The sequence below is a fragment of the Microbacterium panaciterrae genome, assembly GCF_039541635.1.
Taxonomy (GTDB): Bacteria; Actinomycetota; Actinomycetes; order Actinomycetales; family Microbacteriaceae; genus Microbacterium; species Microbacterium panaciterrae.
This window is the reverse complement of the sequence record NZ_BAABGP010000014.1, coordinates 1-112,452: the sequence shown is the minus strand read 5'-3', so window position 1 is coordinate 112,452 and position 112,452 is coordinate 1. Positions and strand designations below refer to the sequence as shown.

The window sequence follows — 112,452 nt, the reverse complement described above, 5'->3', positions numbered from 1 at the left end:
CGCCGTCACCGTCCACTCTCCCGGCAGCTGCGCGGACACGTCGGCCGGAGCGAGCACCGCGGCCGGCACATCGCCGAGATGCGCGAGCGGTTCGAGCACCGACGCCAGCGCCGTCGGAGTGGTGGCATCGAGGGCGAACAGGACGCCGGGATCCGCTCCGCGCCGGTGCAGCATCATCGGGCTCGCCGGCACCGGGCGGCGCATCAGATCGCGCGCGCGCCGCACCACGTGCCGGCCGCGCTGCCAGCGCTGCCAGGCCGCGAGATCCTCCGGGAACATCAGGCCCATGCCGCACGCACCTTCCGCATGCGGTGCACGAGGGTGTGCTCGGCGAGGGTGCGCCGCCGGCCCGCCTCGCGGATCCCCGACGCCCAGACCGGATCGCGCCGTGCCCGGCGCACCAGCTCGACCAGCTCGTCGTCGCTGCGGAACACGAGCGTCTCGGTGCCGACGTCGTAGTGCTGCGCGACATCCGGACGATCCACGAGCTGCAACGCGCCCACCCCCGGCGCCTCGTAGGTGCGCATCGAGAGCCCGTCGTGGCCGTCGCCGTGGATGTTCAGCGTCGCGACGCTGCCCGCCATCACGCCGTAATAGGTCGAGCGGTCGATGTCGCGATGCGCGGGAACGCCCGCACTTCGCCACTGCCGGGTGCGCAGCACGTCCCACGGGTTCCGCGACCATTCCCGGCCGTATGCCTCGACCGGCTCCCCGGCGTCGGCGAGCACGTGGAGCAGGCGTGCGCGGGCGGGGTAGCGGGATCCGACGAAGCTGACCCGTTCGCTCGGCCGTGGTGTGAAGGCGGTGAGCGAGTCGAAGCCGTCGGGCAGCACGTCGGCGTCGAGGCCGCGCGCGCGCAGGGTGCGCGTGTCGTCGGGGCTGTAGCTGAACACGCGTCCGACGGATCCGAGCGTCGCGTCGTCGTAGGTCATCCGGGACAGCTCGTCGTACAGCCAGAGCGCGCTGCGCGCCCGCGAGGCCGCGAGCGCGTCCCACCAGTCGGCGCCGAGGAAGTCGCCTTTCACGACGAGGACTGCGTCAGGATCCGCGTCCGCGAGGGCTGCGATCGTCGCCGCGGTGGCCGTGCCGCGCACTCGATCCGCGACGCCCGAGCTCTCGTAGCGGTGCGCGAGCGCGTTGCCGACCCGCCCCGCCGTGTCGTAGCAGTGCACGGCCACGTCGAGATCGAGCGCCTCGAGCGCGGAGGCGAAGGCGCTCCAGTATCCGTGGAACACCGGGCTCACCAGGAGGACCTTCATCACACGCCTCCCCCGGGACGGATCGCCGCGAGCTCGCGGCGGAACGCGGCGAGCGGCGTGGTGTCCCGGCCCGCCACCCGGCGGCCCGCGTTCCAGACCAGGTTCACGACGCTCGCCGCGCGCAGCCCTGCCCGCAGCAGCCCCGGCCGCTCCCCCCACTTCTCCGCATACCGCAGCCGTGCCTGCACCAGCCAGCGCAGCCGTCGATCCGCGTCCGAGGATCCGCCGCCCTCGTGCCGCACCCGCACCGTGCCGAGGAACACCGACGGCACCCCGGCCGCGGTGAGCCGGCGCTGCAGATCGACCTCTTCGACGTTCATGAAATAGGCCTCGTCGAACCCGCCGATCGCGTGGAAGGCCGCCGTCGGGATCAGCAGCGCGGCGCCCATCACCCAGTCCACCGGCAGGACGACCCCGGCCGTGCACCGGGTGTCGTGGCCCACGGCCTCATGCAGGCGTGGGCGCCACCGTGCGAGCGGGGTGAGCCATTCCACGACGTGGTGCCGGGTGCGCGGCCAGCGCCGGCCCGCCCACTGCGTGGCGCCGTCGAAGCCCACGACCAGCGGCGCGCACACCGCGGGCTGCCACGGCGCGGACGCCCGGACGAGATCGGCCACGAACGACGGATCGATATCGAGGTCGCTGTTCAGCACGAGCAGCAGCGGATGCTCCGCCACGGCAGCGCCCGTGTTCACGGCGGCACCGAACCCGCCGTTCCGCTCCCGGCGCAGCACGGTCACCCCGTCGTCGTCGCCGAGTGCGAACGGCTCCGGCGAGGCATCGTCGACGACCACGATCTGCAACACGGGCGCCCCGACCTGAGCCCGCAGCGCGCCGACGAGGGCACGCGCGCCCGCGGAATCGCCGTACTGCGGCACGACGACGGTGAACCCGTCCTCACCGCTGCCCCCGGTCGCGTCCGGCACCGACCGGACCGCGTTCACGGCCGGACGTTCCTGCGGGCGTATCGCGGGGTGACGGACTCCTCGGGATCCGGCTCTGGCTCCGGCGATTCCGCCGTTGCGGCCGCCCCGTCCTCCTCGTCCTGCAGCCGGGCGAGCGTCGGCACGCGCGGCACGACCGTACGATGCGGGCGGGAACGCCCGTTACGGGAACCGGGCGCGGATGTCGAACTCCGCGCATCGTCGGCGACGAGGCCCTCGTCGTCCGCCCCTGCATTGTCGAAGGTCGCCGGAGAAAGGTCGGCCATCGCGGCGAACGCGGTGATGTCGTCGTCCGCCTCGTCGGCCATCCTCCCCGACTGCACGTAGTAGCGGCTGTTCTTCTGGTAGTAGCCGTAGCCGTTGTCGCCGCCCTTGAGCGAGACCAGGTTGAGCACCACACCGAGGATCCTGGCCCGCGTCTGCGCGAGCTGGGTGCGCGTCTCGGCGATCTCGGCCTTTCGCGTCTTGCCCATCGCGACGACCCAGACCAGCCCGTCGACGACGGTGCTGAGCACGCTCGCGTCGGTCACCGGCAGCACGGGCGGCGCGTCGACCACGATGTAGAAGTCCCTGCGCAACGCGGTGAGCAGCTGCTGCATCGCCGAGGATCCGAGCATCTCGGACGGGTTCGGCGGGATCCCTCCCGCCGGCAGCACGAACAGATTCGGATCCGATGTGCGCTGGATCGCACTGGCGACCGGAACCTGCCCGCTGAGCACTTCGCTGAGCCCGATCGTGCCGTCGATCTCGAAGCCGCTCGCGACCGTGGGCCGGCGCAGGTCGCCGTCGATGACGAGCGTGCGCTGTCCGGATTCGGCCAGCACGCGGGCCAGGGACCGGGCCGTGCCCGACTTGCCTTCGCCGAGGTTGGCGCTGGTGATCATCACCACGCGCACCTCCTGGTCGACGCTGGAGAACCGCAGCCCCGTGCGGATCTGGCGGTAGGCCTCGTGGGCGACCGCCCGGGCCAGGGCGTCCCTCTTGCCGTGCCCCTTGAAGTCGAGCTTCGGCACCCGGCCGAGCACACCGGTGCCGACGAGCGCCGGGATGTCCGTGTGCGCGCGCACCCGCACGTCGAGCGCCCGCCGCAGCAGCAGCACGGCGAGCCCCAGCACCAGACCGGACAGCGCACCGATCCCGATCGCGAGCGTCTTGTTCGGCTCAGAGGGGCGTGTCGGCGCCACGGCCTCGTCCATCGGCACGATCGCGATGCCGTTCGACGGCGCCACGGCGACCGGCGTGCCCGGCGGAGGCGGCGTGGCCGTCGCCCCGGCGACGTCCTCGATGTGCGCGACGACCTTGGCGAGGGCGTGCAGGGCGCCGTTGGCGAGCTTCAGGGCGCTCTGCGGATCCGACGCGTTCGCGGTGACCTCGACGAGCGTCGAGCCCGGCACGACCCGCGCGCTCAGCGATCCGTGCAGATCCGAGGTGGACACCCCGGCCTCTTTCGCGATCTCCTCGCGCACCTGGCTCGAGTTGATCAGCGGCATGTACGCGCCCGCGCGGGCGACGGCCTCGTCGGATCCGGCGACGACCGAGGTGCCGGTCGCGGCGATGAATCCGGTCGCCTGCGAGCTGTACACGGGAGTCGCGACCAGTCCGTAGGCGAAGCCGGCGAGCGCACCGAGGACGAGTCCGAGGAAGAGGTACTTCCAGCCCCGTCGGATCAGGGTGATGAGGTCGAGCACGGTCACGACAGGCTCCCCAAAAGCTTCGTCGGGGAGCGATTCCCAAGTGCCCCAGCGTCGGCTCCCCAGTAGACGCTTGCCGGTCAGTCTAACCACGCGATGCCGCGATGTCCTGCTTTCCGGCAAATCCGATCTGACTGGGATACCAGAATGTTCCCCCCTCCCCGACGTCTGCGCGGCCATAGACTCAGCGCGTGGCCATAGCGAGCACTGGGGTGTCGCCGGCGTCACGGGGTGGGGCGTCCCGGGCGCTGCATCTGCGCGCCCTGCTGATCCCGGACGGGCACTCCGCGCGGATCCTGGACGCGATCGGCGGGGCCATGCTGGTCTACCGGATCGGGGTTCCCGGCATCCCGCTGCCGATCCCGCAGCTGGTGATCATCGCGATCCTGGCGGTCGCCGTGTTCCGCCGGCCCACGCGCTCGTTCGCGTCCGCATCGTGGTACCCGCTCACGATGGTGCTGCTGCTGATCTTCCTCGCGACCGAGACGTATCTGAACGGGCTGGATCCGATCCGCCGCGCGGGCAGTTTCGCCGCGCTCATCGCGTTCGCGGGGTTCCTCGCGAGCGGACGGCTCGATGTCGGATCGGTGATCAAGGGCCTCGGCGTGGGGCTCGCGCTCAACGTGGTGCTGTTCTATCTCCGCATCGCGCCCAATGCGTATGAAGGCAAGCTCACCGGTCTGCTGCAGGACAAGAACGCGGGCGCTCTGGTGTACGCCGTGGGTGCGATCCTGCTCGCCATGGCGACCCGGATCCTCTGGAAGCGGCTGCTGATCGTCGCCGCCGGCGCGGTGGCCCTCGTGCTCACCGACTCCCGCACGACCATGGCCGCGTACGCCGTCGCGATGCTCTACCTGCTGGTGTCGACCTGGCTGAACCGCGGGCTCCAGCTCGTCGCGCTCGTCGGCGCCGTGCTCGCGTTCTTCTGGGCGGACAACAACCTCACCACCCTCGGCGACTACGCCTTCGACCGGAAGGGATCCGACGCGTTCCGCATGCGGATCGACTTCGCCTCGGCGCAGAAGGCCGCGGCGGCACCCTGGTACGGCAGCGGGCTCGGCACCGCGACCGTGAATCTCGATTCGGGCACCTGGTTCTTCCACAACTCGTATCAGGGGCTGATCGTCGAGGGCGGCGTGGTGCTCACCGTGGTGACGATCGGCGTGTATCTGGTCACCGGGCTCGGGCTCAGCACGCACGGATTCGTCGACGCCACCCCGTTCGACGCCCGCGCGGTGACCGCGGCGACCCTGGTCGTGTGCCTCTGCGCGGTGCGGCTCGGCGAGGTGTTCTACGCGCCGGTCGGGTTCCTCGTTGTGGGGGTGGGGCTGGCCCGGCTGCTCGATCCGGCCGGCCGGGACAAGGCGTGGTGGGCGCCCTGATGACCGATCCCGTCGCGCCCGGCTCGCCGCTCTCGCGGGTGCCCCCGTGGGCGAACGTGCATCTCTCGCATGCCGCCGTGCAGCGCGTCGCGGAGCTCGCCGGGGTGGACGTGCTGCACATCAAGGGCCCCGCCACCGACGTCTCGCTGCGGCAGGGCATGCACCGTTCCTCCGACGTCGACGTGCTCGTGCGGCCCGCGCATCTGGAGCGGCTGCTCGCCGAACTGGCCGCACACGGCTGGACCCCGTTCACGGGCTTCGATGAGGGATCCCCGTTCGGTCATGCCGCGAACTTCGCGCACGCCTCGTGGTGCCTCGCCGACGTGCACCGCCGTCTGCCGGGGCCACGCGCCGATCCGTCCGCCGTGTTCGATCGCCTGTGGCGCGATCACGGCGTGGCCCAGATCGCGCATCAGCCGTGCCCCGTGCCGTCGCTCGCCGGGCAGGTGCTCGTGCAGACTCTGCATGCCGCACGCTCGCACGGATCCGAGCGCTCCGACGCGTGGCTGCTGTGCGGCGACGAGTTGCAGGCCGAGACGCGCCACCTGGCCGCGGAGCTGCAGGCGACGACGGCGTTCGCGGCCGGCATCGGCGAGCTCGATGAGCATCGCGGCGCGCCGGATCACGCGCTGTGGAGCTTCTGGTCACGGGCTGACGGCGACAGGCTCGACGAATGGACGGGACGGATCCGCGCCGCCAAAGGCTGGACTGCCCGGCTGCGGGTGCTGCGGCAGGCGCTGCGCGTGAACCGCACGCATCTGGCGCTGCGGCTGGGACGTGAGCCGAACCGCGGCGAGGTGCTCCGGGAGCAGTTCGCGCGGATCCGACTCGCCGGAGCCGGGCTGCGCCGGCGCATGGGTGCCACGAAGGCGGGTGAGCGCCGGTGAGCCGTTACGCGATCTCCCCGGACGTGGCCTGGTTCGAGCCCGCCCAGTACGACGGACCGGACCATCTCGTCTGGGCCGCCCGCCTCGACACCGCCGCCCAGTTCGAGTTCACCGACACGGCCTGGCTCGTCTGGATGCTGCTCTCCGACGGCGTCGCGTCCGTGCCCGGACTGCTGGCCGAGCTGGCTCGGATCCACGCGGAGCTCGGCGCTCAAGCCACCGGCGCGACCTTCGACGCGGCGTCGCTGACGGCGTTCCTCGACGACCTGGAGCAGAGCGGTCTCGTCGTCCGCACGCACGACTGTTGAGGAGAACGCACGACGGTTGAGCGGACCGCGCTACGCCGCCTTCCGGCCGCTGGTCGCGGTGCCCGCCTCCGATCCGATCCCGAGTTCCGCCACGAGCGTGCGCAGCCGTGCCGTACCGGCCTCGGGCGAGTACTCCGCGGCCCACCGGTCGAACAGGGCGCCCCGCCGTGCCGGAGCCTCGCCCGACGCGACCGCGGCGATCCGCTCGGCGAGCGCCTCCGGATCCCCCGCCGGCACCACGTGACCGGCCGGTCCGACGACCTCCGGCAGGGCGCCGGCGTCGCTCACGATCAGCGGCACCTGCGCCGACATCGCCTCGGCGGCGACCAGCCCGAACGACTCGGAGATGATGGACGGCACGACGAGCAGATCGATCGTGTCGAAGAAGTCGGCGGTGTCGACCCAGCCCGCGCGGTGAGTGATGCGGGCCACCGGGCCGAGCGCCTCCTCCATGATCACGAGGTCGGACTCGGGCACGAACAGCGGCTCGCCGCCGAGCACGAGCCGGTAACGGCCGGGCGTGCGCTCCTCGAGCAGGCGCACCGCCTCGGCGAGCACGTGCACGCCCTTGTCGATCCCCAGCCGCCCGAGGAACCCGATCCGGATCGCCGCGCCGTCGATGCGCTTCGGCTTCGCCCGGCGGATCGGCACGGTCCAGTTCGGCAGCACCTGCGCCTCCGGCACCGCGTCGAGCATCGCGCTCGAGGGCACCAGGGTCGCGACGGATCCGCGCCGTGCGGTCTGGGCGAGCACGCGATGCAGCCCAGTGGGCTGCTGATGCAGATGCACGAGCCGCTCGGTGCGCCCGGCGGTCGCCACCGACGGGACCAGCCCGTTGCACCAGAGCAGCCCGGCGGGGCGTGTGCGATCCCATTGCCGGAGCGCGCGCATCCAGGCGACGCGGCCGCGGGCGAACAGGCCGAGCGTCTCAAGCCCCGCCTCCTCCGCCGCCTCGACGACCGGCGAGCCGCCCGGAGCGACCACGGTGACGCCGACATCGATGGCGCGCAGCGTCTGGGCGAAGCGCAACAGCATGACCTCGCCGCCGCCGATCGCGCCGTTGTTGGACGCCAGATAGACATGTTCGAAGCGCGCTTGACGCGCCAGGGCATAGTCGCCCATGAGTGCCTCCCCAGTGGCACATCGGATGCCTCCCACAGGCACCGCAGCCTCGGGTCGGCTGCACCGACAGACTACGACCGATCCGCGACGCCGGGAAGCCCCGGGCCTCGATCCGCCCCGCCCGACCCCACCCACCCGATCCGCCCCGCCCGACGCCCACCCACCCGATCCGCCCCGCCCCGCCCGACCCCACCCGATCCGCTCCCCTGTCGCCAGACGCCCCTCCCGGACCCGGCAATGGGCATCTAGCGACAGGCGAGCAGAGTGGGCGACAGGCGAGCAGCGCAGCGGGTTTGGCTCGAGGGTCCGTGTGCCGTAAGCTATCTCCTTGGTGTGCGATCACTGCTGGTCGCACATGCGAACGTGAGCCCTCCACTGGCGTGTTCCGCAAGGAACCACCCCGGAGTGGGATTCACGAACCTCTCCGTTCGAATCAAGAAAGCAGCACTATTGTGACGCGCACTTACTCCCCGAAGGCCGGCGAGATCCAGCGTGACTGGGTCGTCATCGACGCCACTGACGTCGTTCTCGGCCGTCTCGCCTCGCACGCCGCAGCGCTCCTGCGCGGCAAGCACAAGGCCACCTTCGTCAACCACCTCGACTCGGGTGACTTCGTCATCATCGTGAACGCCGACAAGGTCGCGCTCACCGGTCAGAAGCTCCAGAAGAAGATCGCCTACCGCCACTCGGGTTACCCGGGCGGGCTCAAGGCTGTCGCCTACTCCGAGCTGCTCGAGAAGAACCCCGTCCGCGCTGTGGAGAAGGCCATCCGCGGCATGCTCCCGAAGAACAGCCTGGGCCGCCAGCAGCTGACGAAGCTCAAGGTCTACACCGGATCCGAGCACCCGCACGCCGCGCAGCAGCCCAAGACGTACACCCTCGACCAGGTCGCCCAGTAAGCGCCGTTTACGAATAAGGACATACTCGTGGCTGACATCCAGGACACTACCGACTTCCCGCAGAACTTCACGACCTCGAGCCCTGAGGCCGAGGCCGTCGAGTCTGCTCCCCGCCCCGTGCTCAGCGTCCCCGGCGCTGCCGTGGGTCGCCGCAAGCAGGCCATCGCCCGCGTGCGCCTCGTCCCCGGCTCCGGCACCATCACGGTGAACGGCCGCACGCTCGAGGACTACTTCCCGAACAAGCTGCACCAGCAGCTGATCAACGACCCCTTCACGGCGCTGAACCTCGTGGGCGCCTACGACGTCATCGCCCGCATCTCCGGCGGCGGCGACTCTGGCCAGGCCGGCGCTCTCCGCCTCGGCATCGCCCGGTCGCTGAACCAGATCGACGAAGAGAACAACCGCCCGACCCTGAAGAAGGCCGGCTTCCTCTCGCGCGACGCTCGCGTGAAGGAGCGCAAGAAGGCCGGACTCAAGAAGGCCCGCAAGGCGCCTCAGTACTCCAAGCGCTAAGCCTTACAGTCCCTCTATGGCTCTGTTCGGTACCGACGGGGTGAGGGGGCTGGCCAACGGCCCCCTCACCGCGGATATCGCGCTCACCCTGGCCCAGGCGACAGCTGTCGTCCTGGGCCAGGGCCGTATTGCCGAGGCTCGCAAGGCCGCCGGCAAACGCCTCACCGCCGTGGTCGCCCGCGACCCGCGGATCTCGGGGCACTTCCTCAGCGCCGCCGTCGAGGCGGGCCTGGCCTCCTCCGGCGTCGACGTGCTCGACGCCGGCACTCTGCCGACCCCGGCGGCCGCGTTCCTGATCGCCGACATCGACGCCGACTTCGGCGTGATGATCTCGGCGTCGCACAACCCGGCCCCCGACAACGGCATCAAGATCTTCGCCCGCGGCGGCGTGAAGCTGCCCGACGAGGTCGAGCAGCGCATCGAGGCGGCGATGGCCGGCGAGAAGCTGCGCCCCACCGGCGCCGCTGTCGGCCGTGTCAGCCGGTTCTCCGACGCCGAGGACCGCTACATCATGCACCTGCTGGCGTCGTTGCCGCACCGGCTCGACGGCCTGCACGTCGTGCTCGACTGCGCGAACGGCGCGGCCAGCGGCGCCTCTCCTGAAGTGTTCCGCAACGCGGGCGCCCGGGTCACGGTGATCGGTGCGGATCCGGACGGGATCAACATCAACGACGGCGTCGGATCCACGCATCTCGACAAGCTCGCCGCGGAGGTCATCCGGGTCGGTGCCGACGTCGGCATCGCGCACGACGGCGACGCTGATCGCTGCCTCGCGGTCGACGCCGACGGCACCATCATCGACGGCGATCAGATCATGGCGATCCTCGCGGTCGCGATGAAGGATCGCGGCCGCCTCGCCGAGAACACCCTCGTCGCCACAGTGATGAGCAACCTCGGTCTGCACGTCGCCATGCGCGAGCAGGGCATCATCGTGCGCCAGACCGCTGTCGGCGACCGGTACGTGCTCGAGGACATGAACGCCAACGGCTATTCGCTCGGCGGCGAGCAGTCGGGCCACGTCATCATGAGCGACTTCGCCACGACGGGCGACGGCGTGCTCACGGGCCTGCACCTCGTGGCCGAGATGGCGCGCCAGAAGAAGACCCTGGCCGAGCTCGCCTCGATCATGACGGTGTACCCGCAGAAGCTCATCAACGTGAAGGGCGTCGATCGCACCCGCACCGACGACGAGCATGTGCAGAAGGCGGTGCGCGCCGTCGAGGCCGAGCTCGGCGACTCCGGCCGGGTGCTGCTGCGCCCGTCGGGCACCGAGCAGCTCGTGCGCGTGATGGTGGAGGCCGCCGACGAGGCGTCCGCCCACGAGTACGCGCACCAGCTCGCCGAGGTCGTGCGCGAGCGGCTCGCACTCTGAGACAGACGATGTCTGACGACATGGCCGGGGCGGCGCCCGCGCACCTTCGGGTGCGCAGGGCGCTGCTCTGGCTGATCTTCTACGCGGTCATCGTCGCGGTGATCGTGTTCTGGCCGCAGCCGTTCTTCTCCTTGCTCGACCCGTGGATCCGCACGGCGACGGCAGGGTTCCCCGGGCTCACGCTGGTACGCGTCGAGTTCGCCGCCAACGTCGGCATGTTCGTCCCGCTCGGCATCTTCCTCGCCGTGCTCCTCCCCCGCCGGCGCTACCTCGTCGCGCCGATCGGGTTCCTCACCACGGTCATGATCGAGTCGGTCCAGGGGATCTTCCTGTCGCACCGCAGCGCCACCGCCGCGGATGTCATCGCCAACACGGCGGGCGCCTGCGTCGGCCTGCTCATCGTGGAGATCATCGACGCCGTGCGCCGCCGCGCGTACCCGCCGACGCGCTGATTCGAATTCCGGTATTCCGCAGTCTGGATTCTTCGGCCCGGCTCGGGTTAGGATGAGGCAGTCGGGCACCTTTGGGAGGTGCACGATGCGACTCGATGGTGCAGCACCCGAAGCTGCCAGCCTTCGATCGGATGAGGAGTCGTGGCCTTGGGAGGCCACGGGTTCCAGGGGGAGGACGATGGCGTTGCGCCATCTGCCGTAGTTGGGGAACGGTTACTGGGGAGCACTGGGGAGTGTCTGGGAAAGTCGATGCGCTGGCGACGGCGCACACTGTCAATCTGTGGCGTCACGCGTACGCCAAGCGTCTGTCCGTCACGGATGCGTTCGTGGTGTGCGCCGCCGTCGCCATCGCGCAGTTCGCGCGGTTCGGTCTCGGCGACTCGCGCGTCGTCGGGCTCAGCTTTCTCCGCGCCGAGTTCGAATACTCGATGTTCTCGGTGGCCCTCATCGTCGTCTGGTTGCTCGCGCTGCGCCTGTCGGGATCCCGCAACGCGAAGCTCATCGGCGGAGGCTCGCTCGAATACAAGCGCGTGGCCGACGCCACCGTGCGCCTGTTCGGAGTGCTGGCGATCCTCGCGTTCGGGTTCCAGCTGCAGCTCGCGCGCGGGTACGTGCTGGTGGCGTTCCCGATCGGCCTGGCGTTCCTGTTCCTCGGCCGCTGGGTGTGGCGGAGCTGGCTGCTGCGGCAGCGCCACGAGGGGCGCTACACGCACCACGCCGTGATCCTCGGCGAGCGGGAGAAGTCCCGGAGTGTCGGCGCATCGATCCTGCGCGAGCCCGGCCTGGGAGTGCAGCTGCTGGGGGCTGTCACCGAGTACGGGCGCGATCAGGATCTGCTTCCCGGCGTGCCCGTGCTCGCCGGGTTCGACAACGCGATCGAGGCGGTGCTCGCGTCGGGTGCCGACACCGTGGTGTTCAGCGGATCCGACCGGTTCACGCCCGAGGCGCTGCAGGAGTTCGGCTGGGAGCTGGAAGAGGCGAAGATCGAGCTGCTCGTCGCCCCTGCCCTCACCGGCATCGCCGGCCCGCGACTGCACTCGAGCCCGACGCCGGGACTTCCCCTCATCCAGGTCGACTATCCGACCTTCGAGGGCATGAAGTACGTCGCGAAGCGCACGTTCGATGTCATCACGTCGGTCATCGCGCTGGTCGTGCTGAGCCCGGTGTTCGCGATCCTCGCCCTGCGCGTGCGGCAGGACGGAGGGCACGCCATCTTCCGGCAGCAGCGGATCGGCAGCGACGGGCGTCGCTTCGAGATGCTGAAGTTCCGGACCATGGTCGTCAACGCCGAAGACCAGCTGCCCGGTCTGCTGGACCGCAGTGACGGCAACGGCACGCTGTTCAAGATGAAGAACGACCCGCGCGTGACGCCGGTGGGCCGCGCGCTGCGCCGGCACAGCCTCGACGAGCTGCCTCAGCTGATCAACGTGCTGCAGGGCAACATGTCTCTGGTCGGGCCGCGCCCCCCGCTCATCATCGAGGCGGAGCGCTACGACTATCGCATGCAGCGTCGCTTCCTCGTGCGTCCCGGCATCACGGGTCTGTGGCAGGTCAACGGACGCTCGGATCTCTCCTGGGACGACAGCGTGCGACTCGATCTGTTCTACGTCGAGAACTGGTCCCTGACCGGCGACCTGATCATCCTCTGGCGCACACTGCGAGTCGTCTTCACCGGTGCCGGCGCGTACTGAGAGCCCCGGCCCCGGCACCTCCCTCCCGGGGTCGTTGAGCGAGCACCGAGCGCAGCGAGGAGCGAGACGATACGCGCCTCCCCGCGGGTCCGACCTACTTACAGGTCGCCTCGATCTTGATCGGCGTCGCCCGCGACATCGGAGTCGTCCAAACGGCCAACGGCCCCTCCGTCTTGGCCGTCTTGAACGAGAAGTCGATGGTGTGGGAGTCGTTCAGATGGCTGAACACCTCGAACTTCACGGCCGGACGCCCCAAATGCTCGCCCTGGCTCAGCGGAGTGACGGGCTTCCCGTCGACCGTGATGCTCGCGAGCTGACTGCCGACTGGGCCGTAAACGACCATGTAGCTGCTGATGTCATCCGCGCCAAAATAGGGCCCCGTGATGTACGGCGGTAGCCGGTCGGCCTCGGCCTGAGTGAGGTTCGAGGTGAGCACGGACTGCCCCTTGACCACATCACCCGCCCGACAGACGTCGATCCCCATGTCGAGGTAGTAGCTCTTCTTCGACCCGGTGTTGTCGTTCAGGTAGACGCCGACGACGGTCTGATCCGTGTTCGTGGTCGGCATGATCCCGCTCATCCGCGAGTTGTCGATGAGCTGCGTCTCTTTCGGATCGTTGCTCACATAGAGCAGTCGTCCTTCATCCGACGCGTGCAAGAGCGCCTGGATCAGCTTGACCGGGGAGGAGACCTTGCCCGAGGTCACCGCCCCGAAGATCGAATCGGCGGCCGAGGCGAAGAACGCATCCTGCTCGGGGCCTGTGGGGTACGTGAAATACACCTGGTTCAGCAGCAGCGCGACGGCGTTCTGCGACGTGAGCTGACTTCCATCGGCGAGGGTCAACGGCCCCGTCGCCTCGAGGATGTAGGAGAGCGCGACCGGATCGATCGAGAGCACGCCATCGATATTCGTGCCGATGTCGGCCGCCCACCAGGCCCGGAGAATGCTCACCGCGTAGGGAAGATTCGGCACCATCGTGAAGTCGGGCGTGTAGCGCCCGATCTTGTCTCCGAAGATGTTCTCGGCCTGCGGATCGAGCGGGACGATCGGAACCTTTCGCCCTTGCTGCTTGAAATCGGAACTGCTCACCACGGCGCCGGGAGTGATGTGGCCATGGTCGACCGTGATCGGCAGGAACTGCGCGGCGTTGCCGCCCAGACTTCGCGCCTCGGAGTTGCCCTGGAACATGAGCAGGTATGTCCGCGGACCTTGCGCACCCAAGGCATCGGGAAGCACGCTCAGCACCTCCTGCGCCATCGTCATGCTCGGACCGATCTTCTGCAGCTCGGACTCGAGCTTGCTCATGCCGTCCGCGACCGGACCGACCAGCGCGGTGCGATCCACCTTCTTCAGCCCGGCCTGCGCCTTCGTGATCCCGGCCTGCACCGTCGTAAAGGTCTTCGATAGGTTCGTGATCGCCGTGATGTCGATCCCGCCCGCGGCGAACTTGAAGTCGCTGAGCTTGACGCTCGCGGCCGGCTGGACGACATCGGTCGCAAGGCCGTCCGTCACCTGGGCGACCGTGCGCATGGCGATCAGATTCTGCGCGACGCCGGGGATCTTCTCCCCCGCCCGCCACTGCCAGTCCTTCGTGAGCGCGACCGCGGCCGCGGTCTCCTTCGACACCTTGTCGGCCGCTGTGGCCGCCGTGGTCAAGTCACCGACGAGGATCGCCTTCTGCACCTGCTGCACGTCGGTCATGGCGGCCGCGAGGTGCGTGCGGGCCGACATCGCGCTGTCGTAGATGTGCTTGCCGACGATCAGGCCGACCACCGCAACCGCGATGACGATGAGCAGCACCCCGCCGGTGATCCACGGCCAGATCCGGCGCTTCCGACGACGCGGTGACGCCTCGTCGGGCTCCGGCCTCTGCGACCGGAGATCGCGGCGCGACGGAGGGGTGCTCATCATCCAGGTATCCAATCAGCGTGCATGCGCACGACGACATCCGATTCGTCTCACGGGCTCTCGAGCGTGGGCTGAGGCCCCTGCCCCGCCAGCATAGAAGGACGAGATCAATCGATCCTGAGCGCGTCTCCGGTGCGAGCGGATTCCAGTGCCGCCTCGACGACCACCAGTGCACGCAATCCTTGCCGCATGGTGACCAGATCCGTGCTCTCACCCAGAACCGCATCGCGGAAAGCCTCATGCTCCACGCGCAGAGGCTCGCGCTTCGCGAAGGCATAACGCGTGACGTCACCCTCGGAGACGCCGCGGAACGACGACACAGAAGCCCACTCCAGCGGAATCGTGCCGTTCGCGTAGAAGGTCAGATCTCCGGTCGAGGTGTCGGCGACGAGTGCACCCTTCTCCCCGGTGACGACCGTGAGTCGCTCCTTCATCGGAGAGAGCCAGTTCACGATGTTGTTGACGATCACGCCGCTTGCGGTGCGGCCGGTGATCGTGATCATGTCCTCGTGCTCGCGCCCGCTCTTGAACGCGGTCTGGGCGAAGACGCGCTCATACGGCGACTGCACCACCCATGCCGTGAGATCGACGTCGTGCGACGCCAGATCCTTGGCGACGCCGACGTCGGCGATCCGCGCCGGGAAGGGGCCCTGGCGGCGGGTGGCGACTTGATAGAGGGCCCCGAGCTCCCCTGCCTCGATGCGTCGACGCATCTGCTGCAGGGCGGGGTTGAAGCGTTCGATGTGTCCGACGGCGCCGACGAGGCCCTGTGATTCGAAGGCGTCGACCATGCGCTGGCCGGCCTCCACGGTGTGCGCGATGGGCTTCTCGACCAGCGTGTGCACCCCCGCTGCGGCGAGCTTGAGCGCAGCGTCCTCGTGGAACCGGGTCGGGACCGCGACGACAGCCATGTCGATACCGGCGCTGATCAGCGACTCGATGTCCGGCAAGACGTCAAGATCCCCCGCGACGCCATGCGGATCCCCACCCGGGTCCGCGATCGCGACCAGCTCGATCCCCTCCACCTCGCGCAGCACGCGGGCATGATGTCGCCCCATCATGCCCACGCCGAGCAACCCGACCCGCAGATCCGCCATCAGGCGCCCGCTCCCGCCACCGTGTTCACCGCGGTGACGATCCGCTCCAGGTCACCCTGCGACAGCGACGGATGCACCGGCAACGAGACAACCTCCTGGGCCGCGCGCTCCGTCTCCGGCAGCTCCAGACCCGGCGCGAAGTGCGTCAGCGACGGCAGGCGGTGATTCGGGATCGGGTAATACACACCCGCACCCACCTGGTACTCGTCCTTGAGCGCCCTCACGAACCCATCCCGATCTTCTGGCACCCGGATCGTGTACTGGTGATACACGTGCACTGCCCCGTCCGCGACCGGAGGGACGACCACACCCCGCAGGTTCGCATCCAGGAACGCCGCGTTGCCCTGACGGGTCTTCGTCCACGCATCGACCTTCGTCAGCTGCACTCGCCCGATCGCCGCATGAATGTCCGTCATCCGGGCGTTGAACCCGATGACCTCGTTCTCGTACTGCCGTTCCATACCCTGATTGCGCAGCAGCTTCACCATCCTGGCGGTCTCGGCCATCGCCGTCGACACCATCCCGCCCTCGCCACTGGTCATGTTCTTCGTCGGATACAGGCTGAACATCGCGAACTCACCGAACGTGCCCACCGGGCGTCCATCCAACGACGCCCCATGCGCCTGCGCCGCGTCCTCATACAGCGCGACACCCCGCTCCGTAGCCAGCGCCTCCAGCTCACGCATCCGAGCCGGGTGCCCGTACAAATGCACCGGCAGTATCCCCTTGGTCCTCGGGGTGATCGCCGCGGCAACCGCCTGCGGATCCAGCGAGAACGTCTCCGGCTCGATGTCGACGAACACCGGCGTCGCCCCCGTCAGAGCGACCGAGTTGCCCGTCGCCGCGAACGTGAAGGACGGAACGATGACCTCATCCCCCGGACCCACGCCCGCCGCAAGCAACCCGAGATGCAGACCCGCCGTACCCGAGTTCACAGCCACGGCCGGGCGGCCCTGCACGAAGTGCGCGGAGAACTCCGCCTCGAAAGCCGCAACCTCCGGACCCTGCGCGACCATTCCGCTGCGCATGACCCGGTCGACAGCCGCACGCTCTTCATCACCGATGATCGGCTTCGCGGGGGGAATGAACTCGCTCACGCGTTCTCCTTCATCAAAATGCCATCCTGCTCGAGATAACGGTCGTTGCTCTGCGGGCAGATCCAGGTCTTCGGCTCCGGCCCAGCGGTCAACGGGATACCTGCCTCACCGACCCAACCGATGCGTCTGGCTGGCACTCCCGCGACGAGGGCATACGCCGGCACATCCTTCACAACGACAGCACCGGCTGCCACCGTCGCCCACGCCCCGATCGTCACCGGCGCGACGCACGTCGCGCGCGCCGATCGCGGCGCCCTTCTCAATGGTCACGCCGACCGGTTCCCAGTCGTGCGCGCTCTTGATCGTGCCATCCGCGTTGATCGCCCGCGGGTACGTGTCATTCGTCAGCACCACTGCCGGACCGATGAAGACCCCGTCGCCCAGACGCGCCGGCTCATACACGAGTGCGTAGTTCTGCACCTTGCAGTTGTCGCCCATCACGACACCGGTGCCGATGTACGCGCCACGACCGACGATGCAGTTCACACCCAACTGGGCCCGCTCCCGCACCTGCGCAAGATGCCAGATCGAAGACCCGTCACCGATCACCGCATCAGCAGACACATCCGCCGAATCAACGATTCGCACATTCGAGGATCTCGCGGTCACGATTCAGCGCGTCCCCACCGAGTCAGGCACAAGTGCGGAGTCTCCGGATCCGACCACGATCCGAGGTGTTCCAGCCCACAGCGCCGGGTCGCTCGCTGCCCGACCATCGACGAGCAACTTCACGCCGGGGATCTGGGCGGGCGCCAGGGTGCGGTAGTCGGCATGGTCGGTCTGCAGCACGGCGACGTCAGCAGCATCACCGATCGTGAACGGCTCGAAACCGAGGCCTCGCAGCTCTTCGTCCGTGTACAGCGGGTCGTGCACCCGCACCTGGGCGCCGCGCTCGCGAAGTGCCTGAACCGTCGGAAACACCCCGGAGAGCGCTGTTTCCTTGACTCCACCACGGTATGCGGCGCCGAGCACGACAGCGGTCAAGCCCGAGAGCGAACCCAGGAGCGTCTCGGCGCGCGCGACGAGCCGCTCCGGCATCGACGCGTTCAGCTGGCGAGCCGTGCGAACGATATCGGCGTCGGGATCCGTCGCGAGGTACAGCCGGGGATACACCGGGATGCAGTGCCCGCCCACCGCGATCCCCGGACGGTGAATGTGGCTGTAGGGCTGCGAGTTGCAGGCCTCGATGACCTTGTACACGTCGATGCCGTTCGCGGCGGCGAACAGACCGAACTGATTCGCGAGGCCGATGTTCACATCGCGATACGTGGTCTCGGCGAGCTTCGCCATCTCCGACGCTTCCGTGGTTCCGAGATCCCACACGCCGTTCGGACGCGGCAGATCCGAGCGCTCGTCGAACTGGAGCACGGCCTCGTAGAACTCGCGAGCGCGGCGGTTGCCCTCGGCCGACAGCGCGCCGATGAGCTTCGGGTATTTGCGCAGATCCGCGAAGACGCGACCAGTCAAGACGCGCTCAGGTGAATACACGACGTGGAAATCGGCGCCCTCAGTGAGTCCCGATCCCTGCTCAAGCATCGGGGCGAAACGCGTGCGCGTCGTCCCGACCGGCAGCGTCGTCTCGTAGGAGACGAGAGTGCCGGGAGTGAGGTGTTCAGCAAGCGACGCCGTCGCGGCGTCCATGTACTTGAAATCAGGTTCCCACGTCTCTTCGTTCACGAACACGGGAGCGACGAGCACGACCGCATCGGCACCCGGGATCGCCTCGGCGTAGTCAGTGGTAGCGCGCAGTCTCCCCGAGGGGACGAGCTCGGTCAGCTTCTCCTGCAGGTGTGCCTCGCCAGGGAACGGCTCGACACCGGAGTTGATGATGTCGACGACCTTCTGGTTGACGTCGACTCCCACCACGTCGTGCCCGGAAGCGGCGAACTGGACAGCGAGGGGGAGCCCGATCTTTCCGAGGGCCACGACGGCAATGCGCATAGGAATTATGCTATCGGCGGTGGCGACCCGAGAAATGCGTGGTCAGCGCGCGCGACGCACGTACCGAAGAGTCGCTCCCATGCCTCTGACCCACCGTTGCCACTGGTATGCGGTCGTCTCACCCCAGCTGGGAAGGACTGCCGGATCATTCCGCGGCACGTCCTGCCGCACGACCCACACAGCGCGCAGGAGCCACCTCGGCTTCTGCCACCAGCGCGCTGCCCTGATCTGACGCCACCACGCAACGCTGGAAGCATCTTCGACTCGATTCGAGAACAGTTCCCACAGGCGACGGCTCTCATCATCGATGTCGACGTCGACCGGCCCCAGGCCCGCCTCCACGAGGAGATCACGAAGAACCCAGGTCCCGCCGCCGACCCGGGCGATGTCAGCGAACTCTTGGCGTTCGTCCGCAGTGAAGGACCCGGCCAGCGCCGCGCTCACGAGTTCCTTCTCCTCCTTGTGGCGTGGAGAGCGCAGGTCTCGAGCCGCGTGCAAGGCCATGACGACCGCGGTTCCGGCCTTCGACGGCGCATCTACCGGAGCGTGCGCGATGGTGACCACGCGCCGAGAGGCCCAAAGCGCCTCGAACGCCACAGCGGCATCGGCGAAGAAACCCGGGAACATCCAGTGCACGTCGATGTCGCAGGGCCAAGCGGGGTGGATGTAGGTCGTGGAGTGCTGCGGAATCAAGGAAGGAGTCTCTCGACCGATTCGCGTATGCCAGCCGAGCCCTTCGAGCACTGCGCAGAATTCGACATGACGGGCGGGGTCGATCAGCACGTCGGCATCTGCCGAGGTCCGCGGCGGGCGCAACGCGTATACCTCCGCGATCGGCCCCTTGACGCTCAGCGCGCGAATGCCCCGGTCGCGCGCGATCCGCGACATCTGCGCGTGCGCGAGCACAGTCGCATCAGCCAGCGAGAACGTTGCAGTGGACATCCGACAATCCTAGATCGGCGCAGTGACGGCGCAGTCGAGCGAGGGCAAGCCGTCGATGTCAGGCGCTGGGATGAAGACGCGCTCGGACCGCTCGTACGACACTGACGGGCAGCAAGCCACTCAGGATCGACTTGGCGATGCGTGCGTATTCGCGAGGACCGGCTCCGAGCTTGGGGTAGTACCGCAGGCGCACGCGGATCTCGTCGCCACGGTGGCGCAGCGATCGTTTGGCGAAATCGTCCTTCTCGACCCGGTATTCGTAGACCACGTCCGGAATCACGAACAGCCGGTACCCGTGCAGCAGCATCTCGCACCACAGCGCGAGGTCTTCTGCGCGACGGTAGTTCTGATAACCCCCCGCCGCGAGCAAGGCCTCTTTTCGCATGATCGACGCCGCGTGGATGGGAGTGAAACCGCGCATCACGAGCTTGGCGGTCATCTCGCCGGGGCGGCCGAGTACGAGGCCCGGCCCGTCCGATGACACTTCGCGAGCCCTGGCGGAGACCACCGCATACTCCTGGTGCTCGCGGATCCATCCGTAGACGGACGAGAGGTAGTCGGTGCTCACCACATCGTCGGTGTCCATCCGTGCGATGTACTCGCCACGCACCTCGTCGATTCCATAGTTCAGAGCCGCGACGAACCCTCTGTTCTCGCCGTATCCCACCACGCGGACCCGGTCGTCCGCGAACTCGGCGGCAATGGAACGGACATCCGTGGCCGACCCGTCGTCGACGATGACGAATTCGAACCTGCGCTCCGTCTGCGCGAGGATCGACGCGATCGAGGCACGCAAACGATCGGGCGGAGTGTTGTATTCGGCCATGAGAACCGAGATCAGGATCGAAGCCTCGGGATTCGTCACGGAAACAACCCTATGTGCCCGGGGCAGTTGGTGACTCACGGTGACTGGGACTGGTTCATGATCTGTGTCTGGAGTCTGGTGGGTGGCGTAGTCGGTCTCTCGCCCTCACCGAAGGGTCCGAAGATCCCATCCGCTCGCGCTCGTCGATGCTCGCCACGCCGGTCTGCCGCTATCCGGGTGAGTCGGTCACAACGACTCGATGAGGAACGGTGCGTGGCCGTACTGCGATAATCAACGGCATGAGCGCTGAGGCCAGCAGAGACTTCAGGTCCGATATTCAGGGGCTTCGCGCGATCGCGGTACTACTTGTTCTGGTGTTTCACGCGGGGGTCACGGCACTCTCGGGCGGGTTCGTCGGCGTGGACGTGTTCTTCGTGATCTCTGGATTCCTCATCACGAGTCATCTCGCGGGGAATCTGGATGCCGGCACGCTTCGAATGCGCGAGTTCTGGGCCCGCCGAGTGCGCAGGCTCGTGCCTGTCGCATGGATCGTTGCCGCCGCCACAACACTCATCGCTCTCATCGTCTATGCAACGGTGAATGTTCCAGAGATGCTGAAGCAGGCTGCCGCGACCTTCGCTTACGTACCGAACTTCCTCTTCGCGGTCGAGGGCACAAACTACTTCGGCCCTGCCGTTCCCTCCCCTTTTCAGCACTATTGGTCGTTGGGGCTTGAAGAGCAGTTCTATCTGGTGTGGCCCCTCATTCTGCTCGGTTTCTACAAGCTGAGCAGAGGCAACAAGCGAGTGCTCCTGATCCTGACTGCGATGCTTGTCGTGCTCTCGTTCGTCGCCGGCTGGTGGGCGACCTCATGGCGTCAGCCGGTGGCCTTCTTCCTGCTTCCGACACGCGCGTGGGAGCTTGGCATCGGTGCCGTACTCGCCATCGCGTTGCCGTTGATTCCGGCCTTCGGGTCGGATGGCAAATGGAAGCTCTACCTTGGCTGGGGCGGTCTACTCGGCGTGCTCATCGCAGGCTTCGCCTACGACAAGACGACCCAGTTTCCGGGCACAGCAGCCGCCCTTCCGGCGCTGGCCACAGCGATGCTCATTCTCGCCGGGACGGGGACGCGAGGTGGCGTAGTGAAGCCCCTCTCCGTGGCTCCGATGCAGTTCTTAGGCAAGATCTCGTATTCCGTGTACTTGGTGCACTGGCCGTTGGTGCTGCTCCCACAGGTCGCAGTCGGATGGGAGAATCAGCTTCCGCTTTGGGTCAGACTCCTTCTGACTGCGCTCGCCGTACCCCTCGGCTGGGTCTGCTGGCGCTTCATGGAGAACCCGTTCAGACACGCCTCCTCTTGGTGGGGAAAGCGAAGCAGGCGGGCATTGAGCGTAGCGGTCGTCGGGGCGGTCGTCCTGGCCGCGGCTCCAATGGCAGGTGCGACCGTTGTCAAGGCGACGCCTCTACATGCAGATCGGCACGCGGCTGCACCGGTGCTGATCCGCGATCCACACGGCACTGCCTACGTGCCCTCAAACATGACGCCGACGCTCTGGACCGTGGGAACCGACTGGAACACCACCTGTCATGGGGTGGGCCTGAGCGAGGCTCCATCATCGGAATGCTTGTTCGGCGAGAACGATGGAGCACCGCGAGTCGCGCTGGTGGGCAGCTCGTTCGCAGGCTCATTGTTCCCCGCTCTTGCCCAGCTGGCCACATCGAATGATCTCCAGGTCCTGCGCTATACGAAGGACGCGTGTCAATTCACGACGCAGCCGGTCTTGCACAACGGCGCCGCGAACGTCTCGTGCGATCGATGGAATCGAGAGATCCTCGGTCGTCTCCGCGCCAACGCTCCGGACGTCATCTTCTTGGCCAATCAGCCGACCGAGTCCGAGGCCGAGGATCTGCGCAGAGCGCTTGCTGACCTGACCCAGATTGCGCCGGTGGTTGTCGTCGAGCCGGTTCCGGACGTCGGCCAAGACCCCATCGGATGCCTCTCGGATCACCTCACCGATGCCGAAAACTGTGCCCGCAACACCGTGGACGCGCTCCAGGGCAATGTCGCGAGGCAGAGCGCAGCCCTGGCGGGCGCGGGCTTCCTGGAGATCTCTCCGTGGATCTGCAACCCGAAGACATGCCCGCTCATCCAGGGCAATGTCTTGGTCTACAAGGATTCCTCACACCTGACTCAGACCTTCGCAAAGCTGCTCGCGCCGCTGTTCAAAGCGAAGGTCGACGAGGTCCTCCATCGGGGCTGATCGCACGAACTCAGCGATGGTCGTGCTCGGGTCGGTGGACCCTGCCGTTGGGTCTGGGCGGTGGATTGGCGCGGGCGTCGGTGCGCTATTGTCGGAGGCTGTGAAGTCTCAGCACCCCCGTCACCAGCGACTTGCCGCCCTCGACGGGATCCGGGGCGTCGCCGCCGTCATCGTGGTGCTGTCTCACGCGCTGTTGACGACCACCATCGGCGACAGTTACGTCGCCGTGCTGCGCGGCACGGGCAGCGACCCCGCGGCCGTGCTGCTCGCTGACACCCCGCTCCGATATCTGTTCATGGGCAACGAGGCTGTCGTCATCTTCTTCGTGCTCAGCGGGTTCGTGCTCACGCTGCCGATGCTGCGTGGGCGAGGGCTCGACCTGTGGGCGTACTACCCCCGGCGTGTGCTCCGGCTCTGGTTGCCCGTCGCGGCGTCCGTGATCCTCGCGGCAGCCGTCATCATTCTCACCCGTCAAACCCCATCCGGCGCGCTGAGCGCATGGGTGAAGCAGTACAGCTTCGCGAACCTCGACCCACGCAAGATCCTTGGCGCGATGATGGTGATCACCGGCGACCCCGTGATCAACAACCCGCTGTGGTCGATCAAATGGGAGATGTTGTTCTCGCTCCTCCTGCCCGTCGCATTCCTGATCACGTTGCGCGTCACCCGCAACTACTGGCTGGTGATCATCGCCGCAGCGATCGTCTCGAGTATCGGTGAACCTGCGACCGTGTTGGGCGTGAAGTACATGCCCATGTTCCTCGCCGGATGTGTCGTCGCGAAGATCGTTCACACCCGCACTACGCCAGCTCCCGCATCACGCGCGTGGCTCATGGTCTTCGGAGGCGCCGCGCTCATCGCCGTCCCCGACCTCGCCCGAGTCGTCCATCTGCCGGGACTCGTTCAGGCCACGGCCTACGCTGCCGTCACTGTCGGAGCCGCGATGATCATCGCGGGACTGACCATTCCCTCCGGAGTCACTGCCGCCTTCGCGTCACGACCGTTTCGTTTCCTCGGCCGGATCTCATTCAGCCTCTACCTCGTGCACGTCCCGATCCTCATCGGCGCCGTGCACCTGATGCCCTCACACCCGAACGAGATCTTGTTCGCCAGCATCCCCACTGCCTTCGTGATCGCAGTGCTGTTCACGCTCTACGTCGAAGAGCCGGCCGCGCGGCTTGCACGCCGGGTGGGCGTCGCCTCGGCCTCTCTGGTGGCGAAGCTGCACCAGGGAGAGCCAGGGCGGGACCTCGCACCAAACGCCTGAGCATCTGAGCCGATCCGTCAGCGGATCGCGGAGTCCACAGCACGCGCTCGACGAGAAGCGCTCGGCCAGGTGAATTTCGACCAGTAGAATTGACGGCACCGCCACACGTCGATGCAGCGAGCCGGAATTTCGACGCCACCCCATCCAGGATGTCCTCCTTCATGAGAATTCTCCACGTCGGCCTTTTCCTCGAACTGGGGAGTGGTCAGCGCGCACAACTCGGATACGAGCGACATGCCGCGCGATCCCTCGAAGAGGCGTACTGGGATACCCACACCCTCACACCCGCCGATGCGCGAACCGATGAGGGCCCCCAAGTGCCACGTTGGGCTCGAAGATTTCAGCTCCATAAGCTCTTCACCTGGTTGCACATCCGACGTCATGCCGCGCAGTATGACGCCGTACTGATGCGGTCTTTGTCACCGGATCCGTTCGCGATATTCATGGCGCCGTTGATCCCCAATCTCTTCACCGTCCATCACAGCAAGGAGATCGAAGAGCTGACTCTGGTCACGCGAGGCGCTCGCCGCGCGATCACCCTGTTCCTGGAAGGCCCCTTGAAAACCTGGGCCTTTCGCGGACTGCGTGGCGTCATCGGCGTCACCAACGAGATCACGAAGTACGAGAGCCGCCGATTCCCTCGAGCATCCGTTGCTGCGACCTATCCCAATGGGATCGACGTCGACAAGATCGACGTCGCCGACGAGCCAGCAGCAGATGCTCCGACCGTGCACGCCGTCTTCGTATCCACCGTCTTCTACGCCTGGCAGGGCCTGGATCGCCTCCTGGACTCTCTCGCGGAGATCGAGGCGACTACGGGCCCTCCGCCCGTGGTCGTGCACCTCATCGGGGAACTCGAGCCGTCGGACCGCGCATTGGCGCACCAGCTCTCAGCTCGCGGTCTCGTCCAGATCCACGGCGTACTTGACCGCGAATCCGTCCACCAGGTGTTCTCGCAGTCACAGGTCGCGATCGCTTCTCTGGCACTCGACCGAAAAGACCTTCGGGAAGCCTCGACCCTGAAGGTGCGGGAGTATCTCGCATCCGGCCTGCCCGTCTATTCCACCCATGTTGATGCCGGTCTCCCGCAGGGCTTCCCGTTCTACTACTGCGATGACAACGGATTCAACTTCGCTCGCATGGTCGACTTCCTCGCCGAGATGCCAGATCGCGGGCGCATGACCGTTCGCGAGGCCGCTCGGCCTCATATCGACAAGCTTGCGATCATGAGGTCGTTGGTCGCGCAGCTCGGCACACTGAACTCGTCCGCCGCGCCCAAGGAACGCCGAGGCACCGCTGACGCACGAAGACGAGGCTCATCATGACGGTCCAGGTACGGACGACGAGGACGACATCTCAGCCGGCGGATCCTGAGTCTCTGTCCCGGATCGGCTTCGCGCTGGCGGCGCTGGCGGCGCCAGTTTCAGCCCTCAATCCGATACTCCCGCACGTCGGCCCAGTCTCGGCATTCACTGCGTATTCGTTGCTGATGTTCGTCTACGGCGTGTTCCATATGCGACGTCGGCCGCCGAACGGCTTGCGCCGGTTCATCATCGTCTTCTGCATCCCGATCCTCGCCATCACGCTGCCGGCAATCGTGATCCATTTCGGCGCGGCCCACATCTTCGCCGAAGCAGTGGTGGTCTCGGGGGGCGTCCTGATCACCTTGGGCCTGATCGCGCTGCCGAGCACGCTCCTGACAATTCGTGCGGTGCTGGCTGGATGGCTCCTCGCTTCGATCAGCACCACCGTGCTGGCAATCATCGAACTGACGACTGGTCGCCATTTCGGCCCGTCCTACCTGGACGCAAATCCGGGCGCTTCCAAGACGGGTGTCGTGACCGTATTCTTCAACCCGAACAACTACGCGGCGTTTCTGACCTTGACCATTCCGCTGTTGATCGCAGGGGCTGCTCTCGCCACTCGGACCTGGACGCGGCGGGCCTACTACCTCGCCGCCATCGCGTCTGTCCCCATCATGATCGCGACCAGCAGCCGGTTCGGCGTCGCGGCCCTCCTTCTCGGCGTCGCTGTGTGGATGATCCTTCGAATCAGGTCCCACTTCGCGCAGGCGTTCGTCCTCGCGTTCGCCCTGCTCGGAGTGGTTCTCGTCTTCAAGTTCCTCCAGGCCAACTCCGCAGGCGAGATCTCCAGTAGCGCGTCCGGCGCCGACTACGCCATCAAGCTCTTCGGAGTGGAAATCACATCCGACAGCTCCTTGGTCGCGCGCTGGAACCTCATGCTCAACGGTTTTGACATGATCGACAGAGCGCCTTTCGGATCGGGTCCTGGCGGATACGAGCTGGTGGCGCTAGACCAGGGCACGTCGCGAATGACATTCGGCATGATCAACCCTCACAACGGGGCGATCGAATTTCTGACACAGTACGGTGTGATACTCGGCGCCATCGCCGTCTCCGTCACGATCGCGTTGTTCGTCAATTCCATCCGCAGCAACAAACTGCTGCACTCGTCTGCCCCCGAACGCACGCTCGCATCGGCGTCAGTATGTATGATCGCCTGCCTCCCACTCATCTTCAGCATGCACAGCACTTTCCTCAACGTGCCTCATGAATGGGCAGGTTTTGCGACAATCGCCGTCGTCGCCGTCTATCTCCATCAATTGCGCGCGACGAAGGCACCGAAGCAGCATGAGAATACTCATGGCTGACTCATCCGAAACAGTCAAACGCAATCGGCTACTCCTTCTGACGCATCAATATCCGTACGATTACGGCGATGCGGCCTTCATCCGCAACGAGATCGATGCTCTGGCCGAAGCATTCGACGAAGTGCTGATCGTCTCCCTGACTGCTCCGGACGCGCCGTTGCTCCCGCTGCGACCTAACGTCAGGTTTCTCGGGTCTGTAGGCACCATCAGCGCGTCCCGCGCGATCCGCGGGATGCTGAACCCGGCGCGTGCTATTCGTGCCATCCGCGTGTTCTTCGGCGAGGGGTTCGGACGGTCCGCCTCGAAGCTTCGGAGTGATCTCATCGCCGCGACCACCGGCGCCTGGATCGCTTCTCGAACGCCGATACGCGAAGCCACGAACGGCAGAGAACCTCTCGCGATCTACAGCTTCTGGGGCGTCGACATCGCGTATGTACTGCCTTGGTTGAGACGCCGCGCGAACCGCATTGCCGTGCGCGTGCATCGCTACGACCTCGACGAGCGAACCGCGGGCTATCGGCCACTGCGGCGGAATGTGCTCGGGACCGCCGATACGATCCTCACGATCGCGCAGAGCGGGCGCGACTATCTTCTCGAACAAGCGCCCTATCTGGCGCCGGAGCGGATCGTGGTCCGCCACCTCGGCACGCCCCCTCAGCCCATGCCTCGACACGCCGACCACCAAGACGAAGTGGTGCGCATCGCGAGTTGCTCGTCGGTCATCCCGCTCAAGCGCGTCGACCTCATCCTGAGAACGGCGTCGGAACTCGCGGAACGCGGTCACACCGTCGCCTGGACTCATTTCGGCGATGGTCCGCTTCTCGAGGAGATCCGAGCCGAGGCAGAGCGTGCCGTGCAGACCACGCCGGGCTTGACGATCGAACTGCCTGGACGGCTACCCACAGACGAAATCCTGGCGCGCTACCGGGAAGTTCCTCCCGGGGTCTTCCTCAATCTGAGCACGACTGAAGGCATTCCGGTCAGTGCCATGGAGGCAGCTTCCTACGGTATCCCGATCGTCGCGACGAATGTCGGCTCCACTCATGAGCTCGTCGGCGAAGATCTGGGTTCCGGGATCCTCGTGGACGTCCGCGACGACGAGAGGAGGATCGCGTCCGCCGTCGAACGCGTCGTGGATCCGTCCGCGCGATATGACTCGAGAGCGGTCTGGGCTCAGCGATTCGACTCTGCCGCAAATGCCCGTGCGGCGGCGAGGTCCGTACTCGGCCTCACTCGCTGAGCACGCGCTGCCGGTCGAACTGACCGGCGACCCTATGTGCGAGCTGGATCAAGAACGCGAGCAGAAGCGTCATCGCACCGCTGGTGAGCCATACCGCGCGCACGATGTCGCCCCCTGCGAGGAAGAGGATGGTGAGCGGTACGACCATGTACACGATCGCGAAGATCAGCATCGTGCCCTGACGCTCGGCCACGATGAACACCGTCGAAAGCGGTGCGGTGGCGATGTTGAGGTACAGCCACGGAGTCAGGGCCTGCACGATGAGTCCAGCCTGCACCCATTGGCTGCCCAGAAACCAGGGCACGACGACGGGCGCGACGACTCCGAGGACGAGAAACGGCAAGAACCCGACGAGCAGCGCCCGCTTCGTCACGCCGCGGACCAGGTCCCGCAATGTCCCCGGCGCCGCAACTGCCATGCGCTGGTAGTACACCTGTGAGATCGCGCTCGCGATCAAGGCCATCGGCGCCTGAGCGAGCTTCCAGGCCATCGAGAACTGCCCCAGAGCGTGGATCGACCGGCCGCCGATGATCATGTTGATCCCGTTGAGACGCAGTGAATCGACGAGTGCGTTCGGCGCGTTGAGCAGTGGCATCTTTCGATAGCGCACCATGAGTTCCCACCAGCTGCGATGGTCCCTGACGGGGGCGGTCTTGCGAGCATCGTCCGTCAGCAGCAGAACTCCGACACCGAAGACCTGGCCGACCAGGTACCCGACGATGAGCCATTCCCCGGACGGAGCTATCACCAACCCGAGCACAGCCTGAGTCGCCGCCGTCACGATGGCCTGCACGACCCGCGAAAGGCTCTGCATGCGATAGCGACGCTTTCGCGTCATCCAGAAGTACAGGATCGTGGTCTCGCCCGCGAGGAAGACACTCACTCCGATGAGCAGCACCCACCAATGCCGGTCCGCGGATGAGGTGAACCAGAACACGAAGATCGTCGCGATCATCGTGAGGACCGACATGACACTCACGAGGCCCGTCGACAGCTGTCGCAGCCGATGCGCATCGTCGTCGCGTTCCGGCAAGACGATCGCGTACTCGTATCGGAGCGCGGCGACCATGCTGACGACCGCGCTCACAGAGAGGAAGACAGCCAGGATGCCGAAGGCTGCCGGTCCGTAGATACGGCTGAGGACCGGCATCGTGATGACGCCGATGACCTGGGAAGCTACCGTCCCGGTGAGAAGCATCGCGATGCTGCGCAACGCGGATCGGCCCTCACGTCGGGGCGTCTCCGAATCGCGCGTGGGAGGCGGTCCTTCGGCCACCGCATCGTCTTCAGGCATTCGCGTGACTCTCCGGAGCGACGAGCTCCTCGAAATGCTCCGCGTACTGCCGCCAGACGCGCTCCGTCGAGTACAGTTCGACAGCGCGCGCTCGCGCGGCCACGCCCCAAGCGTGCACCTGATCGGGGTTCCGGACCGCGCGCTCGATTGCGTCCGCCAGAGCTCTGGGGTCACGAACCGGGACTTTGAGACCCGTCTCGCCCTGGAGGACCACGTCGCGAACGCCTGTGGCTTGCGTCGTGATGGTCGGGACTTCCAATCCAGCGGCCTCGACGATCACCTGCCCGAAGCCCTCCCGTAGGGTGGGCAGGCAGAGCACATCGGCCACGCGCATGTAGGCACGAGGATCCGCGACAGGCCCGACCCGGAGTATGGCGTGCTCCAGCGAAAGCTCCCCGATGCGGCGATCCAGCAGTTCGTCCTCGCCCGGTCCGACGACGAGGGTGACCACTTCGATCCCTCGTGATGCGAGAACGACGAGGGCGTCCAGAAGATCCCCGACCCCCTTGTCCCGGGTGATGCGCCCGACGAAGAGCAGCGTGAAGCGGCCACCATGCCTGGACAGAAAACTCTCCGTCCCCGCATCGACCGGATCGATATCCGATGCCTCACGACTGAAGCGACCAACATCTGTCCCGAACGGACTGCCTGCACCGAGCACGGACACCCGTGACGTCAGTCCCTCGTCGCGCACCAGTTCCACGAGGCTCTGACTCACCGCGAGTGTCTCGGTAGCGAGTCCTGCGGCCGTCTTCTCCAACGCACGGAACACGCCTCTGCGCAGCCCCGCCTCTGTCTCGTAGCGCAGCCCGAGGATGTGATAGATCCGCACGGGGATGCGCAACATCCAGCCGGCCAGCGACGCGAGCAATGATGCCTTCGGAGTGGAGAACACGAGAACGTCGGGTGCGACGCGACGGATCGCCGCCGTCAGTTGGAACAGCGAGCGCAGATCGCGTAGCGGAGAGGGGTCGCGCACCATGTCGACGTCGACCACTCGCACGCCCTCCGACTCACCGAGCGCACTCAGCTTTCCGGTGTCGGTGGAGATGATCGTGACATCCCACCCCCGCTCGCGCAGGTATCCGAGATAGCCGCGATAGAAGACCGTGCTGATGTCGTTCGTGATCACGAAGCAGAGTCGCCGGCCGCTCATCGCGCCGGAACCCCTCTCACCGTGGCACCACGCGGGACATCCTTCGTCACGCAGGCGCTCGCGGCGACAAGAGCACCCCCGCCGACCACGAGGAGCTGCAGGATCACCGCGCCGGCTCCGATCAGCGTCCCGCTCTCGATGCGCACGTCTCCGGAGATGATGGCGCCGGGGTTGACCGAGACATGATCCTCGAGACGGCAGTCATGCCCGACGATCGCCCCGGGGTTGACATGCACATGTCGGCCCAGTTCGACGTTGGTGGAGATCTGCGCACCGCCGCACAGCACCGCCCCCTCACCGATCGTCACCTGCGTTCCGATCACCGCAGCCGGGTGCACGAGTGTCGCCGCCCGGCCGCCCCACGAGTCGATCATGGCGCTCAGTCGCCCGCGGACGGAGGGCGACCCGATTCCGACCACATAGCGGCACGAGGGAAAGCGTGCCCGCAGCTCTTCGATCCCTCCAAGATGTGGAATCCCCCGCGCGGCCAGACGCTCCCCATGGATCGGTGAGAGCCCGTCGTCGACCACGCCGAGCACGTTCCAGACGGGTGCCGGCGCCGCCGCATTGATCGCCGCGATCACGTCGAGCGTCTCCCGTCCGAACCCGCCGGCCCCGACGACGATGATGTCTTCAGACATTGGACCCCCCGAACTTCTGAATGGTGGCGTGCCCTTCCGCCGCGATCCCCTCGCGCGCGAAGACCGCGCGCACGGTTGCAAGAATCACTCGGACGTCGAGAATCAGGCTCCGGTTGTCGACGTAGTCGACGTCGAGCGCGAATTTCTCTTCCCAGCTCAATGCGTTGCGCCCGCTCGCCTGGGCCAGTCCGGTGATCCCCGGACGGACCTCGTGTCGCCGCGCCTGTTCCGGAGTGTAGCGAGGCAAGTACTCGACCAGCAGCGGACGAGGACCGACGACACTCATGTCCCCCTTGAGCACGTTCCACAACGAGGGCAGCTCATCGAGGCTGGTGGAACGAAGGATCTGACCGAAACGAGTGAGTCGCTGCTCATCGGTGATGAGACCTCGAGCCTCATCTGCGTTGCGCATCGAACGGAACTTGCGCAACACGAAGATCCGCCCGCGCAGGCCCGGGCGCCGTTGAGTGAACACGACCGGCCTCCCCAGGCGCATCGCCACCAGAATCGCCACGATCCCCATCACAGGCGACAGCACGACCAACGCGATGGTCGCCGCGACAACGTCGAACAACCGCTTCCACGGATCATACGCACGTGCTGTCATCGCTCAATGCGCTCCAAGGAAACGCCCGATGGAGTCGAACACGCGAGCTCGTTGCTCTGCGGTCAATGCCGAACCGCTCGGCAGCGTGAGCCCTCGCGCGAAAAGCCGCTCGGAGGCCCCGTTGAAGACTCCGCGGAATTTTGCGAACACCGGTTGCCGATGCATCGGTTTCCAGAGTGGGCGACTCTCGATGTCATCCGCTGTCAGTGCTGCGGAGAGATCGGTCACGTCCCACCCGGCGACGTCGCGATCGACCAGGATCGACGTGAGCCAGGCGTTGTCTTCTGCGTCATCGGCGCCACCGAACACCTCTGCGCCTGCCACATCCGCGAATGTGCTCTTGTAGAGCTCGCGCATCTCCCGGCGGCGGGCGAGCATCGAGTCGAGACGCACCAGCTGCGCACGGCCGAGCGCCGCGAGCAGGTTGCTCATCCGGTAGTTGTAGCCGACATCGATGTGCTCGTAGTGCGCGACAGGCTGGCGTGCCTGCGTCGCCAAATAGCGAACTCGCTGGGCCAGTTCCCCGTCGTCGGTGAGGAGCATTCCTCCGCCCGAGGTTGTCATCACCTTGTTCCCGTTGAACGACACCGCAGAGACCCGCCCGAAGCTTCCAGCGGCTTTGCCCCGATGAGTGGCGCCAAGCGACTCCGCTGCGTCCGACAGCACGGGAACCCCGAACTCCTCCGCAATCGCCAAGATCGAGGTGTAGTCCACGGTCTTGCCGAGCAGGTCGACCGGGACGATCGCGGACACAGTGGCACGCTCATCCCGCAGCTGCACCAGCGCCTGTCGGAGCAGGGCGGGATCCATGTTGCCCGAGGTCTCGTCTGCGTCGACGAAGAACGGCTCTGCACCGGTGTACATGACCGCATTGGTCGTCGCGGCGAAGGTCATGGTCGAGGTCACGACGACGTCGCCGGGCTTCACACCGAGCGTCAGCAGTCCAAGGTGGAGCGCCGCTGTGCCAGAACTCAGCGCAACGCCGTGCCCGACACCGACACGCGCGGCGAGCTCGGCCTCGAACGCATCCACATCGGGACCGAGCGGGACGATCCAGCCGGAGCGGATCGCCGCCACAACAGCATCCTCCTCGCTCTGAGTGACGTCCGGTAAGGACATGAGGATGCGTTCAGCCATTCGACGATTCTCTCAGGTGGGTCGCACCGTTGACGAACTGCTCCACCACGACTCGATCCACCACGGCGGTGTCGTTGTTGCGGGGCTCCTCAGCCATCCGCGCCTTCCAGCCGTGGATGTCGAGCCGTTCGGGGCTGATCACGTCGGCGTGCGCGTGCGAGATCTGCGGGTGGAACGGGCGCTCGAGGCGCTCCCGATCCCCCACCAGCTCTTCGTGCAGCTTCTCCCCGTGGCGGAGGCCGGTGAACACGATCTCGAGCTTCTTGCCCGACATCGTGATCATGCGCTTTGCCACCTCGAGGATCGACACCGGCTCGCCCATGTCGAGGATGAGCACCTCGCCGGCCCGGCCGATCCCGCCGGCCTGGATCACGAGCTGGCACGCCTCGGGAATGGTCATGAAGTAGCGAGTGGCGTCGGGATGCGTCACCGTGATCGGCTTGTCTTCCGCGATCAAGCGCTGGAACGTGGGCAGCATCGATCCGCGGCTGCCGATCACGTTGCCGAAGCGCACCGAGAGGTACTGCATGCCGGTCTCTTCGCCCGCCCAGGCGGTGAGCTTCTCAGCGACGCGTTTGGAGTGGCCGAGCACACTCGTCGGGTTCGCCGCCTTGTCGGTCGAGACGTTGACGAAGTGACTCACTCCGACGCGGCGCGCGGCCTGCAGCACGTTGAGGGATCCGACCACGTTCGTCTTCCACGCCTCGTCGGGGTACTGCTCCAGCATCGGGAGGTGCTTCAGCGCGGCGGCGTGGAACACCACCTCCGGCCGGCGCTCGTCAAAAATCGCATTCAGCACGGGCACGTCGCGGATGTCGGCGAGCACGACCTCCTTGGAGTCGAGCAGGCCGTTGCCCGAGGTACCGAGCTGCGCGGTCTGCAGTCCCGTCTCGTCGCGGTCGAGCATGATCAACTCGGCGGGCCCATACTTTGCGAGCTGGCGGCAGAGTTCCGATCCGATCGAGCCGCCCGCTCCGGTGACCAGCACACGCTTGCCGGTGACGTAGCCGGCGATCAGCTCGACGTTGGTGTCGACCGGGTGCCGGCCGATGAGGTCTTCGATCTCGATGTCGCGCACATCCACTTTCGCGCGGGCGTCGAGCGTGAGGTCGGTGACCGTCGGGGTGACCGATACGGCCAGTCCGGCCGCGTCAGCCGCATCGCTCAGCTTGCGCAGCACCACGCTGTCGGCGTTTCCGAGCGCGATCACCATTCGGGTCGCCCTGCTCTGCTGCGCGATCTCGGAGAGTTGAGAGGTGCGCCCGAGCACGGGGACGCCACGCAACCGCAGGTTGCGCTTCGCCGGATCGTCATCGATCAGGCCGACGGGGCGGATCGGCGACACCGGGTCGGTGATGATCGTGTGCAGCAGCCGATCGCCGACATAGCCCGCGCCGACGATGAGAACACGCTCTGCGGCATCGCCCGGCTTGCGGGAGCGCTCGATCGCGAACCGCGACAGGTAGCGCATCCCGAACATGAGCAGCAGCACGAACGGGCCCGCGAGCAGCATCGTCGCGCGGGGCACCCCGATGGCATTGCCGAACGGCACGACGACCAACGAGAGCACCACGACGATGCCGAGGGTGATGATCGCGAGGGTCCGCACGACCTCGAACGACCCGAAGGAGTATCTCCCCCGGTACAGGGCGACGTAATAGCCGACGGCGATCTGGATCGCTGCAGCGACCACCCCGAGCAGGATCATCGCGGCCCACCCCTGGAGCGGGAGAGTGAAGTCCAGGCGCAGGGTCACCGCCAGAAAGATGCCGACGATCCAGGCGAGCCCGTCGAGTGCGGCCATCAGACCACGTCGGCGTCGCTGCTGCAACGGAATGCGAATTCCTCCGGTCACTGCGTCAAATCTCTCCGAACTCACCGCTCCACCCCAATCCTCGATCGCACACCGCTCGCGACTCCCCCTCGTCGAACGCACACGCACCGATATTCTCCCACACTGAAAGTGTGCTGTGAGAGCCCTGGGCTCCGCCGGACGCGTCGGCGCATTCCGCACCCTCGAAGTCGTGTCCTGCCCGAACGTCCAGCCACTAGCATCGGGAGACATGATCCGCGTCCGAGGAAAGGCCCGCTGCCGAGCGAGGCCGGCATGACGGGCCTGCTCGTCCACGAGTGGATCGAGTCGACCGGCGGCGCGGAAGTCGTGCTCGAGGGCATGGTCCGCGCGTTCCCCGGCGCCGACATCCAGTGCCTGTGGAATGACGCCTCGGATCGGTTCGCCGGCACGCCGGTGCGCGAGACCTGGATGGCCCGCACGCCGCTGCGGCGCCACAAGGCCCTCGGCCTGCCGTTCGAGCCCTTCGTCTGGCGATCGCTGTCGTCCGGAACGTCGTACGACTGGATGCTGGTGAGTTCCCATCTGTTCGCGCACCACGCCAGGATCCGCGGTCAAGACATTCCGAAGTACGTCTACGCGCACACGCCCGCGCGCTACATCTGGGCGCCCGACCTCGACGAGCGAGGCAACAACCCGTTGGTGAGGATCGCCGCACCCGGCTATCGAGCGCTCGATCGCCGACGGGCGGCGGAGGCGACGGCGATCGCCGCGAACAGCTCATTCGTGCGCGAAAGGATCGCCCGCAGCTGGGAGCGTGACGCGGTCGTCATCCACCCTCCCGTCCCGACGGATCGGATCCTCGCCGTCTCCGATTGGACGAGCGAAGTCGCCGCAGACGGCGAGCGGCGACTGCTCGATGCGCTCCCCGCCACATTCCTTCTCGGAGCCTCCCGCTTCGTGCCCTACAAGCGGCTCGACCTGGTGATCGCCGCCGCCGAGCGCCTCGATCTTCCGGTGGTCATCGCCGGCCGCGGGCCCGATACGGACCGCCTCACTGCCCTGGCCGCGGCAGCCCGCGTTCCCGCCCAGGTGATCCTGAACCCGTCGACGCCGACGCTGTACGCATTGCTGCAGCGCAGCGCGGCGTACGTGTTCCCTCCAGTAGAAGACTTCGGGATCCTCCCCGTCGAGGCGCAGGCCGTCGGCACCCCGGTCGCCGTCGGTCCGGTGGGAGGGCAGACGGAGGCGGTGACGCCCGGCGTGAGCGGAATCATCGCGGAATCGGCCGACGTCGACGGGTTCGCGGCGGCGATCGATGCGGCACTGCGTGTGCGCTCGTTCGACGCCCGGGCGGTCACGGAGAGGTTCAGCCCGGCCACGTTCCAGCGACGCATCCGGGCGTTCGTGGGAGGCGCCGGGGCGTGATCATCACCGCTCGTGCTTCGCTAGGCTGACCGCGTGACCGGGGAGCAGAGCGAGATGTGGCGGATCGCCGACGACGTCGCATGGACCGCGAGCGGCAACGACGTCGTGGCCCTCGATCTCGTCGCCCTCGACGCCCATCCGATGACGCTCCAGGAGACCGCCGCCTACGTCTGGGAAGAGCTCGCCGCCAGCGGGCCGATCACCGCGGACGCCCTCGTGCGCACCGTCGCCGACGCCTACGCCGTGGGCGAGGAGATCGTTCGCGACGACGTTCTCCGGTTGCTCGCACAGCTCCAGGCGCAACACCTCGTCACCGTGTGACGAACTTGCTGTTCCCGACCAGACCCGACGCGGAGGATCCTCCCATGCATGTTCTCGTGACCGGCGGCGCCGGTTTCATCGGCTCCCACACTGCGGTGGCGCTGCTCGAACGCGGGCATCGCGTGACGATCGTGGACGACTTCGAGAACAGCTCGCCCGTGGTGATCGATCGGATCGAGCAGATCACCGGACGCCGGCCGGAGCTCGCCCAGGTCGACCTTCTGGATGAGGCGGCGTTCGACGCGGTGTTCGCGGCGGCCGCTCCCGATGCCGTGATCCATTTCGCGGGCCTGAAGGCGGTCGGGGAGAGCGCCGCCGACCCGCTGCGCTACTACGCGCACAATCTGGGCAGCACGTTCTCGCTGCTGAAGGCGATGAAGAAGCACGGCACGCGGACGCTGGTGTTCTCCTCGTCGGCAACGGTGTACGGCGATGGGCAGCAGCCGCCCTACACCGAGGACGGCGGGCAGCTCGATGCGACGAATCCGTATGGCATGACCAAGGTCATGCTGGAGCGGATCCTCGGCGACGTCGCGACGGCCGAACCGGATTGGCACATCGCGCTGCTGCGCTACTTCAACCCCATCGGCGCGCACGAAAGCGGTCTGATCGGCGAGGATCCCGGCGGCATCCCGAACAATCTCGCGCCCTTCATCCTGCAGGTCGCGGTCGGACGGCGGGCCGAGGTCAGCATCTACGGCGACGACTACCCGACCGCCGACGGGACGGGAGAGCGCGATTACATCCACGTGATGGATCTCGCCGAAGGACACGTGGCGGCCCTCGAACAGCTGCCCGAGGTGGACGGATCGCGGGCGTGGAATCTGGGCACCGGATCCGGCACCTCGGTGAAGCAGCTGATCGCCGCCTTCGCGGAGGCGTCGGGGCGGCCGATCCCGTCTCGCGTGGTTCCGCGACGTGCCGGCGACCTGCCGCGTAGCTGGGCCGACACGACTCGTGCTTCGGTGGAGCTCGGCTGGAAGGCCACCCGCGGGATCGCCGAGATGGCTCGCGACGGCTGGCGCTGGCAACTGCAGAACCCGAACGGCTTCGCGGGAGAAAAGGCCGACTGACCCTTCGACAGGCTCAGGGACCGGGACCCTTCGACAGGATCAGGGGGCGGGGCCATGGTCAAGGATCCGCGGGATCCCTAGACTCACAACGTGCCTTCCCGACACGAAGACCGTGAGGCGCGCCCGGCCTCCGAAGGATCTTCACCCGAATCGGACGGTTCTCTCGCACGCCTTCTCGTCGGTGCGGAGCCGAGAGAAAAGAAGCGCCGTCGTCCTCTCCTGAAGAGCGCCCGGTTCTGGGTGCCGATCTCGATCCTGCTCGTGCTCATCGCGGTCGCGATCGTCGGAGCGATCGCAGCCAAGCACCTCTACGACCAGGCGATGTCGGCCAAATCCGACCTCGAGAAGGCGATCCCGCTCGTCGACCAGGTGCAGAAGAGCATGCTCGCCGGCGACCCGGCGAGCGCCACGGCGACGGTCGCCCAGGTGTCCGCGTTGACGGCCTCCGCCGAGAAGAAGACGAGCGGGACCCTCTGGAAGAACGCGGAGTGGGTGCCGGTCGCCGGGCCCAATCTGGTGGCGGTGCGGATCCTGGCCGGATCCGTCAACTCGCTCGTGCGGGATGCGGTGTCGCCCCTGACTGCGATCGACGTGAAGGCGCTGATGCCGAAGGACGGCGCGATCGATGTCGCCCACCTGACGGCGCTCGCCGGCGACGTCGATGCGGCGGACAAGACTCTGAAGACGATCACTCAGCAGCTCGCGAAGATCGACCGCTCCGCGCTCATCCCGCAGGTCGCGAGCGGCGTCTCACAGCTCGATTCCGCGATCGCCAAGATCGAGCCGATCCTCACCCCCGCGCACAACGCCCTGACGATCCTCTCGAAGGCGCTCGGCGCGAACGGCCCGCAGAACTACCTGCTCATCTTCCAGAACAACGCCGAGTCGCGCGGCACGGGTGGCAACCCAGCCGCGATCGCGATGCTGACCGCGGACCACGGCAAGATCTCGATGACGCAGCAGGCCTCCTCGGCGAACTTCAACACCGGTCGTGCGGATCCGATCATCGCGCTCGATCCGCAGCTGGAAGCGCTGTACGGCACGAAGACCGGCCGTTACATCCAGGACACCACCCTCTCGCCGAACTTCAGCGATACCGCGAAGATCATCCGCGCCTTCTGGGCCGAGTCGTACGGGACGCCCATCGATGCCGTCGCGTCGATGGATCCTGTCGCGCTCAGTTACCTGCTCAAGGCGATCGGCCCCGTCACGATGCCCACCGGCGACGTGCTGACCTCCGACACCGCCGTGCCGATCCTGCTCAGCGACGTCTACGGACGCTACGGCGGCGTCAAGGCCGAGCAGGATGCGTTCTTCGCCTCCGCCGCCAAGAGCGTGTTCGACGCGCTGCTGCACACCCACGCCGACCCGAAGGCGCTGCTGACCGCGCTCTCCCAGGCGGCGAACGAGGGCCGGCTGATGTACTCGCCCAGCGATCCCGCTCAAGCCGCCCTGCTCGCGGGCACCCCGGTGGGCGGAACCCTGCCGGCCGACAACGCCAAGACCACGGACCTCGGCGTCTACGTCGACGACGTCACCGAGGGCAAGCTCGACTACTACATGCAGATGGGCATCGCGGCGAAGAGCACCCAATGCCAGAAGGACGGCACCCCCACCTTCACGACGACCGTGACGATGCAGAACACGCTCGCCCCGAGCGCGGTGGCCGGCCTGCCGGTCTACGTCTCACCCGCACGGTTCTTCCCCAAGGGCGACGTCTCCAGCGACATGTACCTCTACGGCCCCCTCGGGTCGACGCTGACCGGCGTCACGATCGACGGACAGCCGGTCGCTGCGACGGGTCAGCCGCACCTCGGCCGCACCGCGGTGAAGGTGAACGTGCTGACCGTGCCGGGGCAGACGGCGACCATCGTCGCGACCTTCACCGCACCGGCCGGATCCTTCGGTCCACTCGAGGTGCGGCACACGCCGATGGTGAAGGCGACGCCGGTCACGATCGACGCCCCGGGGTGCGCGGCGGCGCCGAAGTAGCGGCGGGCCCTTCGACAGGCTCAGGGGCCGGGGTGTGCCTGGGCGGGCCTGGCACGTGGCCCGCGGGTGCACGGGATCCTGCCCACTGCACGGCTTCTTCACGCAATTTTCCCGTGCACTCGACAATTGCCCGTGCAGCCGGCGGCGCGGTGGTGCCCTTCGACAGGCGCAGGGGCCGGGGTGGCGGTCAGGGGGTCGGCGGCGGCGGGATCACGATGACCGGCGGGTCGGTCGGTGTCGGCGTGGGATCCGTCGCTGGTGGCGGCGGGGTCGGCGTGGTCGTGTCTGGCGGCGTCGGCTCGGGGGACGGGGCGGGGGTGCCGCCGTCGGATCCGCCGGAGTTGCTCGCGTTCTGCTCCGCGATCGCGCGCGCCTGGTCAGCGATGAGTGCGGCGAGCGCCGCCCGCCACGCGTCCAGCGCCGCGAACGGCGTCGGCCCGAACGGATCGGCTGCGGCGGCTGCCGTCGCGGCATCGGTCGCCGCCGTGCGGACGGACTCGGCGGCGTCCGGGTTGTTCGCGACCGCGGTCGCGGCGAACGCCGGGATGGACTGCCGGAAGGTGGTGATCGCGCTGCGGAACCCCGTGGTTGCGGTGGCCAACGAGGACTGCGCCGAGGCGACATCCTGCTCGCGCTGATCCAGCGTCTTGGTGCTGGCCGTCGTCCCCGCGTGCTCCGGCACCTTCACCGCGGCGATCGCGGCGATGTACGCCTGGCGAGCCGTCTCGGCCGCGACTCGATTGGCTTCTTCGCTGGATCCGGCCATCGCCGCCAACGGCGCGGCGAACGACGCGGCACTCGCCTGCGCCGCCGTCACTGCGGTCGCGAGTGCATCGACCGTGTCGTTCACCCGCGTGATCCGCGCGGAGTCGACGGTCGGCGTCGGAGACTCCACCGCCACCGGGATCGACACGGCGGGGGTCGCGAGCGCCCACCCCGCCCCGAGCAGGGTGACGATGGCGCCGATGCCCATCGCGATCCGCTGCGTCCGGGTCATGCTGTACGTGGGAGCCGCGTGCTGCGGCTGGATCCCGGCATTCACCGGGATCGGCCGCGTGGGCGTCGCGGAGTGCTCCCCGTCCGCCGCAGCGGGCGGGCCGCCGAACAAGGCGTGCAGCTCTCCGGTGAAACCCGCGTCGCCCGCGCGCGCAGGCGGCGCGGCGAACAGCGCTCCCACCTCGTCCCGCGGGATACCCGCCGGATCCTCGTCCTGCCCATGCGCGAACAGGGCCGACAGATCATGCGCCGACTGGCCGAAGTCTTCGGTCTCCGCTCCGGCGTCGGTGCCGGGAGGCACACCGGTGCCGTCGCCGGGAGTGCTGCCGACGTTGCGGGGGTCGTCGTTCAGGCGATCATCGGGCATAGGTCCTCGCCTCCAAGTCGACGGCCGATCACTAGGGACTCTATCGAGCGGAGGGCGGCTCCGGTGCCAGCGGCACGGGGAGGCGACGGTGCCGCTGGTGAACCCGTGCAGGCGCGGTCAGGGCCGGCCCATCCCCAGATACGTCCAGCCGGCGTCGCGCCAGGCTACCGGGTCGAGGCAGTTGCGGCCGTCCACGACGATCCGCCCGCGGGCGAGCGACGCGGCGTGCGCGGGCGTCAGCTCCCGGCGGTAGAGGTCCCATTCGGTGACGAGCACCAGCGCATCGGCCTTGCGGATCGCGGCATCGCGATCCTCGACGTACTTCAGCTGCGGATGCAGGATCGCGGCGTTCGGGATCGCTTCCGGATCCGTCACGGTCACCTTCGCGCCCAGCCCCCGCAGCCGGGTCGCGACATCGAGCGCCGGGGAGTCGCGCACATCGTCGCTGTGCGGCTTGAACGCCGCGCCGAGCATCGTGATCCGCCGCCCCACCACGCTCCCGCCGAACGCGTCGACGACCAGGCGCACGGCGTGCTCGCGGCGGCGGAGGTTGATGGCGTCCACCTCGCGGAGGAAGCCGACCGAGGCGCCGCGGCCCAGTTCCTCCGCCCGGGCCGCGAACGCCCGGATGTCCTTCGGCAGGCATCCGCCGCCGAACCCGATCCCGGCGCCCAGGAAGCGCCGGCCGATCCGGACGTCGTGCCCGAGCGCGTCGGCGAGCAGCGTGACGTCGGCGCCCGATGCCTCGGCGATCTCGGCCATCGCGTTGATGAACGAGATCTTCGTCGCGAGGAACGCGTTCGCCGCGCCCTTGACGAGCTCGGCGGTCGCGAGGTCGGTGGCGATGAAGGGGCTGCCCGCCGCGATCGGCGCTGCGAACACGGCCCGCAGCACGTCCGTGGCCCGCCGCCCCGCCTCGTCGTCGACCGCGCCGACGACCAGGCGATCCGGGTGCAGGGTGTCCTGCACGGCCCAGCCCTCGCGCAGGAACTCGGGGTTCCACACCAGCGTCGCCCCGGCCGCCGCGACCGCCTGGAGCAGCCCCGCGGCGGTGCCCACCGGGACGGTGGACTTGCCCGCGACGACATCCCCGGCGCGCAGGTGCGGCACGAGCGACGCGAGCGCGGTGCGCACGAAACGCAGATCGGCGCCCGACGAGTCCGGCAGCTGGGGCGTGCCCACGGCGAGGAAGTGCACCTGCGCGCCGGCGGCCGCGGCGAAGTCGTCCGTGAAGGCCAGGCGGCCGCTGCGCACGCCCTCGGCGAGCAGTTCGTCCAGGCCCGGTTCGAAGAAGGGCGCGCGACCGGCCGCGAGCGCGGCGATCTTCGCCGGATCCGTGTCGACCCCGATCACCTCGTGCCCGAGCGACGCCATCGCCGCCGCGTGCACGGCCCCGAGGTACCCGCAGCCGATCACAGACATCCGCATGCGACCAGATCACCCCGCGCGCCTCACCGGCACACGTCGTCCGCGCGTCGTGTCGGCAACGGGACGGTGAACGGTTGGCGGGGTGGCGGCGGCTCCCCGGCTGCCCCCTCTCCCCCTCCACCGCTGCTCCCCTGACGCCAGATGCCGCTCCCCGGGCGGCTCAAGGGCACCTGGCGTCAGGCGAGCAGGCAAACGGGCGCCCTCGACCGCAGACGCCCCCGACCACGGGCGGGGAAAGAGACGAGACCGGACCTACCAGCACCCACGGGCGCAGCGCATGATATCGTTGATATCGGAGGCGCTCACATGGCCCAGTTGCTGATCCGGAATCTGCCCGACGAGGTCAAGGCGGCGTTGCGGCGCCGTGCGCACGACAATGGCCGGTCCATGGAGGCCGAGGCGCGCGCGATCCTGGTCGACCTGGTCCTCCCCCGCGCGGAGGATCCGGTGCTGCTCTGGCTCGAGGACGCCGACGACCTGCGGGAGCGCGGACTCGGATCCGATCTCCCCGAGCCGCAACGCAGCGCTCCTCGCCTCGCGGTGACCTTCGAATGATCGTCGTCGACACGAACATCTGGTCGGAGACTCTGCGCGACCACCCGTCTCCTCTGGTGCTCGCGTGGATGCGCAGGCATCATTCCGAGGTGTTCCTCCCCGTCGTGACCCGGCACGAGCTCCGGGTCGGCGTGCTTCAGCTGCCCTCGGGACGCCGACAAGACTCCCTCGGCGCACTCATCGATCGCATGCTGGAGAGAATGTCTGCGCGGACTCTGCCCTACGACATCGCGGCCGCCGAGGCGCACGCCCGGATCCGCGCCGCCGCACACGAAGCGGGCCGGGCGCTTTCCGCGGAAGACGGGCAGATCCTGGGGATCGCCGCCGCGCACGGCGCCTCGGTCGCCACGCGCAACGTGCGGGACTTCCAGGCGCACGGCGTCCCGATCATCGACCCGTGGACGCCGCCGGAACCGTGACGCCTCGCGCGCTCCCCTGACGCGGGCGCCCGAGCCGCGACCACGCACCCTCCCCGCCCCTGCTCGCTCTACCCCTGCTCGCTCTCCACCCCTGCTCTCTCTACCCCTGCTCGCTCTCCACCCCTGCTCTCTCTACCCCTGCTCCCCTGACGCCAGATGCCGCTCCCCGGGCGGTTCAAGGGCGCCTGGCGTCAGGCGAGCAGGCAAACGGGCACCCCGGGCCGGCTGCGCACCGACGACGACCGCGAGCCGCAGCAACCGCCACAACCGACGCGACCACCACGACCGCCGCAACCGCCGCAGCGACCGCAACGACCGCAACGACCGCTACTGCGGGTGGGCGGTGACGAGGATCGGCAGGTGATCCGACTCGCCCTGCGGCAGCGTGCGGACCGACTCGACGACGAAGCCGGAGGCCGCGGCGAAATCGTAGAACCCGCGGAACACCCGATAGCGCGTGTAGGTGTGCTGGTCGCTCATGACCAGCTCGTAGCCGACGTCGCGCATGTGCTCGGAGAGGCGCTCCTTGAATACGGGATAGTTGAAGTCGCCGACGATCAGCTGCGGCAGCCCCCAGCCGAGCTCGGACAGCTCCGACAGCGCGGCCCGGATCTGATCCCGCCGCAGGGCGTTGCGCGCGGTGAGCGGAGCCGCGTGCAGCGAGGCGATGAGCAGATCGCGGCCCGCGTCGATGTCGCGCAGCCGCACGCCGAGCAGCCGCTCGTGCGCCGGACGCAGCACCCGATCGTGCAGCGACTTCTTCACCGAGACCGCGGCCATGTCGACGAGGTTGAACGCGCTGGCCCGGTAGTAGATCGCGAGCCCCAGCCGGTTCTGCTGCGTGGTGTGCGCAAGGACCAGGCCCCCCGCGGTGTCCGGCAGCGACGCGGTGTCTCCCTCCTGCAGACAGAGCACGTCGGGGTCATGGGCGGCGACGAGGGCATCGAGCTCATGCACCGCCCGGTGCTTGCGCAGGTTGTAGGAGATGATCCGCACGGGCTCCACCGTACTCGCGCCCGGCATGGGGCTCCTGAGCGGGCGCGGGTGCGAGGGGCGGGCAGGCGCGAGACGCGAGTCGCGAGCGCCGAGCAGCGATGTCTGAATAATAGGACGCGATCCCTTGTCTTGATATTCAGACATAGAGTAATGTTTGAATTTCAAGACATGAACGAGGGAGCGCATCGATGACCGAGATCGAGATCCGTCGGCCCGCTGATCTCGGGCGGCTGATCGGACGTGTGCGCACCTCCCGCGGTATTCGCCAGGAGGAACTGGCCGAGCAAATGGGGTTCGCCCGCAGCTACCTCGCCGCGCTCGAGTCCGGGCGCGTGACGGTACAACTGAGCCGTCTGTTTCGCGTGCTGCGCGCGCTCCGGATCCGGGTCTCCGTCTCCTTGGACCTCACCGACACGACGACCCAGAGCCCTGCCGAGGAGAGCGGCCCTGCCCATGCCACTCGATGAGCTCATCGTGTGTCTCGGCGCGGAGCGCATAGGGACCATTGTCCGCTCCCGAGCCGACCGGCGTTCCGTCGTGTTCACCTGGGACTCCGCCGCACGAAACGAATCGATCCGGCTCAGCGAGGGCTTCGCCGCTGTCCCTGGCCTTGCCCCCGATCAGCGACTCGTCTCCCGATTCTTCGGCGGCTACCTTCCCGAAGGCAGTCAACGGCTGGCGATGGCCGAGCAGCGCGGTATCCGGCAGGATGATCTGTTCGGCTTCCTTCGCGAATACGGCGGATCCCTCGCCGGAGCTCTCTCCTTCCGTCAGCGAGACGAGCAGCCCACATACGCGGAGCTCTCGCCCTCGGCACTGAATCGCGCCCTCAAGGAAGCCATCGGGAAGCGCAATCAAGGCACCCGGGACGACAGCCGCTCGATGATTCCCGGGTTTCAGCCGAAGGTCCTCGTCGCGCGCTTCGGTTCGGGAGGGTGGATGCTGCCGCACGGCAGCGCCCATTCGACACATATCCTGAAGCCGGCGCGGCCGAACGAGGAGAGTCGGATCCTCGATGAGCACTTCGCACATGAACTCGCTCGCTCAGCAGGGCTCTCGTCCTACGGCAGCGAGATCCGCAAGGCGGGCTCCACGCGCTACCTTGCGATCGAACGATATGACCGCGAGGTGCAGGGCGACCAGGTCGTCGCCCTGCACCAGGAGGATGCGGCGCAGGCGATGGCACTCGACTGGGTCGACGACACGGCGAAGTTCCAGGATCCTGGGCACCCTCGAAATCCGCAGCGCGCGAGCGCGTACCGCGTTGCAGAAGTCGTCGCGGGCCTCGACGAGGAGCCGCTCACGGCCTGGTTGCGCCAGCTGACGTTCCGCGTCGCCATCGGGGACAACGACGGCCACGCGAAGAACGTCGGCATCATCCACAGACAGGGCACCGATGACGTGAGCGACCTGTACGACGCGGTTCCCAACCTGTTCCAGGCCGGACGCGTCGATTGGACCCTTGCTTTCGCCGTGGACGGCCAGTTCGATCATCGGAAGCTGACCGCCGAACATCTGATCCGCGAGGCGCGCTCCTGGGGCATGCGCGAACGCGACGCCGAGTCCACGGTGCGGCAGACTCTGGCCGCGGTGGCGGATGGACTTGCCCATGTGAGCCCGCACCCTGACGCCACACCGCGCGTCGCCGAAGCGGTCGGACACTACGTCGCCCGGTTGCGCGAGGGATCGATGATCGGCCAGTTCACCCGCTGAATCCGGATCCGCGAGCGCGGCGCATCAGGCGTCGAGCTCGCGGCGGTTCCTGGTCTGCTCGGCCCGCGCGGCGAGCAGCGCATCGGCCGGATATCCGACCTCGGTGAGAGTCAGGCCGCGCGCGGCGAGCACCTTGAACTCGCTCGTGCGGGTGAGCTCGTCGCGGAGCCGGCCGAGATCGGCGATCTCGAGGCGCCCCTCCCCCACGGCCGCGCAGGCGCCCACGAGTGCGCGCACCATGCTGTGGCAGAACGCGTCGGCCTTCACCTCGGCGACGAGCACACCGGTGGCGTCGCGCGTCCAGCGGTAGTCGAGCAGGGTGCGGATCGTCGTCGCCTCCTCACGCGCCTTGCAGTAGGCGGCGAAGTCGTGCAGCCCGATCAGCGTCTGGGCCGCCTCGTCCATCGCGGCCTCGTCGAGCGTGCCGCGGATCGTCGTGGTGTCGTGGCGGAGCAGCGGATCGTATCCGGCACGGTCGTCGGCGAGCCGGTAGCGGTAGCGCCGCCACACCGCGGAGAACCGGGCGTCGAACCCCTCGGGCGCGAGCGAGGTGCGGGTGACTATGACGTCAGGATACTGCCCGAGCACGCCGTTGATCCGGCGGGCGAGGGCTCGGGCCGGGACGGCCGAGCCCGCCTCTCCCGCCGCGTGGCCTCCGGCGGCCGCACGCCCGTTGCGCGACGCCACCCGCGCCCACTGCTGCTCGTCCAGGTCGACGTGCGCCACCTGACCGGTCGCGTGCACGCCCGCGTCGGTGCGCCCCGCGACGACGAACTGCACCTCCGAGCCGACGATCCGCGCCAGCGCCGCCTCGAGCGTGCCCTGCACCGTGCGCAGCGTCGGCTGCCGCGCCCACCCCCGGAAGTGGGTGCCGTCGTAGGCGATGTCGAGACGGATGCGCACGGGTCCAGGCTACCCGGGACGGATCCGCCGCCTCACGCCGCCCTCACGCCGCCGGCCGCCGCGCGTCTGCGACCCCAGGCGTGCCGGCCAGCCACGCACACCCCTGGGACGCGGTGCCCTCTTGTGCGACACTGAACCTCAAGCGACGGCGGCGCCCGACCGCAGCGCGACCGCGATCGAAGGAGATCCCATGGTCAGCAGCACCTTCCCGGACGTGGAGATCCCCGACGTCTCCGTGCACGAGTACCTGTTCGGCGACCTGGCCGAGCACGACCTGGATCGGGTCGCCCTCATCGACGGCATGAGCGGAGCGGAGACCACGTACCGCCAGCTCGTCGGGCAGATCGACCTCGTCGCCGGAGCGCTCGCCGCGCGCGGCATCGGCGTCGGCGACGCCGTGGGCCTGCTCTGCCCGAACGTGCCGGCCTTCGCGAGCGTGTTCCACGGGATCCTCCGCGCCGGGGCCACCGCCACGACGATCAACGCGCTCTACACCGCCGACGAGATCGAGAACCAGCTCCGCGACGCCTCGGCGTACTGGCTCATCACGGTCAGCCCGCTGCTGCCGCAGGCGCAGGCCGCGGCCGACGCGCTCGGACTGCCCGCCGACCAGCTCATCGTGCTCGACGGCGCCGAGGGCCACCCGTCGATGCGCGATCTGCTCTCCGAGGGGCATCACGCGCCGGTGATCACCTTCGACCCGGCCACGCACGTCGCCGTACTGCCCTACTCCTCGGGCACGACGGGGCGCCCCAAGGGCGTCATGCTCACGCACCGCAACCTCGTCGCCAATGTCGTGCAGAGCACGATCTCGATCGAGTTCACGGACGAGGATCGGATCCTCGCGGTGCTGCCGTTCTTCCACATCTACGGCATGACCGTGCTGCTGAACCTCGCGGTGCGCCTGCGCGCCACGCTCGTCACGATGCCGAAGTTCGATCTGGTCGAGTTCCTGCGCATCGTGGCGGAGCAGCGCACCAGCTGGCTGTTCATCGCACCTCCGATCGCGGTCGCGCTCGCCAAGCATCCGCTGGTCGCGCAGTACGACATGAGCGCGGTCAAGGTCGTGTTCTCCGGTGCGGCGCCCCTCGACGGAGCCCTCGCCCACGCTGTCGCCGAGCGGCTGGACTGCATCGTGCGGCAGGGATACGGCATGACCGAGACCAGCCCCGTGACGCACACGATCCCGGTCGAGCGCGACGACATCGACCTCTCCTCGGTCGGACTGCTGATCCCGAACACCGAGGCGCGGCTGCTCGCCGAGGACGGATCCGACGTCGCTGTTCCCGCGGGGGGCGCGAGCGATCCTGGCGAGCTGCTGATCCGCGGACCGCAGGTCATGAAGGGGTACCTGAACCGTCCCGACGCGACCGCCGACATGCTCGACACCGACGGCTGGCTGCACACCGGCGACGTCGCGACGATGACCGCGGGAGGCGTCTTCCGGATCGTTGACCGGCTCAAGGAGCTCATCAAGTACAAGGGCTACCAGGTCGCGCCCGCCGTGCTCGAGGCCGTGCTGCTGGAGCATCCGGCGATCGCCGACGCGGCCGTGATCGGCGCTCCCGACGAGGACGGTCAGGAGGTGCCGAAGGCGTTCGTGGTGCTGCAGCCCGGCGTCGAGCTCGACGCCGAGGGCGTCAAAGCGCATGTCGCGGCCCACGTCGCGCCGCACGAGAAGGTGCGCATCGTGGAGTTCATCGACCGGATCCCGAAGTCCAGCTCCGGCAAGATCCTGCGCAAGGATCTCCGCGCCCGGCCGCAGGGCTGAGCCCGCCGCGGGGGTGAGCCCGCCCCGCCCCCGCGAGAAACCACTTCTGGCATGAGACACCACACCTGCAGTGGTGTCTCATGCAGGATCTGGTTTCTCGCGTCCTGGACGCCGAGCCGGGCTCAGTCCGCGGGCGAGACCGGCGCCGGCTTCGGCGTGCGGCGGAAGACGACGTAGTGGTACAGGAAGAACCGCACCACGACGATGATCGCGATGCTCGCCAGGTTGACGATGTTCACCAGGGCGGGGCCCGGCGCGCGTCCGGTGGAGCCCTGCACGAGCTCGGCGCCCAGCCAGACGATGCCCGCCCCGAGCCCGGTGCAGATCAGGTTCACCGCGAGGAACAGCAGGATCTCTGCGACGCGGCCGCGGCGATCCCGATCCTTGAACGCCCACTCCCGGTTGCCGATGTAGGCGTTGATCAGGGCGACCAGCGACGCGGCGATCTTGGCGACGACGAGGTTCCACCCGAAGGCGTAGACGAAGAGGTTGAACGCGCCGACCTCGATGAGGGTGCTGAGCCCGCCGACGATGAGGAAGCGGGTGCCGACCCCGGCGAGACGGCGCAACCGGGAACGGCGATCCATAGCCCCACTAGACTACCCGGGGAACGCCCGGCCGGGACGCGTCCACCCCTGACAGCTGAGGTTTCTGAGTGCAGTACGCCCATCTCGCCGTCGTGATGCCGGCTTACAACGAAGCCGAGGGCATCCGCGGTTTCATCGATGAGATCCGCTCCGCGGTCGCCCCGCTCGCCGAGCGCGTGACGTTCGTGGTCGCCGATGACCGGTCCACCGACGGCACACCTGCCGCTCTCGCCGACGCGGACGATGTGCGCGTCGAGACGCAGCCCGCCAACCGCGGGCACGGTCCGACCGCCCTCGCCGCCTACCGGGCCGGCCTCGCCCTCGACCCCGACGCCCTCCTGCACGTCGACGGCGACGGACAGTTCCTCGGATCCGAGATCGCCGCGGCCGTGCGCGCCCTCGCCTCCACGGGCGCGGACGTCGTGCACGGCGTCCGCCGGGACCGCACCGACGCCTGGTACCGGCGCGTGCTCACGGCGTGCGTGCGTCTGCTGATCGCCGCCGCCGTCGGCCACGGGATCCCGGACGTGAACACCCCGCTGCGCGTGTACCGGCCCGATGTCGTGCGCATGCTCGTGGGCGCGGTGCCGAGCGACGCGCTGGTGCCGCACGTGCACTTCTCGCTCGCCGAGGTGCGCGCGGGGCTGTCCGTGCGCTATCTGCACGTGCGCAGCATCCCGCGGCGTGGAGCATCGGCGACCGGGACCATGTGGGGCAAGGTCTCCCGCCCGTCCCTGCCGCCGAAAAAGCTCGTGCTGTTCGCCCTGCACGCTCTCGGCGAGGTGTGGCGCTGGTCGCTGCGCCCCGGCGCTCCCCTGCGCGGCGTCGAGTACACGATCGAGTCGGACGCCGGGCCGGGGGCGCCTGGGCCCGCGTCGCCCTCGCCCGCCGGGCCCGCGTCGTCATGAGCCGGCGCCTCGCCGGAGCCCTGTTCTGGATCCTGCTCGCCGCCCTGCTGGCCGCGAACGCGATCGTGATGTGGCACAGCCTCATCGTGCTGCGGTTCTGGGAGGACGAGGCGTTCAACCTGACCGTGCCGCGCAACCTGCTCGCGGGCCTCGGCTACACGAGCGACGGGACCCTGTCGGGATCCACGCTGACGCCGTTCGATCCGCGGATCTCCACCGGACCCGTCGTGCTGCTCCCCGTCGCCGCCGTGCTGGCCACCGGGATCGACCCGGTGATCGGCGCGCGCCTCGTGCCCCTCGCGTACTGGGTGCTGCTGCTCGCTGGTCTCGGGATCCTCGGCCGCCGCCTCGCGGGACCGTTCGGCGCACTGCTCGCGGTCGCCCTGCCGCTGGCGTTCAACACGGCGGGGAGCGTCTCGCCGATCCAGGGTCCGGCGGATCTGCTGGGCGAGACCGCTGCCGCGGCGTGGATCGCGTGGGCGCTCATCGTGCTGCGCCGCCGCGCGTGGCTGGCAGGTCTCCTGCTCGGGCTCGCCGTGCAGGCCAAGCTGATCGCGCTGCTCGCGCTGCCCGCGTTCGCCGTGGCGCTGTTCCTGCTCACCCCGCCGGGGCCGTTCCGCGTGCGGCTGGTCGCGACGCTGCGCCGCGGGATCCTGCCGCTCGTGCTCGTTGCCGCCCCCACAGTGCTGATGGAGCTGGCCGCGCTGGTCTCGCTCGGCCCCTCCGGGTACGCCCGGCACGTGCGGTCGCTCGGAGGGTTCCTGCTCAGCGGCGGCCAGCACTTTGCGCCGACGACCGTCCCGGAGAAGCTCGGCACGCTCGCGGGCGCCTGGTTCGTGCCGTGGTGGCTGGTCGCGATCGCCGCCGTGCTCGCGGCCATCGTCATCGGGCTCGCCGCGTTCGGGGGGCGGGATCGCGGGCCGTGGCGGGAACGGACGCGGGATCGGTGGCGGGATCGGGATCCGCAGCTCGTCGCACTCGGGATCGGATCCGCCGTGGGGCTGCTCGCGTTCGTCGGCTGGTGGGCGCAGGCCGCCCAGCTGCCGCTCTGGGTGCGTCATCCCGCGGTGGGCGTGTTCGCGTTCGCGCCGATCCTCGCCGCCGTCGCCGTGCGCGCCGTGACGGCTTTGTGGCGTCGCCGAGCCCCCGGTGCTGGCCGCACCGCGGTTCGAGCGCTGACGGTGGTCTCCGCGGCCGCCCTGGTGCTCGTGGCGGGCGGCGGTGCCGGTGGTGATGCGCTGCGGGCGTTGAGCCCTCCGACAGCGCAGACGCTGGCGGAGCAGCGCACGGCTGCCGCGCCGATCGCCGCGTGGGTGCGCGAGAACCGCATCGAGTGGATCGCCGCCAAACCCTGGGGATCCCCCGTCTCGACGATCGTGCTCTCCGGCGCGCACGTCGGCCTCTTCGACGCCCCCGCGATGGAGCACACGCGCACCCTCGGCCCGGGCCCCTGCGCCGGCGCGCCTCTCGTCACGGCCCCCGACGCGGTCGTCTGCCCCGCCCCCTGAGGCGGTGGCGGCGCCCGCGGGCGCTCGCTCGCCCGCGCTGCCCGCGCGACCGCGGCCACCACCTCTGCTCGCCTGTCGCCAGATGCCCCTTCCTCGGCGCAGCAGCGGCATCTGGCGACAGGCGAACCGCGGTGCAAGGGGCTGTTAGCGTCTGGCGAGCGCCGCCGACACACAGCGCGGGATCGCGGTCTCCCGGTCATCGCCGCCGGCGTCCGCTCGCCTGTCGCCAGATGCCCCTTCCTCGTCGTAGCAGGGGCATCTGGCGACAGGCGAACCGCGGTGCAGGGGACCGGATCCGAGTCGTCCCCGTCAGCGCACCCTATGGCGTGCACCCACGGGGACGACTCGAAACGAGGGCGAACGCCACAACGACGAAGCCCGCCGCCCCACAGGGGGCGACGGGCTTCGAGCGATGAGACGTGCTTACTTGCCGGCCTCGACGAAACCGGCGGCCTCGGCGGCCTCCGCCGTGCGGAAGTACACCTCGGCGACGGTCTTCTCGTACCAGCGGCCATCCGGGCGGTGGAACTTCATCGAGTCCTTGTTGCCCTTGATGTCGAAGCCCTCGGGCGCGGAACCGTCCTCGAGCGGAGCGGCGGAATCCGCACCGAACTCAGCGGCCTCGGGAGCGGCGGCCTCAGCGGCAGCCTCGGCGACGGGAGCCTCGGCGGCCTCCTCGACGACCTCAGCAGCCGGCTCGGCCGGCGCGGCCTTCTCGGCCTTGGCGGCAGCAGGCTTCGCGGCGGCCTTCTTCACCTTGGGGGTGACGGGCTCGAGCACGAGCTCGATGACAGCCATGGGGGCGTTGTCGCCCTTGCGGTTGCCGACCTTCGTGATGCGGGTGTAGCCGCCCTCACGCTCGGCGACGAGCGGCGCGATCTCGGCGAACAGGATGTGCGTCGCCTCCTTGTTGCTGCGCAGGACCGTCAGCACGCGACGGCGTGCGTGCAGGTCACCGCGCTTGGCGAAGGTGACGAGGCGCTCGGCCAGCGGACGCAGGCGCTTGGCCTTGGTCTCGGTGGTCTTGATCGACTTGTGCACGAACAGCTGGGCGGCGAGGTTCGCGAGCAGCAGACGCTCGTGGGCCGGGCCGCCTCCGAGGCGGGGACCCTTGGTGGGCTTAGGCATTGTTCTTACTCCTGGATCGGAAAGGGTCGGGTATCAGAAGGACTCGTCTTCGGAGCCGCCGTAGAAGTGGGCGCCGTCGAAACCGGGCACCGAATCCTTCAGCGACAGGCCGAGCGAGACGAGCTTGTCGCGCACCTCGTCCACCGACTTCTGTCCGAAATTGCGGATGTTCATGAGCTGCGTCTCCGAGAGGGCGACGAGCTCGGACACCGTGTTGATGCCTTCGCGCTTGAGGCAGTTGTACGAGCGCACCGACAGATCGAGATCCTCGATCGGCATCGACAGCTCGTTGGAGAGGACGGCCTCGACCGGCGCGGGGCCGATCTCGATGCCCTCGGCCTCGACGTTCAGCTCGCGGGCGAGGCCGAACAGCTCGGTCAGCGTGCGACCGGCCGAAGCGACCGCGTCACGCGGGACGATCGAGTTCTTCGTCTCGACGTCCAGCACGAGCTTGTCGAAGTCAGTGCGCTCGCCGGCGCGGGTGGCGTCGACGCGGTAGCTGACCTTGAGCACGGGCGAGTAGATCGAGTCGATCGGCACCTGGCCGGCCTCGGCGTACTCGCTGCGGTTCTGCGATGCGGACACGTAGCCGCGGCCGCGCTCGATGGTGAGCTCGAGCTCGAACTTGGCGGTGTCGTTGAGCGTCGCGATGACCAGCTCGGGGTTGTGCACCTCGACACCGGCCGGAGCGGAGATGTCCGCCGCGGTGACCTCGCCGGCGCCCGTCTTGCGCAGGTACGCGGTGATGGGCTCGTCGCGCTCCGAGGAGACGACCAGCTGCTTGATGTTCAGGATGATCTCGGTGACATCCTCCTTCACACCGGGGATGGTGCTGAACTCGTGGAGGACGCCGTCGATGCGGACGCTCGTGACGGCCGCGCCGGGGATCGAGGAGAGCAGGCTGCGACGCAGCGCGTTGCCGATCGTGTATCCGAAACCGGGCTCGAGCGGCTCGATGACGAACCGGCTGCGGTTCTCGGAGATCTTTTCCTCGGTGAGAGTGGGACGCTGTGCGATGAGCACTGTGTGTTCCTTTCGATCACGTGCCCGCTATTTGACACGTGTGGGTGAGGTCTTGAGTTGTGGGAAGAACGCGGGCGAGGATCCCCGGTCTGGAGCGACCGGGGATCCTCAGAAAGCGTCAGACGCGGCGGCGCTTCGGCGGACGGCAGCCGTTGTGCGCCTGCGGCGTCACATCCTGGATCGAGCCCACCTCGAGGCCGGCGGCCTGCAGCGAGCGGATCGCGGTCTCGCGGCCGGATCCCGGACCCTTCACGAAGACGTCGACCTTCTTGACACCGTGCTCCTGCGCCTGGCGGGCGGCGGACTCCGCGGCCATGCCGGCGGCGTACGGCGTCGACTTGCGCGAGCCCTTGAAGCCCACGCCACCGGACGAGGCCCAGCTGATGACAGCGCCGGACGGGTCGGTGATCGAGACGATGGTGTTGTTGAACGTCGACTTGATGTGGGCCTGGCCCAGCGCGATGTTCTTCTTTTCCTTGCGGCGCGGCTTGCGCGCGGCGGCCTTGGGTGCAGCCATGAAAGTGTTCTCCTATTCCCTGGCCGCTTAGCGGGCCTTCTTCTTGCCGGCGACGGTGCGCTTGGGGCCCTTGCGGGTGCGCGCGTTGGTCTTGGTGCGCTGACCGCGGACCGGCAGGCCGCGACGGTGACGGATGCCCTCGTAGGAGCCGATCTCGACCTTGCGGCGGATGTCGGCGGCGACCTCACGGCGGAGGTCACCCTCCACCTTGTAGGTGCCTTCGATGTGGTCGCGGAGAGCGACGAGCTGGTCGTCGGTGAGGTCCTTGACGCGGATCGACTCGTCGATCTCGGTGGCCTTGAGGATCTCGACGGAACGAGTGCTGCCAATGCCGTAGATGTACGTGAGGGCGATCACCACGCGCTTGTCGCGCGGGATGTCGACGCCGGCAAGACGTGCCATGCGGTAACTCCTGGAGTTGTTGTGGAGGTGTGGAGCAGGATCGGTGCCCGGGCCTCCGCCCGAGGTGTCCCCCTTGTGGGTTCTGATCCTGCCGTTGTGTGTTGAGTTATGAACGTGCGAGAGCGCCGGGCCGGAGCCCGGACCTCAGCCCTGGCGCTGCTTGTGGCGCGGGTTGCTCTTGCAGATCACCATGACGCGGCCGTGGCGGCGGATCACCTTGCAGTGATCGCAGATCGGCTTGACGCTGGGGTTGACCTTCATGTTGTTTCCTTATCGCTGTCTTCACCGGGCAGGCGCGAACGCCTGGGGTGTTACTTCTCGACCGGCCTAGCGGTAGCGGTAGACGATGCGCCCGCGGGTGAGGTCGTAGGGCGAGAGCTCCACGACGACACGGTCCTCGGGGATGATGCGGATGTAGTTCTGCCGCATCTTGCCGGAGATCGTTGCAAGGACCTTGTGTCCGTTGCTCAGCTCAACGCGGAACATCGCGTTGGGGAGCGCCTCGGAAATCACGCCCTCGATCTCGATGACACCGTCTTTCTTAGCCATAGCCTCGCTGACGCTTCTGCAGACCGGTCGATCTGCGGTGGTTGGGTGGTGTGGTGCTCGCGGGTCCGGACACGCCGGACCAAGGCGCAAAGCACCAAGGATCTATGGTAGTCCGGATCCGCGGTTCGGGCAAATGCTGCCCGCACGGCTCACTGTCCGGGCTGGATGCCGTTCTTGGTGAGGATCGCCGTCAGCTTCGCAAGGTCGGTGGCCTTGGTCAGATCCAGGCGTGCGCCGTTGACCTCGACCGTCGGCGTCCCCGTGATCTGGTGGGCGGTAGCCTGCGCGGTCGGGTACTTGAAGTACGTCTGCTTGGTGATGCAATCGGCGGCCTTGTCGGCGCCGGACTGCTTCGCGTAGTCGACGAGCTGCGCATCGGTCAGCCCCGTGGAGTTCTCCGCAGGCTGGTTGGCGAACAGCGTGTTCAGGTAGTCGAGGAAGCTGCTCGGCTTGGACTGCGCCACGCAGTACGCCGAGCCGCCGGAGCGCGAGGAGTAGTTCGTGCCCTGCGAGAGACGGTCCAGGATCGCGATCGGGTGGTACTCGAGCGTGATCTTGTTGTCCTTCGCGAGCTTCTGCAGGTCGGCGCCGTACGCCGTCTCGAAGTTCTTGCAGACCGGGCATTGGAAGTCGACGAACAGCGTGACCTTGTCCGTTCCGGTGCCTGTGGTGATCGCCCCGGTGTCGGAGTTGATGATCGAACCCTTCGGCGCAGCGCCCGGGTCGGTCGCCTTGTTGTTCATCCACACCACCACGCCGACCAGCGCGATCAGCACGACGACGACGGCGGCGGTGATTCCGATGACGAACCCGCTGGTCCTGCCCTTGGCAGTGGCCATTGCACTTCCATTCTCTCGGGACCCGCAACGCGGATCCTGTTCAGCTGCGTGCACCTATTCTGCCCTGTCCCGGCTTTGAGCCCCGTGCGAGGTTCGCCCGGCCGCCGCCGCGACCCGGCCGCCGCCGCGAGAAACCACTTCTAGCATGAGACACCACGTCTGCAGTGGTGTCTCACGGCGGATCTGGTTTTTCGCTGGCCGGGCCGGGCCACGCCGGGCGCCCGCCCCCAGTCGGCGCGCGCTTGGTCCGCACAACGCGGGGGTGCTGCGAGTTCTGCACGACTCCTGCACGCGCCACCGCGCCGCTATCGTGGGGCGGGCATCATGCGGGAATGCCCCTCCTCCTCTCCGACCGCGCGGTGCTCGCCTCTCCCCTGCCGCTGGTGACGGCCCGTGAAGCGCGCCTGTGCGGGATCCGTCTCGATCCCGCTGGGCACGTGCGGGTGCGTTCCGGGATCTACGTCCCGCGCCGCGCCTACCTCGCGCTGCGGCCGTGGCAGCGGTACGCGGTGCGCGTGCACGCGTTCGCGAGGGCGCATCCCGACGCAGTGCTGTGCCTGGAATCTGCGGCCGTCGTGCACGGGCTGCCATCGTTCGGCGAGGCGCGCGACATCCACGTGTACGACCCGGCGCGCACGCGATCCCGGCGGTTCGGCGACGTGTGCGTGCACACCAGCGCAGACGGGCGCGCGGTCGAGCGCCACGGCGCGATCTTGGTGACTGCACTGCCGGACACCGTGATCGATCTCCTCCGCGTCGTGCCGCCTGCACAGGCCCTCGCGATCGTCGACGCCTCCATCTCGCCCGCGCAGGGAGGCGGATCCACCCTGACCCAGTTGCAGGACCTGGGATCCGCGCAATGCAACGGGCGGGGATCCGCTCGGCTGAGCTGGGCGTGGTCGCGCGCCGACCCGCGCGCGGAGTCCCCTGCGGAGAGCCTCAGCCGTGCCGTGATCGAGTGGCGCGGATACGAGGAGCCGGAGCTGCAGCGCACGTTCCACTACGAGGGCGCTCTGGACCGCGTCGACTTCCACTTCCGCTCGGCACGTGCCATCGGCGAGGCGGACGGTTGGGGCAAGTACCAGCTGGACGAACCGGAGAAGGCCGCCGAACGCCTCCGTGGCGAGAAGCGCCGCGAAGACCGGCTGCGGCGGCACGGGCATCCGTTCGCGCGCTGGGAACTCGGTGACGTCTGGCGGGTCACGCCCCTCGAGCGGGCGCTGAATGCGGCGCAGGTCTCCGTGGTGGCGGCACGTCAGAACGCCATGCTCGCCACGCTGCGACATCGACCTCGGGAGGTATCCTCGTCGCGCGAGAAACCACGCCTCTCCGCCGAGGAACCACGTCTCTCCGCCGAGAAGCCAGATCGCGCATGAGACACCACGTCAGGAGTGGTGTCTCATGCAGGAAATGGTTTCCCGCGCCGGCTGCCGGACCTGCGCGCTGAGGCTGCGCGCCCCTACGCCACGCCCTACGTCACCGGCGCCTGCTACGCCACGGGCACCGGCACGATGCCGAAGGGGGCGAGGCCGGCCTGGCCGCCGTCCTCGGCGGTCAGGACCCAGATGCCTCCGTCGTGCAGGGCGACGCTGTGCTCCCAGTGCGAGCCGTCGGATCCGTCGATCGTGGAGACGGTCCAGTCGTCGTCCTCGACGTAGGTGCGGTCCGATCCGGCGGTGACCATCGGCTCGATCGCGAGCACGAGCCCCGGGCGCACCTCTGCGCCCCGGTCGGGCGTGCGGTAGTTGAACAGGCTCGGCGCCTCGTGCATCTTGCGGCCGATGCCGTGGCCGACGTATTCGCGCAGGATCCCGTAGTTCGGCGCCACCGCGCTCGCCCCCGCGCCGAGGATGTGATCCTCGATCGCGGCGCTGATGTCGCCCAGATGGGTCGCGGTGGCCATCGCGGCGATGCCGGCCCACATCGACCCCTCGGTCACGTCCGACAGCGCGGTGCGTGCGGCGACCAGCGCGGGCTGGGACGGATCCGGCACGACCATCGTGAACGCGCTGTCGCCGTTCCAGCCGCGGAACTGCGCGCCGCCGTCGACCGAGACGATGTCGCCGGGGTGCAGCACGCGCGATCCGGGGATCCCGTGCACGACCTGGTCGTTCACGGAGATGCAGGTGGTGTGGCGGTAGCCGCGCACAAGTTTGAAGTTGGATTCGGCGCCGCGATCCACGATCACGCGATCGGCTATCGCGTCGAGCTCCCCCGTGGTGATGCCCGGTCGCACCGCCGCGCGCACCGCGGTCAGCGCCGCGGCCGTGATCCGCCCCGGCTCGACCATGGCCTCGAGCTGGGCGCGACTCTTGTAGATCGAGCGGCGGAAGGCCACGTCAGACCGCAGCCGTGCCCACGAGCCCGCGCGCCGCGAGTGCCAGGAAGACGCGCTCGGTGATCTCGTCGAGGTCGCCGACGCCGTCGATCCGGTCGACGATGCCCTTCGCGCCGTAGGCCTCCAGGATCGGCGCCGTCTGGCCCTCGTAGATGTCCAGACGGTGCGCGATGGCCTCGGGGGTGTCGTCGGCGCGGCCCTGCTCCGCCGAACGCCGCTCCAGACGCGCGAGGACCTCGGCACGCGGCACGTCCAGCAGGATCACGGCGTCGAGCGACGAATCCGACTCGGCCAGGAACGCGTCCAGGTTCTTCACCTGTGCGGCGTTGCGCGGGTACCCGTCGAGCAGGAAGCCGTCAGCCGCGTCCGGCTGCGACAGCCGGTCGCGCACCAGGGCTCCGGTCAGCTCGTCGGAGACCAGGTCACCCGCGTCGAGGATCGCGGTGACCTGCTTGCCGAGGTCGGTGCCTGCCTTGATGTTGGCCCGGAAGATGTCGCCTGTCGAGACGACGGGGATCCCGTACGCCTCGGCGATCCGCACGCCCTGCGTGCCCTTGCCGGAACCCTGAGGTCCGACGATGAGAAGGCGTGCAGAGGTCTGTGCGGATGCCGTCATCGGAGAAGCCCTTCGTAATGCCGTTGCTGCAGTTGTGCGTCGATCTGCTTGACCGTCTCCAGCCCGACGCCGACGATGATGAGGATCGAGGCGCCGCCGAACGGGAAGTTCTGGTTCGCACCCACGGTCGCCAGGGCGATCAGCGGGATGAGGGCGATCAGTCCGAGGTAGAGGGATCCCGGCAGCGTGATGCGCGTCAGCACGTAGTCGAGGTACTCGGCCGTCGGACGCCCCGCACGGATGCCGGGGATGAAGCCGCCGTACTTCTTCATGTTGTCGGCGACCTCGACCGGGTTGAACGTGATCGCGACGTAGAAGTAGGTGAACCCGATGATCAGCAGGAAGTACGTGAGCATGTAGACCGGGTGGTCGCCCTTGACGAAGTACGTCATGATCCAGGTCGCCCACGCCGGCGGCGTCTTGCCGTCCTGCGGGATGTTGAACTGCGCGACCAGCATCGGGATGTACAGCAGCGACGAGGCGAAGATGACCGGGATCACGCCCGCCATGTTCACCTTGATCGGGATGTACGTGTTGGTGCCGCCGTAGGTGCGGCGGCCGACCATCCGCTTCGCGTACTGCACCGGGATCCGGCGCTGCGACTGCTCGATGAACACCACGAGCGTCATCACGATGATGCCGATCGCCAGCACCAGCAGGAAGACCTCGAAGCCCTTCGTCTGCCAGATGCTCCACATCGCGCCGGGGAAGGTCGCGGCGATCGAGGTGAAGATCAGCAGCGACATGCCGTTGCCGATGCCCTTCTCTGTGACGAGCTCGGCGAACCACATGATGAGGCCGGTGCCGGCGGTCAGGGTGACGATCATGAGCAGCTGCGCCCACCACACGTCGTTCGTGAGCAGCTGCTTGCAGGCGGCGACGCTTGTCTGGCCGAACAGCTGGCCGCTGCGCGCGACGGTGACGAGAGTCGTGGACTGCAGCAGTGCGAGCGCGATCGTGAGGTAGCGCGTGTACTGCGTCAGCCGGGCCTGGCCGGCCTGGCCCTCTTTGTGCAGGGTCTCGAAGTGCGGGATCACGACGCGCAGCAGCTGGGTGATGATCGTCGCGGTGATGTAGGGCATCACACCGAGGGCGAAGATCGACAGCTTCAGCAGAGCGCCGCCGGAGAACAGGTTGACGAGCCCGAGCAGGCCGGCCGTGCCGCTGTTGGACGCCAGGCACTCCGTCACGTTCGGAAAACTCACGAAGGGTGCCGGGATCGTGGATCCGAGACGGTAGATGGCGATGATCGCGATCGTGAAGCCGATCTTGCGACGCAGATCCGGCGTGCGGAAGATCCGCGCGATGGCGCTGAACAAAAGCTTGCCTCCTGAAGGGGTCGACCGTCTGAAAACAGGACAGTCCTGACCCAGGGTAACGCAAGAGGGGCCGGAGAAAATCTCCGGCCCCTCATGACGGGTATTACTTGATGGATCCGCCCGCGGCGACGATCTTCTGCTCGGCGGAGCTGGAGACCTTGTCGACGGACACGGTCAGCGCCACGGCGATGTCGCCGTTGCCCAGGACCTTGACCTTCTCGTTCTTGCGGACCGCGCCCTTGGCCACGAGGTCGGCGATGGTGACATCGCCCCCCTTCGGGTAGAGCTCGGCGAGCTTCTCCAGGTTCACGACCTGGTACTCGACGCGGAACGGGTTCTTGAACCCGCGCAGCTTCGGGGTGCGCATGTGCAGCGGCATCTGCCCACCCTCGAAGCCGACGCGAACGGTGTTGCGGGCCTTGGTGCCCTTGGTGCCGCGACCGGCGGTCTTGCCCTTGGAACCCTCACCGCGACCGACACGGGTCTTCGCGGTGTTGGCGCCGGGGACCGGACGCAGGTGGTGCACCTTCAGGACGCCGGGACGGGAGACCGGAGCCTCCGCAGCCTTGGCGGCCGGCTTCTTGGCGGCGGTCTTCGTCGCCGCCTCCTTCTTCTCAGCCATTAGTCGATCTCCTCAACCTTGACGAGGTGAGCGACCGCGCGGACGTAGCCGCGGGTCTGTGCGTCGTCGGGACGGACGACCGAGTCGCCGATCCGCTTGAGGCCGAGGGAACGCAGCGTGTCGCGCTGGTTCTGCTTCTCACTCACCTTGGACTTGACCTGCGTGACCTTGAGGCGCGCAGCCATCAGGCACCTGCCTTCTGCGCAGCGATGGCCTCGGCCTCTGCGCGGACGAGACGCGCCGGGGCGACCTGGTCGAACTCGAGGCCACGACGTGCGGCGACCGCACGGGGCTCCTCGAGCTGCTTCAGGGCGGCCACCGTCGCGTGCACGATGTTGATCGTGTTCGACGAGCCGAGCGACTTCGACAGCACGTCGTGGATCCCGGCGCACTCGAGCACGGCGCGGACCGGACCACCGGCGATGACACCGGTACCGGCGGCAGCCGGACGCAGCAGCACGACGCCGGCAGCGGCCTCGCCCTGCACCGGGTGCGGGATGGTCGACGCGGAGCGCGGCACGCGGAAGAAGTTGCGCTTGGCCTCCTCGACACCCTTCGAGATGGCGAGGGGAACCTCACGGGCCTTGCCGTAGCCGACGCCCACGAGACCGTTGCCGTCACCCACCACGACGAGCGCGGTGAAGCTGAAGCGACGGCCGCCCTTGACGACCTTCGACACGCGGTTGATGGTCACGACGCGCTCGAGGAACTGGTTGTCCCCACGGTCACGCGAGTTGCGGTCGCGGCCGCCCTGGCCACGGTCACGGCCTCCGCGACCGCCCCGGCGCTCTTCGCGCTGGGGAGCCTCGGTACCGGCCGCGTTCTCGGCGGCGGGAGCCGTCTCGGTCACTTCGTTCTCCTTGATGTCACTCACAGTGCCAGCCCCCCTTCACGGGCGCCATCGGCGATGGCCGCGACGCGACCGGCGTACCGGTTGCCACCACGGTCGAACACGGCCTCAGAGACGCCGGCGAGCTTCGCACGCTCGGCGACGAGCTCGCCGACCTTGCGGGCCTTGGCGGTCTTGTCACCGTCGAACGCACGCAGGTCGTTCTCGAGGGTGGAGGCGCTGGCCACGGTGCGGCCCTTGCTGTCGTCCACGAGCTGCACGAAGACGTGACGGGCAGAGCGGGTGACGACGAGGCGCGGACGCGCCTCGGTGCCCTGGATCTTCTTGCGAAGACGGGCGTGACGACGCGAACGAGCGTCGGACTTCGAGGTGATAGCCATGGTTACTTACCACTCTTTCCGGCCTTGCGACGCACGACCTCGCCGGCGTAGCGCACGCCCTTGCCCTTGTACGGCTCGGGCTTGCGGATCTTGCGGATGTTCGCAGCCGCCTCGCCGACGGCCTGCTTCGAGATGCCGCTGATGGTGAGCTTGTTGTTGCCCTCGACCGTCAGGGTGATGCCGGCGGGCGGGTCGATCAGGACCGGGTGCGAGAAGCCGAGGGCGAACTCGACCGAGCTGCCCTTCTGCTGCACGCGGTAACCGGTGCCGACGACCTCGAGGCCCTTGGTGTAGCCCTCGGTCACGCCGATGATGTCGTTGTTGATGAGGGTGCGGGTGAGGCCGTGCAGCGAACGCGAAGCGCGCTCGTCGTCCGGGCGGGTGACCAGAACCTGGCCCTCCTCGACCGACACCTCGATGGGAGAGGCCACGGTGAGCGCGAGCTCACCCTTGGGGCCCTTCACCGAAACCTCGCGGCCGTCGACCGAAACGGTCACGCCTGCGGGGATCACGATGGGAAGTCGTCCAATACGCGACATGTCAGATCACCACACGTAGGCGAGAACTTCTCCGCCCACGCCCTTCTGCTCTGCCTGCCGGTCGGTCAGCAGACCGGAGGAGGTGGACAGGATCGCGACGCCGAGGCCGCCGAGCACCTTGGGGAGCTCCGTCGACTTCGCGTACACGCGGAGGCCGGGCTTCGAGACGCGCTTGATGCCGGCGATCGACCGCTCGCGGTTCGGGCCGTACTTCAGCTCGATCGTGAGGTTCTTTCCGACGCGGGCGTCAGCGACCTCCCAACCGGCGATGTAGCCCTCCTGCTGGAGGATCGCGGCGATGTGGGTCTTGAGCTTGCTCGACGGCAGGGTCACGGAATCGTGATGCGCCGAGTTCGCGTTGCGCAGACGGGTCAGCAGATCTGCGACCGGGTCTGTCATCGTCATAGTTGTCTTCTTTCGTTCATGAGGTTCCGGCTGCCGTTACACGGCAGACGGCCTGCGATGAGCACGCAATTTTCTATTGTACGTGACGTGCGACACGCCCGAAGACCGGATCCCCAGGGCGAACCCGGGGATCCGGTCTTCAGAACATGGTCTTACGCCTGCGCGTCGGCGGGCTTGAAGGGGAAGCCGAGGTGGCGCAGGAGTGCGCGGCCCTCGTCGTCGCTCTTCGCCGTGGTGACGACGGTGATGTCGAAACCGCGGACCCGGTCGATGCGGTCCTGGTCGATCTCGTGGAACACGCTCTGCTCCGTGAGGCCGAAGGTGTAGTTGCCGTTGCCGTCGAACTGCTTGCTGCTCAGGCCGCGGAAGTCGCGGATGCGCGGCAGTGCGAGGTTCACGAGGCGGTCCACGAACTCCCAGGCGCGGTCACCGCGGAGGGTGACGTGCGCGCCGATGGGCTGTCCCTCGCGCAGCTTGAACTGCGCGATCGACTTGCGGGCCTTCGTGACGATCGGCTTCTGGCCGGTGATCTTGGTGAGGTCGTCGACCGCACCATCGATCACCTTGGAGTCGCGCGCCGCTTCACCGACACCGGTGTTGACGACGACCTTGACGAGGCCGGGGATCTGCATGACGTTCTCGTAGCCGAACTCGTCCTGCAGGGCCTTCTTGATCTCGTTGTTGTACTTCGCCTTCAGGCGGGGCTGCACCTTGACAGCACCCGCAGCGTCAGTAGCCGCCATCAGAGGTCCTTACCGCTCTTCTTCGCGTAGCGCACGCGGACCGTGCGCTTCACGCCGTCCTTGACCTGCTCCTCGACGCGGTGACCGACACGGGTCGGCTTCTTCGTCTCGGGGTCGACCAGGGCGACGTTCGAGATGTGGATGGGAGCCTCGATGGTCTCGATGCCGCCCGTCTTGGTGCCGCGCTGCGTCTGGCCGACGCGGCTGTGCTTCGTGGCGTAGTTCACGCCCTCGACGATGACGCGGTTCTGCTCGACGAGGATCTCGAGGACCTTGCCCTGCTTGCCGCGGTCGCCGCCCTTTTCCTGCTTGCGGCCGTTGATGACCTGAACCAGGTCACCCTTCTTGATGTTCGCCATGAGTTACAGCACCTCCGGGGCGAGCGAGACGATCTTCATGAACTTCTTGTCGCGAAGCTCACGACCGACCGGACCGAAGATGCGGGTGCCGCGGGGCTCCCCGTCGTTCTTCAGGATCACGGCGGCGTTCTCGTCGAACTTGATGTACGAGCCGTCGGGACGGCGGGTCTGCTTCACGGTGCGGACGATGACGGCCTTGACGACGTCACCCTTCTTCACGTTCCCACCGGGGATCGCGTCCTTCACCGTGGCGACGATGATGTCGCCCACGCCGGCGTAACGACGGCTGGAGCCGCCGAGCACGCGGATGGTGAGCAGCTCCTTGGCGCCGGTGTTGTCGGCGACCTTGAGGCGGGACTCGGTCTGGATCACTTTGCCTTCTCCAGGATCTCCACCAGACGCCAGCGCTTGGTGGCGCTCAGCGGGCGGGTCTCGTTGATGAGGACGAGGTCGCCGATGCCGGCGGTGTTGTTCTCATCGTGGGCCTTGACCTTGGTCGTGCGGCGGATGACCTTGCCGTAGAGCGGGTGCTTCACGCGGTCCTCGACCTCGACGACGATGGTCTTGTCCATCTTGTCGCTGACGACGTAGCCGCGGCGCGACTTGCGGTAACCGCGGGCGTCGGCGTCGCGCACATCGTGCGAGACGACCTCTGCCGTGGCGGCAGCAGCCTTCTTCTCAGCCATTACTCGGCCTCCTCCTTGGGCGCGTCAGCCTCGTCGGCCTTCTTCGCCTTTGCCTTGGACGCCTTCTTCGCCGGAGCCTCGACCGGAGCGGGCGTCGCACGGATGCCCAGCTCGCGCTCGCGGATCACGGTGTACAGGCGCGCGATGTCGCGCTTGACGGCGCGGATGCGGCCGTGGCTCTCCAGCTGGCCGGTGGCCGACTGGAAACGGAGGTTGAACAGCTCCTCCTTGGCCTTACGCAGCTCCTCGACGAGGCGCTGGTCTTCGAACGTGTCGAGCTCGGTCACACCGAGCTCCTTGGTGCCGATCGCCATTACGCGTCGCCCTCCTCGCGCTTGATGATGCGTGCCTTGAGCGGCAGCTTGTGAATGGCCCGGGTGAGCGCCTCGCGAGCGAGCTGCTCGTTCACGCCCGCGACCTCGAAGAGGACGCGGCCCGGCTTGACGTTGGCGACCCACCACTCGGGGGAACCCTTACCGGAACCCATGCGGGTCTCGGCAGGCTTCTTGGTGAGCGGGCGGTCGGGGTAGATGTTGATCCACACCTTTCCACCGCGCTTGATGTGACGGGTCATCGCGATACGAGCGGACTCGATCTGACGGTTGGTCACATACGCGGAGGTGAGCGCCTGGATGCCGTACTCGCCGAAGGAGACCTTGGTGCCGCCGGTGGCGGCGCCGTCGCGCTTCGGGTGGTGCTGCTTGCGGAACTTGACCTTACGAGGGATAAGCATCAGGCAGACGCTCCTTCTGCGACGGGAGCCTCGCTGCGCGGGCCGCGGCGACGGTCGCCACCACGGTCGTCACGACGGGACTTCGGTGCGTTGGCCTGCTCGCGGGCAAGCTCCTTGTTGGTGAGGTCGCCCTTGTAGATCCAGACCTTCACGCCGATGCGGCCGAAGGTGGTCTTGGCCTCGTAGAAGCCGTAGTCGATGTTCGCGCGCAGCGTGTGCAGCGGCACACGACCCTCGCGGTAGAACTCCGACCGGCTCATCTCCGCGCCGCCGAGGCGGCCCGAGACCTGGATCCGGATGCCCTTGGCGCCGGCGCGCTGGGCACCCTGGAGGCCCTTGCGCATGGCGCGACGGAAGGCGACGCGAGCAGAGAGCTGCTCGGCGATGCCCTGGGCGACGAGCTGAGCGTCGGCCTCGGGGTTCTTGACCTCGAGGATGTTCAGCTGGATCTGCTTGCCCGAGAGCTTCTCGAGGTCGCCGCGGATGCGCTCCGCCTCGGCGCCGCGGCGGCCGATGACGATGCCGGGACGCGCAGTGTGGATGTCCACACGCACGCGGTCGCGGGTCCGCTCGATCTCGATGTTGCTCACGCCGGCGCGGTCGAGCTGCGTCTGCAGGAGCTTGCGGATCCGGATGTCCTCGGCCACGTAGTCGGCGTAGCGCTGACCCGGCTTGGTCGAGTCAGAGAACCACCGGGACACGTGGTCCGTGGTGATACCGAGGCGGAAGCCGTACGGGTTTACCTTCTGTCCCATTACTTGCTCGCCTTCTTGTCGGTCGCAGAGCCCGTCGACGCGGCGACCTCGGGGGTGGCCAGCACGACGGTGATGTGGCTCGTGCGCTTCTTGATCTGGAACGCGCGGCCCTGGGCGCGGGGCTGGAAACGCTTCAGCGTCGTCCCCTCGTCCACGAAGACGTTCTTCACGTACAGGTCCTGCTCGTCGAGGAACTCGCCGTCGCGATCGGCCTTCACCTGAGCGTTGGCCATGGCGGAGTGCACGAGCTTGTAGATCGGCTCGGACGCGCTCTGCTGCGCGAACTTCAGGATGGCGAGGGCCTCAGCGGCCTGCTTGCCCTTGATGAGCGCGATCACACGACGAGCCTTCTGCGGGGTCACGCGGATGTGCTTCACGCGTGCAATGGACTCGACCATCAGCGACGCCGCCCCTTCTTGTCGTCCTTCACGTGGCCGCGGAAGGTGCGGGTGGGCGCGAACTCGCCCAGTTTGTGACCGACCATGGCTTCGGACACGAACACGGGGATGTGCTTGCGTCCGTCGTGCACGGCGATGGTGTGTCCCAGCATGGCGGGGATGATCATCGACCGGCGCGACCAGGTCTTGATGACGTTCTTGCTGCCGGCTTCGTTCTGACCGACCACCTTGCGAAGCAGGTGCTCGTCGACGAAGGGGCCCTTCTTAAGACTGCGAGGCATCTTCTCTTACTCCTACTTGCGCTTCTTGCCAGCGTTACGGCGACGCACGATGTACTTGTCGCTTTCCTTGTTGGCGTGACGGGTGCGTCCCTCAGCCTGGCCCCACGGGGAGACGGGGTGACGTCCACCGGACGTCTTGCCCTCGCCACCACCGTGCGGGTGGTCGACCGGGTTCATGGCGACACCGCGGACGGTCGGGCGAACGCCCTTCCACCGCATGCGGCCGGCCTTGCCCCAGTTGATGTTCGACTGCTCGGCGTTGCCGACCTCGCCGATCGTCGCACGGCAGCGCGCGTCGACGTTGCGGATCTCGCCCGAGGGCAGACGCAGCTGAGCGTACGGGCCGTCCTTCGCGACCAGGCGCACGGAGACGCCGGCCGAGCGGGCCATCTTCGCGCCGCCGCCGGGGCGGAGCTCGATGGCGTGGATGACGGTACCCGTCGGGATGTTCTTCAGCGGCAGGTTGTTGCCCGGCTTGATGTCGGCCGATGCGCCCGACTCGACGACGTCGCCCTGCTTCAGCTTGTTCGGCGCGAGGATGTAGCGCTTCTCGCCGTCGAAGTAGTGCAGCAGCGCGATGCGCGCGGTGCGGTTGGGGTCGTACTCGATGTGAGCGACCTTGGCGTCGATGCCGTCCTTGTCATTGCGACGGAAGTCGATGACGCGGTACTGGCGCTTGTGGCCACCACCGATGTGGCGGGTGGTGATGCGGCCCTGGTTGTTGCGACCACCGGTCTTGCTGAGCGGACGCAGCAGCGACTTCTCCGGCGTCGATCGGGTGATCTCGGCGAAGTCTGCCACCGACGAGCCGCGCAGACCCGGGGTCGTGGGCTTGTACTTGCGAATAGCCATGTTCTGTCCTTATCCCCCGGTCAGTTCACTGCCGTGAAGATGTCGATGGTCCCCGACTTGAGGGCGACGATGGCGCGCTTGGTGTCCTTGCGCTTGCCGGTGCCGAAGCGGGTGCGGCGAGCCTTGCCGACGCGGTTGATCGTGTTGACGCTCGCGACCTTGACGTCGAAGATCTTCTCGATGGCGAGCTTGATCTCGGTCTTCGAGGCGCGCGGGTCCACCAGGAAGGTGTACTTGCCCTCATCGATCAGTCCGTAGCTCTTCTCGGAGACGACGGGCTTCAGGATGATGTCGCGCGGGTCCTTGTTCGCAGCAGCGGCGAGGATGTTGTCGCTCATGCCGAGACCTCCTCGGTAGCGCCGGTCTTCTGCGCGACGAACGCGTCGAAGGCGGCCTTGGTGAAGACGAGGTCGTCGGAGTTGACCACGTCGTAGGCGTTGAGCTGGTCGAAGTACAGCACGTGCACCCCGCCCAGGTTGCGGACGCTCAGCGCGGTCAGGTCGTCGTCGCGGTCGATGACCACGAGGACGTTCTTGCCCGGGAGCGCCTTCAGGTACGCGGCGGCCGTCTTGGTGGACGGCTTGCCCTCGATGCCGAAGGACTCGACGACGTGCAGGCGCTCACCGCGGAAGCGGTCGCTCAGCGCACCCAGCAGGGCGGCGGCGATCATCTTCTTGGGGGTGCGCTGCGAGTAGTCGCGCGGCTTCGGGCCGTGGACGATGCCACCACCGGTCATGTGCGGCGCGCGGATCGAGCCCTGACGGGCGTTACCCGTGCCCTTCTGCTTGAAGGGCTTGCGACCGGCACCGGAGACCTCACCGCGACGCTTGGTCGAGTGGGTGCCCTGGCGAGCCGCGGCGAGCTGCGCCACGACGACCTGGTGGATCAGCGGGACGTTGGTCTTGACGTCGAAGATCGCGGCGGGGGCGTCGACCGTACCGGTCTTCTTGCCGCCGGCGAACACGTCGAGCGTGAGAGTCGTGTCAGCCATGAGACTCAGGCACCCTTCACTGCGTTGCGGACGTAGACGATGCGGCCGCGCGCGCCGGGGACGGCGCCCTTGACGAGCAGCAGACCCTTCTCGGCGTCGACGGCGTGCACCGTGAGGTTGAGAACGGTCACGCGCTCGCCACCCATGCGACCGGCCATGCGCATGCCCTTGAAGACACGGCTCGGGGTCGAGGAAGCACCGATCGAGCCGGGCTTGCGGTGGTTGCGGTGCGAACCGTGCGAGGCGGAGACGCCCTTGAAGTTGTGGCGCTTCATGACACCGGCGAAGCCCTTGCCCTTGCTCGTGCCGACGACGTCGACGAGCTGGCCGGCCTCGAAAGTGCCGTCGACGGTGAGCTCCTGGCCCAGCGCGTAGTCGCCGGCGTCCGCGGTGCGGATCTCGGTGACGTGGCGGCGGGGGGTGACACCGGCGGCCTCGAAGTGCTTGACGAGGGGCTGCGTGACCTTGCGCGGGTCGATCTGACCGGCCGCGATCTGCACGGCGTTGTAGCCGTCCTTCTCGGGGGTGCGGATCTGGGTGACCACGTTCGGGGCCAGCTCGATCACGGTGACCGGGATCAGCTTGCCGTTCTCGTTCCAGACCTGGGTCATGCCGAGCTTGGTGCCGAGCAGGCCCTTGGAAATCTTTGAGTTGATGTCGACCATCGCGATCCCCTTACAGCTTGATCTCGATGTTGACGTCAGCAGGAAGGTCGAGACGCATGAGCGAGTCGACGGCCTTCGGCGTCGGGTCGACGATGTCGATCAGACGCTTGTGGGTGCGCATCTCGAAGTGCTCGCGGCTGTCCTTGTACTTGTGGGGCGACCGGATGACGCACACGACGTTCTTCTCGGTCGGAAGCGGCACCGGGCCGACGACAGTCGCGCCCGCACGGGTCACGGTGTCGACGATCTTGCGGGCCGACGTGTCGATGACCTCGTGGTCATACGACTTCAGGCGAATGCGGATCTTCTGTCCCGCCATTGTCTGCTCTCTCTCATTAAGCGTCGTACCTGCCCGGACCGGGTGATCCGGGGGCATTGGACGCGCGACGGCGCGTTCTGCGCCTTCGCACTCCTCCTCGAGGCCAGGATCCTTGCGGATCCGGCCCGGCGAAGGGGCGCACCACTGTTCTGCTGTCAGCCCGGAGCCTCACGACTCGCGGAAGCCGACCCCCGCACATGACGGGGCCTCGGTGAAGAGGTGTCGGTTGTGTGTTCTGCTGCCCGCGGCCCAGATCCCTGCGCCCGATTCCCGGAGGAAGGACGCCGTCTGTGCACAGCCCTGGCAGTGATTCCGCGCGCGAGCGATCGCGCGCTGAAATGTGGAACCTCAGTAGTCTACGTGCAGCCCGGGCGTGTCGCAAACTCGGGCGTGTCGCGATCCTGCCACCCCGCCCCCGATCCGCCCGCCCCGGCCCCTCTTCGCTGCTCGCCTGACGCCAGACGCCCCTCCGTTGCCCATTCAGGGGCATCTGGCGTCAGGCGAACCGGGTGACCGAGGCGGGGCGGGGCCGAGGCGGGGCTGGGCCGAGGCGGGGCGGGGCCGAGGCGGGGCGGGGCGGTGCGTTCTCCACAGGCGGGCGGTCGAGGCTGTTGTGCACCGAGTCTGCGTTCGGCGCTCCGGCGGGGCGCGGATTCGCAGAGGCTCTCCTCATGCCCCGTGCCCGGCCCCTGCCCTCTTCGCTCGGCGATTCCTTCACCTTCGCGGAAGGGACTGCTGCGGGCGCCACCCCGAAACAGCTGCGCCGCGCGGAATTCGCGGCGCCGTTCCGCGCGGCCCGCATGCGGCCCTCCCCGGATGAAGACGAAAAGGCGGATCAGGACGAGGATCCGTTCCGGGATCCGCTCGTCGACATCGTGCGGTCGCTGTCGACGGCCTATGCGCTCGTCATGCCGCCCGACGCGCATCTCAGCCATTCCACGGCCGCGGCGCACCACGGCCTTCCGCTTCCGCGTCACGCGTTCGCGCTGCACGAGGATCCTCTGCTCGCGATCTCCGACCGCGTGTTCGTCGAGGCCGCGGTCCACGGGCCTGGTCGCGCTCCGCGGGGCGGGCGGATTCGCGGGCACGAGACCGTCGCCGCGCAGGATCCCGTCATGCGCGTGGCCGGGATCCCGATGTCGACCCCTGCGGCGACCTGGGGATCGCTCGCCGCGCGGCTGAGCATCGAAGAGCTGGTGTCGGTCGGCGACGCCGCCGTGCAGGTGCCGCGGATCCCCGGTCCGTTCGGGCGCGTGCTCCGCGCCCCATTGGCCACGTTCGAGGATCTCGACGCCGTGATCCCGTGCGGGGCGCCGCGTCGGGATCGGGAGGCTCCGCGAGGCCCGCACGCTGATCCGGGTCGGATCCGCCTCGCCGAAGGAGACGGAACTGCGGCTGGTGCTGACGAGCGGCACAGGCCTTCCGGCCCCCGTCCTGGACCACGACGTGTGCGATGACCGCGGACGGTTCCTCGGCTGCAGCGAGATCGCCTATCCGGCCTTCCGCACGGCGGTCGAGTACGAGGGCGACTACCACCGCACCGATCGGAGGCGTTGGCAGAGCGACATCGAGAAGTACCAGGCATACGCCGCCGTGGGATGGCGGGTGGTGCAGGTCACCGCGGATCACCTCCGCGTTCCGCGGCGCACCGTTCAGCGTGTCCGCGAGGTCCTCCTGCAGGCCGGCTGGCGCCCCGGCCCGCACTGATCCGCCAACCGCCGGGCGCTCGGGCATCTTCCCCTGACGCCACATGCCCGGATCCGCCGCCCGCAGGGGCGTCTGGCGTCAGGCGAGCAGCAGCAGAAGAAGAAGAAGACACGACGGAGGGCGGGGCGCCGTGGCGCCCCGCCCTCCGGAGATCGTCAGGTGACGAGTGGAGTCACTCGTTGCCGACCTGCTTGTCCAGGTTTTCGCGGACGCCGTCGATCTGCTCCGCCGCACCCGGCGCGACCTTCTTCGCGAGATCGGCTGCGCCGCCGAGCACGGTGTCGCTGATGCCCTCGGCCTGCTCGCTGTGCAGCACCCCGTCGATCTTCTCCTTGTTCTCCTCGATGAACTCCTTGCCCTTGTTCACCACGTTGTTGAAAGCGTCTTCGAGACCCATATGGATGCCCTCCCTTGATCGAGGCGGCAGATCGGCCGCACCACGCCCCATTCTGCCGGGCCGACGGCGTGAGCGGAACCCCGGATGTCGACCGCGCACGACAGAGGGGCCGGACCCGAAGGCCCGGCCCCTCTGCGAGGAAGCTGCTGCTTACTTGACGATCTTCGTGACCGTGCCGGCGCCGACGGTGCGGCCACCCTCACGGATGGCGAAGCCGAGGCCCTCCTCCATGGCGATCGGCTGGATCAGCTCGACCGACATGTCGGTGGTGTCGCCGGGCATGACCATCTCGGTGCCCTCGGGCAGCGAGATGACGCCGGTGACGTCGGTGGTACGGAAGTAGAACTGCGGGCGGTAGTTCGTGTAGAAGGGGTTGTGACGCCCACCCTCGTCCTTGGACAGGATGTACGCCGTGCCCTCGAAGTCGGTGTGCGGGGTGATCGAACCCGGCTTCACGACGACCTGGCCGCGCTCGACGTCCTCGCGCTTGGTGCCGCGGAGGAGAAGACCGCAGTTCTCGCCGGCCCATGCCTCGTCGAGCTGCTTGTGGAACATCTCGATACCGGTGACCGTGGTCTTCTGCGTCGGGCGGATGCCGACGATCTCGACCTCGGAGTTGATCGCGAGGGTACCGCGCTCGGCGCGGCCGGTGACGACCGTGCCACGACCGGTGATCGTGAAGACGTCCTCGATCGGCATCAGGAACGGCTTGTCCTTGTCGCGGATCGGGTCGGGGATCGAGTTGTCGACGGCCTCCATGAGGTCGAGGATGGACTGGGTCCACTTCTCGTCACCCTCGAGTGCCTTCAGGCCCGAGACGCGCACGACCGGCGCGGACTCGTCGAAGCCCTGGCTGGCGAGCAGCTCGGAGACCTCGAGCTCGACGAGCTCCAGGATCTCCTCGTCGTCGACCATGTCGGCCTTGTTCAGCGCGACGAGCAGGTACGGCACGCCGACCTGCTTGGCGAGCAGAACGTGCTCACGGGTCTGCGCCATCGGGCCGTCGGTGGCGGCGACCACGAGGATCGCGCCGTCCATCTGAGCGGCACCGGTGATCATGTTCTTGATGTAGTCGGCGTGACCGGGCGCGTCGACGTGCGCGTAGTGACGCTTCGGGGTCTCGTACTCGACGTGCGAGATGTTGATGGTGATGCCGCGCTGACGCTCCTCAGGAGCCGAGTCGATCGACGCGAAGTCGCGCTGCACGTTGGTGGCCGACGGGTACTTGTCGGCGAGCACCTTCGAGATCGCGGCGGTGAGCGTGGTCTTGCCGTGGTCGACGTGACCGATCGTTCCGATGTTCACGTGCGGCTTGGTCCGCTCGAACTTGGCCTTAGCCACTGGGTCCTCCTCAGGACGTCGTGTAGGGGCACCGGTCACCGGATTGTGACCGTTTCCCTACGGGTTCATTTTCTCAGTTTAGTAGAGAGACGATGTGAAGTTGTCTGAGTGCCTGGTGGGCTCCCCTTCGACGAGCTCAGGGATCGGAGCCCACCAGGCTCCTCGGGCTTATTCGCCCTTGGTCTTCTGGATGATCTCGTCGGCCACCGCGCGCGGGACCTCGGAGTAGCGCTCGAACTCCATGGAGTAGACCGCACGGCCCGAGGTCTTCGAGCGCAGGTCGCCGATGTAGCCGAACATCTCGGACAGCGGGACCGACGCGCGCACGACCTTGACGCCCTGGGCGTCCTCCATGGACTGGATCTGGCCACGACGCGAGTTCAGGTCGCCGATGACGTCGCCCATGTACTCCTCGGGCGTACGCACCTCGACCATCATCAGCGGCTCGAGGAGCGCGGGGTCCGCGCGGCGCGCGGCCTCCTTGAAGCCCATCGATCCGGCGATCTTGAACGCCATCTCCGAGGAGTCGACGTCGTGAGCGGCACCGTCGACGATGGTCGCCTTGACGCCCACCATCGGGTAGCCGGCGAGCACGCCGACGTTCATCGCGTCCTGGAAACCGGCGTCGATCGAACCGATGTACTCGCGCGGGATGCGACCGCCGGTGACGCCGTTCACGAACTCGTACGTCTTGTCGCCGTCGAGGTCGAGCGGCTCGATCGTGAACTGGATCTTCGCGAACTGACCCGATCCACCGGTCTGCTTCTTGTGCGTGTAGTCGTGCTTCTCGACGGCCTTGCGGATCGTCTCGCGGTAGGCGACCTGGGGCTTGCCGACGTTCGCCTCGACGTTGAACTCGCGCTTCATGCGATCGACGAGGATGTCGAGGTGCAGCTCGCCCATGCCCTTGATGGTCGTCTGACCGGTCTCGGGGTTGAGCTCGGTGCGGAAGGTCGGGTCCTCTTCGGCGAGCTTCTGGATGGCGACACCCAGCTTCTCCTGGTCGGCCTTCGTCTTCGGCTCGATCGCGACCTCGATGACGGGCTCGGGGAACGTCATCGACTCGAGCACGACCGGGGACGCCGGGTCGGTGAGGGTGTCACCGGTGGTGGTGTCCTTGAGGCCGATGACCGCGTAGATGTTGCCGGCGGTGACCGAGGCGACCGGGATCTCCTTGTTGGCGTGCATCTGGAAGATCTTCCCGATGCGCTCCTTCTTGCCCTTGGTCGAGTTGACGACCGCGGAACCGGAGTCCAGGTGGCCCGAGTAGACGCGCACGTAGGTGAGGCGACCGAAGAACGGGTGCACCGCGACCTTGAACGCCAGCGCGGCGAACGGGTCCTTGGCGTCGGGGTGACGTTCGATGATCGTGTCGTAGTCCTTCGGGTCGTGCGCCTGGATGGAGCCCACATCGAGCGGGTTCGGCAGGTAGTCGACGACCGCGTCCAGCATCGGCTGCACGCCGCGGTTCTTGAATGCGGAGCCGCACAGCACCGGGTAGATCTCGGAGGCGACGGTGAGCTTGCGGATCGCGCCCTTGATCTCGGCGACCGTGAGCTCTTCGCCGCCGAAGAACTTCTCCAGCAGCACGTCGTCGGTCTCGGCGACGGTCTCCAGGAGGTGCTGACGGTACTCCGCCGCCTTCTCCTGCAGGTCGGCCGGGATCTCCTGGATCTCGTACGACGCGCCCATGGTCACGTCGCCCTTGGCGTCACCGGCCCAGACCAGCGCCCGCATCTCGACGAGGTCGACGACGCCGACGAAGTCGTTCTCAGAGCCGATCGGCAGCTGGATGACGAGGGGCTTCGCGCCGAGGCGGTTCACGATCGTGTCGACCGTGTAGTAGAAGTCCGCGCCCAGCTTGTCCATCTTGTTGACGAAGCAGATGCGCGGGACGTTGTACTTGTCGGCCTGACGCCACACGGTCTCGGACTGGGGCTCGACGCCCTCCTTGCCGTCGAACACGGCGACCGCGCCGTCGAGCACGCGCAGCGAGCGCTCCACCTCGACGGTGAAGTCGACGTGGCCGGGGGTGTCGATGATGTTGATCTGGTTCTTGTCCCAGTAGCAGGTCACGGCGGCAGACGTGATCGTGATGCCGCGCTCCTTCTCCTGCTCCATCCAGTCGGTCGTCGACGCACCGTCGTGGGTCTCGCCGAGCTTGTGGTTCACACCCGTGTAGAACAGGATGCGCTCGGTCGTCGTCGTCTTACCGGCATCGATGTGCGCCATGATGCCGATGTTGCGGACCTTGCTCAGGTCGGTGAGCACTTCTTGTGCCACGGGCGTTTCCTTATCCTCTGCTGTCGTTGTACGACGAAGTGACGTGGGGTGTCAGGATCGGCCCCTGCAAGCCCTGCGACAGGCTGCGGGGCCGATCCTGACCCGACTGGGTGATTACCAGCGGTAGTGCGCGAAGGCGCGGTTCGACTCGGCCATCTTGTGAGTGTCCTCGCGGCGCTTGACCGCGGCACCCAGGCCGTTCGAGGCGTCCAGGATCTCGTTCTGGAGACGCTCGGTCATGGTCTTCTCGCGACGGCTCTTCGCGTAGCTCACGAGCCAGCGGAGGGCGAGGGTGTTCGCGCGGTGCGGCTTCACCTCGACCGGGACCTGGTAGGTCGAGCCGCCGACGCGGCGGCTGCGGACCTCGAGGGTCGGGCGCACGTTGTCGAGCGCCTTCTTCAGGGTGGCGACGGCGTCCTGACCGTTCTTCGCCTCGACACCCGAGAGGGCGCCGTAGACGATCGACTCTGCGAGGGACTTCTTGCCGTCGACCAGGATCTTGTTCACCAGGGAGGTGACGATCGGTGCGCCGTAGACCGGGTCGTTGACAACGGGGCGCTTGGGGGCGGGGCCCTTACGAGGCATCTAACTCAACCCTTCTTCGCGCCGTAGCGGGAACGAGCCTGCTTACGGTTCTTGACGGCCTGGGTGTCCAGGGCGCCGCGGACGATCTTGTAGCGGACACCGGGGAGGTCCTTGACACGACCACCACGCACGAGCACCAGCGAGTGCTCCTGCAGGTTGTGGCCCTCACCGGGGATGTACGCGGTGACCTCGGTGCCGTTGCGGAGCTTCACACGAGCGACCTTGCGCATCGCCGAGTTCGGCTTCTTCGGGGTGGTGGTGTACACGCGGGTGCACACGCCGGCCTGCTGCGGGTTCGACTTGAGGGCGGGAGCCTTGGTCTTGGTGACCTTGGGCGAACGACCCTTGCGAACCAACTGCTGAATAGTTGGCACTGCTTCTCCTAGTTGTGCTGCACGGTGACAGCGTGATGGGCTTCACATCAGACCCGCCCGCACGCCGAAATCGGCCTGCGTTTGCGTGGTGGGTATGCCGTGGGGGCGGAACCGGCGAGTGCCGGCGCCCGGTACGCGCGCGTCAAGACACACGCATACCCGCTCTATCGTAATGCGGCGACTTGTTCTGGTCAAATGGACGGCCGTCCGCGCATGCGCCGGACGCTGCGCGGCGACCTGCGCCGGGAGGCCCGGAGGAGCACGCAGTGCCCGCGGTCCGACCCGTCGTTGCAACGCCGCTCCAGTGCACTCACGCCGATCCGCAGGCGGGATCCCATCCGGTCAGCGCAGGTCCCGCAGGCGCGCGGTCATCGGGGCGCGCTCGGCGCGCCGTTCGGCCGTGGTCGCGATGATGAGCAGCACCGCCCCCATCACCGCGAGCGTGATCCACCAGGGCATCGATTCGATGTCCCGGCCGATCTGCACCGCGAACACGAACACGTTCTCGATCGGGAGCACGATCAGCCCTATGAGGAACGGCGCTGCCAGCCGCCGGGTCGCACCGACGAGGATCGCGATCAGCGCGCACACCATGACCAGGATTGCGCGCCACGTGAGCGGATCCGTGAACGTCGACACGACCGAGGCGAGCATCGTCACGACGATGCCGGGCGCCAGCAGCGCCCAGGATCCCGTCACACCCCTCGGCCAGTCGTGCAGGCCTGCGAACGGCGCCGGGGGCGTCGTCGGCTCCGCCTCCCCGGGCGCCGCATCGGCGCTCGCAGGTCGCAGACTGCGGGTCTGCGCCTGAGAAGACCGCGATTCGTGGCCGAGGAGCGGGGAGGATCCGCCGAACCTGCCCTGCATCCCCGCCACGATCAGGAACAGTCCGAGCGGGAGCGAGAACCACTCCACACGTAGATCGCGCGGGCTCCACGCGACGACCGCGGTCACGAACGCGAGGACGAACAGGAGCCACACCGGCGCGACGGCGAACGCGCCGCGGGCGACCCGTCGCGCGGTGAGCGCCATCGCCACCAGCAGCACGAGCATGAGCGACCACATGCCCCAGATCGAGAACCAGTCCCTCTGGATCGCGGGCCACACGCCCGCCGTGGTCGCCACGAGCGCGGGGACGAAGAGCCACCGGGATTGTCGCACCGCGGCGGTCGGCGCGATCGCACGCAGTGCCGCCGCACCGAACGCCATGCCCGCGCCACCCACGACCGAGAGCCCCGCGCACGCCAGGAACAGCGGCCCGGCGGCGAGTGGTGCGGACAACAGCCCGGCCAGTCCCCCTCCCCGAGCCAGCAGCACCGCCTGCACGGCGCCGGCCAGCCCCGCCGCGATCGACGCCGCCGTCAGCCACGCCGCGGTGAGCCGCAGACGGCGGACCGTGGCGTACGCCTCCGGCGCCACCCTGGATGTGCCCCCCGCCGAAGCCCCCGCCTTCGCCTTCGCGACACCGCCGCCATCGCTGCCGCCCTCGTCCCCCCGCAGCTTCCGGGCGAGCACGCCCCCGACCGCTGCGAGCAGCCACGACACCACGAGCAGCGCCCCCGTGCGCCAGGGAGAGGTGTCCGCGGCGCCCACCCCGATGAGCACGAGCACCGGAGCCACCGCCCCGGCAGATCCGACCGCGACGAACACCGCCCCAGCACCGCCCCGCAGCGCGCGCACGATGCCGAACGCCACGGCAGCGAGCGCAGGCGGCAGCAGGTACACCTCCGCCAGGCCCACCCCGAGCACAGTGCATGCCGACCACAGCGCGCCCGTGGCGGCGACTGCCGCGACCGCACGCAGGTGCCTCCGACCCGTCGTGACGGTGGCGACACCCGACCCGGCCGCGATCAGCGACAGTACGGCGCACGCCGTGCCGAACCCCGCGGCGTCGCGCACGAGCGCCAGCACCACGGCGAGCGCACCGGTGAGCAGAGCGCCCGACTCGAGCGCCGTCTGCACCTGCGCCGCCACGATGCGGCCCAGCCCGTGGTCGACGATCACGCGGCGGACCTCGCGGGTACAAGGCAGCACGCCCGCCACGATCGCCGCGATCACCGGCAGCACCACGGGCGAGGCGCTCATCGCGAGCACCTGGGCGCCCAGACAGAGAACCGATACCGCGAGAGCCGGAACGATCACGGCCGCCGCGAGCAGCCGTACGGCGGGCACCGCGCCCTCGCGCCGCGTGCCCAGCAGCAGTGTGGCGAGCACGGCCATCGCGGCCGTGGGTAGTGCCGTCCAGCCGCTGCGTTCGACGAGCACCTGGGCGACCCCGATGGCGAACGGCACGGCGGCCACCACGAGCATCGCCTGCCAGGAGCGCGCCGGTACCAACCGTGACGCCGTGACCGCGGCGACCGCGAGCAGCCCCGTCGTCGCGACGATGCTGAGCAGCGCGACCCCGCCGATACCGGCGAGGGCGAGCCCCGAGGAGAGCACCACGAGCGCGTAGCCGAAGCCAGAGCCGACCAGCAGAAACCGCCAGCCCGCGGGCAGCGCCACGCCGAGCGCGGACAGAGCGAGAAGGGTCGCAACGCCGGCCGCGGGCATGAGCGCCGGGTCCTCCGCGCCCACGAACGCCGCGAGTGCGACCGCGATATGGGCTGCGAGGAGACTGAGGATCCGGGCGACCTCCCCGATCCGCCGTCGCGGCACTCGCACGACCAGCGCCACCGAGACTCCGGCGACCAGCAGCAGGCCGATGCGCAACGGCGCCTCCAGGAGCGCAGACGCCCCGAGTGCGAGCACCGCGAACGAACCGGGCACGATCGCCAGCACCGCGAACACGGCACGGAACGTCGCGCTCCGCCTCCGCGCCAGGGTGGCCACCGTTCCGAGTGCGGTGGCGCCGATCGCGAGGTTCACCACCAGCGCCCACCCCAGATCGACGGGCAGTTCGCCGACCGGACCGACCGCGAGCGCCGTGCGCCCGGCGACACGCGCCAGGACGGATCCGCCCGCGAGTGCGGTGAAGATCCCTCCGGGCACGAGCGCGACAGCCAGCACACCCAGCGCGCCGCCCGCGACGGCGACCGGGCGCGCGGTGCGCGGCAGCGGCAGCACGGCACCGAGCAGCACGAGGCCCAGCCCGACCCCCGCCGCGCACGTGACCAGGAACGACGGCGCCCCCATGCGGGGCGCGAAGCTCAGCGTCACCAGCACGGGAGCGCCGGCGCCGGCGACGCCCGAGACGATGCTCCATGCGACCGCGCCCCCGTTGCGCGTGGCGAGGAGCGCATGCGCGCAGACGAGCACTGCGGCGACGGCGAGCACGGGCATCGTGCCCGCAAAGGTCAGCAGCCGGTCGGCGCTCACGAGCAGCACGATCATCACGGCGACCGCCTGCGCGACGATGAGGGAGTCGCGCTCGAGGGCGAGCGGTGCCGGATCCGGGCCGTGCTCCCGGACCGACGTGGCTGGATCCGGGCCGGTCGCCGAGGAGCCGCTCGGGATCGGTTCGAACGACAGCCGACCGCCGGAGGGTCCCTCCGCGCGGTCTTCCCGGCCTGCCTGGTCCGGACCGGCGGGGAAGACCGCGGCGTCGGCGAGGAACCGCGCCCCCAGCCGCGGCAGCGCGGCGACCCCCGCGAGTGACACGAAGGCGACCGCGACGACCGCGAGCAGGCCGGCATCGCCGATGCCGCCGACTCCGGCGAGCATCGCCGGCGCCACGGCGAGTCCGACCGCGCCCGCCCAGAGCCAGATGCGCAGTCCCGCCCGACCGGCGACAGCGAGGAGCGCCGCGGAACCCGCGGCCGTCACAACGGCGCCGAGCAGCCAGCGATCGGTGCCCGGCGCAGCGGCGACGGCGCCGTGAGCGGCAAGCCCGGCGAACACCAGGGCGAGACCGGCCACGGTCTCCGCGGAGAATCGCAGTCCTCGGCGGGCGAGCAGCACGCCGCCTGCAAGGAACAGCGCACCCGTCGCGCCGACGATGGCGGTACGCGCCGCGTCGGCGAGATCTGGCGTGAAGAAGCTGAACACGATCGCCGCTGTGCCGAACAACCCGGCTCCGGCCAGCGACAGCAGGGACTGCAGCGGAGCGCTCCGCTGCGGCGCGGCCCCGTGGCCTCCCGAAGCCGGCGGCGGGCTGTGAAGCACCCCGGGCGGCGCAGCGATGGGCCGTCCCCCACCCTCCGCCCGCTCACGTTGGCCCGACACCGACCCGGCCAGGCCATGATCCCTCCACACTGACCCGGATCCGCCCGACATGGACCCTTGAGATGCGCCACCTCGCGCAGCAGCCGTCTCCGGCGCGATGCTCCGGGGCAATGCCGCCAGCAGCTGCTCCCGACGTGCGAGCGCGGCGGCCGCCTGCACCGAGGCCGACCAGAGGTCCTGGGCCTCCGAACCGCGGAAGTCCGCGCCGCAGGCCTGGCAGGTGGGACCCGAGACCGCAGCGGCGCAGACCGGACAATGGGTGTCGTCGCGCAGCCGCTCCAGCGCCGTGGCCGCCCAGGCCGCGGAGGCGCTCATGCCTCGCCCTCCGGGATCCAACGCAGGATGTCGCCAGGCTGGCACTCCAGCACCCGGCAGATCGCGTCGAGCGTCGTGAAGCGCACGGCCTTGGCCCGGCCGTTCTTGAGCACGGCGACGTTGGCCGGCGTGATGCCGATGGCGTCGGCGAACTCCTGCACGCTCATCTTCTTCGTCGCGAGCTGCACGTCGAGATCGATCACGATGGGCATCAGACGACCTCGGACAGATCCTGCTCGAGCTCGAGCGCCTTGCGCAGCAGCCCGCGCATCACCCCGACCAGCAGGGCGAGGGCAATGCCGATCACCGCGCCGACCACGCCCAGCAGCAGGATCGAGGGGTTCACCGCGTGCCCCAGCATGAGCACGACCACGGCTGCCGCGATCAGCACCGCCGAGGCAGCCATCGTCATCATGATGATGTCGACGTAGAGGAACGAGCCTGGGCTGAAGATCCGGTCCTCGCGCACGAGCGACAGCAGGCGCCACACGCAGACCAGCACGAGTTCGATCAGCGCCACCAGCACGATGCCGCCGACGATGCCGGGGACGGCCAGATACGCCAATTCGGGATTGCGCTCGGCGGTAAGCAGGGCGACGCCGGGGATGAGCACCACCTGAGTGGCCAGCAGCAGCGCGAGCAGCACGACGATGAGCGCCTTGAGTGCGGCGGTGATCCGGGGTTGCATGGCGCTCCTATCGAAAAGCGATCTGTATCTATCGAAAAACGATAGCCATGCGAGCGCGTCGACGCCAGTCCCGATCGCCTCTCCCAGCGAATGTTCGGTTTACCGGGGTCAGGGCGTGTCGGGGTCGAACGGGGAGTCCAGCGCCTCGGTCAGCTCGGCCAGCATGGCCTCGATCTGCGGTTCCACATACTCCGAGATCGCCGCCTGCACGCGCAGCCGGTGACGCAGCATCAGGCCGCAGATCTCACGCCCCACCACGTTCGCGTAGTCGTCGGCCAGCGCCACCTCGTGCCGCAGCGCCGCCTTCGCCTCGTCGCTGAGCGGGGGCAGCGGGGGCAGCTCCCCCGCATCCTCGTCGGCCATCCCGGCGATCGTGAACAGGAACGGGGCGCCGGGCACCGGATCCGGATCCAGCGGCATCCCCTCGTACTCGGGCTCGAGATCCTCGGCGGGCCGGTAGGCGCGGGCGCGGTTGCGTGCGGCCTGCTGATCCAGCTCGCCCTGCAGCATGGGCAGGTTCACGGCCGTGTACTCGGCCACGGCGTGATCGACGATCGTCTTGATCCGCGTCGACAGTCCGTGCTGCACGCCGTGCGGCACGTTCCCGCCGATCCCCGCCGCCGACAGGACCGGGGAGCCCAGACAGCGACGGCACGGGGCGACCCGGCCGCGGTGCGTGGACGGCTCCCAGCGCGGCACCCAGCGCAGCCAGGCCTCCACGGCCTGGTCCACCTGGGTCTCCAGCGAGCGCTCCACGCACCCAGCGTACGGCGCTGACACGCCGCGGAGCACGCGGCGCGCGAATCCGCTACTCGTCCCCGTCCTTCTCCCACGGCCAGCGCGGGGCGCGCGCCGCGGTCCGGCGCAGCGCGATCGCGACCCACGCGGCGACGAGCGCGGCGACGACGATGACGGCGCTCGCCCCGCCGAGCACGAGCTGTCCCGCAGCGGCCGTGGCCCGCACCCCGCCCGTGCCCTCCGACACTGCGGTCCCCCACACGCCGCCGAGATGCGCGAGTGCCGCGGCGAGCGCCAGGAACACGCTGGACACGAACGACGGGCGGGCCTCGGCGAGCACGGCCCGCAGCGCCAGCGCGAACACCACGACGGCCAGGCCCATGCCGACGACGCCGGGCAGCTGGCCGAGCTGCGGCACCGAGATGATGTCCTGCTCGGCGAGCAGGCTGAGCATCCCGAGCCCCAGGATCGACAGGGCGAAGAACGACACCACGCCGATCACCCAGGCCAGGACAGGACGGACCCCCGCGGGCCGGGGCTCGCGGGGGTCCGGCATCGAAGCGTTCGTGATGATCTCCCTGGGGGAGCTGGCGCCGCCGCTACTGCGGCAGCTGGGGTCCGGCGTCGAGGACGCGCTCGTACTCGCGCTGTGCCTGCTCATTCTGCACCGTGCGCCGCGCGCCGGTCCGCGCAGCCCACGCGCCGAACCAGATCGTCAGCTCACGGCCGAAGATGAATGCCGCGATCGCGAGCGGCGCGAGCAGCTGAGCGTTCGCGGTGTTCCCGAGCTCGCTCGGCGCGAGCTTCCAGAACTCGACGGATCCGATCGCGCCGAGGATGTGCCCGCCGTAGGCGAAGGCGCCCACGATGATCCCGAAGACCACCCAGAAGCCCCAGCGGCCGCGGTTGATGATCGCGCCGAGCAGCCAGAAGCCGATCGCGAACAGCGCGACCGGCAGCCACAGGCCGGCGCTGAGAACCTGGTTCAGCAGGAACGTGCCGATCGTGTCGGATGCGACCTTGCCGTTCAGCGCGGCGATGCCGAGCGCGGTGCCGAGGTACAGCACCGCGAAGCTGAGTGCGGCGAGCAGGCCGATCCCGAAGATCGCGCCACGGTTGCCGCGCTCACGCGGCGCCTCGGGAGCCTGCACGAAGATGGGCAGCGGAGCCGCCTCGGCGGGCGCGGGCGGCATCGTGGCGGCGGCCGGCGCGAGCACCTGCGTCTCGGCGGCGCCCGCGGTGTCGGCGGTGAGCGTCGTGGTGGATCCGATCACCGCGGTATCCGCCGCGCTGTCCGCACGTGGCGGCGGTGGCGTGAACGTGCCGCCGAACGTGCCGGGGTAGGAGGCCTCGGCCTCCGCGAACGCGGCCAGATCGGGGTCTTCGGCGGGGGCCGCGGGCTTTTCCGGCGCCGCCGACGCGGCGGGCGCCGCGGACGCGCCAGCGGACTCCTCGACGACGCCCGCGGGCGCGTCGGGCGTCGTGGCGGCGGGCGTCTCGGCGCGGGTGTCGGCCGCGCGGGCGGCCTCGGCCAGAGCCTCGTTCGCGCTCTGCGCGACAGCGGTGTGATCCGGTGCGGCCTCGGGCGCGTCGACGGGCGCGCCCTGCGCCTCCGCCGCGGGCTCGACGACGTCATCGGCGGGCGCGGCATCCACGGCGTCGTCGACGTCGTGCGCCTGCGCCGGCTTCGAAACCTCGTGGTCACTCATGGGAGCTCCTCAATCCGGGTGCAGTGCTTCGAGGTTAGCTCCGGCATCCCGCACCGGAGGGGAGGCGTGCCGGAAAACCGCCGACGCGGCCGCGGGCTCACTGCCCGACGGAGCCCAGCACATCGGCGAAGTACTTCACCATCACCGGCGCCATGGGGGCTGCGAGGTAGAGGAGGCCGGCGACGACACCGGCGCACAGAACTCCGGCGAGCCATGCGATGCCGCTGTTGCGCCCCCCGATCCTTGCCATGATCCGAGGATACGAGCGCGCTGCCGCGGAGCCGGGATGGCGCGCGGCGCTCGCTCAACGACCCTCGAGGGGCGCCGGCACGACCACGCCGGGCAGCGCCCAGGCGGCGAACGCCGGACCGTCTGCGGCGAGCGCGACCGCGCCGTCGTCGGAGACCGCGAGCATCGCGTCGCCGTGCAGCGCGACGGCCGCCGCGGCCCCCGACAGCCCACCCGGGGCGAGCTCGACGTCGACGTCTCCGCGCGCCGCGAGCACCAGCACCGTCTCGGCGGCCGACTCGCGCACGAACACCACGCAGTCGTCGTCGGCGTGCAGCCAGCGCAGCCCACCGGTGCCGAGCACGGGGTGCGCCCGGCGCAGCTGGACCAGGTCGCGGTACAGCCCGATCCGCTCCGCCACCTCGGGACGCTCCTCGGATCCCCACGGGATCGGCGTCCGGCTGGCCTCGCCGTCCACGCTGGTCAGCCCGAACTCGTCCCCCGCGAACACCACGGGCACGCCGGGGAGCGTCATCGACAGCCCCACCGCGACCGGCACCGTGCCGGGGGCGGCGTTCGTGGCGAACCGCGCGGTGTCGTGCGTGTCCAGCGGCTGCATGTTGCCGAGGCGCACCCGCCACGGGATCCCGGCGGTGAACCGGGTCATCGAGTCGACGAAGTCGCGCGCCGTGTAGCGCGGGATCCCGCCGACCTGCATCCCGAAGAACCACGACTCGGTGCGCTCCTGACCCTCCGCCGTCAGATACGGCTGGCCGTTCGGCGCGCTCAGCCAGGCCCACACCGGTCGCGTGAACGACGGGTAGGTCATCGCGCCGTCCCAGCCGTCGCCCTGCAGGTCGCTGGTGGCGTCGTTGGTCGACTCGCCGAGCAGGATCGCCTCGGGGTTGATCCCCCGGACCGTCTCGTGCAGGAGCCGGCGCACGTCGGCGTTCAGGTCGATCGCGCCGAGGCGCCCGGTCATGTTCGCGACATCCACCCGCCAGCCGTCGGCACCGTAGGGCGCCTTCAGCCAACGCGCGACGACCGAGTCATCGGCGGTGATGAAGCGCTCCCGCAGCTCGTCGCTCGACCAGTCGAACTTCGGCAGGCTCTTCGCGCCCATCCAGCACTCGTATTCGGTGTTGGCGGTGTCCGTGAAGTAGTAGAAGCGCTCCTCGGGTGCACCGGGGTGGCCGTAGGCGGCCCGGAACCACTCGTGCCGATCGCCGGAGTGGTTGCTGGTGAGATCGCCGATGACCTTGATCCCCCGGGCGTGCGCCTCCTCGATCAGCCGCGCGTAGGCGGCGTCCCCGCCGAGGAGCGGGTCGACGCTCAGGAAGCTCGAGGCGTCGTAGCGGTGGTTCGAGGCCGCGGGGAACACCGGCGTCAGGTAGAGCAGGTTCACGCCGAGCGCGACCAGGTGATCGAGGTGCTCGATGATCCCGGGGATGTCGCCGCCGTAGAACTGGTGCGCGCGGCCCGGCATGACCGGATCCACCGGGGTGTCCCAGCTCGCCGGGATCGCCCAGTCCGGCGTCGGGTGCTCATCCGCCTGCGCCGAACGGGCGAAGCGATCCGGGAACACCTGGTACATCACCGACTCGTGCAGCCACGCGGGCGGCGTGGGCGCGGCGACGAGCGCGAAGTCCTCGGCGTCGAGGGTCTCCAGGCGATGGATCCCGGTCTGGTTCAGCCATTCGATGCGGCCGTCCTCGTGCTGCAGCAGGAATCGGTAGCCGTGCCGCGGGTTGCGCACGGTCACCGGCGCCTCCCACCAGTCCCAGCCGTCGGCTGTTCCGATGCGCTCGGCATCTGTCCACTCGGGTTCGTGGTCGGGGTTGGAGCGGGTGCGCACGGCGGCGAGCGGACCGTAGCCGGCGGGCACGCGCAGACGCACCCGCACGACGTCGCCGAGGGCGGGGGCGTCAGCGGAGACGTGCAGCGGGGATCCGTCGTGGTGCGGGAGGAGGTGCGGGAGCGGGAGGGGGTGCGGCAGCGGAGCGCTCATGTCACGTCACGCTACCCGGGTGCGCCCGCTCGCAGGGTGCACGGATCCGCCGGAGCGCACCGCGCTCGTTACACTGCCTGTATGGCTGACAGCTCATTCGACATCGTGTCCAAGGTGGATCGGCAGGAGGCCGACAACGCGCTCAATCAGGCCCGCAAGGAGATCGAGCAGCGCTACGACTTCAAGGGGGTCGGCGCCTCGATCGCGTGGAGCGGCGAGAAGATCGTGATCCTCGCGAACTCCGCCGAGCGCGTGAACGCGATCCTCGACGTGTTCCAGTCCAAGCTCATCAAGCGCGGCATCTCGCTGAAGAGCCTGGAGTCGGGCGAACCCGCCGCGAGCGGCAAGGAGTACCGCCTCGAGTCGACGCTCAAGGAGGGCATCAGCTCGGAGAACGCGAAGAAGATCGGCAAGATCATCCGCGACGAGGGTCCCAAGTCGGTGAAGTCGCAGATCCAGGGCGACGAGCTGCGGGTGCAGTCCAAGAGCCGCGACGACCTGCAGACCGTGATCGCGCTGCTGAAGGGATCCGACCTGGATCTCGATCTGCAGTTCCTGAACTTCCGCTGACGCGGGGCGGGCGCCGCATCGCGCAACGCCATTCCGCGCCGATATTTGGGTTTGACCGCCCGGGGTGCGATAGTGCTGTTCTGGGGAAACTACTTGGGGGTAGTTATGGACGGCGACGTTCTGGGAATCTCTGTGTCACATACACAGGTGGGGGTCACGAAACAGCTTCTCGCTGAGGAGGTGTATCAGCGCGTCGGCGCGTCGATCATCGACGGCACGCTGCCGCCCGGGCACCGCATCCGAGACGCCGAGCTCGCCGCGCAGTTCAGCGTCTCGCGCATGCCGATCCGAGAGGCCCTGCAGCGGCTGGAGCGGATCGGACTCGTGGAGATGTACCCGAGTCGCTACACCCAGGTGACCGAGGTGTCGCCCGCCCTCACCGTGAAGACGCGCGAGTTCGCGGGATACATCGAGGGCGCGATCGCGGCGATCGCCGTGCCGCGGCTGAACCCTGAGGAGCGCACCGAGGCGGCGCAGCGCGCCCTGGGCATGACCGATGCGCTCGAGGACGGGAACGCGTTCTCGGCCACCCGGTGGGCGTTCATCCAGTACCTCGCCGAGCGCAGCGACAACGAGATCTTCCGCACCGTCCTGGACGAGACGAGCATGCTGCTGTTCCGCAACCTCCGCCCCTGGTCGCTCAGCGCCGCCGAGATCGACCGCATGCGCACGATCCACACCCAGCTCGCGCACGCGATCCTGGCCGGAGACGGATCCGCCGCCGAGCGCCTCGTCCGCGCGATGCACCTGGTGGACTGAGCGCTATCCGGCCGTGCGGCGCGCCGAGCGGTCTTGCGCGGACCACCCCTCGACCCAGCGCCCGAGACGCGCGTAGGCATCCTCGCGCGCGTCGTGCCGGGACAGGAACACGTCGTGCAGCGCGCCGTCGATCCGCTCGATCGTGACGGACTGGCCGATCCTCAGCGCGGCGCGGGCGATGTCGTCGACGATCAGCACGCTGTCGGCCCGGGTGAGGTCGTCCGACCAGACCGTGGGATAGGCGCTGCGGGCCGACAGCAGCACGCAGACGGGGGCAGAGATCCTGATCCCCGCGGCGATCGTCGCATGACCGGCGAGGATCGCGTGCAGCCAGCCCGCGTGCACCGCCATCGTCTGCACCGGCCGCCAGTCGAGATTCACGCTCATCGGATCGGCGGGATCCGCGGCCTCGTGCTGCGCCCGCGTGTAGAAGCCGAAGTCGACCTGCGGCGCCCGATCCAGGGGCCGACGCCGCGCCTGCAGCCCCACCAGCGGCGCGATGGACTCGCGCGTGAACCGCGGCAGCTGGAACTCCAGCCACGGGCTGTTCAGGATCACCGCCGAGGCGATGCCGGGGTTGCGCGCGGCCCACAGGCTGAGCACCAGCCCGCCGGTGGAGTGACCGAGCAGCACCAGCCGCCGGCCCGCGGCGTGATCGCCGTGCTGCATCGCCGCGAGCGCGGCGGCGATCTCCTGGTCGTACTCGACGAGGTCCGCGATATAGCCGGGAGTCTGACCCGCGCGCAGGCTGCGGCCGTACTTGCGCAGATCGAGGGCGAAGAATCGCGCACCGCGGGCGGTCCAGAACCGGGCGAGCCGTTTCTGGAAGAAGTAGTCCGACCAGCCGTGCACGTAGAGCACGTCGGTGCCGGCGAGCGTGCGCCGGTCACCGAACAGCCGGCGACCGAGGCCGACGTGCGGCAGCGCCCGTACGAGGGTGGCGACGATCTCGCCTTCGTCGTCGGATCCGAGCGGCAGGGTGAGCTGCTGGAACTCGTCGCCGAGCACGTCCGGCACCCAGGCGGCGGGATCCGGTCGGCTCATGGCCCCAGGGTAGCGGCGCCGACGCCGGCGACGTTCACGCCCCGACCTCGCGGGCCGCGCGACGCGCGCGCCCCACAGGTCACTCGCCGCGGGAGATCCGCACCATGTCCTCGCGCGGGACGACCTTGACCCTGGCGCGCTCCTGCGGCGCGCCGAGCGCGATCTCGTGCTCGTCGAGCCGGTGCCAGCCGTCCAGGTCGGTCCAGTGCACGCCGCGCTCGGCGAGCAGCGCGGGAATGGCGCCCTCGGAGGGATCCTCCGGCTGCCACCAGGAGCCCTGGTCGTTGATGATGTGCCGCACGGTCTCCATCGCATCGGACTTGGTGTGCCCGATCAGGCCGACCGGCCCGCGCTTGATCCAGCCCGTGGCGTAGATGCCGGGCACGCGCTGGTTCGAGTCCTTGGAGAGCACCTGGCCCTCGCGGTTCGGGATCACGCCGTGCTTCTTGTCGAAGGGCACGCCGTGAAGCGGAGAGCCGAAATAGCCGATCGCGCGGTACAGCGCCTGGATCGGCAGCTCCCGCATCTCGCCGGTGCCGACCGCTCCCCCGGTGCCGTCGGGGCGCGTGCGCTCGTAGACGAGGGCGGCGACCCGGCCCTCGTCGTCCGTGCGGACCTCGACCGGACGCGCCCAGAAATGCAGGTGCAGCCGGCGTGAGGCGGATCCGCCGGCGTTGTTCACCGAGTCGCGCGTGCGCCAGGACTGCAGCACCCGATCGATGACCATGACCTGCTTGTTGCTCGCGATCGCGTCGCGGGAGGCGTCGTCGTAGTCGAAGTCCTCGTCGTAGACGACCATGTCGACGTCGTGCAGCTCGCCGAGCTCGCGCAGCTCGAGCGGAGTGAACTTCACCTGCGCGGGCCCGCGACGGCCGAACACGTGCACGTCGGTGACGGCGCTGTTCTTCATGCCCTCGTACACGTTCTCCGGCACCTCGGTGACGAGCAGGTCGTCGGCGTGCTTGGCGAGCATGCGCGACACGTCCAGCGCCACGTTGCCGTTGCCGATCACGGCGACCGATGCGGCATCGAGCGGCCACTCGCGGGGCACATCCGGGTGCCCGTCGAACCAGCTCACGTAGTCGGCGGCGCCGTAGGATCCGATCGCGTCGGCTCCGGGGAGTTCCATGCCCGTGTCGCGGCGCGCTCCCGTCGCGAAGATCACCGCGTTGTAGTGCCGCTTGAGGTCGGCGAGCGTGATGTCGGTGCCGAAGTGCACGTTGCCGAAGATGCGGATGTCACCGCGATCCAGCACATCGCGCAGGGCCGTGATGATGCCCTTGATGCGCGGGTGGTCGGGGGCGACGCCGTAGCGCACCAGGCCGTAGGGCGCCGGGAGCTGCTCGAAGAGGTCGATCGAGACGTCGAAGCGCCGCTCCGCCTTGAGCAGGATGTCGGCGGCGTAGATGCCGGCGGGGCCGGCACCGACGATGGCAAGCCTGAGCTTGGTCATGGGTTCCTTTCGGCAGCGGGGCGTCAGCTGCTGCGGTCGGCCAGAGATTGCGCGAACCGGGTCAGCGCTTCACGCACCGGCCCCTTCGGCAGCACGTCGAGCTCGTCGATCGCGCCCTGGGTCCAGGAGCGGGCGAGGTCGAGGGTCTTCTGCGTCACGGCGTGGTCACGCAGGCGCGCGAGCGCGTCGTCGAGGATCGCGGGATCCTCGCCCGCGGCGATCCGCTCCACGCCCGCGTCGATCTCGGCGGACAGGGCGACGGAGGCGGCGTCGGTCTCGACCCCGAGCAGCAGCGACGGCATGGTCGGCACGCCGGCGCGCAGATCGGTGCCCGGCACCTTTCCGGTGTCCTCGGGCTTGGCGGACAGGTCGATCACGTCATCGAGCAGCTGGAACGCCACGCCGACCTTCTCGCCGTAGATGCGCAGCGGCTCCTCGTACTCGGCGGGCGCGCCGGAGAAGATCACGCCGGACTGCGTGGCCGCGGCGATGAGGGATCCGGTCTTGTCTGCCAGCACCTGGATGTAGAACGCGATCGGGTCCTCGCCCTCCGCAGGTCCCACGGTCTCGTGCATCTGGCCCAGCACCAGCCGCTCGAACGTGTCGGCCTGCAGCCGGATCGCACGGTCTCCGTGTCCGGACATGAGCGTGAGCGCACGGGAGAACAGGATGTCGCCGGTGAGGATCGCGACGTTGTTGCCCCACACCGCGTGCGCGGCGGGCACGCCCCGGCGCCGGTCGGCGCCGTCCATGACGTCGTCGTGGTAGAGCGAGCCGAGATGGGTGAGTTCGAGCGCCTTCGCGATGTCGACCACGGCGGGCAGGTTGCCGCCGCCGAGCTGCGCGGTGAGCAGCGCCAGCACGGGTCGCACCCGCTTGCCGCCGGCGTCGTACAGATAGCGGCTGGCCGCGTCGGCGAGCGAGTCGGCGACATGCAGGTCTTCGGCCAGGCCCGCTTCGACGAGGTCGAGACCGGCTTCGACCTCGCGGGCGAGCTTGCGCGCGGACGGTCCCACGAATACGCGGTCGCTGAAACCGAGACGGCTCGCGAGGCGCGAGCCCGTGGCGGCGGGGCTCGAAGTCACGTGTTCCAGCCTACCCGCGCTCGCAGGGGGTTCAGGCCCGCGGCTTGCGGCCGCGGTGCAGCGCGACGATGCCGAACGACAGGTTGCGCCAGGCGACGTCGATCCACCCCGCCTCCCGCATCCACGCGGCAAGCGTGCGCTGGTCGGGCCAGCTCTGGATCGACTCGTTCAGGTAGTCGTACGCCTCGCCGTTGGTGCCCGCGAGGCGGGCCACGCGCGGCAGCACCTGGGAGTTGTAAAGCCGGTAGAAGCCGCGCAGCAGTTTCGCCGGCGGCGTGGAGAACTCGTTGATCACGACGCGTCCACCGGGCTTGGTCACGCGGAACAGCTCGGCGATCGCCTTCTTCGGATCCTGCACGTTGCGAAGGCTGTACGACATCGTGACCGCGTCGAACTCTCCGTCAGCGAAGGGCAGAGCCATCGCGTCGGCCTGCACGAAGCTGAGGTTCTTGAGGTGCCCATGCCGGCGGCGCCCCTCCTCGAGCATGCCCGGCGAGAAGTCCGCCGCGACGACGTCCGCACCGCTCCCGGCGAGGGACGCCGACGACGATGCGGTCCCGGCACCGAGGTCGAGGATCCGCTCGCCCTTCTTCGGCGCGACCGCACGTGTCGTCGCCGCGCGCCAGAGTGCGTCGTTGCCGACCGTCATCACCGTGTTGGTGCGGTCGTAGCCGGCCGCGACCTGGTCGAACATGCCGCTGACGCGGGAGGGGTCCTTGCCGAGATCGGCGCGATTGGGCTCAGACGGGGTCACGCTGCCAGCCTACGCGCGACGGGTCAGCCCCAGTGCTTCGAGCCGGTCCAGCCAGACGTCGGCCGTCGCGTCGTCGAAGGGCTCCTGCTGCGCGCGCACCCGCTGCTCGAGCACCGCGGCGAGCGCGCGCAGGTGCTCCTGCACCTCGGCCGGGTAGCCGTATTGCGCCCGGTGCTCGTCCCATTCGTCCACGTCGTCAAGCCAGGTGCCGCGTTCGCCGTTCTCCTCCGCGCCGATGCGTACCACGTCAAGATCCATGTCGATGCCCGTGAACAGCAGCGGATCCTGCTCCCCGCCCGCGTCGCCGGCGCGCACATCCCAGCCGAGGTCGATGTAGATGCGCATGCCCTCCGGATGATCCCGGTTCACGGTGAGCGCGTAGTCGCCGCTCGGCGGCACCAGCGTCACGTTCGGGCCCGGCGCGACGAACGAACGGCCTGGTCTCTCACTCCGCCAGCCCGCCGGCTGACCGACCCAATCACCCCAGGAGTCGGATCCGAGCCAGACGCACTCGTGACGCCAATGCGTCGAGCCGTCCCACTTGCGCCACTGGAAGACGATCTCGGTGCCCGGCTCCGGCCGCTCTGCGCTCACCGTGCCACTCTAAACGCGGCATCCGACGCCGCGAGCGCCGCGGCTCGGCGACCGCGGCGCAAGCAATAGGCTGGATCCGTGAGTGCCGGCCTGGTCGTGGAGACGCGAGAGATCGAGCCCGCCGCCGACCTCCTCGCCTACGCCGATCCGTCGGATCCGCGGGCCTGGCTGCGCCGCGGCGACGGGATCGTCGCCGTCGGATCCGACACCGCTCACGTCGTGCGGGTGCCCGCCGGCGACGAGCCGCGCGCACGATCGCTGAGTCACGCGTGGGAGCAGATCTGCGCCGGCGCGGTGATCGATGACCCGGTGCGTCAGCCGGGCACGGGACTCGTCGCGTTCGCGGCGCTCGTGTTCGATGAGAGCTCCGCGGCCGACAGCGTGCTGGTCGTGCCGCGCACGGTGATCGGTCGCCACGGCGGGCACACCTGGGTCACCCGCATCCGCGACGCCGACGACGGGAACGACCCGGAGCCCGCGCCGACCGCGCTCGGCCCGCACTGGGCGGGGACCCTCGGGCCCGGGGCGCAGAGCGCGCAGGGGTACCAGGCCTCGGTGCGCCGCGCACTGGCGGCGATCGCGGAGGGCCGGTACGGGAAGGTCGTGCTCGCCCGCGATCTCGTCGGCACCGTCCCCGCCGGATCCGATCTGCGCCGGCTCGTGCGGGCGCTCAGCACCGAGTACCCCGACACCTGGGCGTTCGCCGTCGACGGACTCATCGGCGCGAGCCCGGAGACCCTCGTCACGGTGCAGAGCGGCACGGTCACCGCCCGCGTGCTCGCCGGCACCACCGCACGCGGCGCGGACGCGGTCACCGACGCCCGCGCGGCCGCCGCCCTGGCCGACAGCCCCAAGGACAACGACGAGCACGCGTTCGCCGTGCGCAGCGTGGTCGCCTCCCTGGCCCCGCACACCACGGCGCTGGAGGCGGAGGGCGGACCGTTCATCCTGGAGCTGCCCAACCTGTTCCATCTCGCGACCGACGTGCGAGCCGAGCTCAGCGACGGCGCCTCCGCGCTCGATCTCGCCGCGGCGCTGCACCCGACGGCCGCCGTGGCCGGGGCCCCCACCGAGGCCGCGATCGCCGCGATCCGGGAGCTCGAGCCCTTCGACCGCGGCCGTTACGCGGGCCCGGTGGGCTGGATCGACGCGCGGGGCAACGGCGAGTGGGCGATCGCGCTGCGCTGCGCGCAGTTCGACGTCGGATCCGGAGCGGCCGCAGAGGCGCGGGAGGGCGGATCCGGATCCCCCATCCCGCTCACCGCCTACGCGGGCGCGGGGATCGTGGCCGGCAGCGATCCGGAGGCAGAGATGCTGGAGACCCGCGTCAAGTTCCGCCCCATCGTGGACGCGCTGGCCTGAGGCCGTTTCGCGTCGCGCAACCGAGCGAGGTCAGCTCGCGGCGAGGCGCTTCTTCTCGGCCTCGACGTCGTAGCGCGCCTTCGGCCACTGCGGATCGATGTCCTGCAGCGCCGCGAGCAGCAGCTCCTGCACGCCCAGCCGCGCGTACCACTTGCGGTTCGCCGGGATCACGTGCCACGGCGCCTCGGGCGTCGACGTGCGCTCGAACACCGTCTGATAGGCGGCCATGTAGTCGTCCCAGTGCAGGCGCTCGTCGGTGTCGCCCGGGTTGAACTTCCACTGCTTCTCGGGCCGGTCGAGCCGCGCCATCAGCCGCGCCTTCTGCTCGTCGCGGGAGATGTGCAGCATCACCTTGACGATCCGGATCCCGGAGTCCGCGACCCGCTTCTCGAAGTCGACGATGGCCCCGTAGCGGCGCTCGATCTCGTCCTCCGGCGCGAGCGTGCGCACCCGCGCGATCAGCACGTCCTCGTAGTGCGATCGGTCGAAGACGCCGATCAGCCCGTGCGCGGGCACCCGCTTCTCGATCCGCCAGAGGAAGTCGTGCGCGCGCTCCTCGTCCGTGGGCGCCTTGAACGCCGCGAGCGCGACGCCCTGCGGATCCACGCCGCCCACGACGTGCCGGACGATCCCGCCCTTGCCCGCGGAGTCCATCGCCTGCAGCACCAGCAGCACGCCGTCGCGGGTGCCGCCGTCGACGTGCTCGGCGAACAGGCGCTCCTGCAGGTCGCCGAGCCGGGTGATCCCCTCGGCCAGATCCGTGGCGCCATCCGACTTGCCGCCGGTGTAGCCGGGCGTCGCATCGGCGTCGACGTCGGCGAGCCGGAATCCGGTGCCGACCTGGAGGACCTCGGTGGCCGGATGCGTCCAGCGCGCTGCGTTGCTCATCCGCCCATCCTGCCCGACCGACGCCTCATCGATCCAGCGGAACCTCGATCAGCTGGGGGCCTGTGACCTCGTCCGCCAGGGCGCGCTCCAGCTCGGCCCGCGTGCCGACGCGGCGATACGTCCAGCCGTAAGCGGCGGCGAGCGGCGCGAGCGCGACGGACTGCGGGGTGTAGAAGACCCGGTCGAGGGCGGCGGATCCGGCCGTGCCGGCGACCTCGAGGCCGTCGAAGATCGTGCCGCCGCCGTCGTTGCCGACGATGACCTGGATGCGCGGAGGCGGCTCGTCGGCCGGGAGCAGGAGGGATCCGACATCGTGCAGGAACGACAGGTCTCCCAGTAGCACCCGGACGGTGCCTGCCGCTGGCTCGGTCTGCGCGGCCGCGGCGATCCCGATCCCGGTGGCGATCGTCCCGTCGATGCCCGCGAGCCCGCGGTTGGCGTGCACCCGCACCCGCGCGCCGGGCAGCACCTGATCCGCGACCCGCACGAGCCGGGAGGATCCGAACAGCAGCCGGTCGTCGGCGCCGGATGCCGTCCACACCGCCTGCACGAGGGCCGTGCGGTCGAGGGCGGCGGCGGGGCCGGCGAGGGCGCGAGCATCCGGGGTCGACGTGCCGGCTCGGGTCCACTCCGCGAGCCAGGTGCGATCCGCATCGGGTCCGGTCACCGCGATCGCACCGGCGTCCACGGCGGCCCCGGAGAGGTTCAGCCGCTCCCCGCCCCGGCGCACGGCGATCACCTCGAGGTCGGTGCGGCCGAGCAGGGCCGTCACCTCGCGGCTGAGCGTGGGGTGGCCGAGCACGATCACGCGCTCGATGCGGTCGGCGAGGGCCGGGTCGCGCAACCGTGCGCGGTAGTCCGGAACGACGTGGTCTCCGAACCGGGCGCCGCTGACGATCTCGGCGATCAGCGGCCAGCCGCCCTCGCGGGCGATGCGCTCCGCGTCCGGTCCGGCGTCGGCACCGGCGACGACGACCGTCCGCGGCCCCGGTGCGACGGGCAGCGGGTCGGCGGCGGCCGGGCGCGGAGGGGGCCCCGCGATCACTGGGAGCGCATCCGGCAGCGCGCCGGACAGCGGCTCGCGGGCCGGCAGGTTCAGGTGCACGGGTCCCGGTACGCCAGTGAGGCCCGCCCCCGCCGCACCCATCGCGGCCGCGGCAGCCTCGACCGCGAGCGTGGAGAACACCGCCGGATCCGCACTCCCTGGCACCTCGGCGTCGACACCGAGACGCACCCACGCGCCGTACATGCCGGGCTGGATCGTGGCCTGGTTGGCGCCGACGCCGCGCAGCTCCGGCGGACGGTCGGCGGTGAGCAGGATCAGCGGAACGCCCGAGTGGAAAGCCTCCATCGCCGCGGGGAGGAAGCCGGCGGCGGCGGTTCCGGAGGTGCAGATCAGCGCGACGGGGGCACCGGACTCGCGGGCGATGCCGAGGGCGGTGAAGCCGGCGACGCGCTCATCGATGCGCACCTGCACGCGCAGCGCCCCGCTGCGGGCCAGCCCGACCGCGGCGAGCGCGAGCGCCTGGGAGCGGGATCCGGGCGCCAACACCACGTCGCGGACGCCGTTCTCGACCAGTCCCGTGAGCAGCCGCACAGCGGCCTCGGACGCCGGTGACGATTCGGCCCGGCCCAGTGCGTGCCCCTCCGTCACGGACGGGGGCCGGGGGTGTCGGTGTCACCGCGCTCGTCGAACCGCGCCAGCTCCTCCTCGAGCTCGCGGATCCTGCGCTCCTGCTCGGCGTCGCTGATCCGCTCCCGCTGCCGCCCCGATCCGGGCTGGTCGTCCAGCGGCAGATAGCGCTCATCGGCCGCGCGGCTGCCCGGGCGCAGCCGGCCGATCGTGAACCACAGCACGGCCCCGATCACGGGGAACACCACGACGATCGCGATCCACACGCCTTTGGGCACGCCGCGGTGACGGCTCGCCGGCTGCACGATGCAGTCCACGATGCCGAACACCCAGAAGACCGCGGCCAGGAAGCCGCCGATCACAAGGAATCGCGCCACGTCCTCAGTCTAGGCGTGCCACGGTCACCCGGGTCCGGCCCCCGGCGGGTCCCCGGCGGGTCCCCGGGCAGGCCCGCACAGGTGGTTGCACCGCGGCGGAGCCATTCTGCAGGGAGGCCCGGCGTTATGCAGGGTGGGCGGGTGCCGGCCGGGCCGGATGCTACGCCCTCGCGCCCGCCTCACCCTCATCGAGGCCGGGCGGCCCTGCAGAACACGAAGCCTCCCTGCACATTGGCACGGATCCCGCGCACACATCGGATCGAGGACATCGGCATAGTGTGCTCACAGCGCGTGCCGAAGGCGCCCTCGTAGACTGGACAGGTGAAACTTCCTCCCCTGCTCGTGTACTCGGCGCTGCGCCTGCTGGCGTTCCTCGTGCCGCTGGGGATCCTCTGGTTCTTCTTCCCGATCTTCCGCGAGTTCTGGTGGCTCGCCGCGCTGTTCGCCGCCCTGATCGGGATCAGCATCTCGCTGCTGTTCCTGCGCGCGCCGCTGTCCGATGCCTCCCGCACGATGTACGCACGGCGCGAGGCGAGGCCGGCACCCGCCGCGCCCACCGACGAGGACGTCGAGGACGCGGAAGACAACGCGGCCTGACCTCCGCGGCCTGACGCGCGGCGGAACAGGCGGCCGCGCAACGCGGAGCAGGCCGGGGTTCAGCGCCGGGTGAACGTCACATGCACGACACCGCTCTCGGCGACCTCGCTGGTGACCGCGTAGCCGTCCTCGAGCCCGCGCAGATCCGCCCACAGGTTCTGACCGCCGCCGAGCAGGATCGGGGTGATCCCGACGTGCAACCGGTCCACGAGCCCGGCCGCCAGGAACGAGCGCACCGTGTCGACTCCGCCGCCGACACGCACGTCCGCTTCGCCCGCGGCCTCGGTCGCCAGCGCCAGAGCCTCCTCGGGAGTGGTGTCGATGAAGTGGAACACCGTGCCGTTGGCGAACTCGATCGGCGCCCGATCGGCGCCGTGCGTGAGCACGAAGACCGGCACGCGGAACGGCGGCTCCTCACCCCACCAGCCGCGCCAGTCCGGGTCGTCGGGGAAGGTGTGCAGGCCGAACATGCCGGCGCCCATGATCTCGGCGCCGATCCCCTCGAAGTACGCCGTGCCGTAGCGGTCGTCGACGCCCGTGGTGCCTTCGCCGGAGGTCTCGCCGAGCACCCGTTCGCGGAAGACCCGGGTGGCCGTGTACGCCGCGACGAGGCGACCCCAGTCCTCGCCGAACGGGTTCTCCGGGGTCTGATCCGTGGTCGACGCGAATCCGTCGAGCGAGATGTTGAGATCGACGCGCACCACCATGACGTCCTCCTTGCTGATCGGAACGGGCTCGTCGCGGAACGAGCGCGCGCTCAGATCCTACGTCCGTGCGGCGGCACCGTCCCGTTCAGCGGCGATCGGGGTTGCTGTCCTTGCCGGGGCGGTCACTCGACCACGGTCTGGATGATGACGGCGGAGGCATGGATCCCGATCAGGCGCATCGTGCCGGATCCCACGTTCTCGAACCGGTGCGGCACGAACGCCGGCCCGGTGATGGTGTCACCCGCGGTCGCGGTGATCGTGCGATCCCCGACCGTGAAGGCGGCATCGCCCTCGAGCACCACCCACGTCTCAGGGTACGGGTGCCAGTGCAGCAAGGAACCCTGACCCGGCTGGTTGTCGACGTAGAAGTATGAGACGCCGGCGCCGTGATCGGCGCCCTCGAAACGTCGTCCGCTGCCCGTGCCGAGGCGGATCTCCTCGGGGGTGATGACGGTGATGTCCGGCGCGATGATGCTCATGGCGTGCTCCTCTGCGTGGTGTGCTCCCACCCTCGCGAGGATCGTCCGGGCATCATAGAGTTTCGATGTGGATCGAAACATGGAGGGCGTCGAGTGGGAGCACCACCACGTCGACTTCCGGCTCGGCGCGGGCGACATCCAGGCCGTGCGGTTCGGGATCTCCCCCGGCCACGAACTCGCCCACGCGGTCAGGGTGCTGCTGCGTCCGGAGCAGTATCCGCTCGCCTGGGGCTGGCTGAAGGACGTCCGCGGGCGGCTCCCCGCCGACGCGTTCGGCGTGCTCGCGCACGTCATCGGCGCCGACGGCTACCTGCCGGACTTCCTCACCACGACCGCGCGCTGGGATCTGACTCCCGACGACGAGCTCGCGGCGCTCAGAGCGGCGCCGATCGCGGGCATGCGCGTCGACCTCGGCAAGATGATCGTTCGCTCCTCGGGTCGCCGGCAGGAGGTGCTGCGCGGCATGCGCGAGCACCCGGTACGGGCGCGCACGATCATCGCCGACGCCTGGGCCGAACTGTGGGACTCGGCGATGGCGTCGGTGTGGCCGCAGCTCGAGCGGATCCTGCGCGCCGACGTGGCCGTGCGCTCCCGCACCGTCGCGACCGAGGGCCTCGCGGCGATGGCGTCGGGGATCCATCCGCAGGTGAGCTGGGGGGACGGATCCGTCCGGGTGCGGCTGCGTCGGCACAGCGAGCAGGTGGACTGCCGCGGCAGCGGGCTGGTGCTGGTGCCCTCCGTCATGTCGTCGTGGGGATGCATGGTGCTCACGGAGACGCCCGCGCAGCCCACGCTGTTCTATCCGGCGCGCGGTGTCACAGCGGGCTGGGCGCGGGATGCCGCAGATCTCGAGCGGGCGCTCGCAGCACTGGTGGGCGCCGCCCGCGCCGCGATCCTGCTCTCCGCGCACGTCCCCCGCACGACGTCGCGCGTGGCGGCCGAATCCGGGATCGCCGTCTCCACCGCTTCTCATCACCTCGCGGTGCTGCGCGACGCCGGTCTCGTCGTCAGCACGCGGGACGGCGCCCGCATGCTGCACCTGCGCACGCCGCTCGGCGAGGCTCTGGTCGGCGCCGCGCTCTGAGGGTCACAACAGCACCACGAGTTGCTGCGTCGCGCGGGTCATCGAGACGTAGCGGTCCACGGCGCCTTCGATCCCGGTCCCGAAGGCGGCCGGATCCACCAGCACGACCAGATCGAACTCGAGCCCCTTCGCGGTCACGGGCGTGAGCACCCGCACCCGAGGATGTGCGCCCCCTCGCGCATCCAGGAACGGCCGCTCGTCGCCGATCACGCACGCGAGGCCCTCCTCACGCGCGTCGAGCCATGCGGCCAGGATCGCGTCGCGTTCGGCGACGGCGGCGCGCCGCACCGGCACCCCGCTGGACCGCACGGACGTCGGCACGTTCGCGTCGGGCAGCGCCGCGAGGATGACAGGAGCGGCCTCCGCCATGACCTCCTCGGGCGTGCGGTAGTTGATGCGCAGCGACGCCTGCTCGATCCGGCGCAGCCCGATCCGCTCGAGCCGCTCTGCCCACGTCTCGCCGAAGCCGTGTCGGGCCTGGGCGCGATCGCCGACGATCGTCAGGCTGCGCGAGGGCACCCGGCGCAGCAGCATCGTCCACTCCGCGTCGCTGAGCTCCTGCGCCTCGTCGACGATCACGTGCGCGAACGGGCCGGTCAGCCCGTCCGCATCCAGGCGCGGCAGCGCCTCCTCGTCGAGCAGCATCTCCCGCACGCCCGCGCTCTCCTCCCCGAAGAAGAATCCGGTGACCTCGCTCTCCCTGTCGTCGTCCGCGGCGAGCAGTTCGTCCAGCACGCGCTCGCGATACTCCCTCTCCTCGGCGGTGACCGCCTCCTGACGCCGCCGCGTGCGGGATCCGGCAGGATCACCCGTGAGCGCACGGGCGGCATCGAGCAGCGGCAGATCCTGCCGGGTCCAGGCGCGCGGATCCGCCCGGTGCAGCACCGCCCGTTCTTCGTCGCTCAGCCATGGCGCGCAGATCCGCAGGTAGGCCGGGATCTCCCACAGGTCGGCGACGACGCCCGCCGGATCCAGCACCGGCCACGCCGCGACGAACGCACGCTGCAGCGCACCGCTCTGCCGCAGCGCCCGGTCGAGCAGGTGCGGCGGCACGTCCTCGTCGGCGTCGTCCTCGACGAGCGCAGCGATCAGCGCCTCCCACGCGACATCGCGGGCCTCGTTGTGCGCGAGACCGGGCTCTGGCGCGTCGAACGCCGCGCTCCACACCGACGGTTCGACCACCACATCGCGCCAGGGCGTCTCCACGAGCAGCGGATCCGCGGGCGCGTGCTCGTGGTAGCGGACCGCCGCGGTCACCGCGTCGAGCAGCCGCATCCCCGATTTCAGCGCCCGCGCGTGCGGATCCTGCTCCTCGGGCATGCGATCCCCCGCCCGTCCCTCGGGTGCCAGGTCGGCGAGCGTGCAGACCCGCACGCTGTCCTCGCCGAGGCTGGGCAGCACGTCTTCGACGTAGGCGAGGTAGGGGCGGTGCGGTCCGACGAACAGGATCCCGCCGTGGCTCAGCCGCTGCTCTGCGTGCATCAGGTAGGCGGCGCGGTGCAGCGCGACCACGGTCTTGCCGGTGCCGGGGCCGCCGTCGACGACGAGTGCGCCGCGCGAGGAGGCGCGGATGATCGCATCCTGGTCGGCCTGGATCGTGCTCAGCACGTCGCGCATCCGCGGCGAACGCGAGGCGCCGAGGCTCGCGATGAACGCGGACTGGTCATCGAGCGCGGCCGCGCCCTCGAGCCCGTCGGGGTCGAACACCTCGTCCCAGTAGTCGGTGATCCGCCGCGACGCCCACCGGTACCGACGGCGGCTGATCAGGCCCTGCGGATCGGCATGAGTGGCGGCGAAGAACGGCTCGGCCGCCGGGGCGCGCCAGTCGACCAGCAGGCGCCGGCCGCGCGCGTCGGACAGGCCGATCCGGCCGATGTAGACGGTCTCGGGATCGCGGTCCGCCGGGTCGGCGGCAACCATCCGGCCGAGGCACAGATCGACGCCGAAGCGGCGCAGCAGCTGCAGCCGCGACGTGGAGCGGTGGATCTCGAGATCGCGGTCCAGCGCCTCCTGCCCGGGCCGGGCGTGCGCGGCGCGAAGACCGGCGAGTCGAGTCTCGAGCGCGACGATCTCCTCGGCGAGGCGATCGCGGATCGCGGCAAGGTGGGCGTCGTCGGCGGCGATGAGGGCCGGGTCGGCCTTGCGGGCGAGCGCGGGCGGCAGCGCGAAGACGGAGCCTGTCTGCGTGGCAGTCCCGCGGGTGGTTTCAGGGGTGGTTTCAGGGGTGGATTCAGGGCGCACGGATCCTCCGATTCCTGGGCGAAGCCACCCAGTCTGCCCCCGCGGGGGGCCCTTGCCGCAAGCCCCCACCCCGCGGGTAGACTGAAAGTGCAGGGAGCGCTCCGTGAGGATCCGCTCCCTTCGTGGTCTCCGCAGTCACGTGCGGTCCCGCGACTACGATCGAAGGAGTTCTGCGGCGCTCCCGCGCCGGCGCCGCCGCCCCGGAAGGATCCCGATGTCCCACCTCGCCCACGCCCGCACGCACGCCGAGGATCTGGCCGACTTCGTCGCGGCGTCGCCGTCCAGCTACCACGCGGCCGAGGAGGTCGCCCGGCGCCTCGTGGCGCAGGGCTTCACCCGGCTCGACGAGACCGAGGCCTGGCCCGCGCAGGCCGGCGGGCGCTTCGTGATCGTGCGCGACGGCGCGGCGATCGCCTGGGTCGTTCCCGCGAAGGCCGCAGCCACCACGCCGACGCACGTGCTCGGCGCGCACACCGACTCCCCCGGGTTCAAGCTCAAGCCTCGCCCGACCATCGGCGCGAAGGGCTGGCTGCAGGCCGCCGTCGAGGTGTACGGCGGGCCGCTGCTCAACTCGTGGCTCGACCGCGAACTGCGCCTGGCCGGACGCCTGGCGCTGGCCGACGGACGCGTCGTGCTCGCCGCGACCGGTGCGCTGCTGCGCCTCCCACAGCTCGCGATCCACCTCGACCGCGGCGTGAACAACAACGGCCTCGCCCTCGACAAGCAGTTCGAGACGCAGCCGGTGTGGGGCCTGGGCGACCCGGTCGAGTCTGATCTGCTCGCCGAACTCGCCGACGCCGCGGGCGTGGATCCCCTCGAGATCCGCGGGTTCGACGCCGTGGTCGCCGACAGCGCGCGGGGCGCGATCTTCGGAAAGGACGACGCGTTCTTCGCGAGCGGACGCCTCGACAACCTCGCCTCGGTGCACGCCGGAGTGGTCGCCCTCGGCGAGATCGCGGCCCACGGTGATCCGGACAGGATCGCCGTGCTCGCCGCGTTCGACCACGAGGAGCTCGGATCCGAATCCCGCTCCGGCGCGGCAGGACCGATCCTGGAGGACGTCCTGGAACGGATCTACGCCGGCCTCGGCGCCGATGCCGTCGACGTGCGCCGCGCCTACGCGGCCTCGTGGTGCCTGTCCAGCGACGTCGGCCACTCGGTGCACCCGAACTACGTCGGCAAGCACGATCCGGTGGTGCAGCCGGTGCTCGGATCCGGCCCGATCCTGAAGATCAACGCGAACCAGCGCTACGCCACCGATGCCGTCGGCGCGGCGGCCTGGCACGGCTGGTGCGACGCCGCCGGTGTCGTCACGCAGGAGTTCGTCTCGAACAACGATGTGCCGTGCGGCACCACGATCGGCCCGCTCACCGCGACGAGGCTCGGGATCCGCACGGTCGACGTCGGCATCCCCATCCTGTCCATGCACTCCGCCCGCGAACTCGCCGGCGTGCGCGACCTGCACGACCTCGCCACCGTCGCGAAGGCCTTCTTCGCCGCCTGAGGATCCGCTTTCGCCGCGTCCGGCGCGCAGCGCCCGATAGGGGGAACCGGAGCGCAGCGATCGGTCGTCGGGCGCGCAGGCATCGGGTCGGGCGGGAGCAGACGCTCCCGAGCCCGCGAGGGAGCGTCTGCGGGGGACCGCGCGCCCGACAGACCGATCGCGGAGCGGGCACACCACCGGGCTCAGCGCATCGTGTCCAGGATCCCGACGAGGTCCTCGAAGGTGGTGAGCGGGTTCACGATCGCGAAGCGCGTGTTGGTGCGGCCCGCGTGCGAGCTCGGCACGACCAGCGCGCGCTGCGACTGCAGCAGCTCGTCCGACCAGCGCACGTAGTCGGCACGCTCCCAGCCGTCGCGCTCGAACACCACGACCGACAGTTGGGGGTCGCGCACCAGCCGCAGTTCCGGCCGCGCCGCGATCTCCGCCGCGATCCGGCGGGTGAGAGCCAGCGTCGCGCTCACCGCGGCGCGGTAGGCGTCGACGCCGTAGGTGGCCAGGGAGAACCACAGCGGCAGCCCGCGCGGGCGCCGGGTGAGCTGGATCGAGTAGTCGGAGGGGCTGAACTCGTCGGTATCGGTGAGGGTGTCCAGATACTCCGCGTGCTGGGTGTGCGCGCGACGGCCGTTCTCCGGGTCGCGGTACAGCAGCGCGCAGCAGTCGAACGGCGCGAACAGCCACTTGTGCGGATCCACGATGAGCGATTCCGCGCGCTCCACGCCGGCGAACCAGGCGCGGGCCTCGGGCGCGAGCATCGCGGTCAGGCCGTACGCGCCATCCACGTGCAGCCAGAAGTCGAACTCCTCCTTGAGCGCCGCGATCCCCGCGATGTCGTCCACGATGCCGAAGTTGGTGGATCCGGCCGTCGCGACGACCGCGAACACCGCCTCGCCATGCTCCGCGAGAGCGGCACGCACGGCGTCCGGATGCAGGCTCCCGTCGGATCCGGCGGGCACGGCGACCACGTCGACGTCCATGATCTTCGCCGCCGACTTGTTCGAGGAGTGCGCCTCGATGCTGCAGACGAGCTTCCACCGCGGCGGCAGCTCCCGCCCCGACTCGAGCAGCACGGCCTTCGCGTGCTCCCGGGCCGCGGCGAGCGCGGAGAGGTTGCCGATCGTGCCGCCCTGCACGAACACGCCGCCGGCGGTCTCGGGCAATCCGAACTCGGCGGCGAGCCAGGACAGCACCTCGTTCTCGGCGTGCACGGCGCCGGCGCCCTCCAGCCAGCTGCCGCCGTAGAGGCCCGAGGCCGACACGACGAGGTCGAACGCGATCGCGGCCATGGTCGGCGCGGTCGGGATGAACGACAGATACGAGGGATGACTGGTGGTGAGGCAGGCCGGCGCGAGGATGTGCTCGAACACGCTCAGCGCGCGCGGCGCGCCGAGGCCCGCGTCGGTGATGGTGGTGCCGACGAGCCGGCGCAGCTCGGCCTCGGGCTGCGGCTTGTCCAGCGGCACATCGGTGGCGAGCATCCGGCGGCGCGAGTAGTCGAGCACGGAGTCGACGATCGCGGCGGATTCGGGCGAGGCGGCATGCATGCGCGCGGCGTCCATGGCGGATCCTTTCGACCCGGAAGCCCCGAGGCGCCCGGCGACGAGCAAGAACGCCGCGCCGGATCAACGAGTCGCCGATATCGTATCGCGCCGTCGGATCCGCGCGAGTGCCAGGATGGAGGAAATCCGCGACCCCGCGACCTTCCCCGGAGGCAGCATCATGTCACGCATCGCACCCGACGCCCGGCCGGTCTCACCGGCGCTGATCGAACGCAACGGCATCGAGATCATCCCCGAAGACCAGCGCACCGCGCGCCCCCGCGACCTGTTCTGGCCGTGGTTCGCCGCGAACGTGTCGGTGTTCGGAATGTCGTACGGATCCTTCCTGCTCGGCTTCGGGATCTCGCTCTGGCAGGCGACCGTGGTCGCGATCATCGGCATCGTGGTCTCGTTCGCGCTGTGCGGGCTGATCGCGATCGCCGGCAAGCGCGGATCCGCGCCGACGATGGTGCTCTCCCGCGCGGCGTTCGGCGTGCAGGGGCAGAAGATCCCCGGGATCGTGTCGTGGCTGACCTCGATCGGCTGGGAGACCTCGCTCACGATCACGGCGGTGCTCGCCACCACGACGGTGCTGCACACCCTCGGCTGGGTCGGCAAGGACGGCGATGTCGCGGTGAACATCATCGCCACGATCGTCGTCGCCGCACTCATCGTGGGCGCCTCCGTGCTCGGCTATCACACGATCATGAAGCTGCAGTCGGTGCTCACCTGGCTCACCGGCGCCTTCACGATCCTGTTCCTGATCCTCACGTTCCAGAGCATCCACTGGGACAAGGCCTTCGCGCACCCCGACGGATCGTTCGCGCAGACCATCGGCGCGCTCGTGATGGTGACGACCGGGTTCGGGCTCGGCTGGATCAACATCGCCGCCGACTGGTCGCGCTACCAGAAGCGCTCCGCCTCCGACCTGCAGATCGTCTCCTGGAACACGATCGGCGGATCCGTCGCCCCCATCATCCTGGTCTTCTTCGGGCTGCTGCTGGCCGGATCCGATGACAAGCTGAGCGCCGCCGTCGGCGCCGACCCGATCGGCGCGCTCGCCGCGCTGCTGCCGACCTGGGCGCTGTTCCCGTTCCTGATCGTCGCGATCCTGACCCTGGTCTCCGGCGCCGTGCTGGGCATCTACTCCTCGGGGCTCACGCTGCTGAGCCTCGGGATCCGGATCCCCCGCCCCGCCGCCGCGGCAGTGGACGGCGTGATCCTCACGATCGGCACGATCGTCGTGGTGTTCTTCGCGCAGAACTTCATCGGCCCGTTCCAGTCCTTCCTGATCACGCTGGGTGTGCCGATGGCGGGCTGGGCCGGGATCCTCATCGCCGACATCCTGCGCCGCCGCAGGGACTACGACGACGAGGCGCTGTTCGACCCGCGCGGCCGCTACGGCGCCTGGGACGGAGTCTCGATCGCGACGCTCGTGGGCGTCTCCGTGCTCGGCTGGGGGTTCGTGGTGAACAACTTCGCCGACGCCGCGCCGTGGAACAACTGGCAGGGCTACCTGCTGTTCCTCATCGGCGGACGCGAGGGCGAGTGGGCGTACGCGAACCTGGGCGTGTTCTTCGCCCTCGTGCTGGGCTTCGTCATCACCTGGTTCGCCCGCGCAGGCAGGATCCGGCGCCAGGAGCAGGCATGACCGGATCCGCTCCCTGGCTGGTCGTGATCGACCCGCAGCACATCTTCGCCTCCCCGGATTCGCCCTGGGGTTCGCCGATGTTCCCCGCGGCGATCGCGAACATCCGCCGCCTCGCGGATGCCGCCGGAGACCGGGTGCTCGTCACGCGCTGGCTGCCCACGGCCGATCGCACCACGTCCTGGGGCGAGTACTTCGCCGCATGGCCGTTCGCCGACCGTCCGGCCGATGATCCGCTGTACGCACTGGTGCCGGAAGCGCGGGAGCTCTCGCCCCATCCGACGCTGGACCTGCCCACGTTCGGCAAGTGGGGCGCGGCGCTAGAGCAGATCCTCGGATCCGCTCCGGTGGTGCTCACGGGCGTCTCCACCGACTGCTGCGTGATCTCGACCGCGCTCGCCGCGGCCGACGCCGGTGCGCGGGTCACGATCGCGGCGGACGCGTGCGCCGGATCCGATCCCGGCAACCACGACGCCGCCCTGCGCATCATGGGCCTGTATCCCCCGCAGCTCACGGTGACCGACACTGTCACCGCACTCCGATCCCTGACCCCCGCCCCCGGTCCCTGAGCCTGTCGAAGGGCCCGGGACTGTCGTCCCTCACCCCAGGACGGCGGCGAGCGCCCGCCGGGCGAGGCCGGCCCGATCCTCCGGCGCCCACTTCACCAGGGAGTGCGCGTTCATGCCGTCCACCATCGCGAGCAGCAGCCAGGCGGCCCCGTCCGCACGCTCCGCGGTGATCTCCCCGGCGCGCACGCCTTCGGCGACGATCGCGTCGAGCGCGTGCTGCCACGCGTCCATCTCATGGCGCACCCGTGCGGCGAGCTCCTCGTTGCGCGCGCCGGCGGCCCAGGCCTGCACCCACACCAGCGTGACGTCGTCCCGGCCGTCGTCCAGCAGCGTCCCCACGATCGACGCGATCCGCGGCCGCAGCCCCTCGGCCATCCGCGCCGCCGCCATGACCTCGTCGCGTTCTGCCGCGACGATCGCGCCGAACACCTCGGCGACGAACGCGTCCATGCTGGGCCGGTAGTGCGCCACGAGCGCGGGGGCGACCCCGGCACGCGCCGCGATCGTGCGGACCGTCAGCTGCGCGATCCCGGACTCGTGCGCGAGAGCGATCGCCGCCTCCCGGATCGCCTTCTCCCGCAGCTCGGGAGACATCCGTCGCGGGGCGGGGGTTGACGAGGTCTGCATAGGGCTATACCGTAGCGCTAGTTGATCGTGCGTTCAACAAGGGGCGCGGATCCGATGACGAGGAGTTCCGATGGCCTGGCGCATGCCCAGCGAGACCGCACCCCACGATCGCACCTGGATGGCGTTCCCCGCCGAGGGAGTGACCCTGGGCGACACCGATGCACTGCGCGAAGAGGGCTACGCGACCTGGACCGCGGTCGCGCACGCCGTCGCCGAGTTCGAGCCGGTGTCGATCCTGGTGGATCCGTCCGAGCTCGCACGTGCACGCCGCATGCTCTCCTCCGACATCACGATCGTCGAGGCGCCGGTCGACGAGTTCTGGATGCGCGACTCCGGCGCGACGTTCGTCCTCGACGCCGACCGGCCCGGCGTGCTCGGCGCGGTGGACTGGGTCTTCAACGGCTGGGGCGCCCCGGAATGGGCGCGCTGGCACGACGCCGCCCAGCACGCCCGCATCATCGCCGCCGAGACAGGGGCCGAGCTGATCAGCTCGACGCTCGTGAACGAGGGCGGCGGCATCCACGTCGACGGCGAGGGCACCGTGCTGCTCACCGAGACCGTGCAGCTCGACCCACGGCGCAACCCCTTCCTCGACCGGCAGCGCGTCGAGGCGGAGCTGCTGCGCACGATCGGCGCCACGCAGGCCGTGTGGCTGCCCCGCGGTCTCACCCGCGACTACGACGAGTTCGGCACCAACGGGCACGTCGACATCACGGCGACCATCCCCTCTCCCGGGAGAATCCTCTTGCATGCGCAGCAGGATCCCGGTCACCCGGACCACGCGGTCTCCGCGGCCCTGCGCGCCCACCTCGCCGAGCAGGTCGACGCCGCGGGCCGCTCGTTCGAGATCATCGACCTCCCCGCGCCGTCCACGCTGCGTGACGAGGAGGGGTTCGTGGACTGGAGCTACGTCAACCACCTCGTCACCAACGGCGGCGTGGTCGCCTGCGGCTTCGGCGACGACCGCGCCGATGCGCAGGCCCGTGAGATCCTCGCCGACGCCTACCCGGGCCGCCGCGTGGTGACCGTGGACGCCCGCCCGCTGTTCGACCGCGGCGGCGGCATCCACTGCATCACGCAGCAGCAGCCCTCCCTCTAGCCCGACTCCGGGGTCATCGAGAGCGCACCGCCGCCGGCGGAGCGCGCCGAAACGCCCCTCGCCCGAAGAAGGTCATCATGTACGACGTCATCGAGACCCCCATCGCCCGCCTGCGCGCCGCGCTCACCGCCGGTGAGACCACCGCGGTCGAACTCGTGGACGCGTATCACGCGCGGATCGAGGCGTACGACGCACCCGGCACCGCCACCGCGCTGAACGCCGTGATCGTGCGCAATCCCGCGGCACGGGCCGAGGCCGTGGCCGCGGATGAGCGCCGCGCCCGCGGGGAGACGCTCGGCCCGCTCGACGGCATCCCGTACACCGCGAAGGACAGCTACCTCGTGTGCGGCCTCACCGCCGCCGCCGGCTCGCCCGCATTCGCCGAGCTCGTCGCGCAGCGCGACGCGTTCACGATCGAGCGGCTGCGCGCGGGCGGCGCCATCTGCCTGGGCCTGACGAACATGCCGCCGATGGCCAACGGCGGCATGCAGCGCGGCGTCTACGGTCGCGCCGAGAGCCCCTACAACGCCGACTTCCTGCCGGCGCCGTTCGCATCGGGATCCTCGAACGGCTCCGGTGCGGCCACCGCGGCGAGCTTCGCCGCGTTCGGACTCGGCGAAGAGACCTGGTCGAGCGGACGCGGCCCGGCGACGAACAACGGCCTGTGCGCCTACACGCCGTCCCGCGGCGTGATCTCGGTGCGCGGCAACTGGCCGCTCGTGCCGACGATGGACGTGGTCGTCCCGCACGCGCGGACCATGGCCGATCTGCTCGAGATCCTCGACGTGATCGTCGCCGACGACACCGAGACGCGCGGCGATTTCTGGCGCGCACAGCCGTGGATCCCGCTGCCGCCCGCCTCGAGCGTGCGGCCCGCGTCGTACCCGGCGCTCGCAGACGACGCGGCCGCCGCGCTCTGCGGAGTGCGGATCGGCGTGCCGCGCATGTACATCAACGCGGATCCCGAGGCCGGCACGGCCGCCCATCCGGGCATCGGCGGCCCGACCGGGCAGCGCATCGAGACCCGCGCATCGATCATCGCCCGCTGGGAGCACGCCCGACGTGATCTCGAGAACGCCGGAGCGACCGTCGTCGATGTCGACTTCCCGGTGGTGTCGAACTACGAGGGCGACCGGCCCGGCGCGCCCACGATCGCGACCCGCGGCCTGGTGACGCCGGAGTATCTGCAGCACGAGATCGTCGACCTGTCCGCCTGGGGCTGGCAGGACTTCCTCGCCGCGAACGGCGATCCCGCGCTGCCCGGCCTCGCCGGCGTCGACGGCGCGACGATCTTCCCGCACCCCGAGGGGGCGCTGCCCGACCGGTACACGGGGTTCGACGACGACATCGCCGAGTACCCCGGCTGGGTCCGCGACCACCCCGACGCCACACTCACCTCGATCCCGGCGCTCGAGGGCGGCGTCATCGGCCTCGAGGAGACCCGGCGGATCGACCTCGAGGTATGGATGGACGAGCTCGGGCTCGACGCCGTCGTATTCCCGGCGGTCGCGGACGTGGGGCCGGCCGACATGGACGTGAACCCCGCTTCGGCGGACCTCGGGTGGCGCAACGGCACCTGGATCGCGAACGGCAACCTGGCCATGCGTCACCTGGGCATCCCGAGCGTGACCGTGCCCGCGGGCCTCATGGCCGACATCGGCATGCCGATCGGACTGACCTTCATCGGGCGCGCCTACGACGATGCCACTCTGCTCCGCATCGGGGCGGGGTTCGAGGCGATCGGGGCGGACGGCGCCCGCCGGGTCGCACCGCCCCGCACGCCACGGCTCTGACGTTCTCCGGGCACCGGCGGATCCGACTTCCTGCGCATACGGATCCGCTTGTGTGTCGGCACATTTCGCGGCGCCTTCTGCTGCGCGGCGCGCGGCCGTAACCTGATCGGACCGAACCTCGAGGAGACCACCGTGAACACGCCCCGCATCCGCCTTTCGCCCCTTCCGGTGCGTGAAGCTGCGGCGTGCATGTGCGATCACGGCGATGTCTGCTCCTCGTTCGCTCCGGGCCACGCCCTGCACCTGATCCAGTCGCGGCTCGCGGCGGCGACGACTGCCGGCTGGGCCGACGCGATCGTGACGGCCACCGACGCCGCAGCGGGCGAGATCCGGTTGGTCACGCTCGACGGCGACGCCCTCACCCTGTGGAACGCCGGCGGCGCCGCCCTCGAAGTGGAGCCGGGTCAGCCCGTCGCCGTGCACACCCGGTGGGACGTGCTCGCGATCGGCGCCCTGCGCTACAACGTCGCACCGCGCTGAGCCGACCGGCCCGGGCCCGACGCTCACGCCGCCGGACCGGAGCCGCTCGCCCCCTACGCGCCGATCTCTCGGATGAAGCCCTGCACGTGCTCGCGCAGCCGCAGGATGCGCAGGTCGCGCGCCAGCTCACGATCGAAGCCCTCGTACGCGAGCGGCGGAAGACGGCGCACGTTGACGGAGCAGCCGAAATTCGCACAGACCAGCGTGCCGATCGTGTCGCCCTTGCGCCCGGCGGGTCCCGCCTTGCGGGCGGCGAACAACTGCACGTCGTTGCGCAGCGTCACGTCGTCGCACCAGGCGCACTGGGCCCGCGCGAGTGTGCGCTGCTCGGCCCGCTGCAGCAGCACCGAGACGACCGGGCCGTCGTCGCTCCGAGCAACGAAGTAGGCGCGCAGCGGCATCTTCGGGTCGGCCCACCCGAGGAAGTCGAGCCGATCGAAGTCGAGCTCGGCGAACCCCGGTGGCAGGTTCACGGAGGAGACCTCCTTGCGGGAGGCGTTGAGGAAGGACGCGCGGATCGCGCGCTCGTCGATGGGAAGCATGTCTGTGCTCTCTTCAGGGTGAAGGATCGTGCGCCTGCGACCGAAGGCAGGCGAGGAGGAAGAACGAAACGCGAACGCGTCCGAACACGACGAACGCCGCCGACCGAGACACGATCGGCGGGAGCGTCAGCCTCTGCCGCCGGCGCGTACTGCGCCTGCGGCCTCCTCACGCGCCACGAGGACGCACACCACGAAAGACATGCTTCAAGTCTAGGCGACGAGCCCGATCAGGCCGCCATCATCGAACCGCGCATCGCCATGCAGGCGTCCATGCAGGCCTTGCACGCGGCGGCGCACATCCGGCAGACCTCGCTGCTCTCCGCGTGCTGCATGCACATGTCCATGCAGAGCTGGCACATCGCCATGCACGCGTCCAGCATCGACATCATCACTGCGGGCGCCATCCCCTGCATGCGCATCATCGAGCGCATCATCGTGTTGCACATGTCGGCGCAGTTCATGCAGGCCGGCGCGCAGTCCATCATCTGCGTCGAACAGACCGTGCACGCCTGCTCGCACGCCGAACACGCGTCCATGCAGGCCTGCATGAGCGACATGTCCATGGTCTGCATGTCGCCCATCATGCCCTTCATCGAGTCCATCATCATCGCGTCCATCGCGAGCTCCTTCGTCCACCGGAAGACGGGCGAACGGCCCGCCTGACGCCAAGGCTAGCCCCGTCGACCGCGCACGTCGATGCCCGATCCGCCCGTCCCCGCGCGCACGAAAAAAGGCCGCCCCGAAGGGCGGCCTTGATTCATTCGACTCCAGAAATGCAGAAAGGCCACCCTGCTTTGGGTGGCCTTTCTGGTAAAAGAAGTCCGGCGGTGTCCTACTCTC

The 112,452-nt window shown here is 69.1% G+C and carries 118 protein-coding genes and 1 pseudogene (1 of these 119 only partly in view); 38 read left to right on the top strand and 81 right to left on the bottom strand.

The window, feature by feature from the left end; translation table 11 throughout:
• The 4 genes in view from ABD882_RS10625 to ABD882_RS10610 are tightly spaced (each overlapping or abutting the next) and all read right to left on the bottom strand, a layout consistent with a single transcriptional unit that may run on beyond the window.
• Positions 1–288: the 5' end (the start) of an RNA-binding protein gene (locus ABD882_RS10625; protein ID WP_345186767.1), read on the bottom strand. The gene continues 747 nt to the left of window position 1, outside the view; only the first 288 of its 1,035 coding nucleotides appear in the window; the start codon lies at positions 286–288; its stop codon lies off the left edge, out of view.
• The gene (locus ABD882_RS10620; RefSeq protein WP_345186765.1) at positions 279–1,259 is read right to left on the bottom strand and encodes a glycosyltransferase family protein; all 981 of its coding nucleotides are present in this window, start codon (positions 1,257–1,259) and stop codon (positions 279–281) included. Before ABD882_RS10620 ends, ABD882_RS10625 begins: the two co-directional genes overlap by 10 nt.
• A complete protein-coding gene (locus ABD882_RS10615; RefSeq protein ID WP_345186763.1) occupies positions 1,259–2,203 on the bottom strand; it encodes a glycosyltransferase family 2 protein in 945 nt (314 codons plus the stop codon). The genes ABD882_RS10620 and ABD882_RS10615 overlap by 1 nt, the downstream gene beginning before the upstream one ends.
• A complete protein-coding gene (locus ABD882_RS10610; protein WP_345186761.1) occupies positions 2,200–3,897 on the bottom strand; it encodes a tyrosine-protein kinase domain-containing protein in 1,698 nt (565 codons plus the stop codon). The genes ABD882_RS10615 and ABD882_RS10610 overlap by 4 nt, the downstream gene beginning before the upstream one ends.
• A gap of 188 nt (positions 3,898–4,085) precedes the next feature.
• Between ABD882_RS10610 and ABD882_RS10605 the strand changes: the two genes are divergently transcribed.
• The 3 genes from ABD882_RS10605 to ABD882_RS10595 are packed head-to-tail and all read left to right on the top strand — an operon-like array spanning position 4,086 to position 6,471.
• Positions 4,086–5,276, top strand: coding sequence for an O-antigen ligase family protein (locus tag ABD882_RS10605; protein ID WP_345186760.1), 1,191 nt, complete (start codon positions 4,086–4,088; stop codon positions 5,274–5,276).
• Complete coding sequence (locus tag ABD882_RS10600) at positions 5,276–6,163, top strand: nucleotidyltransferase family protein (protein ID WP_345186759.1); 888 nt, start codon at positions 5,276–5,278, stop codon at positions 6,161–6,163. The genes ABD882_RS10605 and ABD882_RS10600 overlap by 1 nt, the downstream gene beginning before the upstream one ends.
• Positions 6,160–6,471, top strand: coding sequence for a hypothetical protein (locus ABD882_RS10595; RefSeq protein WP_345186757.1), 312 nt, complete (start codon positions 6,160–6,162; stop codon positions 6,469–6,471). Before ABD882_RS10600 ends, ABD882_RS10595 begins: the two co-directional genes overlap by 4 nt.
• A gap of 30 nt (positions 6,472–6,501) precedes the next feature.
• On the opposite strand, the gene ABD882_RS10590 is transcribed toward ABD882_RS10595, so the two are convergent.
• Entirely contained in the window at positions 6,502–7,593 is a 1,092-nt protein-coding gene (locus ABD882_RS10590; RefSeq protein WP_345186756.1) for a glycosyltransferase, read from the bottom strand.
• Positions 7,594–8,045: 452 nt separating this feature from the next.
• Here ABD882_RS10590 and rplM point away from each other — a divergent pair, with 452 nt between their 5' ends.
• The 5 genes from rplM to ABD882_RS10565 all read left to right on the top strand — a co-directional run bounded on the left by rplM (position 8,046) and on the right by ABD882_RS10565 (position 12,520).
• Positions 8,046–8,492, top strand: coding sequence for a 50S ribosomal protein L13 (rplM, locus tag ABD882_RS10585; protein ID WP_345186754.1), 447 nt, complete (start codon positions 8,046–8,048; stop codon positions 8,490–8,492).
• Between the two features lie 27 nt (positions 8,493–8,519).
• Positions 8,520–9,005 carry a 30S ribosomal protein S9 gene (rpsI, locus tag ABD882_RS10580; protein ID WP_345186753.1) on the top strand — a complete coding sequence of 162 codons (486 nt, stop codon included), beginning with the start codon at positions 8,520–8,522 and terminating at the stop codon, positions 9,003–9,005.
• 16 nt (positions 9,006–9,021) lie between these two features.
• Positions 9,022–10,377, top strand: coding sequence for a phosphoglucosamine mutase (glmM, locus tag ABD882_RS10575; RefSeq protein WP_345186751.1), 1,356 nt, complete (start codon positions 9,022–9,024; stop codon positions 10,375–10,377).
• 8 nt (positions 10,378–10,385) lie between these two features.
• Positions 10,386–10,829, top strand: a complete 444-nt coding sequence (locus tag ABD882_RS10570; RefSeq protein WP_345186749.1) for a VanZ family protein — start codon at positions 10,386–10,388, stop codon at positions 10,827–10,829.
• Positions 10,830–11,062: 233 nt separating this feature from the next.
• Positions 11,063–12,520, top strand: a complete 1,458-nt coding sequence (locus ABD882_RS10565) for a sugar transferase (protein ID WP_345186748.1) — start codon at positions 11,063–11,065, stop codon at positions 12,518–12,520.
• 94 nt (positions 12,521–12,614) lie between these two features.
• Here ABD882_RS10565 and ABD882_RS10560 read toward each other — a convergent pair whose 3' ends face one another.
• The 7 genes and pseudogenes from ABD882_RS10560 to ABD882_RS10530 form a co-directional block, all read right to left on the bottom strand.
• Positions 12,615–14,432, bottom strand: a complete 1,818-nt coding sequence (locus tag ABD882_RS10560; protein ID WP_345186746.1) for a DUF4012 domain-containing protein — start codon at positions 14,430–14,432, stop codon at positions 12,615–12,617.
• A gap of 104 nt (positions 14,433–14,536) precedes the next feature.
• A complete protein-coding gene (locus tag ABD882_RS10555) occupies positions 14,537–15,526 on the bottom strand; it encodes a Gfo/Idh/MocA family oxidoreductase (RefSeq protein ID WP_345186744.1) in 990 nt (329 codons plus the stop codon).
• Positions 15,526–16,623, bottom strand: a complete 1,098-nt coding sequence (locus ABD882_RS10550; protein WP_345186742.1) for a DegT/DnrJ/EryC1/StrS family aminotransferase — start codon at positions 16,621–16,623, stop codon at positions 15,526–15,528. The genes ABD882_RS10555 and ABD882_RS10550 overlap by 1 nt, the downstream gene beginning before the upstream one ends.
• Positions 16,620–17,211 (bottom strand): annotated as a pseudogene (locus ABD882_RS10545) (acyltransferase). The gene ABD882_RS10550 and the pseudogene ABD882_RS10545 overlap by 4 nt, the downstream one beginning before the upstream one ends.
• 24 nt (positions 17,212–17,235) lie before the next feature.
• On the bottom strand, positions 17,236–18,564 hold the full coding sequence (locus ABD882_RS10540) for a nucleotide sugar dehydrogenase (protein WP_345186740.1): 1,329 nt from the start codon (positions 18,562–18,564) through the stop codon (positions 17,236–17,238).
• 42 nt (positions 18,565–18,606) lie between these two features.
• The gene (locus tag ABD882_RS10535; protein ID WP_486348213.1) at positions 18,607–19,506 is read right to left on the bottom strand and encodes a nucleotidyltransferase family protein; all 900 of its coding nucleotides are present in this window, start codon (positions 19,504–19,506) and stop codon (positions 18,607–18,609) included.
• Between the two features lie 58 nt (positions 19,507–19,564).
• The gene (locus tag ABD882_RS10530) at positions 19,565–20,371 is read right to left on the bottom strand and encodes a glycosyltransferase (RefSeq protein WP_345186736.1); all 807 of its coding nucleotides are present in this window, start codon (positions 20,369–20,371) and stop codon (positions 19,565–19,567) included.
• A 239-nt stretch (positions 20,372–20,610) separates the two neighbouring features.
• Here ABD882_RS10530 and ABD882_RS10525 point away from each other — a divergent pair, with 239 nt between their 5' ends.
• The 5 genes from ABD882_RS10525 (at position 20,611) to ABD882_RS10505 (ending at position 27,750) form a co-directional block, all read left to right on the top strand.
• On the top strand, positions 20,611–22,572 hold the full coding sequence (locus tag ABD882_RS10525; protein WP_345186735.1) for an acyltransferase family protein: 1,962 nt from the start codon (positions 20,611–20,613) through the stop codon (positions 22,570–22,572).
• Positions 22,573–22,672: 100 nt separating this feature from the next.
• The gene (locus tag ABD882_RS10520; RefSeq protein WP_345186733.1) at positions 22,673–23,839 is read left to right on the top strand and encodes an acyltransferase family protein; all 1,167 of its coding nucleotides are present in this window, start codon (positions 22,673–22,675) and stop codon (positions 23,837–23,839) included.
• 161 nt (positions 23,840–24,000) lie between these two features.
• The gene (locus ABD882_RS10515) at positions 24,001–25,164 is read left to right on the top strand and encodes a glycosyltransferase (RefSeq protein WP_345186731.1); all 1,164 of its coding nucleotides are present in this window, start codon (positions 24,001–24,003) and stop codon (positions 25,162–25,164) included.
• Positions 25,161–26,510, top strand: a complete 1,350-nt coding sequence (locus ABD882_RS10510) for an O-antigen ligase family protein (protein ID WP_345186730.1) — start codon at positions 25,161–25,163, stop codon at positions 26,508–26,510. Before ABD882_RS10515 ends, ABD882_RS10510 begins: the two co-directional genes overlap by 4 nt.
• Positions 26,503–27,750 (top strand): glycosyltransferase, encoded by a 1,248-nt coding sequence (locus tag ABD882_RS10505; RefSeq protein WP_345186728.1) that lies wholly within the window; start codon positions 26,503–26,505, stop codon positions 27,748–27,750. Before ABD882_RS10510 ends, ABD882_RS10505 begins: the two co-directional genes overlap by 8 nt.
• Here the strand turns inward: ABD882_RS10505 and ABD882_RS10500 are convergent.
• Genes ABD882_RS10500 through ABD882_RS10475 form a run of 6 tightly spaced genes read right to left on the bottom strand, consistent with a single transcriptional unit; the run spans position 27,740 to position 34,389 of the window.
• Positions 27,740–29,044, bottom strand: coding sequence for a lipopolysaccharide biosynthesis protein (locus ABD882_RS10500; RefSeq protein WP_345186726.1), 1,305 nt, complete (start codon positions 29,042–29,044; stop codon positions 27,740–27,742). The two genes, ABD882_RS10505 and ABD882_RS10500, sit on opposite strands and share 11 nt — an antisense overlap.
• The gene (locus ABD882_RS10495; protein ID WP_345186724.1) at positions 29,037–30,200 is read right to left on the bottom strand and encodes a glycosyltransferase family 4 protein; all 1,164 of its coding nucleotides are present in this window, start codon (positions 30,198–30,200) and stop codon (positions 29,037–29,039) included. The genes ABD882_RS10500 and ABD882_RS10495 overlap by 8 nt, the downstream gene beginning before the upstream one ends.
• Entirely contained in the window at positions 30,197–30,841 is a 645-nt protein-coding gene (locus ABD882_RS10490; RefSeq protein ID WP_345186723.1) for an acetyltransferase, read from the bottom strand. The genes ABD882_RS10495 and ABD882_RS10490 overlap by 4 nt, the downstream gene beginning before the upstream one ends.
• The gene (locus ABD882_RS10485) at positions 30,834–31,448 is read right to left on the bottom strand and encodes a sugar transferase (RefSeq protein WP_345186721.1); all 615 of its coding nucleotides are present in this window, start codon (positions 31,446–31,448) and stop codon (positions 30,834–30,836) included. The genes ABD882_RS10490 and ABD882_RS10485 overlap by 8 nt, the downstream gene beginning before the upstream one ends.
• Before the next feature lie 3 nt (positions 31,449–31,451).
• Positions 31,452–32,585 (bottom strand): DegT/DnrJ/EryC1/StrS family aminotransferase, encoded by a 1,134-nt coding sequence (locus tag ABD882_RS10480; protein ID WP_345186719.1) that lies wholly within the window; start codon positions 32,583–32,585, stop codon positions 31,452–31,454.
• The gene (locus ABD882_RS10475) at positions 32,578–34,389 is read right to left on the bottom strand and encodes a polysaccharide biosynthesis protein (RefSeq protein ID WP_345186717.1); all 1,812 of its coding nucleotides are present in this window, start codon (positions 34,387–34,389) and stop codon (positions 32,578–32,580) included. Before ABD882_RS10475 ends, ABD882_RS10480 begins: the two co-directional genes overlap by 8 nt.
• Before the next feature lie 303 nt (positions 34,390–34,692).
• Here ABD882_RS10475 and ABD882_RS10470 point away from each other — a divergent pair, with 303 nt between their 5' ends.
• From ABD882_RS10470 to ABD882_RS10455, 4 genes are all read left to right on the top strand, one after another.
• Positions 34,693–35,805, top strand: coding sequence for a glycosyltransferase (locus tag ABD882_RS10470; RefSeq protein WP_345186715.1), 1,113 nt, complete (start codon positions 34,693–34,695; stop codon positions 35,803–35,805).
• A gap of 33 nt (positions 35,806–35,838) precedes the next feature.
• Entirely contained in the window at positions 35,839–36,126 is a 288-nt protein-coding gene (locus tag ABD882_RS10465; protein WP_345186714.1) for a PqqD family protein, read from the top strand.
• A 44-nt stretch (positions 36,127–36,170) separates the two neighbouring features.
• Positions 36,171–37,199, top strand: a complete 1,029-nt coding sequence (gene galE, locus ABD882_RS10460; RefSeq protein ID WP_345186713.1) for a UDP-glucose 4-epimerase GalE — start codon at positions 36,171–36,173, stop codon at positions 37,197–37,199.
• Between the two features lie 240 nt (positions 37,200–37,439).
• The gene (locus ABD882_RS10455) at positions 37,440–39,191 is read left to right on the top strand and encodes a DUF4012 domain-containing protein (RefSeq protein WP_345186712.1); all 1,752 of its coding nucleotides are present in this window, start codon (positions 37,440–37,442) and stop codon (positions 39,189–39,191) included.
• Positions 39,192–39,378: 187 nt separating this feature from the next.
• On the opposite strand, the gene ABD882_RS10450 is transcribed toward ABD882_RS10455, so the two are convergent.
• Complete coding sequence (locus tag ABD882_RS10450) at positions 39,379–40,554, bottom strand: hypothetical protein (protein WP_345186711.1); 1,176 nt, start codon at positions 40,552–40,554, stop codon at positions 39,379–39,381.
• Between the two features lie 117 nt (positions 40,555–40,671).
• The gene (locus tag ABD882_RS10445; RefSeq protein ID WP_345186710.1) at positions 40,672–41,982 is read right to left on the bottom strand and encodes a UDP-glucose dehydrogenase family protein; all 1,311 of its coding nucleotides are present in this window, start codon (positions 41,980–41,982) and stop codon (positions 40,672–40,674) included.
• A gap of 306 nt (positions 41,983–42,288) precedes the next feature.
• On the opposite strand from ABD882_RS10445, the gene ABD882_RS10440 reads away from it, so the two are divergent.
• Both ABD882_RS10440 and ABD882_RS10435 read left to right on the top strand, forming a co-directional pair.
• A complete protein-coding gene (locus tag ABD882_RS10440) occupies positions 42,289–42,537 on the top strand; it encodes a FitA-like ribbon-helix-helix domain-containing protein (protein WP_345186709.1) in 249 nt (82 codons plus the stop codon).
• Positions 42,534–42,956, top strand: a complete 423-nt coding sequence (locus tag ABD882_RS10435) for a PIN domain-containing protein (protein ID WP_345186708.1) — start codon at positions 42,534–42,536, stop codon at positions 42,954–42,956. Before ABD882_RS10440 ends, ABD882_RS10435 begins: the two co-directional genes overlap by 4 nt.
• Positions 42,957–43,283: 327 nt before the next feature.
• On the opposite strand, the gene ABD882_RS10430 is transcribed toward ABD882_RS10435, so the two are convergent.
• Positions 43,284–43,979 (bottom strand): endonuclease/exonuclease/phosphatase family protein, encoded by a 696-nt coding sequence (locus ABD882_RS10430; protein ID WP_345186707.1) that lies wholly within the window; start codon positions 43,977–43,979, stop codon positions 43,284–43,286.
• Positions 43,980–44,140: 161 nt separating this feature from the next.
• Here ABD882_RS10430 and ABD882_RS10425 point away from each other — a divergent pair, with 161 nt between their 5' ends.
• Both ABD882_RS10425 and ABD882_RS10420 read left to right on the top strand, forming a co-directional pair.
• Entirely contained in the window at positions 44,141–44,419 is a 279-nt protein-coding gene (locus ABD882_RS10425; RefSeq protein ID WP_345186706.1) for a helix-turn-helix domain-containing protein, read from the top strand.
• A complete protein-coding gene (locus tag ABD882_RS10420; protein WP_345186705.1) occupies positions 44,406–45,665 on the top strand; it encodes a type II toxin-antitoxin system HipA family toxin in 1,260 nt (419 codons plus the stop codon). The genes ABD882_RS10425 and ABD882_RS10420 overlap by 14 nt, the downstream gene beginning before the upstream one ends.
• Before the next feature lie 24 nt (positions 45,666–45,689).
• On the opposite strand, the gene truA is transcribed toward ABD882_RS10420, so the two are convergent.
• On the bottom strand, positions 45,690–46,568 hold the full coding sequence (gene truA / locus ABD882_RS10415) for a tRNA pseudouridine(38-40) synthase TruA (RefSeq protein WP_345186704.1): 879 nt from the start codon (positions 46,566–46,568) through the stop codon (positions 45,690–45,692).
• Between the two features lie 190 nt (positions 46,569–46,758).
• Here truA and ABD882_RS10410 point away from each other — a divergent pair, with 190 nt between their 5' ends.
• The gene (locus ABD882_RS10410) at positions 46,759–48,339 is read left to right on the top strand and encodes an AMP-binding protein (protein ID WP_345186702.1); all 1,581 of its coding nucleotides are present in this window, start codon (positions 46,759–46,761) and stop codon (positions 48,337–48,339) included.
• Positions 48,340–48,461: 122 nt separating this feature from the next.
• On the opposite strand, the gene ABD882_RS10405 is transcribed toward ABD882_RS10410, so the two are convergent.
• On the bottom strand, positions 48,462–48,926 hold the full coding sequence (locus tag ABD882_RS10405; protein WP_345186701.1) for a GtrA family protein: 465 nt from the start codon (positions 48,924–48,926) through the stop codon (positions 48,462–48,464).
• Positions 48,927–48,994: 68 nt separating this feature from the next.
• Between ABD882_RS10405 and ABD882_RS10400 the strand changes: the two genes are divergently transcribed.
• Together ABD882_RS10400 and ABD882_RS10395 are read left to right on the top strand one after the other, a co-directional pair.
• Positions 48,995–49,834 (top strand): glycosyltransferase family 2 protein, encoded by an 840-nt coding sequence (locus tag ABD882_RS10400; protein ID WP_345186699.1) that lies wholly within the window; start codon positions 48,995–48,997, stop codon positions 49,832–49,834.
• Positions 49,831–51,342, top strand: a complete 1,512-nt coding sequence (locus ABD882_RS10395; RefSeq protein WP_345186697.1) for a hypothetical protein — start codon at positions 49,831–49,833, stop codon at positions 51,340–51,342. Before ABD882_RS10400 ends, ABD882_RS10395 begins: the two co-directional genes overlap by 4 nt.
• Before the next feature lie 423 nt (positions 51,343–51,765).
• On the opposite strand, the gene rplQ is transcribed toward ABD882_RS10395, so the two are convergent.
• The 7 genes from rplQ to ABD882_RS10360 all read right to left on the bottom strand — a co-directional run bounded on the left by rplQ (position 51,766) and on the right by ABD882_RS10360 (position 55,800).
• Positions 51,766–52,470, bottom strand: coding sequence for a 50S ribosomal protein L17, sunset domain variant (gene rplQ / locus ABD882_RS10390; protein WP_345186696.1), 705 nt, complete (start codon positions 52,468–52,470; stop codon positions 51,766–51,768).
• 33 nt (positions 52,471–52,503) lie between these two features.
• A complete protein-coding gene (locus ABD882_RS10385) occupies positions 52,504–53,493 on the bottom strand; it encodes a DNA-directed RNA polymerase subunit alpha (RefSeq protein ID WP_345186694.1) in 990 nt (329 codons plus the stop codon).
• Positions 53,494–53,611: 118 nt separating this feature from the next.
• The gene (rpsK, locus tag ABD882_RS10380; protein WP_045249905.1) at positions 53,612–54,010 is read right to left on the bottom strand and encodes a 30S ribosomal protein S11; all 399 of its coding nucleotides are present in this window, start codon (positions 54,008–54,010) and stop codon (positions 53,612–53,614) included.
• Positions 54,011–54,037: 27 nt separating this feature from the next.
• Complete coding sequence (rpsM, locus tag ABD882_RS10375) at positions 54,038–54,412, bottom strand: 30S ribosomal protein S13 (protein ID WP_345186692.1); 375 nt, start codon at positions 54,410–54,412, stop codon at positions 54,038–54,040.
• A 144-nt stretch (positions 54,413–54,556) separates the two neighbouring features.
• Complete coding sequence (gene rpmJ, locus ABD882_RS10370) at positions 54,557–54,673, bottom strand: 50S ribosomal protein L36 (protein ID WP_005050492.1); 117 nt, start codon at positions 54,671–54,673, stop codon at positions 54,557–54,559.
• A gap of 66 nt (positions 54,674–54,739) precedes the next feature.
• Entirely contained in the window at positions 54,740–54,961 is a 222-nt protein-coding gene (gene infA / locus ABD882_RS10365) for a translation initiation factor IF-1 (RefSeq protein ID WP_017201569.1), read from the bottom strand.
• Positions 54,962–55,110: 149 nt separating this feature from the next.
• Positions 55,111–55,800 (bottom strand): DsbA family protein, encoded by a 690-nt coding sequence (locus ABD882_RS10360; protein ID WP_345186689.1) that lies wholly within the window; start codon positions 55,798–55,800, stop codon positions 55,111–55,113.
• 332 nt (positions 55,801–56,132) lie between these two features.
• Here ABD882_RS10360 and ABD882_RS10355 point away from each other — a divergent pair, with 332 nt between their 5' ends.
• Positions 56,133–57,176, top strand: coding sequence for a hypothetical protein (locus ABD882_RS10355; RefSeq protein ID WP_345186688.1), 1,044 nt, complete (start codon positions 56,133–56,135; stop codon positions 57,174–57,176).
• A gap of 113 nt (positions 57,177–57,289) precedes the next feature.
• On the opposite strand, the gene map is transcribed toward ABD882_RS10355, so the two are convergent.
• From map to rpsJ, 23 genes are all read right to left on the bottom strand, one after another.
• Complete coding sequence (map, locus tag ABD882_RS10350; protein ID WP_345186686.1) at positions 57,290–58,138, bottom strand: type I methionyl aminopeptidase; 849 nt, start codon at positions 58,136–58,138, stop codon at positions 57,290–57,292.
• 1 nt (position 58,139) lies between these two features.
• The gene (locus tag ABD882_RS10345) at positions 58,140–58,754 is read right to left on the bottom strand and encodes an adenylate kinase (RefSeq protein ID WP_345186685.1); all 615 of its coding nucleotides are present in this window, start codon (positions 58,752–58,754) and stop codon (positions 58,140–58,142) included.
• The gene (secY, locus tag ABD882_RS10340; protein WP_345186683.1) at positions 58,751–60,073 is read right to left on the bottom strand and encodes a preprotein translocase subunit SecY; all 1,323 of its coding nucleotides are present in this window, start codon (positions 60,071–60,073) and stop codon (positions 58,751–58,753) included. The genes ABD882_RS10345 and secY overlap by 4 nt, the downstream gene beginning before the upstream one ends.
• 103 nt (positions 60,074–60,176) lie before the next feature.
• On the bottom strand, positions 60,177–60,695 hold the full coding sequence (rplO, locus tag ABD882_RS10335; RefSeq protein ID WP_345186682.1) for a 50S ribosomal protein L15: 519 nt from the start codon (positions 60,693–60,695) through the stop codon (positions 60,177–60,179).
• Positions 60,695–60,880 carry a 50S ribosomal protein L30 gene (rpmD, locus tag ABD882_RS10330; protein ID WP_045249910.1) on the bottom strand — a complete coding sequence of 62 codons (186 nt, stop codon included), beginning with the start codon at positions 60,878–60,880 and terminating at the stop codon, positions 60,695–60,697. The genes rplO and rpmD overlap by 1 nt, the downstream gene beginning before the upstream one ends.
• Positions 60,880–61,569: a 30S ribosomal protein S5 gene (gene rpsE / locus ABD882_RS10325; RefSeq protein ID WP_425563360.1), complete on the bottom strand. Its 690-nt coding sequence runs from the start codon at positions 61,567–61,569 to the stop codon at positions 60,880–60,882. The genes rpmD and rpsE overlap by 1 nt, the downstream gene beginning before the upstream one ends.
• Entirely contained in the window at positions 61,566–61,925 is a 360-nt protein-coding gene (gene rplR / locus ABD882_RS10320; RefSeq protein ID WP_345186675.1) for a 50S ribosomal protein L18, read from the bottom strand. The genes rpsE and rplR overlap by 4 nt, the downstream gene beginning before the upstream one ends.
• A 2-nt stretch (positions 61,926–61,927) precedes the next feature.
• Positions 61,928–62,464, bottom strand: coding sequence for a 50S ribosomal protein L6 (gene rplF, locus ABD882_RS10315; RefSeq protein WP_345186674.1), 537 nt, complete (start codon positions 62,462–62,464; stop codon positions 61,928–61,930).
• 6 nt (positions 62,465–62,470) lie between these two features.
• Positions 62,471–62,869, bottom strand: coding sequence for a 30S ribosomal protein S8 (rpsH, locus tag ABD882_RS10310; RefSeq protein ID WP_345186672.1), 399 nt, complete (start codon positions 62,867–62,869; stop codon positions 62,471–62,473).
• A gap of 152 nt (positions 62,870–63,021) precedes the next feature.
• Positions 63,022–63,612, bottom strand: a complete 591-nt coding sequence (gene rplE / locus ABD882_RS10305) for a 50S ribosomal protein L5 (protein WP_345186670.1) — start codon at positions 63,610–63,612, stop codon at positions 63,022–63,024.
• Entirely contained in the window at positions 63,612–63,971 is a 360-nt protein-coding gene (gene rplX, locus ABD882_RS10300; RefSeq protein WP_345186668.1) for a 50S ribosomal protein L24, read from the bottom strand. Before rplX ends, rplE begins: the two co-directional genes overlap by 1 nt.
• Before the next feature lie 3 nt (positions 63,972–63,974).
• Complete coding sequence (rplN, locus tag ABD882_RS10295) at positions 63,975–64,343, bottom strand: 50S ribosomal protein L14 (protein WP_345186667.1); 369 nt, start codon at positions 64,341–64,343, stop codon at positions 63,975–63,977.
• Positions 64,340–64,657 carry a 30S ribosomal protein S17 gene (rpsQ, locus tag ABD882_RS10290; protein WP_345186665.1) on the bottom strand — a complete coding sequence of 106 codons (318 nt, stop codon included), beginning with the start codon at positions 64,655–64,657 and terminating at the stop codon, positions 64,340–64,342. The genes rplN and rpsQ overlap by 4 nt, the downstream gene beginning before the upstream one ends.
• A complete protein-coding gene (rpmC, locus tag ABD882_RS10285) occupies positions 64,657–64,971 on the bottom strand; it encodes a 50S ribosomal protein L29 (protein WP_045271047.1) in 315 nt (104 codons plus the stop codon). The genes rpsQ and rpmC overlap by 1 nt, the downstream gene beginning before the upstream one ends.
• On the bottom strand, positions 64,971–65,390 hold the full coding sequence (gene rplP / locus ABD882_RS10280) for a 50S ribosomal protein L16 (RefSeq protein ID WP_345186661.1): 420 nt from the start codon (positions 65,388–65,390) through the stop codon (positions 64,971–64,973). Before rplP ends, rpmC begins: the two co-directional genes overlap by 1 nt.
• Positions 65,390–66,145 (bottom strand): 30S ribosomal protein S3, encoded by a 756-nt coding sequence (rpsC, locus tag ABD882_RS10275; RefSeq protein WP_345186659.1) that lies wholly within the window; start codon positions 66,143–66,145, stop codon positions 65,390–65,392. Before rpsC ends, rplP begins: the two co-directional genes overlap by 1 nt.
• On the bottom strand, positions 66,145–66,543 hold the full coding sequence (gene rplV, locus ABD882_RS10270; RefSeq protein ID WP_345186657.1) for a 50S ribosomal protein L22: 399 nt from the start codon (positions 66,541–66,543) through the stop codon (positions 66,145–66,147). The genes rpsC and rplV overlap by 1 nt, the downstream gene beginning before the upstream one ends.
• Complete coding sequence (gene rpsS, locus ABD882_RS10265; protein ID WP_345186655.1) at positions 66,543–66,824, bottom strand: 30S ribosomal protein S19; 282 nt, start codon at positions 66,822–66,824, stop codon at positions 66,543–66,545. The genes rplV and rpsS overlap by 1 nt, the downstream gene beginning before the upstream one ends.
• Positions 66,825–66,836: 12 nt before the next feature.
• Entirely contained in the window at positions 66,837–67,676 is an 840-nt protein-coding gene (gene rplB, locus ABD882_RS10260) for a 50S ribosomal protein L2 (RefSeq protein ID WP_345186652.1), read from the bottom strand.
• A 20-nt stretch (positions 67,677–67,696) separates the two neighbouring features.
• Positions 67,697–68,014, bottom strand: a complete 318-nt coding sequence (gene rplW, locus ABD882_RS10255; RefSeq protein ID WP_045249924.1) for a 50S ribosomal protein L23 — start codon at positions 68,012–68,014, stop codon at positions 67,697–67,699.
• Complete coding sequence (rplD, locus tag ABD882_RS10250) at positions 68,011–68,667, bottom strand: 50S ribosomal protein L4 (protein ID WP_345186648.1); 657 nt, start codon at positions 68,665–68,667, stop codon at positions 68,011–68,013. The genes rplW and rplD overlap by 4 nt, the downstream gene beginning before the upstream one ends.
• A 5-nt stretch (positions 68,668–68,672) precedes the next feature.
• Complete coding sequence (rplC, locus tag ABD882_RS10245) at positions 68,673–69,332, bottom strand: 50S ribosomal protein L3 (protein WP_345186646.1); 660 nt, start codon at positions 69,330–69,332, stop codon at positions 68,673–68,675.
• Between the two features lie 10 nt (positions 69,333–69,342).
• Positions 69,343–69,651, bottom strand: a complete 309-nt coding sequence (gene rpsJ, locus ABD882_RS10240) for a 30S ribosomal protein S10 (RefSeq protein WP_017201594.1) — start codon at positions 69,649–69,651, stop codon at positions 69,343–69,345.
• 671 nt (positions 69,652–70,322) lie between these two features.
• Between rpsJ and ABD882_RS10235 the strand changes: the two genes are divergently transcribed.
• A complete protein-coding gene (locus tag ABD882_RS10235; RefSeq protein WP_345186643.1) occupies positions 70,323–71,108 on the top strand; it encodes a hypothetical protein in 786 nt (261 codons plus the stop codon).
• The gene (locus ABD882_RS10230) at positions 71,098–71,358 is read left to right on the top strand and encodes a hypothetical protein (protein WP_345186642.1); all 261 of its coding nucleotides are present in this window, start codon (positions 71,098–71,100) and stop codon (positions 71,356–71,358) included. Before ABD882_RS10235 ends, ABD882_RS10230 begins: the two co-directional genes overlap by 11 nt.
• Before the next feature lie 172 nt (positions 71,359–71,530).
• Here the strand turns inward: ABD882_RS10230 and ABD882_RS10225 are convergent, their stop codons facing one another.
• From ABD882_RS10225 to ABD882_RS10165, 13 genes are all read right to left on the bottom strand, one after another.
• Entirely contained in the window at positions 71,531–71,755 is a 225-nt protein-coding gene (locus tag ABD882_RS10225) for a hypothetical protein (protein ID WP_345186640.1), read from the bottom strand.
• A gap of 150 nt (positions 71,756–71,905) precedes the next feature.
• A complete protein-coding gene (tuf, locus tag ABD882_RS10220; RefSeq protein WP_345186638.1) occupies positions 71,906–73,096 on the bottom strand; it encodes an elongation factor Tu in 1,191 nt (396 codons plus the stop codon).
• Positions 73,097–73,264: 168 nt separating this feature from the next.
• The gene (fusA, locus tag ABD882_RS10215) at positions 73,265–75,379 is read right to left on the bottom strand and encodes an elongation factor G (RefSeq protein WP_345186635.1); all 2,115 of its coding nucleotides are present in this window, start codon (positions 75,377–75,379) and stop codon (positions 73,265–73,267) included.
• Between the two features lie 114 nt (positions 75,380–75,493).
• Positions 75,494–75,964: a 30S ribosomal protein S7 gene (gene rpsG, locus ABD882_RS10210; RefSeq protein WP_045271034.1), complete on the bottom strand. Its 471-nt coding sequence runs from the start codon at positions 75,962–75,964 to the stop codon at positions 75,494–75,496.
• Positions 75,965–75,969: 5 nt separating this feature from the next.
• Positions 75,970–76,338: a 30S ribosomal protein S12 gene (gene rpsL, locus ABD882_RS10205; protein ID WP_017201609.1), complete on the bottom strand. Its 369-nt coding sequence runs from the start codon at positions 76,336–76,338 to the stop codon at positions 75,970–75,972.
• A 342-nt stretch (positions 76,339–76,680) separates the two neighbouring features.
• Complete coding sequence (locus tag ABD882_RS10200) at positions 76,681–80,817, bottom strand: SCO7613 C-terminal domain-containing membrane protein (protein WP_345186630.1); 4,137 nt, start codon at positions 80,815–80,817, stop codon at positions 76,681–76,683.
• Positions 80,814–81,029 carry a helix-turn-helix domain-containing protein gene (locus ABD882_RS10195; RefSeq protein WP_345186628.1) on the bottom strand — a complete coding sequence of 72 codons (216 nt, stop codon included), beginning with the start codon at positions 81,027–81,029 and terminating at the stop codon, positions 80,814–80,816. The genes ABD882_RS10200 and ABD882_RS10195 overlap by 4 nt, the downstream gene beginning before the upstream one ends.
• Positions 81,029–81,505: a DUF2975 domain-containing protein gene (locus ABD882_RS10190; RefSeq protein ID WP_345186626.1), complete on the bottom strand. Its 477-nt coding sequence runs from the start codon at positions 81,503–81,505 to the stop codon at positions 81,029–81,031. Before ABD882_RS10190 ends, ABD882_RS10195 begins: the two co-directional genes overlap by 1 nt.
• Before the next feature lie 108 nt (positions 81,506–81,613).
• The gene (locus ABD882_RS10185; protein WP_425563359.1) at positions 81,614–82,261 is read right to left on the bottom strand and encodes a spermidine/putrescine ABC transporter substrate-binding protein; all 648 of its coding nucleotides are present in this window, start codon (positions 82,259–82,261) and stop codon (positions 81,614–81,616) included.
• Between the two features lie 52 nt (positions 82,262–82,313).
• A complete protein-coding gene (locus ABD882_RS10180; protein ID WP_345186624.1) occupies positions 82,314–82,799 on the bottom strand; it encodes a hypothetical protein in 486 nt (161 codons plus the stop codon).
• A 43-nt stretch (positions 82,800–82,842) separates the two neighbouring features.
• Positions 82,843–83,952, bottom strand: a complete 1,110-nt coding sequence (locus ABD882_RS10175) for an ABC transporter (protein WP_345186623.1) — start codon at positions 83,950–83,952, stop codon at positions 82,843–82,845.
• A 97-nt stretch (positions 83,953–84,049) separates the two neighbouring features.
• Positions 84,050–84,202, bottom strand: a complete 153-nt coding sequence (locus ABD882_RS10170) for a hypothetical protein (protein WP_345186621.1) — start codon at positions 84,200–84,202, stop codon at positions 84,050–84,052.
• A 54-nt stretch (positions 84,203–84,256) separates the two neighbouring features.
• A complete protein-coding gene (locus ABD882_RS10165; RefSeq protein WP_345186619.1) occupies positions 84,257–86,188 on the bottom strand; it encodes a glycoside hydrolase family 13 protein in 1,932 nt (643 codons plus the stop codon).
• A gap of 81 nt (positions 86,189–86,269) precedes the next feature.
• Here ABD882_RS10165 and ABD882_RS10160 point away from each other — a divergent pair, with 81 nt between their 5' ends.
• Together ABD882_RS10160 and ABD882_RS10155 are read left to right on the top strand one after the other, a co-directional pair.
• The gene (locus tag ABD882_RS10160) at positions 86,270–86,758 is read left to right on the top strand and encodes a YajQ family cyclic di-GMP-binding protein (protein WP_345186618.1); all 489 of its coding nucleotides are present in this window, start codon (positions 86,270–86,272) and stop codon (positions 86,756–86,758) included.
• A gap of 147 nt (positions 86,759–86,905) precedes the next feature.
• A complete protein-coding gene (locus ABD882_RS10155) occupies positions 86,906–87,517 on the top strand; it encodes a GntR family transcriptional regulator (protein ID WP_345186617.1) in 612 nt (203 codons plus the stop codon).
• Positions 87,518–87,520: 3 nt separating this feature from the next.
• Here the strand turns inward: ABD882_RS10155 and ABD882_RS10150 are convergent, their stop codons facing one another.
• From ABD882_RS10150 to ABD882_RS10130, 5 genes are all read right to left on the bottom strand, one after another.
• Positions 87,521–88,561: an alpha/beta hydrolase gene (locus ABD882_RS10150; RefSeq protein WP_345186615.1), complete on the bottom strand. Its 1,041-nt coding sequence runs from the start codon at positions 88,559–88,561 to the stop codon at positions 87,521–87,523.
• A 79-nt stretch (positions 88,562–88,640) separates the two neighbouring features.
• Positions 88,641–90,014, bottom strand: a complete 1,374-nt coding sequence (locus ABD882_RS10145) for an FAD-dependent oxidoreductase (protein WP_345186614.1) — start codon at positions 90,012–90,014, stop codon at positions 88,641–88,643.
• Between the two features lie 23 nt (positions 90,015–90,037).
• Positions 90,038–91,099, bottom strand: coding sequence for a polyprenyl synthetase family protein (locus tag ABD882_RS10140; protein ID WP_345186611.1), 1,062 nt, complete (start codon positions 91,097–91,099; stop codon positions 90,038–90,040).
• 31 nt (positions 91,100–91,130) lie between these two features.
• Positions 91,131–91,853, bottom strand: a complete 723-nt coding sequence (locus tag ABD882_RS10135) for a class I SAM-dependent methyltransferase (protein WP_345186609.1) — start codon at positions 91,851–91,853, stop codon at positions 91,131–91,133.
• Between the two features lie 9 nt (positions 91,854–91,862).
• A complete protein-coding gene (locus tag ABD882_RS10130) occupies positions 91,863–92,447 on the bottom strand; it encodes a DUF402 domain-containing protein (RefSeq protein ID WP_345186607.1) in 585 nt (194 codons plus the stop codon).
• Positions 92,448–92,525: 78 nt separating this feature from the next.
• On the opposite strand from ABD882_RS10130, the gene ABD882_RS10125 reads away from it, so the two are divergent.
• Entirely contained in the window at positions 92,526–93,809 is a 1,284-nt protein-coding gene (locus tag ABD882_RS10125) for an isochorismate synthase (protein WP_345186605.1), read from the top strand.
• Positions 93,810–93,839: 30 nt separating this feature from the next.
• Here ABD882_RS10125 and ABD882_RS10120 read toward each other — a convergent pair whose 3' ends face one another.
• From ABD882_RS10120 to ABD882_RS10110, 3 genes are read right to left on the bottom strand one after another with little or no spacing between them, the layout of a single operon-like run.
• Positions 93,840–94,697 (bottom strand): polyphosphate kinase 2 family protein, encoded by an 858-nt coding sequence (locus tag ABD882_RS10120; RefSeq protein ID WP_345186604.1) that lies wholly within the window; start codon positions 94,695–94,697, stop codon positions 93,840–93,842.
• Positions 94,698–94,722: 25 nt separating this feature from the next.
• A complete protein-coding gene (menD, locus tag ABD882_RS10115) occupies positions 94,723–96,294 on the bottom strand; it encodes a 2-succinyl-5-enolpyruvyl-6-hydroxy-3-cyclohexene-1-carboxylic-acid synthase (RefSeq protein ID WP_345186601.1) in 1,572 nt (523 codons plus the stop codon).
• Between the two features lie 53 nt (positions 96,295–96,347).
• Positions 96,348–96,707, bottom strand: coding sequence for a PLD nuclease N-terminal domain-containing protein (locus ABD882_RS10110; protein ID WP_345186599.1), 360 nt, complete (start codon positions 96,705–96,707; stop codon positions 96,348–96,350).
• 321 nt (positions 96,708–97,028) lie between these two features.
• Here ABD882_RS10110 and ABD882_RS10105 point away from each other — a divergent pair, with 321 nt between their 5' ends.
• Entirely contained in the window at positions 97,029–97,304 is a 276-nt protein-coding gene (locus ABD882_RS10105) for a DUF4229 domain-containing protein (RefSeq protein ID WP_345186597.1), read from the top strand.
• Positions 97,305–97,363: 59 nt separating this feature from the next.
• Here ABD882_RS10105 and ABD882_RS10100 read toward each other — a convergent pair whose 3' ends face one another.
• Positions 97,364–98,011, bottom strand: a complete 648-nt coding sequence (locus ABD882_RS10100; protein ID WP_345186596.1) for a dihydrofolate reductase family protein — start codon at positions 98,009–98,011, stop codon at positions 97,364–97,366.
• Between the two features lie 122 nt (positions 98,012–98,133).
• Positions 98,134–98,490, bottom strand: coding sequence for a cupin domain-containing protein (locus ABD882_RS10095; protein ID WP_345186594.1), 357 nt, complete (start codon positions 98,488–98,490; stop codon positions 98,134–98,136).
• Between the two features lie 67 nt (positions 98,491–98,557).
• Between ABD882_RS10095 and ABD882_RS10090 the strand changes: the two genes are divergently transcribed.
• Positions 98,558–99,574, top strand: coding sequence for a DUF5937 family protein (locus ABD882_RS10090; RefSeq protein ID WP_345186593.1), 1,017 nt, complete (start codon positions 98,558–98,560; stop codon positions 99,572–99,574).
• Positions 99,575–99,577: 3 nt separating this feature from the next.
• On the opposite strand, the gene helR is transcribed toward ABD882_RS10090, so the two are convergent.
• Positions 99,578–101,815 carry an RNA polymerase recycling motor ATPase HelR gene (gene helR, locus ABD882_RS10085; protein WP_345186589.1) on the bottom strand — a complete coding sequence of 746 codons (2,238 nt, stop codon included), beginning with the start codon at positions 101,813–101,815 and terminating at the stop codon, positions 99,578–99,580.
• Positions 101,816–102,029: 214 nt separating this feature from the next.
• On the opposite strand from helR, the gene ABD882_RS10080 reads away from it, so the two are divergent.
• Positions 102,030–103,319, top strand: coding sequence for a M18 family aminopeptidase (locus ABD882_RS10080; RefSeq protein ID WP_345186587.1), 1,290 nt, complete (start codon positions 102,030–102,032; stop codon positions 103,317–103,319).
• 182 nt (positions 103,320–103,501) lie between these two features.
• On the opposite strand, the gene ABD882_RS10075 is transcribed toward ABD882_RS10080, so the two are convergent.
• Positions 103,502–104,875, bottom strand: a complete 1,374-nt coding sequence (locus ABD882_RS10075; RefSeq protein WP_345186584.1) for a pyridoxal phosphate-dependent decarboxylase family protein — start codon at positions 104,873–104,875, stop codon at positions 103,502–103,504.
• A 160-nt stretch (positions 104,876–105,035) separates the two neighbouring features.
• Between ABD882_RS10075 and ABD882_RS10070 the strand changes: the two genes are divergently transcribed.
• Complete coding sequence (locus ABD882_RS10070) at positions 105,036–106,505, top strand: purine-cytosine permease family protein (protein WP_345186582.1); 1,470 nt, start codon at positions 105,036–105,038, stop codon at positions 106,503–106,505.
• On the top strand, positions 106,502–107,071 hold the full coding sequence (locus ABD882_RS10065; protein ID WP_345186580.1) for a cysteine hydrolase family protein: 570 nt from the start codon (positions 106,502–106,504) through the stop codon (positions 107,069–107,071). Before ABD882_RS10070 ends, ABD882_RS10065 begins: the two co-directional genes overlap by 4 nt.
• A 30-nt stretch (positions 107,072–107,101) precedes the next feature.
• Here ABD882_RS10065 and ABD882_RS10060 read toward each other — a convergent pair whose 3' ends face one another.
• A complete protein-coding gene (locus ABD882_RS10060) occupies positions 107,102–107,698 on the bottom strand; it encodes a TetR/AcrR family transcriptional regulator (RefSeq protein WP_345186578.1) in 597 nt (198 codons plus the stop codon).
• A 70-nt stretch (positions 107,699–107,768) separates the two neighbouring features.
• Here ABD882_RS10060 and ABD882_RS10055 point away from each other — a divergent pair, with 70 nt between their 5' ends.
• The 3 genes from ABD882_RS10055 to ABD882_RS10045 all read left to right on the top strand — a co-directional run bounded on the left by ABD882_RS10055 (position 107,769) and on the right by ABD882_RS10045 (position 111,070).
• Entirely contained in the window at positions 107,769–108,797 is a 1,029-nt protein-coding gene (locus tag ABD882_RS10055) for an agmatine deiminase family protein (RefSeq protein WP_345186576.1), read from the top strand.
• Positions 108,798–108,874: 77 nt separating this feature from the next.
• Positions 108,875–110,590, top strand: coding sequence for an amidase (locus ABD882_RS10050; protein ID WP_345186575.1), 1,716 nt, complete (start codon positions 108,875–108,877; stop codon positions 110,588–110,590).
• 132 nt (positions 110,591–110,722) lie between these two features.
• Positions 110,723–111,070, top strand: coding sequence for a hypothetical protein (locus ABD882_RS10045; RefSeq protein WP_345186573.1), 348 nt, complete (start codon positions 110,723–110,725; stop codon positions 111,068–111,070).
• Between the two features lie 53 nt (positions 111,071–111,123).
• On the opposite strand, the gene ABD882_RS10040 is transcribed toward ABD882_RS10045, so the two are convergent.
• Positions 111,124–111,612, bottom strand: coding sequence for an FBP domain-containing protein (locus ABD882_RS10040; protein WP_345186571.1), 489 nt, complete (start codon positions 111,610–111,612; stop codon positions 111,124–111,126).
• 227 nt (positions 111,613–111,839) lie between these two features.
• Entirely contained in the window at positions 111,840–112,229 is a 390-nt protein-coding gene (locus ABD882_RS10035) for a four-helix bundle copper-binding protein (protein ID WP_345186570.1), read from the bottom strand.
• Between the last annotated feature and the right edge of the window lie 223 nt (positions 112,230–112,452).

Bases quoted from the DNA above. Each gene is read 5' to 3' on its own strand.
- ABD882_RS10620 (WP_345186765.1), bottom strand. From the start codon at position 1,259: ATGAAGGTCCTCCTGGTGAGCCCGGTGTTCCACGGATACTGGAGCGCC.
- ABD882_RS10600 (WP_345186759.1), top strand. From the start codon at position 5,276: ATGACCGATCCCGTCGCGCCCGGCTCGCCGCTCTCGCGGGTGCCCCCG.
- ABD882_RS10590 (WP_345186756.1), bottom strand. From the start codon at position 7,593: ATGGGCGACTATGCCCTGGCGCGTCAAGCGCGCTTCGAACATGTCTAT.
- glmM (WP_345186751.1), top strand. From the start codon at position 9,022: ATGGCTCTGTTCGGTACCGACGGGGTGAGGGGGCTGGCCAACGGCCCC.
- ABD882_RS10570 (WP_345186749.1), top strand. From the start codon at position 10,386: ATGTCTGACGACATGGCCGGGGCGGCGCCCGCGCACCTTCGGGTGCGC.
- ABD882_RS10560 (WP_345186746.1), bottom strand. From the start codon at position 14,432: ATGATGAGCACCCCTCCGTCGCGCCGCGATCTCCGGTCGCAGAGGCCG.
- ABD882_RS10555 (WP_345186744.1), bottom strand. From the start codon at position 15,526: ATGGCGGATCTGCGGGTCGGGTTGCTCGGCGTGGGCATGATGGGGCGA.
- ABD882_RS10540 (WP_345186740.1), bottom strand. From the start codon at position 18,564: ATGCGCATTGCCGTCGTGGCCCTCGGAAAGATCGGGCTCCCCCTCGCT.
- ABD882_RS10535 (WP_486348213.1), bottom strand. From the start codon at position 19,506: ATGTCCACTGCAACGTTCTCGCTGGCTGATGCGACTGTGCTCGCGCAC.
- ABD882_RS10525 (WP_345186735.1), top strand. From the start codon at position 20,611: ATGAGCGCTGAGGCCAGCAGAGACTTCAGGTCCGATATTCAGGGGCTT.
- ABD882_RS10515 (WP_345186731.1), top strand. From the start codon at position 24,001: ATGAGAATTCTCCACGTCGGCCTTTTCCTCGAACTGGGGAGTGGTCAG.
- ABD882_RS10510 (WP_345186730.1), top strand. From the start codon at position 25,161: ATGACGGTCCAGGTACGGACGACGAGGACGACATCTCAGCCGGCGGAT.
- ABD882_RS10505 (WP_345186728.1), top strand. From the start codon at position 26,503: ATGGCTGACTCATCCGAAACAGTCAAACGCAATCGGCTACTCCTTCTG.
- ABD882_RS10500 (WP_345186726.1), bottom strand. From the start codon at position 29,044: ATGCCTGAAGACGATGCGGTGGCCGAAGGACCGCCTCCCACGCGCGAT.
- ABD882_RS10495 (WP_345186724.1), bottom strand. From the start codon at position 30,200: ATGAGCGGCCGGCGACTCTGCTTCGTGATCACGAACGACATCAGCACG.
- ABD882_RS10490 (WP_345186723.1), bottom strand. From the start codon at position 30,841: ATGTCTGAAGACATCATCGTCGTCGGGGCCGGCGGGTTCGGACGGGAG.
- ABD882_RS10485 (WP_345186721.1), bottom strand. From the start codon at position 31,448: ATGACAGCACGTGCGTATGATCCGTGGAAGCGGTTGTTCGACGTTGTC.
- ABD882_RS10480 (WP_345186719.1), bottom strand. From the start codon at position 32,585: ATGGCTGAACGCATCCTCATGTCCTTACCGGACGTCACTCAGAGCGAG.
- ABD882_RS10475 (WP_345186717.1), bottom strand. From the start codon at position 34,389: ATGGCCGCACTCGACGGGCTCGCCTGGATCGTCGGCATCTTTCTGGCG.
- ABD882_RS10470 (WP_345186715.1), top strand. From the start codon at position 34,693: ATGACGGGCCTGCTCGTCCACGAGTGGATCGAGTCGACCGGCGGCGCG.
- galE (WP_345186713.1), top strand. From the start codon at position 36,171: ATGCATGTTCTCGTGACCGGCGGCGCCGGTTTCATCGGCTCCCACACT.
- ABD882_RS10450 (WP_345186711.1), bottom strand. From the start codon at position 40,554: ATGCCCGATGATCGCCTGAACGACGACCCCCGCAACGTCGGCAGCACT.
- ABD882_RS10445 (WP_345186710.1), bottom strand. From the start codon at position 41,982: ATGCGGATGTCTGTGATCGGCTGCGGGTACCTCGGGGCCGTGCACGCG.
- ABD882_RS10440 (WP_345186709.1), top strand. From the start codon at position 42,289: ATGGCCCAGTTGCTGATCCGGAATCTGCCCGACGAGGTCAAGGCGGCG.
- ABD882_RS10435 (WP_345186708.1), top strand. From the start codon at position 42,534: ATGATCGTCGTCGACACGAACATCTGGTCGGAGACTCTGCGCGACCAC.
- ABD882_RS10430 (WP_345186707.1), bottom strand. From the start codon at position 43,979: ATGCCGGGCGCGAGTACGGTGGAGCCCGTGCGGATCATCTCCTACAAC.
- ABD882_RS10425 (WP_345186706.1), top strand. From the start codon at position 44,141: ATGACCGAGATCGAGATCCGTCGGCCCGCTGATCTCGGGCGGCTGATC.
- ABD882_RS10420 (WP_345186705.1), top strand. From the start codon at position 44,406: ATGCCACTCGATGAGCTCATCGTGTGTCTCGGCGCGGAGCGCATAGGG.
- ABD882_RS10410 (WP_345186702.1), top strand. From the start codon at position 46,759: ATGGTCAGCAGCACCTTCCCGGACGTGGAGATCCCCGACGTCTCCGTG.
- ABD882_RS10405 (WP_345186701.1), bottom strand. From the start codon at position 48,926: ATGGATCGCCGTTCCCGGTTGCGCCGTCTCGCCGGGGTCGGCACCCGC.
- ABD882_RS10395 (WP_345186697.1), top strand. From the start codon at position 49,831: ATGAGCCGGCGCCTCGCCGGAGCCCTGTTCTGGATCCTGCTCGCCGCC.
- rplQ (WP_345186696.1), bottom strand. From the start codon at position 52,470: ATGCCTAAGCCCACCAAGGGTCCCCGCCTCGGAGGCGGCCCGGCCCAC.
- rpsK (WP_045249905.1), bottom strand. From the start codon at position 54,010: ATGGCTGCACCCAAGGCCGCCGCGCGCAAGCCGCGCCGCAAGGAAAAG.
- rpsM (WP_345186692.1), bottom strand. From the start codon at position 54,412: ATGGCACGTCTTGCCGGCGTCGACATCCCGCGCGACAAGCGCGTGGTG.
- rpmJ (WP_005050492.1), bottom strand. From the start codon at position 54,673: ATGAAGGTCAACCCCAGCGTCAAGCCGATCTGCGATCACTGCAAGGTG.
- infA (WP_017201569.1), bottom strand. From the start codon at position 54,961: ATGGCTAAGAAAGACGGTGTCATCGAGATCGAGGGCGTGATTTCCGAG.
- ABD882_RS10360 (WP_345186689.1), bottom strand. From the start codon at position 55,800: ATGGCCACTGCCAAGGGCAGGACCAGCGGGTTCGTCATCGGAATCACC.
- ABD882_RS10355 (WP_345186688.1), top strand. From the start codon at position 56,133: ATGCCCCTCCTCCTCTCCGACCGCGCGGTGCTCGCCTCTCCCCTGCCG.
- ABD882_RS10345 (WP_345186685.1), bottom strand. From the start codon at position 58,754: ATGACGGCATCCGCACAGACCTCTGCACGCCTTCTCATCGTCGGACCT.
- rplO (WP_345186682.1), bottom strand. From the start codon at position 60,695: ATGGCTGAGAAGAAGGAGGCGGCGACGAAGACCGCCGCCAAGAAGCCG.
- rpmD (WP_045249910.1), bottom strand. From the start codon at position 60,880: ATGGCTGCGCGCCTCAAGGTCACGCAGGTCAAGTCCAAGGTGAGTGAG.
- rplR (WP_345186675.1), bottom strand. From the start codon at position 61,925: ATGGCTATCACCTCGAAGTCCGACGCTCGTTCGCGTCGTCACGCCCGT.
- rplF (WP_345186674.1), bottom strand. From the start codon at position 62,464: ATGTCGCGTATTGGACGACTTCCCATCGTGATCCCCGCAGGCGTGACC.
- rpsH (WP_345186672.1), bottom strand. From the start codon at position 62,869: ATGACGATGACAGACCCGGTCGCAGATCTGCTGACCCGTCTGCGCAAC.
- rplE (WP_345186670.1), bottom strand. From the start codon at position 63,612: ATGGCGGCTACTGACGCTGCGGGTGCTGTCAAGGTGCAGCCCCGCCTG.
- rplX (WP_345186668.1), bottom strand. From the start codon at position 63,971: ATGGCGAACATCAAGAAGGGTGACCTGGTTCAGGTCATCAACGGCCGC.
- rpsQ (WP_345186665.1), bottom strand. From the start codon at position 64,657: ATGGCTGAGAAGAAGGCTGCTGCCGCCACGGCAGAGGTCGTCTCGCAC.
- rpmC (WP_045271047.1), bottom strand. From the start codon at position 64,971: ATGGCGATCGGCACCAAGGAGCTCGGTGTGACCGAGCTCGACACGTTC.
- rplP (WP_345186661.1), bottom strand. From the start codon at position 65,390: ATGCTTATCCCTCGTAAGGTCAAGTTCCGCAAGCAGCACCACCCGAAG.
- rpsC (WP_345186659.1), bottom strand. From the start codon at position 66,145: ATGGGACAGAAGGTAAACCCGTACGGCTTCCGCCTCGGTATCACCACG.
- rplV (WP_345186657.1), bottom strand. From the start codon at position 66,543: ATGGTCGAGTCCATTGCACGCGTGAAGCACATCCGCGTGACCCCGCAG.
- rpsS (WP_345186655.1), bottom strand. From the start codon at position 66,824: ATGCCTCGCAGTCTTAAGAAGGGCCCCTTCGTCGACGAGCACCTGCTT.
- rplB (WP_345186652.1), bottom strand. From the start codon at position 67,676: ATGGCTATTCGCAAGTACAAGCCCACGACCCCGGGTCTGCGCGGCTCG.
- rplW (WP_045249924.1), bottom strand. From the start codon at position 68,014: ATGAGCGACAACATCCTCGCCGCTGCTGCGAACAAGGACCCGCGCGAC.
- rplD (WP_345186648.1), bottom strand. From the start codon at position 68,667: ATGGCTGACACGACTCTCACGCTCGACGTGTTCGCCGGCGGCAAGAAG.
- rplC (WP_345186646.1), bottom strand. From the start codon at position 69,332: ATGGTCGACATCAACTCAAAGATTTCCAAGGGCCTGCTCGGCACCAAG.
- rpsJ (WP_017201594.1), bottom strand. From the start codon at position 69,651: ATGGCGGGACAGAAGATCCGCATTCGCCTGAAGTCGTATGACCACGAG.
- ABD882_RS10235 (WP_345186643.1), top strand. From the start codon at position 70,323: ATGCCCCGTGCCCGGCCCCTGCCCTCTTCGCTCGGCGATTCCTTCACC.
- ABD882_RS10225 (WP_345186640.1), bottom strand. From the start codon at position 71,755: ATGGGTCTCGAAGACGCTTTCAACAACGTGGTGAACAAGGGCAAGGAG.
- rpsG (WP_045271034.1), bottom strand. From the start codon at position 75,964: ATGCCTCGTAAGGGCCCCGCCCCCAAGCGCCCCGTTGTCAACGACCCG.
- ABD882_RS10200 (WP_345186630.1), bottom strand. From the start codon at position 80,817: ATGAGCGCCTCCGCGGCCTGGGCGGCCACGGCGCTGGAGCGGCTGCGC.
- ABD882_RS10195 (WP_345186628.1), bottom strand. From the start codon at position 81,029: ATGCCCATCGTGATCGATCTCGACGTGCAGCTCGCGACGAAGAAGATG.
- ABD882_RS10190 (WP_345186626.1), bottom strand. From the start codon at position 81,505: ATGCAACCCCGGATCACCGCCGCACTCAAGGCGCTCATCGTCGTGCTG.
- ABD882_RS10180 (WP_345186624.1), bottom strand. From the start codon at position 82,799: ATGCCGGACCCCCGCGAGCCCCGGCCCGCGGGGGTCCGTCCTGTCCTG.
- ABD882_RS10175 (WP_345186623.1), bottom strand. From the start codon at position 83,952: ATGAGTGACCACGAGGTTTCGAAGCCGGCGCAGGCGCACGACGTCGAC.
- ABD882_RS10170 (WP_345186621.1), bottom strand. From the start codon at position 84,202: ATGGCAAGGATCGGGGGGCGCAACAGCGGCATCGCATGGCTCGCCGGA.
- ABD882_RS10165 (WP_345186619.1), bottom strand. From the start codon at position 86,188: ATGAGCGCTCCGCTGCCGCACCCCCTCCCGCTCCCGCACCTCCTCCCG.
- ABD882_RS10160 (WP_345186618.1), top strand. From the start codon at position 86,270: ATGGCTGACAGCTCATTCGACATCGTGTCCAAGGTGGATCGGCAGGAG.
- ABD882_RS10150 (WP_345186615.1), bottom strand. From the start codon at position 88,561: ATGAGCCGACCGGATCCCGCCGCCTGGGTGCCGGACGTGCTCGGCGAC.
- ABD882_RS10145 (WP_345186614.1), bottom strand. From the start codon at position 90,014: ATGACCAAGCTCAGGCTTGCCATCGTCGGTGCCGGCCCCGCCGGCATC.
- ABD882_RS10120 (WP_345186604.1), bottom strand. From the start codon at position 94,697: ATGAGCAACGCAGCGCGCTGGACGCATCCGGCCACCGAGGTCCTCCAG.
- ABD882_RS10100 (WP_345186596.1), bottom strand. From the start codon at position 98,011: ATGGTGGTGCGCGTCGATCTCAACATCTCGCTCGACGGATTCGCGTCG.
- ABD882_RS10095 (WP_345186594.1), bottom strand. From the start codon at position 98,490: ATGAGCATCATCGCGCCGGACATCACCGTCATCACCCCCGAGGAGATC.
- ABD882_RS10080 (WP_345186587.1), top strand. From the start codon at position 102,030: ATGTCCCACCTCGCCCACGCCCGCACGCACGCCGAGGATCTGGCCGAC.
- ABD882_RS10075 (WP_345186584.1), bottom strand. From the start codon at position 104,875: ATGGACGCCGCGCGCATGCATGCCGCCTCGCCCGAATCCGCCGCGATC.
- ABD882_RS10070 (WP_345186582.1), top strand. From the start codon at position 105,036: ATGTCACGCATCGCACCCGACGCCCGGCCGGTCTCACCGGCGCTGATC.
- ABD882_RS10065 (WP_345186580.1), top strand. From the start codon at position 106,502: ATGACCGGATCCGCTCCCTGGCTGGTCGTGATCGACCCGCAGCACATC.
- ABD882_RS10060 (WP_345186578.1), bottom strand. From the start codon at position 107,698: ATGCAGACCTCGTCAACCCCCGCCCCGCGACGGATGTCTCCCGAGCTG.
- ABD882_RS10055 (WP_345186576.1), top strand. From the start codon at position 107,769: ATGGCCTGGCGCATGCCCAGCGAGACCGCACCCCACGATCGCACCTGG.
- ABD882_RS10050 (WP_345186575.1), top strand. From the start codon at position 108,875: ATGTACGACGTCATCGAGACCCCCATCGCCCGCCTGCGCGCCGCGCTC.
- ABD882_RS10040 (WP_345186571.1), bottom strand. From the start codon at position 111,612: ATGCTTCCCATCGACGAGCGCGCGATCCGCGCGTCCTTCCTCAACGCC.
- ABD882_RS10035 (WP_345186570.1), bottom strand. From the start codon at position 112,229: ATGGACGCGATGATGATGGACTCGATGAAGGGCATGATGGGCGACATG.